This is a genomic window from Rubripirellula amarantea, from assembly GCF_007859865.1.
GTDB classification, from domain to species: Bacteria; Planctomycetota; Planctomycetia; order Pirellulales; family Pirellulaceae; genus Rubripirellula; species Rubripirellula amarantea.
In genome coordinates, this window is sequence record NZ_SJPI01000001.1 from 692058 (window position 1) to 807400 (window position 115343).

Here is a 115343-nt window from a genome sequence, read left to right on the forward strand (position 1 = left end):
TGCTGCAAATCACGGCCTACAAGAGCGGATTTGCGCAACAGCATCGCTACATCTTGCCACTCTACCCGTTCATTTTCTTTTTGACCGGGTCAATCTTTCGGTGGATTGGCCAAGCATCCTTGTACGGAAAATTGGTGTGGGGCGGGGTCGGCCTGACGGTTTTATCATGTATAGCAGTCGCCCCGCATTGGCTAGGTTTTTTTAACTTGCCGTCGGGAGGTTCGCGCTATGGATACAAACATCTTTTTAACGACGCCACCGATTGGGGCCAAGATTGTTATTTGGTCCGACAATGGCTTGAAGACCACCCCGAAATTCGGCCAGTGAATATTATCTCAGTCAATGGCTTTCTCTATCAAACGCCTGAATCCATGCGATTGCCCGAGAATGTAACAATCAGCCAGCAACAAGAGCGATGGACAGTGGTGAGTAAGCATGACTTGGTTATCACACGCGGCGCAGCGTATCGTGATCACGAGCCGTCGTTTGAAATCGGTAGTAGTCATTTCGTATATGAGAATAAATAGTCATCCCTTGGTGCGCTAAGAACGAAGAGGAATGAACGATGGCCCATAACGCATCACGGGTTCAACTCGGGTTGACCATCATAGAACTGTTGATTTGCATCGCGATCGTCGGCCTGCTCGTATCGCTGATAAGCGGTGCGGTACAAAGTTCACGCGAGGCTGCTCGACAAACTCAATGCCTCAACAATGTTCGTCAATTGAGCCTGGGTCTTCAGCAACATCACAACAAACTGCGAGCTTTCCCAACCAACGGCGGGGCTGCACCCGAAAGCATGGTTCGGGCGGCAGATGGTTCGATGGTGACCATCGGTACCTACGACAACTCTACCACCGAACAATTTTGGTGGGGTGTGGGATTCCCGGGCGGGACACCAGAAAATCAAACCGGAAGCTGGGCATACGCCATCTTGCCTTCGATTGAGCAAGCCGACTCTTACCAAAACATTTCTGTTGAATCAGCAGGGCCATTGTACCGTTGCCCCAGCCGAAGCCGAAGCAATCCAGCCGTGGTGACCGCGGACGAGTATGGGGTTTACACCACTGGCGGGCGAGCGTGGGCACAGACTGATTATGCCGGAAACCTATTTGTAATCCGAGACATGCCCGACGCGCTCGAGATTCGGCCATCCTGGATGGGCTAAGTCAAACCATCGCGCTGGGCGAAAAGGCATTTGATCCCGCCATCCACGCGGCTACCACGTGGTACTTCGACGAACCAATCTTTTCCGGTGGTAGTCACGGAACTGTTCGCGGGGGAATGGTCATTGAAACTGACGCCCCTGGAATTTCGTTCCACAACAATTGGGGATCGCCGCATTCGGCCGGAGCGGTCTTCAGCCGACTCGATGGCTCAGTCGAAATGGTTACGACACAGATCGACGTTGAACTGTTTCGCAGCCTCTTGTTCCCCCATGACTCGGAAGTTCCTTAAGTCGATTCTATCGCAACCGCAACCATCGCGAGTACTGACTCTTGAGTCGGCGAAGTGGTTCGAACAGGTCGAGGTTCGAACAGATCGAGGTTCGAACAGGTCGAGGTGCGATTGAGTCGCCAAAAACTACGCGGTGCGTTTTAAGTGCCGATAGGCTTTGTCGGTCGCCATTCGTCCGCGACGAGTCCGCAAGATCAACTCGCTTCGCAGCAAGAACGGCTCGACTTCGTCTTCGAGCGTGTCGCTACTGACGTTCATCGTGTGTGCGATTGCTTCCAAGCCAGCGGGACCACCGGCGAATACTCGCATCAGTGTGTCCAGGTAACCCCGATCTTGCTTGTCGAGTCCAAGCGGATCAATTCCGATCATATCGAGAGCATCGCGGCAAATCTGGGCACTGACGTTTCCATCGGCTTTGCTTTGCGCGTAATCGCGAACCCACAACAAGCGATTGTTCGCTAGCCTAGGAGTGCTACGACTACGTTCAGCAATCACTTCGGCCGAATCCGGATCCACTGGCAGATCTAACTTCACCGAGTTGCGACAAACGATCTCGCACAACTCCGGTCGGGTGTACCACCCCAAGTGTTCGCGAATTTGGAACCGATCCCGAAGCGGAGCGCTCAACATCCCCGCTCGTGTTGTCGCGCCGATGAGCGTGAACGGACGAAGTTCATAGTTCAGCGTGCGAGCGCTGACACCATCCCCAAGGACAATATCGATTCGAAAGTCCTCCATGGCGGTGTAAAGGTATTCTTCGACCGCTTTGGGAACTCGGTGAATTTCGTCAATAAACAGAACACTGTTTTCAGACAGATTCGTTAGGTAAGGCAGCAAATCCTTCGGCGCCTTTAGCCCCGCGCCGTTGGCCATTTGCACGGTCGTTCCCATTTCAGATGGGATGACGGTGGCAAACGTGGTCTTGCCCAGCCCAGGTGGTCCGTCGAAAAGAATATGCCCCAGCGGTTCCACACGTTTTTGCGCAGCACTGATCGCGATCTGCAGACGCTCAATCACGTCCCGTTGGCCAACCATTTCGGCCATCCGCTTGGGCCGCAACGACGTATCTTGGCCGGAGCCTTCCGCTGGGATCGATGCTGCGATTGGACTTTCGGGCGGCAAGCCGCCATCGCCACCATCAGAAGCGCCGGATTTTTCTGGATCAGATTGTTGGTAAACTGCTTCGCGTGCCATCTGCGGGCCACTCCGTTGTGCATGAATGTACGCCCGTACTTTAGCGTCTTCGAGGCCGGGGCCGAACCCCGAAACATGACTTCCCAACAATCAATTGGATCGCGAGATCCCATGAAGAATGCCCACTGGCACGGTTTCACGCAAATGGCCGGACTTGAGCCGCTTGTGATCGAGTCCGCTCAGGGATGTTGGCTGCAAACTGTTGATGGACGGCGACTCTTCGATGGCGTTTCGAGCCTGTGGTGCAACGTCCACGGCCATCGGAACCCCCACATCGATGCGGCGGTCGAGCAACAACTTAAGAAAGTCAGCCACATCACAACCCTGGGCATGTCGTGCGAAACCACCGAGCGACTCGCGACGAAACTCGCCGAGATCACGCCGGGCGATCTGGGTCACGTTTTCTTTAGCAGCGACGGGTCATCCGCGGTCGAAGCAGCGTTAAAGATGGCGTTTCAGTATTGGCAACAGTGCGAGACCGCCGAGGTGGGTAGCACCTCGCTGAATAGCACCTCGCTGAGTAGCACCTCGCTGAGTACCGGCAAGACAAAATACCTTGCCCTCTCGGGTGCCTACCATGGCGACACCACCGGAGCAGTATCGCTTGGTGGGATCAAGTACTTCCACAAGCTGTTCGCGCCCATTTTATTTACCCCCATTCGCGGGCCGATTCCTTGCACCTATCGGTATCCCGATGGAGTCACGCCTGAAACAGCATGCGAACACTACGCTCGTGAAATCGAGAACCTTCTCGAGCAACATCATCATGAGTTGGCCGCAGTGGTGATAGAACCACTGGTTCAGGGCGCTGCCGGAATTATCACTCACCCCGAAGGCTTGCTCCTTCGCCTACGCCAACTTTGCGATCAGTACAACGTGCTTCTGATTTGCGACGAGGTGGCGGTCGGCTTTGGCCGAACGGGAAAACTATTCGCTTGCGAACAAGAAAACGTCACACCCGACATTCTTTGTTTAGGCAAAGGTCTCACCGGTGGCTACCTTCCGATGGCAGCGACCATCGCAAGACCGCACATCTACGAAGCATTCCTTGCCGAAATTAAAGAATCGAAACAGTTCTTCCATGGCCACACCTTCGCCGGAAACCCGCTCGCTGCTGCGGCTGCGTTGGCTTCTATCGAATTGCTCGAAACAACCACCATCCTTGAAGACGTCACCACGAAATCGGCGTTTCTAATTGAACAACTCAAACCGTTACTTGATCATCCTCATGTCGGTAACATTCGCGGACGCGGGTTGATGATCGGTATCGAATTGGTCACTGATAAAAGCACCCGTGCTGCATTCGACCCCGGCTTGTTGATGGGCAAGCGTGTCTGCGACGAAGCGATGAAGGGGGGCGTTTGGTTGCGTCCACTTTCCGACGTCGTGGTGGTCATGCCACCACTGGTATCAACCGACGACGAGCTAGATTTTCTCGCCAACGTCGTGATCAATTCTATTGAAAAGGTCTGCGAGCCATCGTCCGTGGTTCGTGTCTAGTCCCAGACCTCTTGGGGCAGTTCGTCCGACAACGACTGCATGCACTCTTCGAGTTTGCCCATCAATTCTTGCTTGGGCAACGAACCGTCGATGGATTTGCCGACGAACATGTCGCAAAAGAAAGGCACCAGCAACGCCTCACCTTTGGGCAACGCCTTGCCGAGACCATGCAAAAACACAGGCGTGATCGGAATATCCGGGTGACGTTTGGCCAAGTGCGCTACGCCACTTTGAAACGCAGCCATTTGCTCGGGTTCACCTCGCGATCCTTCCGGAAACAGCAACACGATGCACCCTGACTCAATCGCATCTGAAATAGGATCGAGCGGATGTTTACCCTTTTCACGTTTGATGTTCTTGCGATCAATAGGAATGATTCCCACGATACGAGTTGCAAACCATCGACGCAGCGGACGTGTCAGGAAGTAGTCCGCCGCCGCAACCGGGCGAGTGCATTTGAGTCGGTCCATTCCCAGCACATTCATCAGCGCAAAAACATCCAAGTGGCTGTTGTGATTGGCGACAATGATCGCCGGACCACACTCGGGAAGTAACTCCTGTCTTCGAACGTTGGTACCCAACAACACCATCATCAGCGGACGAACCACCAGCAGAAAAAACGGATAGCGGAGCCAGTGATTCATCAGCCGTAGCAGTAATAGACAAAGTGAAAGAACAATGGTGCGGTGAAGATCAGCGAATCCACACGGTCAAGCACGCCACCATGACCGGGCAGTGTCGCGCCGAAGTCCTTGATGTTCAGATCACGCTTCAACGCGGACAAACACAAGTCACCAGCAAAACCCGCCACACCGATGATCGCACCCGCCATCATCGAAGTCCGAAAGTCAAGCAGCGTCAACCTCGGTCCCACCAACGCCGAAAAGATGACCGTGGACAAAACGCCGCCGACCAAACCGGCATAGGTCTTTCCCGGGGAAATACTAGGGGCGACTTTGCGCCGACCGATCGACTTGCCCCACAGGTATTGAAAGATGTCGTTCAATTCAGTGACCAAAATCAAGAACAACAATAGCCCCGGTCCTGCACCAAATCCGTTCGCCGTTTGTTCATAAGCTCCCGCAGGTTCGATCCGCGGCGAATCGCCTGGCGAAAGCACAAGCAAGAACGCAGCATGCGAGATACTAAACACCGTCAACATCAAAGCCCAATGAAGCGAACCTGCCGCTCGCAAGAAACCCTTCGTCTGCCCCATCATCCACATCCGAGTGGGAATCCAAACAAACATCAACACGGGAATGAACACGATGAACATGCCGTACCAAGCCCTCGCGGCGAGGTAGTACTGAAACACAACGGCCAAGTACGCATAGAACAGGACTCGCCGGTCGGCGCGCCGCGTTGGCGTCATCGAAAGAAATTCCTTCAACGCCAAAAAGCTCACGAATCCGAAGAAGCAGATCGTCGCCGTTGTCGACCAGTAAAGGCACAAACAAAACAGTCCGACGATCACCCACCATGTTCGAATTCGCGAACGCAGTTCGGCAAAATCGAGGTTCGGCTTCATTCGAACCAATGCCATCGATACTAGGCTCGCAACGAACAGGGCCGCGAAAAGCGACAACATCGTCGAGCGGACTTCCGGAGCAAGATTCATGGACGACAGCTTAATCGTTGAACGATTACCTTGTGAGAGCCGGTAAGAAACGCAAACCTTACCAGAACGCCAATGAGGCTGGCTCTATCCTTCCCCAATTGCAAATCCGACGTCACGGCAGGGCGATCCGTTCACTTGACGTTCCAGGAACCGACTGATGCCAAGTATCTACGACCTCAAACCAAAGTTCCAAGGGCTGCTACGCCCGTCGGTGACACGAATGGCAACTGCTGGCGTGACGGCGAACCAAGTGACGGTATTGGCGACCATGGTCTCAATCCTAGCGGGATCAATGATTGCAGCATTCCCCGATTCGAAATGGCCGCTCGCAATCTTGCCAGTCACCCTGCTTTTTCGAATGAGCCTTAACGCGGTCGACGGAATGCTGGCTCGCGAGTTTGGCCAGAAGAGTCGACTAGGAGCCGTGCTGAATGAACTTGGCGACGTCATCAGCGACATTGCTTTGTACTTACCATTGGCGATGGTGCCGGACATCAATTCAGCCGGTGTGATCGGATTTGTACTTGCATCTGTAGTGGTCGAGTTCACTGGCGTGATCGCTCTGCAAGTTGGCAGCGAGCGTCGATACGATGGGCCGATGGGCAAGAGTGACCGCGCGTTTTGGATCGGATTACTGGCGACGCTTCTTGCCTTGGGTTGGATGCGACCCAACTGGACACTGGCCTACTTCGCAGTGCTGATCTTCCTGACAATTCTTACCATTGGGAATCGTGCTTCGAGAGCTCTCGGTGCATCGACGAAGAACTGATCGATCAACCGACAACTAAGCTGCTTTGAACTCGCGAGTTGCATTGTCCAATCCCATCACTCGCAACGTATTGGTGCCGCTGTGCTCAGCGCGAACCTTATCGGCGTAAGCAATGGCACGCCCGCTCATCGCAGCACGGTTCTTCGTAAACTGCTGCATCAGATCCGGAATCTCGGCGCGATTCTGGTAGATAAAGCCTATCGAACGATGTCCGCCGGCGCGACGAACCTGTTCGGCTAACCAACAACGATCGGGTACGATCACCGGAACACCTCGAGAGAGCATTTCCAGAAGCACACCGCTACATCTAGCGACGTAGCGCTCGGGCTCATAGAGAAACAGTCCCAAGTCGGCTGTATCAAGCCAGCGGTGATAATCGTCGGTAGTCAAGTTCGCTGTCATGATTTCGAGCGGACCATTTTGGTCTCCCGCAAGTGATTGCGAGTAAGCCTGATGCAGAGGCAAAGGAATCAATCCCTGCCACTTTGCCGCTGGCATTTGCATCGACAATTGATAGCGCTGACTACGCAAGTGTGGCTCATGAATTTCCGATAGAAAATCATGGATCGCTTCGCGGCCTTTCTCGGCTCGCGGTAATCCTGCCAACACAGCCTTGATGGGCTGCTTCGACGAATCGCTTTGGTGGATCGTGCGTTGACGGGTGGGGTAGGGGATCGCAGTTACAGGAAGCCGGAGTTCAACTTTGCGCCATTGTTCGGCCAACGATGGTGTCGTGGCGTGCAAAGCAACTTGGTGAGGCTTCAACGATTCTAGAGCAGTCCGCATTTGGCGATGAATGCTCTGTAAGGTCGGAGAATTCGAATGGCTTACCGATAGCTGATCCACCAACGCGAAGTGGAAGATCACATCGATTCGCATCGACGCCAGCTTCAATCGGGAAAGCGCGTTCGCGAGCGCCAACATGACGAAGTCGTCACCGGTGTTGACCAAGATCACGTCCGACGATGTCGGCTCGATTCGTTTCATTAGCCGGCAAAAATCATCTGACCATTGAGCCAACATGCGTTGCGGTCGCTTAGAAGGGATCTCCATGCGATCGCGAATGGCTTGCTTGGCTCGATCGAGAATGCTTCCGCCAACAATTCGACCTTGGATATCGCGAGGCAGACGAGAGTCGCCATCGACACCGAGCGACCAACGAACCATTCGTCGCGTTCGGAAGGTAGGCAACAACCGGTGTTGCAAGCAGGCCGCCGAAGACGTTTGGAAAGTTTCATGAGCGGCTAAGACCGGCTGGTAGCCCCAGCGTTGCGCCCCGGACATCAACAAGTTCGCCAATTCGTAATAGTGACCACCGATCGAACGCACATTGTCGTCAATCACGATCAACCGCGGCTTCGTCGATGCACTACCGGACAGTCGCGAATGCTCCGCGATGTTCGGAAAGTTTGACGATGGCTGAGGCATGGACGACATAGGAGCGGAATGGCTTCTCTTTAAGAAGTGGTGGTTGAGTGAAACAGGTCCAAGCGGCGTTGCTTTGACGGTTGTGCCAGGGCTCTATTCCTATCCTTCGGAACTTTTGACACTTTTGATTCAGTTAAACCTAGATTTGCTACCAGCATGGCGGGTTTAGCGAAAGTGAAATTCCGTTTCATGCTCGAACATGGCCTCTTGCGCCATCATTTTTGCAGTTGTGGGCATCCCCCGTGGTTTCGTAACGTCCACGGCAATGGATCGAAAGTCCTTGCGGCGCCCCCGTCGTGGACAGACGCGATTTCACGCAGAGCCTCGTTTTGGCGGAACCGAAGTGTTGCGCAGAACCGTCGTTTCACGTGGGGTTTCAAGGACTTCAGACCGATCACCCAATACCACAATGAGGCAACGATGCACTCCTTTGGCCAACGATGGACGACGTTTCTGGCGGTTTTTGCAGTATCAATGATCAGCTTCGGCTGTCGTGGAACCAAACCGTTCGGACGTTTCGTGCAAGTGACTCAGGAATCGCCTGCCGACCTACCCGAGGTGGAAGCCCCTCGGCAGCGATTGGCCAGATCAGGTTCAACGTCCGCGGAATCCACGTTAAAAAAGCGACCAACGATGGAATCTGGAAATCTGGAAATTTCCATGACTGCCGAAGATGCTCCTAGCCAAAAATCCGATCAACAACGCCGAATGCTGGCGTCCGATAAGGCTCCTCAGCACCCTCGCATCGATGCTCGTGCGACCAGTTCCGATCAGAAAACGGCTGCGGCGCAAAAATCAAATGCTTCGAATCATCTGGCTCTTGATCACATTAGCGGTCAAAAGTCCGATCGTTCCCAATCCGCGAAAGCCGCCGTCCAACAAGCTGGCGTCCAACAAGTCGCCGCTCGATCGCCCAGCGACGCTTTGGCGTCCGATCAACCGCAAACGGATGAGCAACGGGCGATCATGGAAGCGTTTAGCGACTATCCGCCGGAAGTTCAGAAGGAAGCTCTTCGTCGATTGCTAGCAGCGACCGCGAAGAAAGCGGAAAAATCGAATCAGCCATCCGAAATGACCGCCGCGATCCAGCGAAGCATGGGCAACTTGCCTGACCTACCAGCGCTATCGGGCAAACCAGCCGACAACCCCGCGCTTCGGCTGACTGACGACTCTGATTCGGATCACTCCGGCCACACCGCCGAGGACCGATCGAATCGCTCGAGACGATCATCGGCGGTGGTCACCGTTAGTGACAAGTCGTCCAAGACGAATGCAGAAATGAAAACCGCTGCCCAACCTAATGCGGCCCAACCTAATGCGGCCCAGTCCAACGCCGTTGCGCAATCCGAATCCACCAAGCAGACCATTTCGGCTGCGGAATTCGAAGCCTTGAAATCTGGCGGACTCGAATCGACCGTCGTGCAATCCATCAATGATTCCAAGACGAACGAATCTAGTGCCGTGCAGCCCGCCTCGGCTGCTCGCGAAAGCGGAGCCAACGACCCAATGATCGCCCGCGCAACGCCGACCGATGTCGATGACAAGCTGAACCCCAACGCGAAAAGCGCAACCAGCCCGACCGTTAGCCTAGATCCATCTACCCTGAACGATGCAGAGCTCTATCGAGCCCTGCTCAAGAAACTCACCATTGCACCCGAGGGCGAGTCGAAATCAGAACGCGCTAGCCGCCTGATCAAGCTTCGACACATGATGGTACTTTCGGGAGACGTTGATTCGGCCGTCGCTGGTATTGATGGCATGACCGATTCGGAACAAGAATTCTTGCGACACCAGTTGCTCGGTTTGTGGACGATGGTTGACCCCGCAGGTCATCCCGTTGCCAGCCGCCGAATCACTACCGCACTGCCTCAACTGCGTGAAGCCACCAAGTTTGCCGCTGCAGCGACCGACACATTGGAACTGCGTTCGCTTTCGTTCTGCACCGAAATCGAGTCTTACGGTCAAATCAAACCGTTTTCTGGAAACCGATTCTCGCCAGGCCAACAGGTCATTCTGTATTGCGAAATCGAAAACTTCACCGCTAAACAAATCACCGACGGATTCGAAACACACCTGCAGGGTAGTTTTGATATCTACGACGGCAACAACCAGAAGGTGGTCAGCCAGCTATTGCCCGAAGATCGCCAGACTTCCTCGAACTACTTGCGTGATTACTACATCGCGTACCAAATGCACTTACCCAAGCAACTGGCACCGGGAACGTATCGAATGCAGCTGACCATGGAAGACGTCGCAGGCAAGAAGTACGGGCAAGCCAGCATCCCGCTTGAAATTGCAGCGCAGTAGGCGTTCTGGACTACTGCTCGACTACCACCCAACTTTCGCGGTCGATGAAAATTCCGCGGTCAATGAAAACGTTGATCAAAAAACGTCACCTTGAAAACCGCTCAGTTGGAAACCGCTCAGTTGGAAACCACGATCAATCGAAGTCGATCGTGTCCATGACTTGGTACGTGGGGCCGTGCTTATCCAAGAAGCTGGCCATCAACTGCATGTGATCAACCATCATGGTGCCCAGATTGGTGCGACGTTCGTCACCCAAGGCTGCCTGCAAAGCTTGGCTGGCTTTTTTTCGACTTCCCTTGGGTCGCCCCAGAGTCAAGTGTGGGCGATAATCGCGAGGCTCTTGTTTGAAACCAAGTTCCGCAAGGTCGACTTCCAGTCGTTTGACGATTTCGCACAGACTACCGGATTCGTCTTGAACCCCGGCACAGATAACGCGAGGTCGGTCGAGCGATGGCATACCACCGGCACCCGAAAAAACGAGATCAAAGGGCTCTACGTCGGCCACGGCATTGCGAATGACGTCGCAGATCTTGGGCACTTCGAAATTGTCGACATCGCCTAAGAACTTCAACGTAAGGTGCAGCGTGTCGGTGGGAACCCACTTGATACCATCGCCGTCGCTAGCGAGATACTGGATCAATTTCCGCGCCGCGTGCTCGACTTCGGGCGAAAGGGGAACGGAGATGAAGGAGCGAATCGTTTGCATGATGTCAGATCGTACACCGAAAGATGCTTTTGTTTGAGCCTCCTCCATTCGTTCCCCATCCAATTTTTCGCGGTGGGCATCTACAAACCCTGGCTCCCGAAATCCGACGGCCGGCCGCTCGGCATGTCAGACTCATCGGCGACCGACCACCTATGTTGGTTGAGGTTTCCCAAGGCGATCGAATTGCGTTGCATATCGACGAACCTGAATTCGCGAATGTCCAAACGCCGACCGTTTTGCTGGTTCATGGTTTGACGGGCTGTCATGCCGCCCCCTACATGATCCGATTTGCTCACTATTTCCTAAGCCTGGGCTATCGGGTTTGTCGGATGGACATGCGAGGCTTTGGGGCCGCTTGGGCGCATTCGCAAAACCTATCGCATGCCGGTCGCAGCGACGACTGTTTGGTAGCAATGAGCACATTGGCCGCCAACACAACTGGCGATTTGTTCGCGGTGGGTGTCTCGTTGGGTGGGAATCAACTCTTGCGAGGCATCGGGCGAATAGGCGCTGGCCTCGATCCCCAGCCAAGCTGGATGAGTCGTCTGTCCGGCGTTGCAGCGGTTTGTCCGCCGATCGACTTAAAGCGGTGCGCCGACAACATGGATCGCCGACGTATGCGGCTGTATAACCACTATTTCATCCGAGCGTTGCTGCGACGACCACCGAAACTGGTGGCTCAACGAGCAGATTTCCAAGCCATCATGCGAGACCGTCGCCCCAAAACACTACGGCAACTCGACGAGCAGTTCACGGCACCCCTGAGCGGTTTTGATGACGCACTTCACTATTACCGCGAAAGCTCGGCCATTGAGCAAATCGGAGCGATACGAACTCCGACGCTAATCATTGCTTCAAAAGATGACCCGATCGTGCCCTACGAGTGTTTCTCGCAGGACACGTGCGCGTTGGGGAACATCGCTCGGACCGATAAACTGAACATCTTGTCACCCCGGGCGGGTGGCCATGTGGGGTTCATCGGCCGCGATAACCGTTCGTGGCTCGAGTCGACCATTGAAATGTTTTTTCGAACCTATTTGTCCTTCCAAACTGGCTCGGGTTCAATTTCGTCGGCCACCGGTGACCCCTGATCGGATCGACCGCTGCCTTCGAGCCGACTGATCAACTCGACGGTCATGTCATGGTCGCAAGCAATCTGGCAGCTTAGACGAACGCCGGAATCAGTCACTTCACGAACTCTTAACGTCTCGGCTTCAGCCTCAGTGATCTGTTTTGGCTCGCCATCGACGAAATGAACGCGGCATGTGGTGCAACGAGATTTGCCGCCACAGGCGTGAAGCTGGTCAGTACCGGCTTCCTCGACGAGAGCTTTGACGAGTCGTTTTCCTGCGGGCACATCGAATTGTCCGACACCTTCAACGGTTAGCTTGGGCATGCGATTTCTCTTAAAAGCGTTGTGAAATGAGGTTTGACTCTGGTGCGACAATGTAGCCGAGCGGCAAAATCGGCAAAGTGCCATCGAGCAAGTAGCTTGCGGGTGTTAGGATGTCGGGTTGGCGCTGCGCCCTAGACTTTTGGCACCTTCATCGGTGGCCTCCACCCCCGTGGTTCGCTCACCGTGGTTCGAACCATCGTGTCCGAAAGTCTTGATGCCGCGACCTGGGCTCGCATGGCGAGTCAGGCACCTCAACTAAGTTGGTGAGGGCTTGGCCAAGATTCGGCTCGCAACGCCATCATTGATCGACCGTTTGCAACGTGGAAAACTCAGTATGGATTTGATGTCCGATGACGCCATTAGCGCCTTTGGAATTTTGGTCGGAGAAGCCATTGAACGGCTAGTCGATCGACATAACGAATCGTTGGATAAACAGGCGGCCATGATGTCGGTTGATGGTCCAACGTTCTCGCAGGTCGATCACCGAATGCAATTTGATTTCCGAGTCAAAGGAAATCGGCAAAAGACAGTCGAATGCCAGATCGAAATTCACGAACAGGCAAACGAGGATGGCGAGGAAAAGAGCTTCGATTCGCTTCTCGATACCGCCTTCGAGGCGAGTCCTTCCTGCACGTGCGATATCTTCCTGGAACAACACACCTGCCAACACACCCTGGCGTCGTCCTGGTTATTGCAAGAACAACTTGCCCGCCGAGGTGCTGCTGAAGTATTCGAATTTCTTGGCGAACTGAAAGTCGACACTGTTAATTCAGGTCGTGAACTCGTGGGCGAGATCCTTGGCTTAGCGGAAGAGTCCAACCGCACCGTCGAAGCCTCTGAAGAAACACAATTGCAGTGGCGGATCGGTCTTCCCAATTCACGTTACTACAGCCCCATTTCGATCAACGCCTACGAGCAGAAACCCAGAAAGAACCGCAAGGGTTGGACGAAGGGACGTGAGGTTCGAAGTTACGATTTGTTGCGACGTGACTTCTCGGGCAATCTGCGAGACGGACGCATCGCGGCCCTCGTTGCCAAGCCCAGCTATTCATTTGAAGAAGACCACTACGCCGAATTCCAGGCGCTCGAAGCGCTCGTTGGCCACGAGAACGTGACTTGGGATGACGTCGACGCCACGCCCATCGAAGTCTTCGCAGCGGAATTAACGCTCACGCTTGTTCCCGTCGAGGTGGAAGGCGAAGAAGAATCGAGCCCGGAAAACGACGTCGTACTCGCCAATGAGGAAACCGCGAAATCCAACCTTCGCTTTCGTCCGCAATTGGAAGTCGCCGGGATTCGCGTGAACGTCGAAGATTGCGAAGTCATTCTTGGCCATTCCAGTCCCGTCGATCCGCTTGTCATTTTGGTAGACACCAAAGGCAATCGAATGGTGATCTGCCACCTTCGCGACCCCAAAGCCACTCGCATGATCCAGTACTTGGTGCGTAGTGACTTAAAGGACACGTTGCTTGATGCCGAAGCGGCTGCCAAATTTTCCGTTGGCAGTTCGACCGTCGACACACTCATTCGCGTCAATCTTCCGCCTCAACTTGCCGGTCCTATCGAGCCGGTTGAAGCGGAACTTGTCATGGAACTGCGACCGCGCCCCGGTGCAGGTCTGAGTTTGGCGATCGGCATGCATGATCCTCGCTTCCGCCAACTCGCCGTTCCCGGCGAAGCGCCGGACACGGTGCCTTGCCTGACGGATCTTGGTCCGGTTCGTCTGCAACGAGACCTAAAATCGGAACTCGATCGCACCTCGGCTGTTGTCCAGAAATTTGCATTGGATGCGCTTGCATCGGACGGTCACTTCCGTTGGGTCGCCACATCCGACGAGATCGCATTGGATCTACTCGCGGCGTTGTATCAGGCCGGTGAAGAAGCACCGCGACTAATTTGGCCCGAAGGTGAATCGTTGAAGGTTCGTGGTGAAATCACTCCTTCGGCTCTGCGAGTGCAAATTGAAGATCGCCGGGATTGGTTTGGCCTCGGTGGTACCGTTTCCCTTGACGGACGCGAAATCCCTCTTGAACAATTACTTGCTGCGGTGCGAGACAATCGCTCGCTCGTGCAGGTGGGTGATCGTGAGTTCTCGAAGATCTCCGATGCGTTCCGCAAACGTCTGCAACAACTCGGCGACACCGTCGTCAACGATCGTGGCGAAATGAAAATCGCTGATGCAGCGGTTCCTTCGGTGGTCGAACTATTCGGTGAAGACGTCTCGATCGAAGCCACCGCACGTTGGCATGCTTCGATTGCCAAGCTCGAATCGCTTGCGGATTGGAATCCGGACAAACCAGCAGGACTCGACGCGACACTTCGCGATTACCAGCTCGAAGGTTACCAATGGCTCGCTCGTTTGGCCGCCTGGGGCGTTGGCGGAGTATTGGCCGATGACATGGGCCTTGGAAAGACAGTCCAAACGCTTGCTGCGTTGATTGAACGAGGTCCCGATGGGCCCGCTTTGGTGGTCGCACCCACAAGCGTTGGTGACAACTGGGTCCGGGAAGCCATGCGTTTCGCGCCCTCGCTGAACGCTCACTTGTATCGCGATGCCGACCGTAAAAAGTTAGTGAAGTCGGCTGGTGATCACGACATCATCATCGTCAGCTATCAGTTGCTTCAGCGAGATGCCGAGATCTTCGCCACCCGAACATGGAACACACTGGTCCTCGACGAGGCACAGTTCGTTAAGAATTCACAAACCAAAACCGCGCGCGCGGTCCGTGCCATCAACGCTAACTGGCGACTTGGATTGTCAGGCACACCTTTGGAAAACCATCTTGGCGAATTGTGGAGCCTATTTCGAACATTGAGTCCTGGCTTACTTGGATCATGGGACCGATTCCGCAATCGGTTCGCCGATCCAATTGAACGACATAAGGATGACGAACGTCGCCAATCGCTTTCCCGCTTGGTGCGCCCATTCATACTTCGTCGAACCAAAGACAAAGTGCTCAAGGAATTGCCACCAAGAACTGAAATCACATTGCAAGCCGAACTCAGCAAGGGTGAACGTAAGCTCTACGAAGACGCCCGCGTTGCCGCGCTTGCTGAACTCAGCGGTGCAGCGAACAACGAATCGGGTGCGGCGGGTCAACAACGCATTCGTACGCTCGCGTGGTTGACGCGACTTCGCCAACTTTCGTGTCACCCACGATTGGTGGAAAGTTCGTGGAAGAAAAGTTCGGCTAAAATGGATCTGTTTGTTTCATTGGTCCAAGAACTACGCGAGGGCAACCACCGTGCCCTCGTGTTCAGTCAGTTCGTCAAACACCTCAAGCTCATTCGCGAAGCGCTCGACGAGGCTGGCGTGACCTATCAATACCTTGACGGGGCAACACCGGCGAAGGAACGCAGCCGTCGAGTGGACGCGTTCCAGGATGGCGAGGGTGACCTGTTCTTGATCTCGTTGAAAGCCGGTGGCACCGGTTTGAACCTAACCGCCGCCGACTATGTGCTGCACTTGGATCCCTGGTGGAATCCGGCGGTGGAAGACCAGGCGACTGACCGTGCTCACCGCATCGGCCAAGAACGCCCGGTCACGGTTTACCGCCTCGTATCGGCGGGCACGATCGAGGAACAGATTCTCGAACTTCATGCCGACAAACGAAAGCTTGTTGCGGGAATCCTCGACGGCACCGACTACGCCGGCAAAATGGACACGGCTGAACTGATCGACCTGATTCGCGAGGGAGCCGGAGAGTAGATCAGACACCAGCAGACGGCTGCTAGGAACCAAACCTGCCAAAACCTGACTCATAATCCTGAGCTCGTTAATCCTGAGCCCCTGTAATCCTGAGCTCCCCTTAATCCTGAGTCGCCTAATCTCAAGCCATTGACCAGACGTGTCATCGACACGTCAGATACTATTCATGTCGGGATTGAGAAACATTCCTTGTGTCATCATCACGACACCGGTACTATAAGTGCGTTCACTGGCCCAGCGGGGTTCTTCGTTCCACGATTGGAACTACGAACAGACGGGATCAAGGTCGCATCAGCATCGCCGGGTACATTTATCGCACGGTTTTGGGAAACAGAAAGGCAAGGGTTTTTAATATGGCCAAGAAGAAAGCAGCTACTACCGCATCAAAGGGCAAGGTCGATCCAGCGCTTAAAGAAATGCTCACTCGGGAACCTGGTCTGAAAACGACGCTGGAACAAATCGAGAAAGCATTTGGCGATGGTGCCATCATGCCCTTGGGTGCCAATCACAATTTCGTCATCGAAGGAATTCCCACGGGCAGCCTTTCGCTTGACATGGCCCTCGGCGGACAAGGCCTTCCACGAGGCCGCATGATTGAGATCTTTGGCCCAGAGTCGAGCGGTAAAACCACTCTTGCTCTTCACGTCGGTGCAGAGGCTCAGAAGCGAGGCGGAATCGCCGCTATCATCGATGCTGAACACGCATTTGACCCAAGTTGGGCTAAGAAACTGGGCGTCGAACTCGATACGCTTTTGGTGAGCCAACCAAGTAGTGGTGAAGAAGCGATGCAAATCTGCGAGATGCTCGTCAAGAGTAACGCAGTCGATGTCATCATCATTGACTCGGTGGCCGCTTTGGTTCCTAAGAAGGAATTGGAAGGTGAAATCGGCGATAGCCACGTTGGCTTGCAAGCTCGCTTGATGAGCCAATCCATGCGAAAGCTGACCGGAGCGATCTCCAAGAGCAAATGCGTGGTGATCTTCATTAACCAGATTCGCGAAAAGGTCGGTGTGATGTTCGGCAGCCCCGAAACCACGCCTGGTGGACGAGCCCTCAAGTTCTACTGTTCCTGCCGGATTGATGTCCGCCGTATCGGTGCTTTGAAAGATGGCGAAGAACAAGTCGGTCAACGCGTCAAAGCCAAGATCGTCAAGAACAAGGTCGCTCCTCCGTTCCGGATCGCCGAGTTTGACATGATGCACAACAACGGCATCAGCTACGAAGGTGACCTGTTGGATTTGGGGGTAACTCACAAGATCGTCACTCGTAGCGGTTCGTGGTTCAAGCACGGGGAGACCTACCTTGGCCAAGGCAAAGAGAAGGCTCGCAACTTCCTGATTGAAAACACCGACCTCACCGAGCAAATCAAGGATGAGATCATGGCTGCTGGTGGTTACGCTGAAATCGTGGAAAGCGATGATGCAGAAGCGGCTGAGGGAAAGAGTGACGAAATGAGCGAGGCTGAACTCAGCAACAGCTAAGCGACCAATCCCGCGTATCATCCGCCCTGGTCTTTAGTCCACACTGCCTTTTAGTTCACGCTGGGCTTTAGTTCACACTGGACGAATCGCGACATCCACTCGAGCTATTCGTAAAGGCTCTCTGGTTACCCAGAGAGCTTTTTTATTTGCCAACATGGCTGTGGCAGCACGAGGCCCCAGACGCGACTTCCTCCTCACTAGGCTGCCTATCTTTCCACAAAGCGGCCTCAAGGCGGGCCACGCTAACAACGCGACCTTTCGGGGGGCCGCCCGCAGAGGTAGATTAAGCCCTGCTGCAAGGCCGTTGCGGCGAAAATAACAACCCTTATCGGGTTTTGCACCCAGTTTTTACCGCAACTTCTGGTAATATACGGTGCTACGTCACCGGTGCACGTTTGTGTGTTGGTCAGGCGTATATTTTTTTTGTTCTTTTAGGAGTCTTTGCTATGAGTCGTAAGCACTCACGAACCTCCGGTTTCACCTTGGTGGAACTGTTGGTTGTCATCGCCATCATCGGCGTGTTGGTTGGCCTTTTGTTGCCAGCCGTTCAAGCTGCCCGTGAAGCGGCCCGCCGCATGAGCTGCAGCAACAATTTCAAGCAGATTGGTATTGGTCTTCACAATTACCACGCTGCGTTCAAGCAAATGCCCACTCAAATGTCGGGTCCTGCTCGCATTGGTTCGTGGGAACACGAAACTCGTCATGACTCGGTCATGATGTCCAACAGTTTCCTTGTTGGTCTATTGCCGTTCGTTGAGCAGCAAGGTCTGTGGGAGCGAATTTCGAATCCCGACAACCAAGCCGTCAATGGTCAACCGCCATTGCCGACGCCATTTCCGGCCTACGGTCCTCACCACGATACCGATCCTGATGGTGGCGGTAAGACCAATGCCGGTGGACGTGCTTACGTGCCATGGCTGACTGAGATTCCAATGTTCCGTTGTCCTAGTGACCCCGGTTCAGGTCTGCCAGCTCAAGGTCGTACCAACTACGGTGCCTCCATGGGTGACGCGATTCACAAGATGAATTCCGGAACCATCGGATGTAACTGGGCGAACTCGACTTGCAACTGGTTGTACAGCTACGGCGACGACCAAGATGCCAACTCGGATGCTCGCGCAGCCGCCCGAGGTTTCTTCGTCGCTCGAACTGAAATGAAGTTCCGTGACATCATCGACGGTCTGTCCAACACGATCGCTTGCGGTGAAATCGTCACTGACATCGGTGACCGTGACGTTCGTACCAACGCGAACTTGCAAGCCGACCTGTCGACGGACCGTAACAACTGGGGAGCCAACATTCCTGACTTGAACATCTGGAAGACCATGGTTGACCTTGAGCGTCCGCGTTTCTGGAGCGACGGTGTGGCTCCTAACCCGACGTCCCCTGTGATCGCATGTCCTGGAGACTGGCGAGATCGTTATGGTCGTGGTTACATGTGGGCCAACGGTGGAGCGTACAACTCGGGCGTTCAAACCATTCGTCCGCCAAACTCGGCTTGTAGCTTGGCCGGAGCGGGTCCGAATGCTTGGTACGCCGGTCACCTCGAAGGCGTTTGCCCTCCCGGTAGTCGTCACCAAGGTGGTGCTCACGTGATGATGGGCGACGGAGCGGTTGTGTTCATGACCGACTCAGTTGACTGTGGTGGTTTGGATTCAGGCGTGGTGCCAGTTCGTAACCAAAACGAAACGCTGGACCCAACTTACCCACGTGCGGGTAGCAAGAGTCCTTACGGTTTATGGGGTGCTTTGGGTACTCGTGCTAGTCGCGAAACCATCGAAGAGCAACTCAACCAGTAGTCTTCCTCGAAGCCTAGTTGTTAGTTAATTCAGAGCCTTGTCCGCATATGCGGGCAAGGCTTTTTTCGTTGCGGTAAATCACTATTGCGTTCGTTGAAAAATAGCTTTTCTTGAAACACAATTCGCAAACGCGATCGAATGTCATTGCTTCAAATCATATCTGTGTGAGGAATCTCACCTAACATCAAGACTAAACAATCGGATGCGCACCACGGTCTCTACCTGCGTAGCTAACACGTCCCCCATCGCGAGCGGGGAACGTTTACAACGTCTTGGATACGAATTCGATCGACCTACTAATTGCGAATTATCCATGTTGAAAAATCGAACCGGTTTTTAGGAAAACTCTTCACTTTCTTTAGTATTAACCGGTGCATGATTCCCGATTCTGATGAGACTACGGAAGCGTTCGTGACGTCGATTTTACGTCATGTTTTTGTCGCTTCATTTACTCGTCCTCGTAAGGAACAAATCTGAATGACTCGTAATCGTTCACGCGTATCCGGTTTCACGTTGGTGGAACTATTAGTTGTTATCGCCATCATCGGCGTATTGGTTGGTCTGCTCTTACCTGCTGTTCAAGCTGCTCGCGAAGCTGCCCGCCGCATGAGCTGCAGCAACAATTTCAAACAAATCGGAATCGGTCTCCACAACTACCACGCTGCCTTCAAACAAATCCCGCAGCAACAATCTGGTCCTGCCAACAATGGCGGATGGGAGTTCGATATCACTCGCACAAAAGTGCAAATGCAGAACAGTTTCCTTGTGGGACTTTTGCCTTTCGTAGAACAACAAGGTCTTTGGGAACAAATCTCCAACCCAATGTCGAAGGACTCAACTGGTTTGGACCTACCTCCTGCGGAGGCTTACGCTGCCTACGGTCCGGTTCACGATGCTGACGACAACCAGAACGGCACTGGCCCCGGCGGTCGGAAGTACATTCCTTGGTTGACCGAGATCCCCATGTTCCGTTGTCCTAGCGACCCCGGTTCGGGACTGCCTGCTCAAGGCCGCACCAACTACGGTGCTTGCATGGGTGACGCGATTCACCGTGGAACTACCGGTCCTCTGAACGCACCATATTGGAACTATGTCGATAACGGCGGACGTTCATCTGAAGCTCGCGCAGCATGCCGTGGGTTCTTCGTCGCTCGCAGCGCAATGAAGTTCCGCGATATCATCGACGGTCTATCCAACACCATCGCGTGTGGCGAAATCGTAACTGACATCGGCGACCGCGACGTTCGTACCAATGCAATGCTTGATGATTCGATGGACCAAGCTGTTCCAACGCTCAACCTTTGGAAGCAGTCTGTCGATCTTGAGCGTCCTCGATTCTGGAGCGACGGTGTTGCTCCGAACCCAACCGCTCCAACGATCGCATGCCAGGGTAACTGGACCGACCGATTCGGTCGTGGTTACATGTGGGCATCTGGTTTCGCTCTTTACAGCGGTTGCCAAACGATCCGTCCACCAAACTCAGGTTTGACCATTGATGGTGCTGCGGGTGGAAACGCTTGGTTCGCAGGTTACCGCGAAGGCGTTTGCCCGATGGGCAGCCGTCACCAAGGTGGTGCTCACGTCCTGATGGGCGACGGAGCCGTGGTCTTTATGACCGACTCGGTCGATGCGGGCCAACTTGATTCCGACGTTGTTCCCGTTCGCATGGGCAATGTTGCACCTGCACCAGTCCCAGGTTCCAAGAGCCCTTATGGCCTTTGGGGTGCCCTGGGTACGCGTGCTAGTCGCGAAACCATCGAAGAACAATTGAATCAGTAGGCTTCGTAAGACCTAGCCTTTCAGTTTTTCAAAAGCCTTGTCCGCATTCGTGCGGGCAAGGCTTTTTTTGTTTGGGTGCACGGCATTCGCAGTGTTTGACATGCAGACCAAGAACCGCAAACGTCCTTATCGAATAGCAGCCGCTGATACTGACTCATGTTGCTGCAAACGAGTTAAGTCCATCAAATCGTCGTCGATCGAACTCACAGTGCACGCCCGAACGACCGAGTGCGTCGTTACCGAACTCTTGCGATCCAATGTTGTCGCTGGCAGCCATCTCGAACCTTGGATCTTATCTTCCGATCGACCTAGGGAAATACGCAGAAATATGCTGAGGCACTCAACGCCCACTTCATCTTTCTACGAAGATACTGCGACGTCACGTCCGCCTTTGACCGCACCTCAACTGAAACCCCTCCAGGGAGTTAAGGGCCCAGGCAAAGCCCACTCAAACCACCCAGCTGCAAAGATTCAGTCGAATATCGCGCCCTTATTCGAAGTGCCGCATTGCAATTCTTTATTTTTTTGGCAGAATTCATGTGCGTTCTTTACGTGTTCCTCGCGTATATAGGTGACGCTTTATTTCCTGTCCTCCTCTGGAGCATTCCTGAATGATTCAAAATCGTTCGCGCAACTACGGTTTCACCTTGGTGGAATTGTTGGTTGTAATCGCCATCATTGGCGTTTTGGTTGGCCTTCTTCTGCCAGCCGTCCAAGCTGCTCGTGAAGCCGCTCGTCGTATGAGCTGCAGCAACAATTTCAAACAAATTGGCATCGGTCTTCACAACTATCACGCTGCTTTCAAGCAAATCCCTCAGCAACAATCTGGGCCAGCGAACAACGGCGGATGGGAATTCACCATCACTCGCACGAAAGTGCAAATGCAGAACAGTTTCCTTGTGGGACTTCTGCCTTTCGTAGAACAACAAGGTCTTTGGGAACAAATCTCCAACCCAATGTCGAAGGACTCAACTGGTTTGGACCTACCTCCTGCGGAGGCTTACGCTGCCTACGGCCCGGTTCACGATGCTGACGACAACCAGAACGGCACTGGCCCCGGCGGTCGGAAGTACATTCCTTGGTTGACCGAGATCCCGATGTTCCGTTGTCCTAGCGACCCCGGTTCGGGACTGCCTGCTCAAGGCCGTACCAACTACGGTGCTTGCATGGGTGACGCGATTCACCGTGGAACCACCGGTCCTCTGAACTCGCCTTATTGGAACTATGTCGATAACGGCGGCCGTTCATCTGAAGCTCGCGCAGCATGCCGTGGGTTCTTCGTCGCTCGCAGCGAAATGAAGTTCCGCGATATCATCGACGGTCTATCCAACACCATCGCGTGTGGCGAAATCGTAACTGACATCGGCGACCGCGACGTTCGTACCAATGCAATGCTTGATGATTCGATGGACCAAGCTGTTCCAACGCTCAACCTTTGGAAGCAGTCTGTCGATCTTGAGCGTCCTCGATTCTGGAGCGACGGTGTTGCTCCGAACCCAACCGCTCCAACGATCGCATGCCAGGGTAACTGGACCGACCGATTCGGTCGTGGTTACATGTGGGCATCTGGTTTCGCTCTTTACAGCGGTTGCCAAACGATCCGTCCACCAAACTCAGGTTTGACCATCGACGGTGCTGCTGGCTCGAGCGCTTGGTTTGCAGGTTACCGCGAAGGCGTTTGCCCAATGGGTAGCCGTCACCAAGGTGGTGCTCACGTCCTGATGGGCGACGGAGCCGTAGTCTTCATGACCGACTCGGTCGATGCGGGCAAGCTGGATTCCGACGTCGTTCCTGTTCGAAATGGCAACGTTGCACCAGCACCAGTCGCAGGTTCCAAGAGCCCTTACGGCCTTTGGGGTGCCCTGGGTACGCGTGCCAGCCGCGAAACCATCGAAGAACAATTGAATCAGTAGGTTTAACTATTGGCTTCGATAACGTAAAATGAGTGGGCCTTGTTCGTGCTTTAACGGACAAGGCCCTGTTTTTTTTCTCCCCCCCAGGCTTTAGGCCTTTGAAGGAACAAACCATGAAGAAGTTTCTCGCGTTCTCTGTGTTACTGTCGGCCGCATTCGTAACCCAAGGCTGCGGTGGACACTCCGGTGGCGTTATTGGCGATAGTAACGGCAAGACCATGGACGATTATACCACTCCCGCAGGAATCGACCCTGCTGCAGAAGCTGCTGCTGCTGCCGCTGCTGCACAAGAAGGTGGTGAGTAATCTCCACTGGCCGCTATCTGCCTTGAACAAGGACGCTTAGCGGCGGTTGAGGGATACTACTTACACCTCACGACTACTGCTCGATCACATAGAGATCAATCGAAAACGCCAAAAACGTCATTGTCGCAATGCGACGATGGCGAGTTTGGCGATTTTCATTGGCCGATTGTCATTCGGTAAGATTGCCAGCGGTGGCGTTGGCAAGTGTGCGGTCGATCATGCCAGCGTTTTCGCCACTTGCAACACGCCGGCCAGAAATTCCACTTTCGCTCTCCAGCAGGGTCTATCATTGAACGGGCGAAAGGGAATGTGCGTAACATGAATTGAAGATGACCCATCTTTCACTAGCGGACGTGCAACAAAGCTTGAGGCACTAGAGCATGAGGCACCAAAGCATCAATCAAGAACCAGTGGCGAGGTATCGTATGACCCGATGGGCTCTGAACTCTTCGGTTTTGTTCACGCAAGTAATGAGCATTGGGGTCGCGTTTGCCCTGACAACTACCACTGGTTGGAGCCAAGAGGGTTCAGAAAACAAGTCGCAGGACTTTCGCTTCAGCATTGTCGCTCCCGCCACTGACGAACCAGAGAGCGAAACATCAACGAAAATGCTTTCGTCTCATCAGGGTTACGTTGGCACTCAAAAGTGTGTGGCTTGCCATCAAGAACAATACGCCAGCTACCTGCAAACTAGTCACAGCAAGACCGTCGCCATAACCGACGCAAAGCAGGAACCGCCCGCTGCCAGCTTTCACCATGAAGCGTCGGACCGTGATTACGAAGTGATTCATCGGGGTGACGTGTTATTGCACGCGGAAAGCTTGGTCAATGATGCGGGGGTCACCGTGGCTCGTACCGAGTTGCCGATCACTTACTCCTTTGGGTCTGGTTTACACGCAAAGACTTATGTCTGCGAGGACAAAGACTTCCTGGTGGAATCGCCAATCACGTGGTACCGCGGTGAACATCTTGGCTGGGGAATGTCGCCGGGTTACGACCGGTTGGGGCACCTCTCTTTTCAACGCTTAGTAAAACAAGCATGCGTCTATTGCCATGTTGGACAAATCGATCGGCTTGAGGGCAATCCATCTCGGTTTGAAATTGTCGAACAAACGGTTAGTTGTGAACGCTGTCACGGGCCAGGCGAATCACATATCGCAAGATACGAAAGCAGTAGTCCGGCTTCGAAAACCGACAACATCGTCAACCCTAAAGAATTGACGCGGGAGTTGAGCGAAGCAATTTGCCATCAGTGTCACCTCGCAGGTGTCACCACGGTGGAATCGAGCGTCCATTCCCCTTGGGAATTTCGGCCAGGCGAGAAGATCACCAAGTACCGTACGGATTACCAATACGAACTCGACGGTGACACCATGAACATCGTTGGGCATGTGGAACAAATGCATGCCAGCAAGTGTTACCAAGAAACGAGCACGTTGACGTGCATCACGTGTCACGACCCTCACCATCCGCCGACGCCGGAAAACAGCGTCGACATTTACCGACAAGCGTGTCTAGATTGCCACGCCCTTGATGCGTGTGGCATTGATCACGACGAACGGATCGCCAAGAACAACGATGATTGTTCCAAATGCCACATGCCAGCCGCCAAGACAAATGTCACTCACGTTGCGTTTCATCATCACCGCATCGGCATCCATACCGAGAGCGTCGATCATGTTCCAAGAACGAGTGACGTCCTGATCCCCGTTGTCGACGACCCTGATCTTCCGGAGCAAGAACGAAAGCGTCGTCTCGCCATCGCAATGTATCAACAACTTGACGCGACACATGGCACACCGGACGCTCCCAAGCCACGCGACATCGCAATGTATGAACTTTTCCAACTCTACCAAGCTGGGGTAGAAGACGCGACGATTACAACTGCGCTTGCCGAAGATGCCTTTGAGTCAGGCTACTCGGAAATCTCAAAATCGTTGGCCGAAAAATCATTGCAGTACCAGCCACGTCCGGCGGAGGAACGCTTAGACGCTCTCCGAATACTCGGTCGCATTGCACTCGCTCGGCAGGACAACGTAGCGGCGCTTAAATATTATCGCGAATTGGTCTCTCAAACTCGCAATGCGAACGACCACTACTATTTGGGCCTAAGCGAACAGAACAATAAGAACAGCGATCGAGCCATCGCATCGCTTGAACGATCCATCGAGCTTGAACCGCTGATGACCTCGGCCCATCAAGCGCTGCAAGCCATTTACACCTCGCTCGGCAACCTGCAGTTGGCAACGTTTCATGCTGACAAGGCGAAACAACTCGATGAGTACGCAGCAGAAGTGTTGGCGAGCGATTGATCGATTCACATGAAAGCATGATGACGTGACAAGCAACGAAGGACGTGTTGGACCGGTTCGCCTGCAACGAGATCTGATTAAGCTATTGATCGTTCTATCGGTTGTCGCTGGATGTGGTTCTCGCTCGGAACCGCCTTTGCCTCAGTCAAAGTCGCCAGATCTCTCTTCATCGAATCAAGCCGGTATCGAAAATACCTCATCGTCAACAGCGCTGGCTGATGACAACCAACGGCCTAGGCAACAAAACCAAGGGTCGTTGAACGCTCCCGCAGGAAGCAGCCAAGCGAAGTCAACAGAAATCGCGCGTGCTGAGGAGGCGTTGATTTCAGGCAATTTAAAAGAGGCTCGCCGACACGCGACTTCCGCCCTCCTCAAACAGCCCAGCGATGCAAACGCCTTGTTCTTAATGGCGCAGATCCAGGCTCAATCCGATGATATTGATCAGGCACTCGCCACCCTTCGCGAAATCCCTATCGATGAACCCAATTTCGGCCTTCAGGCCGCTGGCCAATCGGCGGATTGGTTGGCCTCGCTGGGTCGCCACTTTGATGCAAAAGCACTTTACGAACGACTCATGGACCGAGCCGGTTCTAACGAGATGTTTGTTCGGCATCGTTACGCTGATTTTCTAAATCACGCAGGGTGGCGCATCGAGGCGAAACGAATTCTCGTTCCCGTCGTCGAAAGCCGAGAAGCCACCGAGCAGGAATTGCGCGGCTTGCTAAACAATTCGACTGAGTTCATGTCAACGCTGCCGCCAATGGTTTGGGAACCATCGTCGCCACGCCGAGGGCCAATAAGTCTCGCCATCGGATACATGGTGCAAGGAAGCCCGCGTGACACCATCAAGACGCTCTTGGCAGCAATCAAGTCCGACAAGAGCAATCGATACGCGAACGACCCAACCACCCTTTCATTGCTCGCTTCTGCCTACGCCGAAATACAAAAATGGAATGAAGCCGCGACACTGCTTACCCGTGTTGCCCCTTCGGATCGATGGCATCCGTCCTACTGGCTTGCATATGGCGATTGGTTTCAAGATCAAAACCAGTCCGAAGATGCATTGCGATGTTACGAGAAAGCGATCCAGATGGATCCCACTTGCGAGATCGCACATGAACGCTTGATCGCATCACTTGTCGCCCAGGGTCAAACCGAAGCTGCGAACAAGATAGATGACCGTCGCTTTCGAGTACGAGAAGCGTTCAAGACCAGTCGCGGAATTGGCGAGAACTCCCCCAGTGATATCGACGCATCGAAGGATTTGATCAAAGACTTGGTCGATTTAAATGAGTCTACCCAAGCAATCGCCTGGTTGTCTCACTTGATTCAGCGACACCCGGAAGAACTGCCATTTGCGTCGGAGATACGAACGAAGATCAAGGATGCAAAAGTAGCATCTGAAACGGTGAGCCCACTATCGGGATGGCTAGCCGGCTATCAGATCCCACAGAAAGAAATCGAAGACCCGTCGTTGACCCTAAAGAGTTTGCTCGAGCAGTCGAAAACCGAAGTCACTTTGCGATCACCCCAGGGCAAACGCCTTGAAGTCGTGTTCGCGGACGTTGCAAAAGAACGAGGGCTCGTGCATCAGTATCTTAACGACGATGGCGATAAGCGAATTCGACTTCTGAAAATGCATCAGCAATTCGGTGGCGGAATCGCCGCACTGGATTACGACCTTGATGGCGCGATCGATCTGCACTGCGGACAAGGTGCCGGCAGCCCGCCAGAGCTGAACGGCAAGTTTGCCGATCAACTTTTCCGGCAACTCCGGTCGGGAACTGACATTCGTTACGTGAACGTAGCAGAGATCGCAGGTGTGAATGAACTCGGGTTCACACTGGGGATCACGGCTGGCGATATTAACCAAGACGGTTTCCCCGATCTCGCGATTGGAAACCTCGGACAAAACCGTTTGTATATCAACCAGGGTGATGGCACCTTTCGTGACGCGTCATTTGAAGTCTTCACAAGGGACAATGACTTTACGATGGGTCTAGCGATTGCCGACATCACCGGTGACCAGCTCAACGACATTGTTGAAATCAATTACGTCGATGATGAAGAGATCTATGAAGAAATTACCGCAAATGACCAAGGAATACCGCTGCGCACTGCTGGGCCGCTCATGTTCCGAGCCGCTCTCGACCGAACCTGGATCTCGGATGAGGTTGGGCATTTTGTTGAGAAGCCTTTGATACGCCCGAACTCAGGGTCCGATACTGGCCAGAACTCCGCCGAACTTGGTGACTCAGCCAATCCCAGCCTGGGCCTGATCGTAACGGACTTCAACTCGCAGCCAGGATTGGAGATTTTCGTCGCCAACGATTTGCGTCCGAATCACTATTGGGTCAAAACGGAAAGCGTGAACGCAGCCGGTGAATCTGAATTTCACGAACAAGCGGTGGTGTCGGGGTTAGCGTTCAGTTCAAGAGGTGGCATCAACGCCTGCATGGGTGTCGCATTCGCCGACTTCGATGCCAATGGCCTTGGCGATTTGATCGTCACAAACTGGATCGATGAATGGGTGAACTTCTTTCGCCAAACCACTCCCGGCGTTTTTCGCGATTCCGCTCCGCACTATGGACTCGATGAACCTAGTGAAGGTGCTCTTGGCTTTGGAACTCAACCGATAGACTTTGATAACGATTCGTTCGTAGATCTCGTCATCACCAACGGGCATATCGATGACATGGCTCACTTAAATCAGCCTCAATTCATGCCAACACAATTGTTAGTTAGCAATGGTAGTAAGTTTGAGTTAGCCGACCCCAAAGGCCCCTTTTGGGACAAGAACCACCTGGGTCGTTGCTTGATTCGATTGGACCACAACAGCGACGGAAAGATGGACTTTGCCGTAAGCGACCTCAACGATCCCGTGGCGCTGTTAGAAAACCAAACCCTATCGCCAAACGGTTGGATCCAATTTGAAATCGTTGGCACTTCCGTTTCACGAATCGCAATTGGAACGCATGTCAGCGTTACCGCAGGCGATTCTCGCTGGACCCAAACAACCGCTACCGGCGATGGCTTTGAAGGTCGCAATGAGACGATCGTGCATTTTGGACTTGGCGACTCCCAATCAAACGTCAACGTGGAATTGACTTGGCCCGATGGCAGCAAGCAAAGCTGGAACGATCTTGTTCCTAACCAACGTTACCTACTGATTGAAAATGAGCTGGAAGCCTGGCCCCAAGACGATATCAATTCCTCTCGCGACAACTAGGTTCAATGCATACACGAACTTTGATAGAAGTGAATGCCTCGCGTTAGTATGAACTCACTTTAGCCCAGTTCAGCTTCACCCAGTTCAGCTTCGCCCAGACCAGCTCTGTTCAGGCAGCTCAGTCCGCTTTACCTTTGGCTTCCATTTTACCCCAGGTGTCGCGAAGCGAAACAATTCGATTGAAAACACGTTTCTCGCCCGTGCTGTCTTGATCGACGACAAAGTAGCCCAATCGTTCAAACTGGACTCGTTCACCGACATCAGCTTTTGCTAATTCAGGTTCAACGAATGCGGTCACGGTAGTCAATGAATTGGGGTTCAAGTGTTCGACAAAGGTATGTCCTTCTTCGACTTTACTGGGATCTTCAGCAGTAAATAAGCGATCATAAAGCCTCACTTCAACTTGCTTAGCATGCTCTTGGCTTACCCAGTGGATAGTCCCCTTAACCTTCCGTCCCGAGTTGTCTTCGCCACTCTTGGTTTCGGGGTCATAGGTACATAGGATTTCGGTGATTTCACCCGCGTCATCTTTAACAACGTCCACGCAGTCAATGATGTAGCCCGCACGCAATCGCACCGACCCACCTTTCTTTAGTCGGAAGAACTTCCGAGGTGCTTCTTCACGAAAATCGTCTCGCTCAATCAACAGCTCGCCAGAGAATGGAATTTGACGACTACCACTTTCTGGATCTTCTGGATTATTGATCGCCTCGGAGTACTCGACTTTTCCTTTTGGCCAATTCGTGATCGTCAATTTCACGGGATCAAGAACCGCCATTCGTCGCGGTGCCACTCGGTTAAGGTGTTCTCGAACCGAGTTTTCAAGGCGAACGATATCGATGGTGCTGTTGAATTTTGCGACACCAACCTCAGTGCAGAAATTGCGGATCGATTCCGGCGTGTAGCCTCGTCGTCGGTAGCCTGAAAGTGTGGGCATCCGAGGATCATCCCACCCGCTAACGAATCCTTCCTTGACCAGACGCAACATGTGTCGCTTGCCGATCAGCAACGTGCTTAGCTTTAGCTTCGCAAACTCAATTTGCCGAGGATGATGAATGCCGAGCTTTTCACAGTACCAATCGTAAAGCGGCCGGTGATTTTCGAACTCTAGCGTGCAGATCGAAAACGTAATGCCCTCCAGTGAGTCGCTTTGTCCGTGAGTCCAATCGTAGGTGGGGTAGATGCACCACTTATCGCCAGTGCGATGATGGGTCGCCCGCAAGATTCGATACATCACCGGATCGCGAAGATTGATATTGGGCGACGCCATGTCGATCTTTGCTCGCAGACTCTTAGCGCCGTCGGCAAACTTCCCATCGCGCATCGCGCGAAACAGCTCAAGGTTCTCTTGGGGCGTGCGGTCACGATGCGGACTGTTGCGGCCCGGTTCGGTAAGAGTCCCTCGGTACTCGCGAGTCTCCTCCGCGTTCAAATCACAAACGTACGCATCGCCCTGCTCGATAAGCTTTTCAGCCCATTGATACAACTGATCAAAGTAGTCACTTGCAAAATGCAGGGAATCCCATTTGAAACCCAACCATTCAACGTCTTCTTTGATGGAGTCAACGTACTCGACTTCTTCCTTGGTAGGATTGGTATCATCGAAGCGAAGGTTGCACGTTCCATCGTACTCCTTAGCCAAACCGAAGTTCAAGCAAATGCTTTTGGCATGTCCAATGTGCAGGTACCCGTTCGGTTCGGGGGGAAATCGCGTGAATACCCCTTCGAACCGACCCGAAGCCAAATCGCTGTCGATCGCTTGTTGAATGAAGTGCTTAGATGAGGGGGCGTCGGAGCCACCGGAAGCTGACTTTTCGCTCATGAACATCGTTCGCCTTGTCGCCAAAACGAACTTCCTAGCGGGGTTGTGAACTTGAAAGCGTCCACTCTATCGAGAAACACGTCGGACTAGAAGTCGGCCCGACCGCAGAGACGACACTGCTCCCGCCAAAACCCCGTGGAAATTCCCTGAGGGAAGTTACGTTGCCTCTGGTTCCGGGACGACTGTCTGCAAGCTACGGATGTAGTTAATCAAGTGCCACACATCATCCTCTTCGAACTGGCCTTCAACGAAGGTCGCAGCAGGCATCGGTGATCCCTCGATCCCCTGCGTGATCCGCAGGTACAAATCTTCCGACGATGCCCCACCTCGGAACACACCTTCCGCAAAATTTCGGGGCAGTGCATTGCGAGGTTCGAATGCCCCTCGAGCGAGCAACGGTATCAGCGATTCACGGTCTTCAGGCTTGAGTCCAATCCGAGTCGTCCAGTCCTTGGTCCAATCGTCGTAATCATTCGTTTGCCCGTCGCCCATCCCTGTTTCGCCGTGACACTTGCTGCAGGATGCTACCTTGCCACGGAAAAGCTCTTGTCCTCGCTTGACCGATGCCAGGAACGCTTCAGCTTGCTCGCCAGATTTCAGCTTCAAGACATCGGCGTAGTCTTCCGCAACCGGGACATCGGCGGGTGGTTCAGGAACTTCGATCACTTCATCTTGAGCTTCGAGCCACGACTCGCCAATTTCCACGGCGTAGTCTTCCGCGTATTCCCAAGCTTCTTCGTACGCCTCGAAAGCGTCCAATCGCTGAGCATCCAATTCCGTAAGTGCGTCCTCGTCCTTCTCGCTTAGTGCTTCAAGCTCGCTTCTAAGAGACGGATTGGATTTCAGTCGATTACCAAGATCTGAATTAATGATGCGATCGCCCTCTTCACCCAAGAGCCCATCAAAGATCGCGATATCGATGGCCTGACGTTCCAACTCGCCTCGCCACGACAAGTAAATCACGTAATCAACGAGAGCGTCGATATCGGAATCCGTTAGTTCAGGGATCTTCACCATCGCGGTCCCACCAATACCATGTTTAATCAGCTTGGCAAAGTCGTCTTTAGCGGGCTTGCTCCCGCGAGGTGTTGACTTGAACTTGAAAACGCCCATTCGGTAGTCGCGAGGGTAAGGGACTTGGACCGCAGCGGTGGGACCTCGGCCGTTTCCAGTGATTCCGTGGCATACAACGCAGTGCTTACGATACAGACCACGACCTTCGGCATCTGCCGGCCCGGATGCTTTGACCAAGTTATCCATGGCAACGATCGAAGCGAGTTCTTCATCTTCGGTGATCACTTCGGGCAACTTCGGATCATCAGGCGTTCCAAACATCTGCCCTGCAAGCCAGTGCGTGTCTCGCGCGGCTTCGGCCATCGGAATTTCTTCCTGAATCTGGTACTTCATCGCGTGGACAAGATTCGGCTCAAAGGCAGCCATCGGTTCGGTCTGCACGTTGCAGCCGATCGTCGTGGCGACCAATAAGAGAGCGAGCATACAGATGCGTGAATTTTTCATGATGGCTAAAGAGATAGGACGGGTGATCGAGTGGAACGACATCTTCATTCTAAGCTGTCTCGGCTATGAAGAAACCGCGTGTGCGAGAGCCGTGCGAATTCGCACGACCACTTTCTCTTTACCGAGAATGGCGAGCGTTTCAAACATCCCAAATCCAGCCGGGGTCCCCGTGACGGCGACCCGCAAAGCATGAATGATGTCTTTGAGCTCAATTTTTTGAGCTACACAAAAATCATCGACCGCTTGCTGCGCTTCCTGGACACTGAAATCACCCGAGTGAGTTTGCAGTGAATCAGCGAGGGCCTTCAACAGATCTCGCGCGTTTTCAGGCTTGTTGATTCGCTTTTGAAAAGCTTTTTCGTCAAAGGTGATTTCGTCAGAGAAGAAGTATTCGAAGTCCAAGATGTCGCCCGCCATCTTCATTCGATCGCCAGCTCCCTCAACGATCGCAGCGATTTTCTCGCGAGCCCCATCGGTGGTCAAAAAGCCAGCTTTTTCGGCAAAGGGCAAGACTCGTTCCAGACGGGTTTCCGCGGGCAACGCAGCAAAGGTGTCGCCTTGGAACGCCAGCAACTTTCGCGGATCAAATGATGCTGGCGATTTATTGACTCGCTCAAGCGAGAAGTGCTTGATCATCTCTTCGACAGTGAACTTCTCCGTTTCCCCGTCGAGCGACCAACCCAGCAGAACGAGGTAATTCAGGATCGCTTCCGCATCAAATCCGATCTCACGGTAAAAGTCGATGATCACGGGATTAAACGTATCTGCGGCGGCTTCGATTCCGCAACGCTCGGCGATCCGCCGCCCGTGCCGCAACAGATCAGCAAAATCCTTGTTCTTTTCATACTGAGCCAACTTACGTTTGCTTAGCTTCGCCGTTCCGCCGGGCTCCGCCACATAAGGCAAGTGAGCAAACTGCGGACGTTGGTAACCAAGCGCATCGAGAATAAATACTTGCCGCGCCGTATTGGGTAAATGTTCCTCGGCACGAACAACGTGAGTGATTTCTAAATCATGATCGTCGATCACGCTGGCGAGGTGATAAATGCATGACCCGTCGGCACGCTGAATCACGTGATCCTGTTCGGTCGCCCAATCCACTCGAACTTCACCGCGGATAATATCGTTAATCACGCATTGACCTTCGCGTGGCATTTTCAGTCGTATCGTCGCGACGCGTCCTTCGGACTCATACTTAGCAGCAGCCTCGTCATCCTCCGCCATGAACCGTCGATCATAGAAGAATCGCTCACCTTGCTTTTCGGCGGCCTCTCGAAGTTCTTTCAAGTCATCGGCAGTTGCGTAGTCGCGATACGCGTGTCCCGATGCCAACAGCTTTGCCGCGGCTGCCTTATGACCCTCTGCCCGTTGCGATTGAAAGTAAGGTTCGTGGGGACCGCCAACTTCGGGACCTTCGTCCCAGTCCATACCCAGCCATCGAAATCCATCGAGAATCGGTTGCAACGCTTCTTGCACGTTCCGCTGAGCATCGGTGTCATCGATTCGCAGTAGAAACTGACCGCCCGATTGACGCGCAAGCAGCCAGTTAAACAAAGCAGTGCGGACACCACCGATATGCAGATATCCAGTGGGCGAAGGAGCAAAACGGGTGCGGATCATCAATGCAGATCTCGGATGACAGGTGTCGGTGAAGGGTAGGAGAGCACAAGTTTTACTCCTCAAACCCGTCTCCTGAAACCTACCGCCTGGATCTCGTTACCCAAGATTGACAGCCTATTTCACTTCCATCTGGTCTCGAAGCGTTTTCATGCCGCGGTGGAGCAGTCCAGCGATGGCTCCCGTGGTTTTGTCCAATTGCTGAGCCACGTCGCTAAGCTTCATGCCTTCGAGGTAATGCAATCGAATGGCGTCGCGCTGGGCGTCGGGCAACCGCTCGACCGCGTCGGCAAGTTGCACAACGTGCTCGCCGACCATGGCATGCTGACTCGGCGTAGCCTCGTCACCGGCGAGCAGGCCTTCGAGTCGCATCGACGACTGCGTTAGCTTTTGCTCCATTGACTGTTCGCGCCGCACATCACGTTTGCCGCGGTGCATGTCGCGATCGAGATGACAAAGATGATGCGAAAGGATTTGGCGAAGCCAGCCTCGAAACTCGGCTTCGGTCGTTCCTCGAAAACCGTCGATTCCTTGCACGGCCTGCAACATCACCTGCTGAACCATGTCACTGGCCCCGACCTTGGCTTGATACGCTCGTCGCATTTGTGTCCTTGCCAACATCCGTATGTACGGTTCGTACCTGGCAATGACAGCGGGATCGCTGACGTCGATTGACTCGGAAGAGGGCAGTTCAGATTTAGGCTCGCTCATGCGATTGAGTTTAGCTTGCCGTTGACGTCAAAGCCACTTGCCGTCGATGCGTTCTGAACCGTTCGGATGATGAGAACTCGGATCATCGATCGCATACGCCTCTACCTCGAACGGATTTTCTCGATAACCATCTCGACGACGCACGTAGAGCCATAACGAACAAAGCAGGTATGCCGGGACGAACAGGGGCCCCCAACGCTCGTACTGGCGAACGTGAACTCGTTCGTGTCGTCGAGTCGCGTTCAACATCATCTCGTCCTGCCCGAACACGACATGCCCCCACGTCATTGCGGCGGCGGGCAACAACAACCGCTTGAGAAAATAGGAGATTGCGGGGCCATGGATTTCGATCACACTGTCAACGCGGCGGAACCGGCCGGCAAGCAGCAAGCCGATTGCAATGCCTGAAATCGTGTACGGCGAAGCCCACATGTACCCCGCCAAGCGTAAGATTTTTCGCTTCAAGGTTTTTGCTACGGTTGCGGGAACAAACGGGGAACAAGAATGCTCTGATCTTACCCCAAAAACCGACAACAGCCCGGTGCATGATCGTCGAAACGTTCATGCGGTCGGGCTGTCGATGTTTTTGTCAGTTTTGTCTTGCCCGTTGCGTGCGATCACTTTCCAGTCGCGAGCGTAACGGTTCTGGATAGAGTGCGGCGAGTCACGATCGGCGACATAACATCGACCAGACAAGCCTAGCCGTGTCATGTGCCGCTCACGCATAACGCGGGTGAGCTGATCTATAGGCTCTTAGGCGAATTCTGCTTCGAATTCGTTCTGCTCGGTTTCAGCGTCCATTTGATCGCTCTCACCAACGAGTCCAAGTTGGTCAGCTTGGTCTTCGGAAAGTTGGTAGTAGCCGAGGTTGCGAATGACTTCCAAGACTTCGCTGCACGTTGGGAACATGCGACCGGAGCTTTGCTTGTAGTCGTCCATCGCTCGCATGAATTCGATTTCAGCATCGTTGTAATCGCGTTCGCAAGTAGTCGGGTCGATGTGACGACGACGCTGGGTCTTGCGACGAGGATTCTTCATCACGCCAGTGTCCAGTGCATCTGGGTTACCGCTTCGACGATCGTTCTTTTGCGAGCCTTCGCGACGATCTAGAGTGACGATGTCTTCGGTGATTACGTCGTTCGACTTAGCGTTTTTAGTTGCCATAACAGCAATGTTCCTTGGCGGGAGAGCGCGAATGCGACCTTGGAAATCCCCCCGGATTCCAGATCGCAAACTCTAGTGTGGAAGGGTTGCACAAAAACCTAGCACGCTGGTTACGGTGACTTGAGCGAATCCGGGAAGTTTCCCGACCAGAATGACCTTGAGGTCTAGGTAAGAAGTCCGCTCGTACCGATTATGCCAATCAGGCCTACCTGTTTCACCAATCCACGGCACCCTTTAGCTGATCGCTGCTCGCAATTCGCGAACAAAATCCACCGCCGCCTTCGTGGCACCCGCTGAATCGGTTGCCGCCGCAATCCGACGCACAATCGCAGAGCCCACAATCAATCCATCCGAAACGGGAGCAAGCTGAGCTGCGGTCTCGGGACTGCTGATTCCAAATCCGATACAAATCGGAAGATTGGTTTGCTCTCGCAACCACCCCACATTGTCGACCAAGTCGGGTGGCAGCTTCGTTCGTTCGCCCGTGATTCCCGTCACCGAAACGTAGTACAAGAAACCGGACGACAATTCTGCGATGCGAACTTGCCGTTCCCGCGTCGTGGTGGGGGTCACCAATTGGATCAAACTGAAATCCGCCTCGCGACAGATCTTGGACATCGGCTCAGCCTCTTCCACCAACAAGTCGGGAACAATAGCTCCCGCGTAGCCAGCCGCTTTGGCAAGTTCCACGTACTTGGCGATACCAACACGATAAATGATCGCGTAGCTAACCATCGTGACGAGCGGAATTTCCACTTGCCCCTTCAATCGCGTCCCCATATCGAACACTTCGCCAAGTTTGAACTTGCGATCAAGTGCTCGTTGGTAGGACGCTTGGATGACCGGGCCATCGGCGATCGGGTCGCTGTAGGGCACCCCTACCTCACACATATCCGCGCCCGCAGCACCAATTTCGCGAATGATCGCTTCGGTGGTCGCGATATCGGGATCACCGGCGGTCAAGAACGGCATCAGTGCTTTGCGATTTTCAGCACGAAGTTTAACGAAGAGCTGATCGACGGCGGACAAGGCAAAATCCGAGATGGGAGGGCTAAATTCGAAGAGAGGATTCTAATTGCTGGTCGGCTTCAAAAGTAGGGTGCCAGTCCATTGCCCCAAGAAGCTCGAACCAACGGCAATTGCTTACCCACCAGTTTCAGAATCCCCAAAATCCATCGCCGAGGCGGTCATCGCCAACTGCATCCATTGTCCCATCGGAAACATGTCTATCGACGGCAATGTCAGATCCGTTGAATAGCGGGAAGCTGCCTGAAGTGTCGAATCGAGGCTCCGCAACTGCCCCACTTTGCGCTCATGCACACTGCCGCTGGAATTTGAACTCGGTTCCATCGGTAAACAAACTGAATCCTGACGATCCGCATTCGCCTTCACTCGTTGAACGAATCCATCTGCTCGGACCAACGTAGCAGCTTGTCGGGCATCACGAGGAACCACTAACGTCGGTGCGATGCTTCCGCGACGCGACCACCACAACGAGTCGCACCAAGTCGCCAAACGAGCTAACGAGTCTTGGTGCGAAAGCGTTATGGGTGTTCGATCGTTTTGCCGCGCCCATCGTTGAACCGACCTCATTCGGCAAGCCAAGTTGTCCTCACCCAATTTCGATGCCAATTGCTTAGCCATGTCCAAACCACCTTCAAGAAGCTTGATGCAATTGAGCCCTAACATGGCCATCGGTAGCAACCCGGCAGGCGTGAATGTCGCATACAAGCCCTCGATTCCCGCTGGGATGTCGAAGTGATGGTCCGCCATCGTTGTTACGCTCGCAGGCAATGTCACCAATTCGGACTTGATGATTGCAACAAACGGTTGGATCGTTTCCGACGTAGATTTTTCTAAGTGTGCCAAGCGTTCGGTGAACCACTTCAGCATGGCAATGACTTCTTGTGATTCCGCTCCCTCGATCACCGCCACCACCGCGAACCGCTGGGGTCCCCATGCAGCGGTGGGTTTGGTGATTCGATCCGTGATGGCTGCTAACGAGTCGTTGTCCGACGTGGTCGTCGCAAAATACATTCGTGGCTTACTGCCGCGTCCTGCTCGATCCAACTCATTGTGAAAAGGATCGCAGCGTGCTTCGATGACCGCTCGCATTCCTTCTAAGGTTTCATGCCTGCCGATCACGACTGCGGCGTCGATTTGATCGTGCCAGGCATTGGCGAGAGTAAAGATTCGTCCAATCGAAGACGCCTCGCGTACGCTACCGTATTGATCGGCGTGATACTGAGGCAGCTTGAAAAATGGTTCCTGCTGGACCGTCGCCATCGCTGCGGCGCAGTCCTCTTCCGGCAAAACCGCTTCTCGCAATCGCTGGGACAGTTCAAATTGCAACAATGTTCCCGCCTTCGAGACACGCCTCTGACAAGCTAAATTAGGGATACAACTGGCGAGCAAACTGGCCCACCGGTTCATAATCTCGCTGTTTATCTATACCACCGCCCTTCCTGTCGAGACTCTACCCGTGCAAGTTCGCCGAAAACCTGTTGTTTTAATCATCCGAGATGGCTGGGGTGAAAACCCCAACCGCGACGCCGACGCCACCAACGCGATCGTCCAAGCCAACACTCCCGTCTCCGACAAACTGATGAGCGACTACCCCAATACGCTTGTCAAAACATCGGGCGAAGATGTCGGGCTGCCGGCGGGCGTGATGGGCAACAGCGAAGTTGGTCACCAAAACATCGGTGCTGGCCGTATCGTGGATCAAGAGGTGATGCGAATCACTCGAGCGATCCGTAGCGGTGCTTTTTTCACAAACCCCACCATCACCGCCGCCGTTGAACACGTCAAATCGACCGGTGGCACACTTCATTTGCTGGGACTCATGTCCGATGGACGAGTCCACAGCGACATTGAACATGCTTACGCTTTCATTCAGGTCGCCAAGGATGCTGGCCTTGGTCGCGATGGTTTGGCCATTCACGCCATCACGGATGGTCGCGATACCTCCCCAACCAGCGGCGTGAAATTCGTTCGCAGCGTTGAAGAAAAGTGCAAAGAGATTGGTGCCGGTCATGTGGCCAGCGTGATCGGTCGGTACTTCGCGATGGACCGAGATTTCCGTTGGGACCGAGTTCAGCAAGCTTACGACCTGTTGACCAAAGGCAGCGACCGAACCGCCAACTCGGCTGCCGAGGCCGTTCAGAACTACTACGACAATCCAACCACCGCGTCGGTGACGGGTGATGAGTTCGTTGCAGCCACAACGATTGAGCGATCGCTGGTCAAAGACGGTGACGCGGTCATCTTCATGAACTATCGCGGCGACCGTCCTCGTGAGTTAACCAAAGCGTTCGTCTACGACGACGCTGCGTGGGCTTCTATCGAGGGTGGCGGTTTTGATCGCGGTAAGAAGATCGACAACTTGTACTTTGCCACCATGGCAGGCTACGAAACCGGATTGCCCGTTCATGTGATCTTTGAAAAGCCAGCTAAGATGCCTCACATCTTAGGCGAATACGTCAGCTCACTTGGCCTTCATCAATTCCGCTGCGCCGAAACCGAAAAGTACCCTCACGTTACATTTTTCTTTAACGACTATCGTGACGAGCCATTCAACGAAGAAGATCGAGGGATGGCTCAATCACCTCGCGACGTTTCTACCTACGATCAGAAACCGGAAATGTCGGCCGAGGAAGTTGCCGACAAAGTGCTTAATGAAATTGACAAAGGTGAAGCGGACTTGATCGTGGTCAATTTTGCGAACGGTGACATGGTGGGTCACACCGGAGTCCTCGCCGCAGCGGTTTCAGCGGTGGAAACCGTGGATGCATGTGTCGGTAAAGTTGTCGATGCGACCCTGGCTAAGGGTGGCTCGCTAATCGTTACCGCTGACCATGGAAATTGCGAGCAGATGATTGATCCCGAAACCGGCGGACCTCATACGGCGCATACAACCTTCGATGTACCGTTGATTGTTGTGGAACCCGGCCTAGAAGGAAAAACGCTGCGTAGCGGTGGTCGACTGGCTGACATCGCCCCAACGGTCTTGGCACTGATGGGACTTCCCAAACCAGAAGAAATGACTGGCGAATCGCTCGTAGAAGTCTAAACGTCAAAGGCGTCCTTTTCGCCGAGGCGGGAAGGATACGGATTAGGTACGGCTTGCTTCGCCATAAACACGATCAGCCTCCTGCCAAGCAGGAGGCTGAAATGAAAGAAGCGGGAATTCGTTCCCGATTGTGCTAAATCGCGAAATGAATCACGAACATTCCGCGGCAAGCCAATCCTTGTCGGGATTTGTTCGCGATCCTACTTCTTTCGTTTCTGCTTTGCGCGTTCAACAACGTCTTTGATCTTTGCCTCGCGCTGTTTCAAACGCTCGACACGATCGCGGTACTTTGCTTCGCGAGCTTTGAGCTTCCCGGCGCGATGGTTGATCTTATCGCTCGCTTCGCGAATACGTTTCTCACGTCGTTTGATCGCCTCTTCACGCTGCTGCAAATTCTCCGAACCCACGGCGGAAAGCGACGACAGATTCGCACTCGATAGTCCCGATAAAGACGAACCGCTCAACGATGGGAAATCGTCTTCGATCGCGTCGACTTCCAAATCACCCAAGTCTTCGAATTCATCAATGGATTCATCGCTGGAACCGTCGGCGATGGCGTCGTCGACTGATCCATCGTCCGCCAACGCGATGTCACTCTGATCGCCAGCGGACTTCGCGAATTTTTGCCACCAACTTGGCTCGATAAAGATCAGATTGGCTGCGATCATCATGCAACCAAACGTGATCATCCCCAAAAACAGAGCGATCCCGCCATGCAGTGCCAAGGCTAGTGCTAAGGCGATGGGACGCGTGATTCGAGGCCACACGATTGCCGCATACGAAAGTTCCCAAAACATCGTCGTGTGCGCCATCAGCGATGACAAACGTGGGTAGTTTGCCAACCACGTCATGTTGACGGATTGATACTCAAGATTTCCAACGGAATACCAGATCGCCGTTCCGTCCCACCACGAAGTCCCACGTGCTTTCGCGATTCCGCCAAAGAAATAGATCACGCACAAATGAATCTGCAGCAAACGAGTTGCGATGTTCGACGCGATCGTAGGTTCGCACTCGGGAAACATCCACGCAAACCACTTTGGGTTCTTTGCTTTGCTTTTCGCTTTGTCTCGAATCCAAGCATCAACGCTCCACAGACTTCCACTCGGTGCGATCGTTAAATACATGACGCTATACGTAACGATCTGGTCGAGACCGAACAGAGTTCCCGTCAGTCGATGCAGGTACATCAGTTGCAAAAACAAGGCCATAGGAGCAGTTACCCGAGTCAGGAAACCGATGGCAAAGCTAGCCGTGATGGCGATCGTCAGACCATGATGGATCCACAACAGCAACGGATTACTGATGTACCAAAGGTAGGATCTCCCCCAGTCGGAAAATCCGAAGGTCCCGTCATGCAACTGGCGCGACGTTTCGTTGTTGATCCAAGCGGTGTCGCCTAGAAACGAAGACAAATCAGTTGCCAGAACGATGTGCGAATACACCAACATCAATCCAGCGATAATGCGTAGTATCGCTAGCGTGTGAGGCATGCGAGGTGTGAACCAAAATCGATCCCACCCCGATCCGATCGATAGCAACCAATCGTGCAAACTCGTTTTCGCCTTCGCCAAGATCATCGAACGGGTTCTCCCGTGGGCGAGGGAATAGCTTCGGCCGGTTTGACGGGTGCGGTCAATGCTTCGACGCTGCCACCGGTGTCGCGGACACCGATCGGTCGATCCAACAATACGCGGTATAGCTGAGGGTCATCCAGTTCGATGGGCTCGTCGATGTACGATCCTAAATCAGGGATCAAGTGCTCGATCCTGCGGATCGCGGATTCTTGGCCCGGGTGCTCGTGATTCAAATGGTTGACAATGGATTGGTGAACCTTCACGTATCGTGTTCGAGCAAGCGTCCAATATTCTGCTGCTTCAGGATCCGCTGCCACCAAGTCGCGCGGCGGTCCCGGCGGTTGATAGATTTCGTGAAGATATTCCGACAACATAAAGTGCCGGTGGTACATCAACCTTGGTTGGTGCTGGTCAAGATCGGGATACATCTTTTCGACACGTGATCCATCCTTCGCTGTGATTGCAGCTTGAATGAGGTGACTTGGTCCTGGATCGGGCGCAAAGAACGCGTAACCGCGATCGATGTATAGGAGCTGCCCATAGCCGCGAAACGGTGCAAACAGCGTTGTAATCACGGGCGACGCCCCGAGGTCACCTTGAGCTTGGAAACTAAGCGGGTGCAAAATCACCGCCGCAAGATGAACACTGACCAGCACGCTAAGGATCAATCGCCACTTGCGGCTGGGGCGTTGAAGAGACGGAGTGGACATGGACAAGCAGAACCAGAGCAATAGAAGTAAGCAAATGCACCACTATCAGGCAATTCGATTAGAACGTCTAACCTAGCTACCCAGAACGCCGTAGCAAGAGAACCTAGCCCAAACGTTACCCAGAAGGCCGAAAAGCGTCGCTGATCAATAAAATCAGCCGCATTCCGATCGCTCGGAACACGGCTGACTGAAATCGTTTAACGCTTGAAACTAGCCTTAGCGGCTTGCCAAGCTGCTTCCATTGAAATCAAAGCTCAGCTCGGTAACCGAACCGGCCTTCACATCAACGGTGCGTTCTTTCGTTACCGGTTGACCGTCAACCTTGGCTGTTACGCGAACGGTGTAGTTGGACCATTGCTCACCAGCCTTCAATTGCTTGGTGCGGAACGTTCGAAGTGCGCCTTGTCCATTGGTTGGGTTTCCAGCCAACGAAACTTCAGCATCGGCAGGAACGTGAATCTTCACGACTGTGATCACTTCTTCATCAACAGGAGCCTTCTGCACTTCGACGCGCGAATCAACATCGGCTTCGAAGACAACTTCTTCGATATCGCCAGGACGAAGCTTCACGGACTTGGTCAGTGTCTTCTGGTCGCCGTCTTGATCGTACGTCACGTCCACTACATAGGTGTAAACGAAACCTTCCTTGAGACCACGCGACATGAACTTGCGTAGTTCACCATCACTTTGGGTTTCGTATCCGTTAACCGTTACCAACGCTTCGCTGGGAACCTTCACCGTGATCATGGCCGCATCAGCGTCAACGCTAACCGCTTCGTCTTCCACTGACGGCTTAGCTGATTCGTATCGTTCCGCTGATTCGTATCGTTCCTCGGACGCATTCGCGTCAGATTCAACAGCAGGTGATTCCACCGCGGCGCCGACTTCGTAACCACTATCAATGATGACTTCGCCAGTGGAATAGCCGCCGTCGTTGTAAGAATCACCAAGGATAACTTCGCCTGTTGAGTAGCCGCCATCGATGTAGCTGTCGCTAAGAGGAGCGTAGCTTTCATAAGACGATTCAATGACGGGAGATTCGTAGCCGACCGAAGAATCCATCCCAATAGTTTCGATCATCGGAACCGAGTAGCTGCCATAGCTGACACCACCACTTGATCCACCTGATGAACCACCGGTGTGTCCCGAAGCGCCGCCACTCGACCCGCCGCTTGATCCACCGGACGAACCGCCACTGTAGCTAGCGTACGTAACACCGCCGGACGATCCGCCACTGCTGCCGCCGAGACGACGCGCCGCTTTATGAGCACGGATGTTGTCAACCAAACGTCTTAGCGGACCTTTGCGAACTCCACCACTGCTACCGCCACTGGAACCGCCATGGCTACCCGCAGAAACCGAGGCTGCGACATAGCCGCCCGATGAACCACCGCTCGATCCGGAATGACGAGCCCTTAGTCGACTGAAGAAACCGCCACCTGAAGAACCGCCTCCGGACGACGCGTAGCCGCCGCCAGACGAGTCGCCCCACGAACCGCCGGCATCAGCGATCGTCGGAAAACAAAGGAGTGCAGCCGCAGAAAACCCGAGTGCCGCATTTCGTAAAGACATCATGATTGGTTAACTCTCTCCTGAAATTGATACTGAGTCATCAACTACACGGGAGGATCACAACGAGGTCATCACTAGAACATGACCTGGCTCCCCTTGCCGCGCACAACAGCTCACTTCGGTAAAATGTATCAGTCCGAAGTTACCAAGCAAGCAGCTCAGGCAATTTTTGCGGCCAGGGAAGACTAGGCAGAGCAGGCAACCATGGGGAAATGCATGGGAATGTCCATTGGTTCACCCTTCGATTTCCTGCCACAAAGCCGTCAATCGTGCTTCTGAAGCACGATTTCGTCGAAGTCGACCACGCCTGTGGCACCAAACAAGCCGATTCGCACGATCGCTTCGCGTGTTTGCGGAGGCACGCGGATCAACCGACTTGCCTCTCGCCACGGCCGGGTACCTCGAAACGGTCCCAAAGAAAAGGTACCAAGATCGCGTCTGAGTTCGTCATAAAAACTGATAGCAATCATCGGCAACGCGTCTCGCGTGGGTCCAATGCGAACATTTTCGGTTCGGTAGCGGCCACTGAGTCGAATCTGCGAAACTTCCCTCGCATCGATCGCAATGCCTTGCAACAGGTGAGAACTCAAACCGGGCGTCTCATTGGTGAATCGAGCAAACGCTTTACCGTGAAATGCTTCGTCGGATCCGTTGGATTTTTCAACGCGTTTGACCTGTCGGCCGTAGTACCACCCGGGAATGAAGTCATCATCCGTCGTTGAACGAGGCGCCTCACCAGCCAGAGTGCCATTTGATGCCAAATTAGACGCCGAAAAATCACGACCTGACTGGACATTACTGCCTGCGTCAGTGGGATTGTTCGATTCGCCAGCACCACCATCGCTTTGCTGCTCAGCAAATTCGAAGTCTCCGTTGATGATCGTAGGATTCGCTGGGTCAGGCTTTTGAATTCGTTTGTCTTCCGCTTCGCCGGTCATCGGAACAAACAAAGTCGGCTGCAACGGTTGCTCGACGAGCTTGCCATCGGTTTTGACCATCCGAAACAGCGTTTGCTGATATCGCTGTCCCACCGGAATGATCATCTGTCCGCCTTCGGCGAGTTGGTCGACAAGCGGTTGGGGAACTGACTCGGGACTGCAGGTGACAATGATTTTGTCGAAGGGTGCTGCATTGGGCCACCCTAAGAACCCGTCGCCCACGCGGACGGACACGTTCTTGTAATCCAGATAGCGCAGCGTCTTCTCCGCTCGCTCCCCCAATTCTTCCACAATTTCGATCGTGTAGACATGCTCCACTAACGGACTCAGCACTGCAGCCTGGTAACCGCTACCGGTACCGATCTCAAGCACCTTGTCCGTTGGTTGTGGATCAAGAGCCTCGGTCATGGAAGCGACGATAAACGGACTGCTAATCGTTTGAGCATTGCCGATCGGCAAAGCCATGTCCAAATAGGCACGATCTCGCTCTGACTTGGGAACGAAGAAATGCCGTGGCGTCGAACGGATCGCTTCCAACACTCGAGGGTTCGTGACACCAGCCGAGGCAATTCGGTCACGCACCAATTGCTCTCGCACCGCCGCGTACGGATCTTTAGCGTTTGCATCACCGTCCGGCGAAATCAATAAAAAAGTCACCACGCACACCTTAGCGAAAAACAGAATGTGATCATTCATGTTCTAGTTTTCAATCGAGTTAAATTGCGACGCACCATCACCGCGAACGTACATTACCGCAACGTGAATCATCGGTTTCAAATGTCATCCAACAAAGTTAATTGCTGCATGGGCATTGGTGGTCGGGGAATTGTCAAAACGTACTCAGGAAGCTCTTGCTGCAAGATACTCAAAAAACGACGTGCCAATGCGGGTGCGTTGGCATCATCCGGCGCGTGAGTAAACACATACGGTATCATTCCATCGCGAATCCACTTTGCGACGATCGGTGCCCATTGGCGGAAAAACGAGTCGGTCAATTCAACTCGATTTCGTCCCACAATTCGCAGCATCGGAGACTTCCCCGTCACGGTTTGACGAACGGGCGTCTTAGGCTTTCGCTCCTGTGATTTCGCTTCGATGTCGTCATCAGGGGGCGACTGATACAACGGCCTTGAATCAAAAAGCACCTTGTCGATTGCTAAACTCGACAAAAGATCGTTCACACGTCCCTCGTTATCACCTTGGTCAAACCAATCAAGATGCCGCAGTTCGACAGCCCACTTCCAATGCTTCGGAAGCCCTTCGAGATACCGTTGCAGCGCACCAAATTTACGAGGGCCAAACGCCGGTCCTAATTGCAAGAACGTCGGGCCAAGCCGATTTGCATCAGCCAGCGGTTGTAAAACTCGCAAGAAGGTCTCGGTCAAACCTTCAGCGTTTTCGAGTTCGCAGTCGTGCGAAATTTCACGCGGAAATTTGAAACAGAACTGAAACCCGTCCGCCGATTGGCGAGCCCATCGCTGCGTGGATTCAATCGAAGGCAGTGCGTAGAACGTGCTGTTGCCTTCGACTGTGTTGAATGTTTGCGTGTACCAGGACAACCATTTGTCCCGAGGCGTCCGGGGTGGAAATACTTCACCGACCCATCCAGCGCAATTCCAAACTGGGCAACCCAGATAGAAGGGAAGAGCAGGGCAGGGCGGCGCCGCAGTCATTTCCCTGCTCTCAACAAAACAGCCATGCCAAAGACATCTAGGAACAACCCCGCGTTCTCGCGCATCGCGATTTGCTCCAAAGACACGTCATCCACACCATGCACTTGAATATGCAATTGCCGCGACTCGCGGTGACACTGAATTTCACGAATTCGGCCGGTGCGAGTGTCGTCAAGCGCGATCGCCAATCTCAAAATCGCTGCCAGCTTCGAAACGACAACACGTTCGGGTTGTCCCAACGTGTTGTACACCTCATGCGATGGCTGAGGCGTCGCACGCCGATGATAGCGGGCTACCAATCCCACTTGCAGCAATTCATCTTGCGACAAACCAAAAATTTCACTGTTGCGAATCAAGTAAAGAGTGTGCTTATGGTTGCTGCGAAGATTGACCATCAAACCAATTTCGTGCAACAACGCAGCGACGAATAATAACACCTCATGCCGATTATCGAGTCCATGTTCGTCGGCGAGTTGTTCAAACAATTTCCGAGATAGCTCGGCAACGTTCCGAGCATGCGATTCATCGAAACCATACTTGCGACCGAGTGCGATGGCCGATCGGACAATTTGATTTCGAAACTCGGCTGTCCAACTACCGTCCGACGCCATGTCATTGAGCACACCATCGCGAAGATTGGTGTCACACACGAACACATGATCTAACTCAAAATGCTTGGCCAGCATGGTGTAGGCTAACAGCGCGGGGCCGACCGTTTCAGCTTCGATGAAACTGCCGCCATAGCGACGCACGATTGCGTCTTCGTCGAGCGTCATCAGCGACTCAGTGAACTTAACCAGTCGTCCGGTGGAGACTTTTGCGAGCGAATTGCCATCCCAGTCGTCAAGCAAATGGTGGACTGCAAATCGCATATCGCCACCCAATGCGATTAAGTGAATCGGCGCGTCTTGCTTGATTGATTCAATCAGTTGCTTCAACGATCGTCGAATATGGCTTTCCAGCAGGCCACGACGTCGTTGCGCACTGGCGCGAACGTTCTCGAGCGTCTGGAGCAACCTTAGTGAACCGAGCCTGACCGATTGGCTGTGCAGCACATTCCCGCCTCGCACAATCAGCATTTCCGTGTTTCCACCACCAACCTCAACGACGACGTTTTTCCCGTCGGCCAGCTCTTCGCTTTGCGACAAGTGGGGCATCACCCCCATGTACGTGATCCGATTCACCTCAGCTTCGTCGATCGAAACGACGTGAAAGCCAGTCGCAATGAAGATACGATCGGTAAACGCCAACCGGTTAACTGCTTCACGGACGGCCGTCGTGGCGACGACACGAACGTCTTCGGGACTCGAAATGCCGTATTCTCGAAGCACTTGCTTGTAACGCCGCAGCACCGAGACGGTTTTCTCGACGCTTTTTCGTGACAATCGCCGGCTCTGGAACGCTTCCCGACCGAGCTCTACGGATTGCATCAAGGTTTCGAGCGTTTTGACTTCGCCATCAGCGTGAATTTCGGCGATTGCCATCCGAATACTGGTCGCGCCAATGTCGATGACAGCCACTGCTCGAGGCGAGGTGGGCGAAGAAGGAATGGGTTGAACGGCGGCTTGAGACATGAAAACCGAGCGAATAGAGAGGAGGTTACTCATCTATTGTAATGCCTAGCCACAATGCCACAGAAGCCGGGCCAAGACGCAGAACCGGGTCCAGAGACAGCAAAAAACGTGATTGGCGACGCAAATTGCTAGTGAACGCATCCGCGTTTTGTGTCGAAAAACTTCCACACGCTCGCCAGAATGCTTCCGGTCAACATGCAGCCAAAGGTGTAGGCCGCCGTCGGGATCGTTGCCGACGTCTGAGAACCAAACATTGAAACCGCCAAACCAGTCCCCAAACCCGCGTTTTGCATGCCTACTTCCAGTGTTAACGCTCGCCGAAATGATTCCGGCAATCGACTCATCGCACCCACTCCGTAGCCCGCTGCGTACCCAATCAAGTTGACGATCAACAACACGAAGAAGACGACAACTCCGATGCCACCCAGTTTGTCGCGGTTACCAGCGACCACCGCTGCGATGATCCATAGCAACGCCACCGAAGCAATCCGAGGACACCAAACGTCTGCTGCAGCCCGCCATCGAGGCATCCCGTGGCTCGTCGCATAGCCTAGAACCGTTGGCATCACCACCAAACCAGCCAATAACAGCGACGACGACCACAGCGAAATTTCAGATCGCAGGTCCGCGACGCACCACAGCACAAACGGCACGGACACTGGCGAAAGCAACGTCGCAACCGCAGTAAGGCTAACCGAATAGGCAACGCTTCCCCCGGCGGTGTGAGTCAACACGTTCGACGCCATCGCGCCGGGGACACAGCCAACAAGAATCACTCCTGCGGCGATCTCGGGATCCATCGTGACGATCTTGGTCATCGCAAACACCGCGGCTGGCATCACAATCATCTGGGTTAGCGTTCCCAAGACAACCCACCAAGGTTTTTCACGTAGTGGTGCTAACTCGTCGCGTCTCGCCAGCAACCCTAGCGAGTACATCGTGATCACGATCAGCGTCCAGATCAGCCACGGCGACGAATCAAATACTTCAAACCCAATGAGCTCTGGCGTTAGCCAATAACCAATGCCTGACGACACCAACAACCAAAACAGCAGGGAACGAAACATCGTGTTCAAGACGAGCTACCACCGGCCGACCAAGACTCATTGATCACGTTGTGTTTGATTAGCATTTGCACCGCCGAGCCACCACCGACGCAACACTCCGCCCTCCATCCTCGCCGTTTCGCCGCCAGCACATTTTCTTCTTTATCATCAAGAAACAAAATGCGATCGACCGGCGTGTGGCAAGCGAGTTCAGCGGCTCGGTAGATTTGATCGTCGGGTTTCATCGAGTTGACTTCGTGGCTCAAGACGACTGCGTCAAATCGGCTGCTCATCAACGCGTGTTCTTGACGGGCAATCCAATCCCAATGCGAATGGCACGTGTTGGAAAGAATTCCAACCTTTGTTCCTTTTTGACGAACCGCATCGATGGCCATGACCATTTCCTCGATCGGAACAAACATATTGCTCAGGCTATCAAGAACAACTTGTTCGCTTACCGCCTTGCGCGTGCTCGCCAAGGACCGGGTCAGTTCGTCAACGAAACCACGCGGAGTAACGCCCCCGTGCTCGAAACGATTCTGCAGGCCGCTGCCATAAACAGCATCGCGGATCAAGGCAGGCGCAACGCCAAACACTTTCGCTGTGTTCGCGCAGGCCACGTCCTCGTCAAACTTCCAAAGCACGTTGCCAAGATCAAAGTAAACAAACTCAATCATTTAAAATGCCGCACTCGAATGTTTCGGTACCAAGCTTCCGTTGCCGGACCGCTATGAATCTGCAAGGCAATCAAGCCGTGGTTAGGAATCTCAGCATCTTCTTCGGTGTAGTCAACGGTTTGCTCGCCGTTAAGAAAGATCTCGATCTGGTTGCCTTTGCATACGATGCGTAGGTGATTCCATTGGCCATCTTTGGTCAACCGCTTAACAAGTTCGGGGTCGCCTTCAGCCAACATTTTTCGACGGCGAGATTCGTCGTAGAGGGCTCCCCAAACGCTTCGGTCAAAAGCTCGGCCTGCATCGGCTTGATAACCTGAAACCTCGGAACCGCCCGGTAGACGTTTGGATCGAAACTGAACGCCCGCGTTCTGTCCCGGGCCGATGATCTTCACCTCTAAACGCAATTCAAAGTCGTCGTAGTGGTCGGCAGTACACAGGAAAAAGTTGTGCGGGATATCTTCGTCGCTGCGTCCGGCAACAATGCAATCGTCTTCAACACGAAACCAATATCCGTTGCCCTCCCAGCCCTTCAATGTCTGGCCATCAAACAATTCCAACGAGTTGTCTACGAACTCCGCATCGCTGCTTGCTTTCGGATCATCTGCCCGCGTCAGATCAACGGTGGCTAACAAAGTCGCGGCTACGACCAACAATCGAAACATGTTCATTACCTAAACACAGCAGGAAACGGAGACATACAAAAGGAACTACCATATTAGCTCGTTCTGCGAAGTGGATGTCGGGCAACCGAAACAAATGTCGCTTTCAAAAGAGTCATCCATTGATTCCCCAGTCTTGTCCCGAATCCCACTCGTCCCTCGAATACACATTGCCCGATGAATCGCGACGCAAACCCACACGACAATAATTCGGACAGCCGATGGGAAAACGAACTCGAGACAGACCGTCTTTGCGACCAGTTTGAACAGCTTTGGAAACAGTCGCCTCAATCACCTCCGTCCCTACCAGAGTTTCTGAACCGAGCCGGCGAATCGATCCGGCAAAAGCTATCTCAAGAATTGCGTCGCATCGATCGCGAGTACCGCCGTATTCATCAATGCGAAATTAACGAGGATGTCGATACGGTTGAGCTGGAATCACCTGGGTTTCATTCCGAGGCCTTAGCGGCTACTCAAGCTGACCTGCGCACCCTCGATTCAACCGATCACAGCTCAGGTGATCGTACGCTCGATCGTTCGATCCCCCAACGCGGATCAAAGATTCGCTACTTTGGCGACTACGAGATCATTGACGAAATCGCTCGCGGAGGCATGGGCGTCGTCTATCGCGCTCGCCAAATTAGTCTCAATCGCGAGATCGCGTTGAAGATGATCCTAAGCGGAAACATCGCCGGCGAAGACCAAATTCGTCGATTTCAAATCGAAGCCGAATCGGCTGCGGGTCTGGACCACCCCGGCATCGTCCCCATTTATGACATTGGTAACTTCGATGGCCAGCACTACTTTTCGATGAAGTTGATCGAGGGCAGCTCGCTTAGCGAAGTCGGCGCGAAGATTGCCCAAGACCAGTCGCGCATCATCGACATCGTTGCTAAGACTGCATTGGCCGTCCATCACGCTCATCAACGCGGCATCCTTCACCGTGATCTCAAACCAGCAAACGTCTTGATCGATTCCGACGGTGACCCGGTCGTAACGGACTTTGGATTAGCACGCAGCACTGAACACGATCACGGCATCACTCAGACCGGTGCGGTCATGGGAACCCCGGGGTTCATGTCGCCTGAACAAGCGACCGGTGGCAGCGTCACGACGGCGACAGACGTTTATTCCTTGGGTGCTATTCTCTACCAACTGCTTTGTGGTCGCCCGCCTCACCAAAAAGACTCGATGCTTGAAACGCTTCGCAGCGTTGTGGATGAAGCACCGCCATCACCGCGAAGATTCAATGCCGATGTCCATCCAGATCTTGAACTGATTTGTTTGCAATGTCTATCGAAAGATCCATCACAGCGGTACGAGAGCGCCGCCGACCTTGCTACCGACTTGCGAGCCTTTGAGACCGGTCAACCTCTGATGGTTCGGCCGCCCTCAGTGACTGAACTGATGCGATCGTGGCTGAGTAAAAACTTTGGCAACGTGATTTGGATTCCCGTGATTGCGACGGTGGTCGGCGTCCTGTTCGGCGGCCTCATCTGGGCAGGAACCATTGGGAGTGATTATGCGTCGAGATTGGAAACCTACGACAGATTCGCACCTGAAGATCGCCCTTGGCTTGCCAAGGACTATTCGTTTCTTCGCCCCATTTCGATTCCTTTGATGCTGTTGCTGACAACAACGATAGGTTGGGCGACTGCCCGTTTGGTCAAGACCAAGAACAGCTTTGCGGATATCAGTGCGGGGTTGGGCGTCGGCTTGCTTGCCGGACTGTTGGCGTTCGTGTCAGGCTTTGGTCCCGCTTTCATTCGAGGCATGACATCGGGACCTCGCGAAGACAGTGCCGTGGTCAGGCAGTTGATCTATCCCGAAGGAAACACCGAACGCAATGTCCGACAATTCGTCAACGAAAAGTACCCAAGCCTGCGCGGTGTGCCCACGGCAGAGCTTCCTGAACTGTTGTTTCGGAAGGCGGAAGGAGACAACGAAGCGGCGATCATGAATGGCACGATTTTGGGCACGCTGGTCAGTCTGATGATCTTTGCCTTGCTAGGTGTGACGCAGACCTGGTTGGCAGGGCGACTGATTCGAAACGAAGGCCCTTGGCGCAGCCGCATTGGCTACGTTTGCTTCACGCTGGTGATGGTGTGCGTCCTATTCTTGCTAGGTTCAAACTTTGCGACGTGGATTTCGATCGGGTCGGGCTACATTATCGATTGGTCCATTCCCCTGGGTTTCTTAGCAGCGGCGACATTCGCTTTGGCAACCGTCTATCGGCGTTGGCCCACCCTGATCCAAGTCTCATCGGCAACGGTCGCCGTCGGCTTATTCGGTTGGTTCTTGTTCACGACGTGGATGAAGCTGCCACCGCCTGCGCTGGCTGGACGTCGAACTGCCATCGCCGTGGCAGAGGCTCGCATCGCAGCAGGTCAAAACCTGCGAGAAAACTGGATTGCGATGACGCGAGCTCGAATGTTCTACGGCATGATGCTGTTTCAAATCGGCGATGTGGATACTGGCATCGAACAGCTCATACTCGCTGGCGAAGCCATCGAGGAAGCAGGTAAGCATCCTGCCGACGAGTACTCGATCGTACCAGATGTGGGCATCGCCGAGATCAAGCACAACATCCACAGCAATCTGATCACTGTTGGGAAACAGGCCGGGCGTTATGATTTGGCGACCGACGCGATGCAACGAATGACGAAAGACTGGACCTTCAAAGACTTCGAAAACGACTTAGCCACTCGCAATGGTTTTGCGAAGCTACTGGGGCAAGCTGACCAAGTGGATGCCCTTGTCGAGTTCATCCACCGCTTTGACCAGGATGCTCCCCGACCCGGCACGCGAGAGGCTCGCGATCGAGTGAAATTCTTTCTTCGGTATGCAGCCAAGGCACGACTGGAAATGGCGAGCGAACAAACCGACTGGCTGGCAAACGCGTCACAGAAGTATGTTGACAGCGTGACGGAATGGACCGAAACGCAAAGACAAACCTTCGCTCGCTGGGTGACCGAATCGCAAACGTTCCAGATCCACGGCCCCATCGCGACAACGCCCGATATGTCCGCGAAGGAGCAATTAGATTTCCCAACTGAAATTGAACAGAATTTGCTTCGCGGAGAGCCAGAGGGGTCAACTCAAGACCGCATCGTGACCCGAGATTTTTCGGGACGCTACGTGGACTTGCTCGATCTACTTGGCGAACACGAGAACGCGATTGCCTACGCCACTACGACGATCACTGTCAAAACTGCGATGCTTATTCGGTTTACTATCGCCAGCGATGACGGAGCCAAGGTTTGGATCGACAATCAAGTCGTTCTCGAAAACGCATCGAACAGGTACTTGAACGCAAATCGACGATCGTTCGATGTGGACTTGACCGCTGGCAAGCACACGATGGTCATCAAGATCAGTCAAGCCAAGGGAGACTGGGGATTCTTGATCGGCTCGACCGACGAGGATGATTTCCCCGTTCTGTTGTGGACTGCTTCACTGGGGAATGGCGAATGAATCGTGCGAGTAAAGAAGACTCCATCACAGTATGGTTCGATCAACTCCGCGAAGGCGACCCCAACGCCGCAGCTAAACTGTGGGATCGCCTGTTCGAATCGCTCGCTAACGTAGCCCGCGAGCAATTATCCAATCGGCGCGTCCGTGACGAAGAAGACGTTGCTGCCGGAGTGATGACGACGCTGTGCAAAGCGGCTGATCGCGGAACACTGCCCAGCATTGACAGTCGCGATGACCTGTGGCGGATGCTGCTGTCGTGGACCAAGAACGATTGCATCGACCATGGCCGCAACAACGTCCGAGCAAAACGCGGAGGCGGAAAGGTGCGAGGCGACTCAGTCTTCGATGACTCGAGCGGGGCCGGTTTTGACCTGATCGCCGATGTTTCACCTTCGCCGGCAACGCTTACCGAGCTGAACGAACAACTCCAAACGCTGTTGGAAAAACTCGGCGACAAGATGCTATGTGAAATCGCGGTCGCGAAAATGGAAGGCTACAGCAACGAAGAACTGGCGGAGCACTACGAACTATCATCTCGAACCATCGAGCGTAAACTGGCGATGATCCGCAAGCGTTGGTCAGGAATGCTGTAAATTCAACGCTTTCAAAGAGAAACCGTTGGCTTGCTTGTAAGAAATCGCTCAGCCAATCATATTCTGGTCTGATACTTTCCGTTTCTCAAACTGCCAACGACGATGACACAGCCGCTTAACAAGTACAGCTCCAAAATCACTCAACCCAAGTCTCAGGGCGCTTCCCAGGCGATGCTTTACGCAACCGGGATGACCACCGAGGACATGAAAAAGCCTCAAGTCGGCATTGGTAGCGTTTGGTACGAAGGCAACTCCTGCAACATGCACCTTCTGGATTTGGCCAATGAAGTCAAGGAAGGGGTCACCAAAGCGGGGATGGTGGGAATGCGATTCAATACTGTCGGAGTTTCCGATGGTATCTCGATGGGCACCGAAGGGATGTCGTACAGCCTGCAATCGCGTGACCTGATCGCCGATTCGATCGAAACGATCATGGGGGCCCAATGGTACGACGGACTGATCGCGCTGCCCGGTTGCGATAAAAACATGCCTGGCTGTTTGATCGCCATGGGTCGTCTGAATCGACCCGCGATCATGGTCTACGGCGGAACGATCAAGCCGGGAATTTGCGGCACCAAAAAACTTGACATCGTTTCCGCATTCCAAGCTTATGGTGAGTTCGTTGCCGGAAAGATCACCGAAGAAGAACGAGCCGAGATCATTCGCAAAAGCTGCCCGGGTGCCGGTGCATGTGGAGGCATGTACACGGCCAACACCATGGCCACCGCGATTGAAGCCCTCGGCATGTCGCTGCCTTATTCCGCCAGCATCCCCGCTGAAGACGCGGCCAAGAAAGAAGAGTGTCACAAGGCGGGTGAAGCGATGCTGGAACTGCTCAAGAAAGACATCAAGCCACGCGACATCATGACTCGCACCGCATTTGAAAACGCGATGGTGACCGTGATGGCACTCGGCGGAAGCACGAACGCAGTGTTGCACCTGATCGCGATGGCTCGATCGGTTGACGTGAACTTGACGATTGACGATTTCCAAAGCGTCAGTGATCGCATTCCTTTCCTGGCCGACCTGAAACCATCAGGCCAATTCGTTCAAGAAGACTTGCACAGCATCGGCGGAACGCCTGCGGTGATGAAGTACCTGCTCGAAAAGGGTTTGATGGATGGCTCGTGCATGACCGTGACCGGTAAGACGCTCGCCGAAAACGTCGCTGACCTTCCAGGCCTCAAAGAAGGCCAAACGATCGTGATGCCGGTCGAAAAACCGATCAAAGAAAGCGGTCACATTCGAATCTTGAAAGGCTCGCTTGCCCCCGAGGGCGCGGTTGCCAAGATCACAGGCAAAGAAGGCTTGAAGTTCAGTGGACCTGCGCGATGTTTCGACAGCGAAGAAGACATGTTGCACGCGTTGGAAGAAAACAAGATTCAAAAGGGCGATGTCGTCGTGATCCGTTACGAAGGCCCCAAGGGCGGACCGGGCATGCCGGAAATGCTCACGCCCACCAGCGCGATCATGGGTGCAGGACTGGGCAGTGATGTTGCGATGATTACCGACGGTCGCTTCAGTGGCGGCAGCCACGGGTTCATCGTTGGACACGTCACCCCCGAAGCTCAAGTGGGCGGCCCCATCGGTTTGATTCAAGATGGTGACGTCATCACCATCGATGCCGAAACTAACTCGCTCAACGTTGACGCGGACTTGGAATCACGCAAAGCCGCTTGGACGGCGCCACCGCTGAAGGTCACTCGCGGCACGCTGTACAAATATATCAAGTGCGTAAAAACCGCTAGCGAAGGCTGTGTTACCGACGAGTAACGCGTGTGCGCGTCACCAGAACGTATGCTGCAGACGGACAGCAACGCCAATTTTTCATCGTTGGATGCAAGACGACGTTTCAATTGGCTTTAGAAGCCAGCGGATCCTCAATCGCTTCAATGGATTCGCTTAAGAAATAGCAAACATTGCCAGTTCTGTAAAAATCTTGTTGACGTGTGCGCCCCCCCCCGTGATAAAATCAGGTTGAATTGGCAGTCGTGCTAAGCACGATTGCCTTCAACCTGCGTTGGGGTTTTGTCGACGTAAATCAAGCACATGAACCTGAGCGACACCACATCGCTCGGCTACACGTATCTGCATGGCGACTTTCCGGATCGCATTTACGATTCGTTCGCTGATCCATCAAACGAGCGTTCGTTTGGCACCAACGTGTCTTTACTCATCCAAAGCGTAGATATGGGTCTTGCCGGCGGCACAAGAATTCACGTTGAAATTCAAATCAAGTCGACGGTCGTTTTAACGACAGAAGTGATTGGCGGTGAAACTAGATGGCGCGATACTCGGTGCCGATAGCTTGTGCGCTTTATTGCCTGCGGGATCACGACATCACTCGCCCTATCCCGAGCGTCTTAAAGTTGGCATTTTTTGATACGACAAACGATATGTCTGCATGCAGGAAGACCGACTTCCAAGCGAGCTAAAACATGGCGTTTTCTCAGGCAGCGTTCGTAATCGTTTAGGTAAACAAGAGTGAAGGAGACGAACGATGATCTATCAAGGTGAACAACTCACCGCCATGCTTCAACCATCTTGGCGAAGAACCTTATTGGTCTTGATGGCATGGGCTTTGATGATGCCTGCTGCGAGCGCTGGCGAGAAAGAAGACGCGGCTACCATCGTGGCGGCGTGGGCCAAACGAGCCGCAAAGGTGAAGCATCTGTCATATACATGTCAGGGAACATGTACGACGAAAGCGAATTCGATTCAGAATGAAGATGTGATGACAGGGGAAGTGGTTGGCCAACCTTTTCCGCCACAAGACATGACCAATCCTTGGTTGCTGGGACTGGCCAGCAACTTCGACGAAGGAAATTGGAATCGCTACCAAAAAAACGCTGCAACAAATGTGGATCTTACAGGTTTCATCACAAACACGTCCGCGCAGTTTGTTCGTGGTAACGACTATAATGCAGTATTTGAGGAAGATGGTGATGTCAAGGCACAGAAGGCTCTGGGTCATCGCTTCATTGAGTATCACCTAAACGGTGATACGGCTCGAATTAGAGCCTTCGAGGTCACTGGTGTTGAATGCGTCATGTTGGCAGCGGTGGGTAGAATCAGGAGTTTGCATGGAGTCCCCTATCCAATCGACTCACCCAATTGGATCGTCGATCGAGATGTTCGCGGAAAGATTGATCACGACTCGGACACCGCCATCCTTTGGTTTGAGGATGATACAGATCCGACTGCATCGAATACGGGGTTCCGATACACATGCTCGATCGACGCTGACATGCGACCGTCGCGCTTTGAGATTTTTCTCGACGGAATAGGACAGACCAAGTCCAACGACATCCAGCTCAAGTGGGAGAAATCAAGCGACAACGAGTGGACTCCCAGTTCAGGTACTTTCACAAAATTCGACCCGTGGACAGGCAAGGTTTCTGCCACCTGCGATTTCGCAGTAGAAGATTATTTGGTTAGCGAAGAACCAAGAAAACTTGAAAGTATGCCACCCATCGAAAATGGTACTTGGTGCTACGACCTAGCTTCCCAACGCACCTTTCAGTTTGCTCGTCCCAGTAACTGATTCTTAAGAACTATGTTTCTGGTTGACTTTGTTATCCAGACTGAACTCGTTCGTTCTATTCCTTGCTGCAATAAGGCAAACTCAGAAACGGTTTGGTGCGACAGTCAATGGATCACGTCCCGATGCCGGTTGCATCCACACAAGAGATTCTTTTCATGATTGGATCACCCTACATTCGACTCCCCGCCGTGCTCAACCTAGCGAGCGGGAGAATTGAAGGCTTCAGCAATGGCTCGGAAATCCTAGAGGGGAGATCCCATGTGGATGAATAGCAACGCGTTCACAAACTTGGTTCATCCAATGATGGGGTGGCTCGTTGTCGTCGTCGCGAGCGTTACCCCTTTGCTTGACGGGTCTATTAGTTTCGCGGAAGACTACGCCGAAACGACTCCGATTCGATTTCAATTCCCAGGTGAATCGGGCACTACGTTGGTGGGTCATCCGACGCGTCCGCTTTGTTTGGTAGGACATTCCAGTGGCTTGCTTGAGGAATGCGACTTTCAGAAGCAGAGCCGGCTCGCTTGGCCGAAACTCGATGGATCACTTCTGGCGATCACGATTAGCCGCGATGGCGAACGCGTGGTGTGTCTGGTCAGGAATGAAACAGGAACTCGCGTGAAGTTGCTGGCTGGCTCCTTCAGTGAGAAATCCTTGGAAGTTTTCGCCGAGTTTAAAACACCACGAATTGCGAGCAGCGCGTCCATTTTCTTTGACCACGAAGATTGTCGACTTGCGGTACTGATCCGATTCGAGAAGAACGCGGAACGAAAAATCTGGAGAGTGTTTGACTTTCAACTCAATAGGACCGTGCTTGGTTGTGAACTAGACGACGTACACGGGGCCTCAAGCTTCTCTGTGGATCGAGACAGCCATTTTCTCGTCTTTCTTGGCCTGACTCGGATCGCAGCCATCACAGCTACGGGGACGCGACGCTCCCGACTCACTCAATTTGATTTCGCTCCGACCGATCTTGTCAGCAGCGAATTTTCAAGAAGCGCAACTCGGAAGGCTAACAGAAACGACGAGGTTGTGTACGACTGTAAAGTGTCCGCAACGTATTCCTTCCCCGGCCGACCAGGTGACGTGATCGACCTGTCTACCTCAAGCAAGATCGGCCTGACCACAGCGGACGGGACGTGGCGAAATGCTGTTCATAAACTTTATGTGATTGATTTTTCTCAGGCGAAGCCGAGGCTAGTGGGAACACATTTCGCCGGCATACTCAATCGCAGCTCGAGCGCGAGGTACGGGGAACGAGAATTAGGGCACAGCAATCGAGGCGGCGTTATTCTTGAAAAGTGGACTCAGCTTGACTATCAGGTCAATGGCAGCACTCTCTACTTTGTCACTGCTAATCAAACAGATGAATTAGCCACGTTTCGATACGCTTATAAAGTGGCAGGTCAGAAACGGTGCTTCACCTACGACCCTATGAGTGATTCCATTGCTTGGACACTGTCGAACTCAGGACTCCTGAGACTCGGGACCGCTAAAGACCTACAACAGGCGCAGGAGATCGCCTACCCATTTGATGTTGGCAGATCCGTATCGCTTGCCTACTGCGGAGCCCCCGAACGCTTTGTCACCGTGCTGACTCGGACGGTTCCAAATGACGAGAAGGAAGTTCGAGACAGTAAACCACGTAGCGACATCGTAGGCTTTCGCTTGTTGCAAAAGGTGACTCCCCCCGACTCAAGTTACTCAAGCGGTTTCAACGGCGAATGAAGACCTGGGTAGGGAGAGGCCAGAGAGCGGCACGCGACATTCGGTGAATTCCTAAGGTTAGTCGGACATCGCTAACGACCAAGTTTGGTCGTTAAAGTTCGTAAAGCGACGTCGTCAAGCATCAGCTCCTGATGTTCATCGTCTTCTAGATCAACGAAGGCTTCCAACGTACGATCGACGGCCTCAGCCTCAATCGCAGTCAAACTTGCTGACCTGATCTTGGCTACGCCTGACAGGTCCATCGGTTCTTCTTGGCTTGAGGATGTAATCGAGGATCGATCACTCGTCCGATTCGTCCTGGGAAGTTCGCTAGTTTGCGCGATCACGGTAACGGTGACCGTCGCGGTGTCAGATTGCAGGTCAAATGCATAAGCGGCTCCAGAATTGTTATCGGGACGATTGTCCAACCATGAACCGACGGCTGCCATGTTGCCATCAATCGCGACGGCGACTCCGTATTGATCCGCTGTCGTGACTTCATCGTTGACCAGCAATCGCGACTGACTCCATCCCGTGCCAGAGTCTTCAAACAGGTAAGCGTTGCCCGATTGCAGTCCGCCAAAGTCTGACTGGACTGCGCCCACGGCAAGGCGGTTGCCGTCCAGCGATACTGAACCGCCCAATCGATCGCCAGCGGTACCGTCATCCGAAAAGAGTTTCGCGACTTGCCCGAATTGATTGACTCCGCCTTGGTTTTGAGACATCACGTAGACCGAACCGAGTTGGTTCATTCCGGCTTCGTCGTCAAGCGGCGCGCCGATGGCAAGATTGGAACCATCCAGTGAAACGCTGTAGCCGAATTGATCGTTTGCCGATGCATCAGCCGCGTTAATCTGGATCAATTCGCCCCAGTTATCTACACCAAACCGATTGCGTTTGAATAGATAGACACTGCCGCTATCGTTGCCCGCTCCGTCATGCCGAAACGCGCCCACGGCGATCGTGCTATTGTCGATGGAGACCGACTGGCCAAACCTGTCGCCGGTTGTCGTGGTGCTGCCGATCAGCTTCTTGACTTGGCCCCAGGCTGATACGCCACCTTCATCACGATTGAAAACGTACGCCGCTCCCGATGCAGAGCCGGCTGGGTCGGCGGTACTCGCACCGACCACGATTGTGTCACCTGAAATGTCGACCGAGCGGCCAAACAAGTCTCGCAAGACCGTATCGCTGCCGGCGAGTTTCGCGACGCGACCCCATTGATTTGAACCTCCCTGGTTGCGTCCGAAGACGTATGCCGCGCCGGCTCGGAATCCGTTTTCTCGATCGTATTGCGCTCCGACCACCGCAGTGTCACCATCGATGGCTACACTCCAACCGAAACTCGTCTGCAAACCAGCGGCTCCCAAATCGCCAGTCAGGTGCGCAACCTCAGTCCATGAAGTCAAACCGGTGCGTTGATAAATGAGTGCGGAACCTGCGTTGGTGACTCCGTCAGGATCGTCCAGGTAGGCACCGACGATGGCGTAGTCACCCGAGATGTCAATGGAATAGCCAAAGCGATCTCCCGTACTCGACGAATCCCCCATCATTTCTGCATCGAATGCAGCGACTTCGTACTCGAACGAATCGGTGCCAACGAAACCTAGGTCAGGCGTGTAAGTGAGCGTCCCGTTGCCCGTGATGGTGACCGTGCCGTGCTGGCCATTGGTAGCGGATAGTACGGCGAACTCGTCGGCGTACTGCGCGGGAATGACCGGCAGTACCAAGGGCATGTCCGCGTTTGTGCTGGCGGATTCATCGTTGAACACAGGAGCAGGCCAATCGTTGGTCAGAATCAATTGGTATTCGCCAAGCGTGGTCGACGAAACATCGCCGCGTCCATCGACAGCGTTGTATGCGACGTTTGAAGCTGCAGAGACGCCAATGTAGTACGTCCCGTTTTGCGGAGCGACGAAATGTAAGAACGGTTCGTCACTGGAAAATTCCGGCGACGGACCAGCGTCGTTGTCACTGACGGCGAGTTGATTGCCTGCGGAATCAAAGATGCGAAGCGCGGCATCGAGTCCGCCAATGGGACGATCGAGGTCAAAGTCGAACGCTTGACCGGCAATCGCGTCGATTCGATATAGGTCCACATCACCACTACCGCCCAGGGAATCAATCGCGGCACTAGTCGGTCCACTGGCGAGCGTTGTCGCTTCGGCGATCTGGTCATTCGGGTCCGACTGGGTCACCAAATACAGTTCGTAACCGTACAGATTCGAGCCGCCTTGGATAAACATATTGTTGCCGGCGATGATGATGCCGTTAGTTGACCTAACCTGCGGCGATCCATTGGTCGACGTCGACAAACGCTCGGTTCCTTGCGCCGTGCCATCGCTGCGCCACAAACTGCTCCCGAACTCATTGTCATAGGCCGTGAAGTACAACTCGCCACCAAAGTTGGTGAAATTACCAGGTTGCGATGACGCTCCGCCCGGCATGATGTCGGCAAGCATCATTGATCCGGCGACGGTGCCGTCGCTGGTCCAAAGTTCGTTGCCGTGAACACCGTCGTTGTTGTAAAAGAACAGCGTTCCGTCGACGTTGGTCAACGAAGTTGCGAAACCGCTGGCGGTGCCTGGATTGAGATCCAAGACCGTTGTGCCAGCGGAGGTGCCATCGCTTTTCCAAAGCTCGTGTCCGTAGCTGGCGTGATAGGCTCGGAAGTAAACCGTTCCTGAAACGTTGACCAAGTTGGATGCAAACGAACCTGAGGAACCTGGATGAACGTCAGAAACCAAAACCGTGCCCGCAGCGGTGCCATCGGTTTTCCAAAGTTCAATTCCGTTGGTCCCATCATCGGCGGCGAAGTACAACGTGCCGTCCACATTGGTTAGATTCGTAGGGTTCGATGCGGGTGCCCCAGGATTGACATCGGCAACTAACATGGTGCCAGCGGTGGTTCCGTCTGTTCTCCAAAGTTCGTAACCGTTGGTGCCGTCGTTGGCTCGGAAGTAAACGACGCCACCGACTTGCGTGAGTTGAGTCGGGTAGGATGTGCCTGACCCCGGACGAATGTCGGCCAGCACTCCCGTGCCCGCCGCCGTTCCATCGCTACTCATCAGTTCGATTCCGGTACCCGCACCTTGTCCCCGAAACAGCAGCGTGCCACCGAAATTGAACATGTCGTATTGGTAAGCACCGTTACTGAACCCGCCGCCGGTGAAAACGACTTGAGCTGTGCCAGCGGTCGTGCCATCACTTTTCCACAACCGACCGGAATCATGGAAGTACAGATTGCCGTTGGCCTCCGTCATCACTTTCGGGGCACCGTTGCTGCTACCCGCGCTAAGGTCGATGACCAAGTTGGTTCCCGCTGGCGTGCCATCGCTTTTCCAAAGTTCGTGACCGTGAGTGGCATCGTTGGCGCGAAAATATAGCGTGTCGCCAACGGCGGCGAAGTGAGCAGGGTATGACGTCAGCGTGTCAACTCTGATGTCTTTGACCATGGTTGTGCCGGCGACGGTTCCATCACTCTTCCACAGTTCATGCCCATGAGTGCTGTCCTTTGCTCTCATCAACACCGTGCCACCAAAGTCGGCAAAGAAAGCGGGGGAAGACCCACCCACGCCGGAATAGATATCGGCCACTTCCAAGGTTCCCAACGCGGTGCCGTCGCTGGTCCACAGCTCGTAACCCGAGGTGCCATCGTTGGTAGAGAAGTACAATGTGCCGCCAACGTTGGTCAGTTGAGCGGATAGAGTCGGGCCAGTGTTGTAGGTTCCGTTGCTAACGTCGGCAACCATTGTTGTGCCCGCCGCTGTGCCGTCGGTCTTCCAAAGTTCGCGGCCACCGGAATCGTAGCTGATCGCAAAGATCTGATTGCCAACCACAACCGCCTCACCCATCGATCGCCCGAGACCTCCTGGCATGGAATCGACCACTAATTGCGTGCCTGCCGTCGTTCCATCGCTCTTCCAAAACTCCCATCCGTGAGTTCCATCAAAGGCGCTGAAAATCAGTGTGCCGTTTAGATTTCTAAGATGCCGACCGTAGGAACCGCCAACTCCAGGCCGAACATCGGCAACCAGAGTCGTGCCAGCGGATGTGCCGTCGCTCTTCCAAAGTTCACCGCCGACCGTTCCGTCATTGGCCGTAAAGAAAATCTCGCCACCAAACTCGGTCAAGTTTGTCGGAATCGAGCCCACCGCACCAGTTTGAATATCTAACGGCATTGTCGTACCCGTCACCGTGCCGTCGCTGACCCACAACTCGCGACCTGCGCTGCCATCATCAGCGCTGAAGAAAACGTTGCCTCTCGCACTCTGCATCCATTGCGGATCGGAACCCGCTGCACCATCGCGAATATCCGAAACCAGCACAGTGCCGGCGGACGTTCCGTCGCTTTTCCAAAGCTCAGTACCATGAGTGCCATCGTTGGCCGTGAAGTACAGCACTCCGCCCACATTGATGAACTCTTTCGGTGACGCATCGAGGTGGCCTGGTCGAATGTCTTTGACCAATGTCGTTCCTGCTTCGGTGCCGTCGCTCTTCCAAAGCTCGTACCCGTGTACTCCTTCGCGTGCAGCAAAGAATAACGTTCCAGCCACATTAAGCATGTTGCTGCCAAAGGCCGCCCCGCTCGCCGAGCCTGCAGAAACGTCTTTGACCAACACGGTGCCAGCGGCAGTTCCATCAGTCTTCCACAACTCTCGTCCCTGCTGGATCGTTTCGGCGGTGAAGAACGCCACCGCCCCAACTTGCGTGAACCCTTGGGGAGCGGATGACGCGCCGTAGTCGGCTGCGTTGATGTCACCCAAAAACGAAAAATCAACCGCCAACAACCGTCGATCTTCGAGTACTTCAAAACGCAATCGTGCCGCTGACTTCACTCGCTGCGTCTTTTTGGCTCGTTTAGAGAATCGGCGATTGCAGGACATGACGTAGCATCTCTGTGAGTGGGTCCAACTAAGGTTCGCTGGCCATTCTAACCAGCACGACTGGTCGCCACAGAGAACCAGAGTTCAACAGCATCCTTTCCGAAGGAAAGCGTAGCGATCAGCGCCCAGTCCATGTACACGCGTCCAGAGATCGCGTTCGCTCTGGCAGCATCGCATCGAGTTCGCTCAGCCGAAATCACATACTGATAACGGCGTGGATTTCGGAACCGGGCTTGATCTCGATATACGTGGTCGCGACGAAAGAGAAAAAGGCCACCTATCAACTTCATCGCAGCAGGGGCAATCGCGAGGATCGCTAAAGGTATCTGCTTCAAACAACCCTCCACAAGATGCGCACGCCAGCAATCATTACCAGCACCGCGGTGAGCGATTGAATTCTTGTCGCGGCAACTTGGCTTAAGCAGAATCGGACACCAAGTTGCCCGCCGCCCAGGACTGCGACGAGTAGCCATAAACGATTCACGTCACCGATCTGAAACTGGTCGCTGACCAGTAACCCGGCAAGCCCCGCGAGAGAGTTCACCAAGATAAAGACGCTCGCGGTCGCGGCGATTCGCTTGGCAGTATCCCAGCGAAGAAGATGCAACATCGGCGACAAGAAAATTCCTCCACCAATTCCGACTAGCCCCGACAAGAAACCGATCCCTCCACCGATCGCTGCTTCGTCCCACCAACTCGCTACCCGTCGGTTGTGGTCGGTTCGCTTAGGCTGAATCAGCATGGCCAACGATGCTGTGACCAACGTCGCACCTAGCAACCCGAAAAAGGTCGCTTGCGAGAACCGCATTTGAGCAGCCAAAAACGACGCCGGAACACTGATAGCCACCAGTGGGATGACTCGTTTGGCAATCACGTGCCCCTGCTTCCAAAACAGCCAAACGCTTCCCGTGACCACGACCAAATTGCAAACGAGCGCCAGCGTTCGCATTTCGGAAAAGTTTGTCAGTGCATAACTAAGGATCGCCAGATAACTCGACCCGCCTCCAAAACCAGCCGCTGAATAGATCGCCCCTACAGCGAAAAAAAGGACAACCAGCGTGACAAGATTGAGATCCACAATGACGGATTAGGTAACCTGAGAGATGACGAAGTCAGCAAGAGCGTGTATCTGACCACACCAACAACGGTAAAAAAAGCTTACGAAACGGCACTTGCTAGCTGGCATACACTAACGCCTCACACGTGGCGGCGCCTCAAAAGTACCCGGCGCCTCACACGTGCCCGGCTTCTCAAAAGTATCCGGCGATGCATCCACGTTTCAATATTTAGAATTGCAACTGATACTTTTCCGTCATCGTTCGTCGCACTTGAGCGGTCAATTGATCGATTTGATTAAGCGTATCTTTGAAGTTGGCATATGCATTGCCGCGCGCATAAGCGTTCGTGACGGCGTGGTAGTCCGCGGTTGAATTGGCGTTGTAGTACGAGCCATTCCCGTAATAGCCATTGTTCAATCCCTGAGCCGCTTTCGTTTTTCCGGCCGCAATATTCCCTTGGGTAACCGTCAAGGCGTTTCCACGAAGTGCCTCGGCGACATTCGTTCCGTATTGGATCATTTCGGGATCCACGTTCAACGTTCCCAACTCGTCGATCTTTCTCGCGCGTTGGTCGTTCCATTTCGCGAGTGCACCAGTAGTTTGCGACTTGTGGTCTCGCGTTCGCTCGATGATTGCATTGACCTCATCGAAGTAGTGCTTGGAGTAAAATCCCATCTTTTCAGCTTCCGTCTTGCCTTGACTGCCACCGTCGCTAGACAAAGCGATTGTCCGTGAAGCTTGATCTTCTAAGCTGAATATTCCTAGCAATCCGCTAAGCGTTGACTCGGTGATAGGTCCCTGCAATGACAAGGTATTGCCATCGACCTTGGCTTTCCAAGTCAGCACTTCCGGCGCCGCCGATCCACCTCGCTCAAGCATTTCAGCAAACAACTCGGCTGCGATGTTTTCTAACGATGCGGGTGATTTGGTGAACTCGACCGAAACGATGCACTCGTTGAGACTTCGGCGACCGACGATGATGCTGATCCCATTTGCCGAGGCGAGTGTGCTGGCGACCGATTCAGGAGACTTTGATTTGATCGACTTAAACGTCTCAAGACGCTTAGCCATGGGAACCGGTGAAAAGACGTTCTTCACTTCAATCGCCAACATCATCGACAGAAACGATTCTTTTTGAGCAGCCCACTTATCTAAGAAAGATGAGTAGTTCACCGGCATATCCGATGACAACCATCCCGATACCAAAGACCGGTCTGCGGGACGTAGCACGCCAAGGCGATTTTCCTTGGCAGGATACAAGTACATTTCTTGGGGCGACCAAACGACATCTTGGCCTGCAATTTGGTCAACGTACCCACCAACGGACGTTGCCAGTTCGTTGGCATCGATGCCGTTTTCCAAAGTGGCGTAACCAGCCTCCCAACGTGGCCGAAGGTCGGTCAGATTCAGGTCAGAGATGAACCAGAACTCCCCGACATTATCGGATACACGATCGGCGAATTCAGCATCGCTCATTAGTTTATTGAGCGCTCCAACGTTCACATAACCAATCGCGTTGGCCGGAGCCGGCGATCGTTTCAGCAACAATGGAAGCTTTTCGTCTTGGGCGTAACCCATCGAAGACGTGAACAAGGAAACGACAAGAAGAAGGCAAACTTGAATCTTGGAAGTCATGTTGTTGGGCTCGGCGATAAGGTAAAGAATTGCATACTAGGATACACGGATTCGCTACGGATTAAGTGGGGGCAAGGGATCGAACGAGAATTTCATTTGCCGTGTTCGCCGACGAAGTAATGCCCAGTGGCCGATCCACCACGATAGAGCACCGCCCATCAGCGTGAGAACCACGACGCCTACGCCGAACCAACGCCTGTTTTGTGATGAAATCTTCTGGGTATCGTGTGCTGCGGCACTTCCGGAATCACCGATCGCGGCACTGACTTGAAACGTTTGTCCAGGCAACGTTTCGTTGATCATTTTGTTTTGGCTTGAGCTCCACCAAACGATATCAATCGGCGGCACTTCAATGCTTCCCGGGCGAGTAAACACATACGTCGTGCGATCAACTCGAATCGCCTCTAACTCGCCACGATTGTTCGAATCGGACGTTTCGGCTGCCTTTGGATACATCTTTGTGCCGGCCGTCGTAGGTAACTTAATCGCCGGCATCATCATGGCAGGTGCATCCTTGATGGTTCGCCTTATCGTACGAACGATTCCGTCACCCACAACAAACGTAGCATCATCTGCATTGGGTTCCCAACTTTGAGTCACATCAAAACTTTTCGCGACGACCCAACCGTTGGTACTCGCTACGCCCTCGGGAAGTTTGGCTTCTAGCGAAACGGGCTGGGTCGAAACCGTTTTTGTCACCACATCTTCTTTCGCACCAAACTTTTTTACTTCGATGTCAACGTTTATCGGTGGAACCATCAATGGTTGTGCGCGTTGGGGGTACACCCACCATTCGTTACGTTGCCCCGTGTAACTTTCACCCTTGATAGTTTCGGTTAAACGAGTCGCTTGCCCGTCCGGTACATACACGACCGCTCCCGAGACTTTGACAGACGGAAGATGGGGGACATTGGCCCAACCTTCACTGTCTAAGACATCCAGCATCAAACGAATGCGTTGCCCCACGACGAGCGACTCGCCCGCCGCAGGATCAGTATTGATTCGCACAATGGGATCCGCGGCACGAACGCTCGAGTTCCAAGCACTGATCAAGATCAATGCAAGAAGAACTGTTAGAAGCCTACTTCTCATCGGTCGGCTCCGTTTGCCGCATCGCCTGCTGAAACGCAAACTTACTCTTCAGAAAATCTCTCGGTGTGGTCTGCACTTGACGCAACCAAATCGCTTGAAGTTCCGAATCCGAGAGTGATTCGCCATCGACGGTTTCGTCATCATCGTCGGACGATCCTCCGGGCGAATTGGATTGATCAAACACGATTTCGTCAGCCCCTAGTTTTCCCCCGGTCATTTCACCGCCCTCTTTGTCTAGCCGCGATGCGCGTCCCAGTGCGATTGCCCGATTGTTGACCGCAGGTTCCCAATCGGGACGTAATTCAAGGGCATGGTCGTAGCGTTTAATTGCTGGGCCATACTCCCCTAACATGACAAGCATGTTGGCTTGATTGAATGCTGCCTGTGGACCGGGAATGGTCGAGAATAACGAGGCAGCACGCTTAAAATCACCCGTTTTGGACAATGCGACGGCCCTTCGAAACGGATCCTCAAACGCTTGGGCTGCTGCGTCGTAGTCGCCGCGATCGAACAAGTGCTGCCCTCGCTGATCAGCAGTCAACCAAAATGAGCCGCGTTGTTGAAAGCCCGCGACCACCGCCAGCGCGAGAAGCATTCCAGTCAGCACCATTGCCATGCGTTTTACGAAGTGGCGAGTGTTGTTCATGAAAGTCCCCCTGATGCGACGCTCCAACCCCGACGACTCCAGAATGCCGCTCCGATTCCAATTGGCCAAAGCAACCAATATCCTTCGTCTCGCCATTGTGCAGACGGGTCTGTCATCGACGTTACTAGCGAACTCTTGGCGTGCCCGGCCACTACCTTGATGTCGGCGTCATCGGGCGTAAGTCGCTCCAACGAAACATCTAAAATCTTTGCCGCCTCCTCAATACCTAGCCCAGCCAGGTTTGATTCGGGGGCAATCGGAACCCACCATTGCAAACCCACTCGATAGCTCTTTTTCCAAAGCTGCAGCGAAGCCTGTTGAGGGTCCTCGGCGGAATCAGCAATCACAAGGATCGACGCAGCGACCGAATCACGCTTGATATGCTCGGCAGTTAGAGTAAGCGCGTCTGCTAACGAATCTCCTTCGCCGGGCATCACACCGGGATCGAGTGACTGCAACATCTCAACAATCACACCGCTGTCGTTGGTCGGCGGCACCACCAGATGTGCGGATTCGGAATAAACCACCAAGCCCGTCGCCGAGCCCTTTCGCAACTCCATCAAGTCATGCAATTTGTTCCGCACTCGCTCGAGTCGTGAGGGCAACACGTCGTCACTTTGCATCGACGGCGTGAGTTTCAGGATCACCCACAAGTTGGACGCGTCGTCAGCAAAGGGAGATGGTTCTTTTCGCCAACTCGGTCCTGCTAGGGCAATCGTCCCCAGCAACCACAGTCCAAGTAGAACCTCCGCCGGACGTAGACGAGTTTGCTTGCCTCCGTCGACCACCAAATGTTTGAGTAAGTGAGGAGCGACTTGATCCGAAAGCGATTGCTGCAAACTATTGTTTCGCACACAAAACCAGTACACCGCCGCTATCGGAACCAGCAACCAGAATCCCATCGGTCGCAACCAATGAAAATCAGCCAACCATGAAAGTAGGCCACTCATCCGGCGACACCTCGCTGGGTTTGCAAGACGTCGGAACTCGCTTCATCGCGATCTGCACGCGAGACAATCTTCAATCGTTGAACTGCGGTGAGGACACCCCAAACAGCATGGTGGAGAATTGAGATTACCATCGTGACCGCAAGGAACCATGCGAACAACTCACTGCGAGGTCGGTGCGAGACCGTTTTTACCTCACGCGTATCCATCGAGTCCAGTTTTTCGTAAACCATTGCAAGGCGATCGCGATCTTCGGCGCGAAAGTAGTTACCACTAGTTTCTTTGGCGACTTGCTTCAAAGCTTCCTCGTCCAACAATTCTTCGCCTGCAGCTTCTGGGTCGCCAACTCCAATCGTGTGAATTACGATGCCTTTGTCCGCGGCGATCTTCGCTGCCTCGGCAGGAGGAACACGACTTCCCGTGTCGTTGCCGTCGGTCATTGCGATGAGGACTTTGCTGTCCATGTCGCTACGTTCAAAGAGCGTGATTCCCAAACCAATAGCATCGCCCAACGCGGTCTTCGGCCCAGCCATTCGAGGGTACAGTTCGTTTAACAATTCTTGGCAAACGTCTAGATCTTGTGTGAAAGGAATCTGCACGAACGCTCCAGAACCAAACACGACCATGCCGACACGGTCGCCTTTTCGTTGCGCAAGGAAGTCGCCTAAGACTTGTTTGGTCGCTGTTAAACGATCGGCGCGATTGTCGTTTTGATCCGTGAAGTCTTCCGTTTCCATGGATCCTGAAAGGTCGACCGCTAGCAACAAATCCCGCGTTGCGACTTCACGTACGATTGGATCCCCAAGCCATTGTGGTCGAGCAAGCGATATTGAAAGAGTGAGCCAACAGATCGCAAAAGCGAGCGTTTGCGACCAACGGCGACGTCGCACCACCGCGCCTTTTCCCGGCGAGGCACCGAGGGCGTCGACGGCAACGTCAAACATTGGCACTCGAATTGCGCTACGCGGTTGTTCGAAACTCGGCAGCAACCAACGCAGTAATAACGGCAACACAACCAGACCGAGTAGCCACGGATAGGCAAAAGTTAGCATGCGTCATCGCCTCGATCGTGCTCGCGAATCCATGCCGATGCCGCCTGCAAGGTTGCCAGATAGTCTTCCCGACCAAAAGTATCCGCAACCTTTTGATAGTTCGCCGCCGCCATTATCTTCGCGTTGGAATCACTCAAGCGAAATTCTTGGACCGATGAACGAAGAAACGCCACCCAATCGGTTCCCCACAACGAGGCGACTCTTTCTCGGGAATACGACACCATGGCAACTCGCTTGAGCACTTCGTCGATTCTTCGCAGTCCAACTTCAAGTGACGGTTCGTCTCGAAGTTTTTTGATGAGCTTTACACCTTCGCGGCGATAAGAATTATGGCGATACTCAATTACCCAAACGATAAATCCATAGGCCAACCAAATCGCTCCCAAAGCAATCACGAACCACCATCCCATAGCCAATGGGAACCAACCGACCGGATCCGGCGCGATGATATCTTCAAGGGCGCTAAGGCTATAAGGATCCGATTCCATGGCTATCGTCGCCCCATCAATTTCTGAATTTGGCGACTCGTGTCCTCGGCGGTGCTAACTGGCAGAACCGGGATTTGCAGTTCCTGCTGTAGCTTTAACACATCCGCGATCCGCCCCGCAGTTGCCTCTTGCAGTCTTTGTAGTCCACTACCTTTGCTTGGCACTTCCACCTGTAACTCGCCGTCGCTAATCACGAATTGGTTGCTGGTCGGTAGTCGCGATGCGCTCGGGTCATGGACGAGAACCGCAATGACATCGTTGTGAGACCGAATCTTGCGAATCCGCTGGCGAACGGAATCATTCAGCCCAAAAAAATCGCTAATGATGACCACCAGATGATTGTGCGTGGCAAGTCGTTCGGCCGCGTTAATCGCTTTGCCCAACATGTCGGGATTGTGAGTGGCCGGCGAATCCGCGTGCAATCGTCCGCCATATTCGACAAGCGTTCGCAGCATCCGCATCACACCATTGCGACTACGGCTAATCCGCTCCGTATCGTAACGCTGGTCATCAAACACAATCATTCCCACCCGATCGCCGACGTCGATGACTCTCCATGCCGCCAGCGCTACGGCCTCTGCCGCCGTTACCGACTTCATGTTGTGCTGCGTACCGAAGAACATCCCAATGCGTTGATCCACCACCAATAGAGTTGGACGATCTCGTTCTTCAGTAAAGACTCGCGTGTGAGGACTACGCAGTCTGGCTGTGACTTTCCAGTCGATGGTGCGAATGTCATCGCCAGCATGATAGGCGCGGATTTCTTCAAAGTTCAATCCTCGCCCACGAACCCGCGATGCATGGCGCCCCGCCAACAGGCTTTGGACGGGTTGTTGAGGCAGGAATGAGAAGTCTTTCGCCTTGGCCCGAAGCCGCATCAACTGGTGCAGATTGGTGCGTACGCGAGGATCATCCAGATCGTCGCGGTTTGACAAATCGGTTGCCCTTGCCGCATCTCGATTGGATTGAAGCGTGTTTTTCATGCGACCGCAACTTGCGTCAGGAGTTCATCGATAACTTGATCGGGGGTCACACCATCCGCACTCGCCTCGTACGTCAGCATCAACCGATGACGCAAACAATCATGCGCTACGGCTTGGACGTCTTCGGGACTCACATGGTCGCGCCCGTGATACCAAGCGTGTGCTCGTGACACCTTGTCGAGAGCAAGGGTGCCGCGAGGACTGACGCCAACTTGAATCCAACGTCCCAGTTTTTCGCCAAACGCTTGAGGCCGCCGTGTTCCGGCGACAATCGCAACGATGTACTTTTCAATCGGCTCAGCAATTTGAACTTGGTCAATTTCGATTCTCGCATCGAAAACGGTCCGCTGCGGAATTATTGCAGGCCGTTCACCAGCGTCCGCGTTTCCAGCGGACTCACCGCGCACCAACCGCATGATCGCAAGTTCGGATGCATCATCCGGATGTGTCATGGTGATATGCATCAAGAAACGGTCCATTTGAGCTTCGGGCAACGGGTAAGTTCCTTCCTGCTCAACCGGATTTTGGGTCGCTAGAACCATGAACAATTCCGGCAACGTATGTGTCTTTCCCGATACGGTGACCTGGTGTTCCTCCATCGCTTCCAACAACGCCGCCTGGACCTTCGCGGGCGCACGGTTGATCTCATCAGCCAAGACCAAGTTGGCAAAGATCGGCCCGTTTTGAAATACAAATCGTTCCGCCGCCTCTTCGCCCAAATAAATCTCCGCACCGGTAATGTCCGATGGCAGCACGTCAGGCGTGAACTGAATGCGACTAAATTCCGACTCTAGATTCTCGGAAAGCGTCTTGATCGCCCGAGTCTTTGCCAGCCCTGGCAAGCCTTCAAGCAAAGCATTGCCATCACACAAAAGCGTCAACAATAACTGCTGGACCACGTGCTCCTGTCCGATGATGGACGCTGACATACGATGCTGCAGTTCGACGATCTGTTCGCGAGGAGTCATTGTTTAATCGACGTATCGAGTTGGTGGATTTCGGTTGGGTTAAACATAGTGAGACGATTTGCGACCGAACATTTCAACCAGCCGCGACAAATCGTTGGCGAATGCCATCAGTCCACCGAACATGTGCCCCGGTTGGTGCAAAACACAGTCTTCATCGACTGACGCGACGAACGAAGCTAACCGTGTAGCCGGGATATCGAGTCACCGCCATCTGCGACGCCGCGAGACTATCCCTCGCATTGATCACTGCAGTCGTCGGACGCCCGTAGACACCTTGTCCCGGTTGCAAACCGACTTCCCATAGCGAAGTAATCCCGTTCGCAATCGCCATCATGTTCAACTTCAACAACTCGATCTGCTGACGCTGGCGATTGCCTCGTTGGTACTCCATGGCCTCGGCTTGCATCATCAAGCTCTCTCGATTCTGCATCGCTACATCTTTCTCGGATTCGAGCCAAGCCTGCCACCCGGGCTGCAAAACCTTCAAGTCTTCTGAACTGAACATGAAAAAGGGAACACCGATTTCATCGCCTGACTCAAGTTGCATCAACACACCTTCCAAAGGATAAACCTTTGGCTCTGCCCCCAGACCTTTCGCCCATTTGGTCAGGTCATGCTCGGATGCAAACTCTTGCCCCTCCAGCTTTGACATTACTTTAAGCACGACCTTTTGGTGAAGCTCGTCGAGATCACCGAACGCTTTATCGCCGACATGCACTTTTCCTCGTTGGCGAGAAACCGCGATGTCCCTTCGACCGAACGCCAAAACCCGCCCGCGAACTTTCAAACCGTCAACGGACGTCCAGGTCTGCATCTCGTCAATAGACTTCGCAAGATCGTCGCCAAACTCCTTTGAGCTTAAGAACTCACGATCGCTTTCCGATAGCTCATCGACTTCCACTGCCACCAAATCACCGTTCTCTTTCTTCAAGATGACGGTTGTGTCATTGAACGCGATGGCGTCAGCGTCCAACGTGTAGTGACCATTTGCACTCGTCCATGTTCTGGCATGCGCAGGCAACGAAGTGACTGAAAAGAGCAACAGGATTAAAAGTAAGATTGTAGTACGCATGATCGCAAGGCTTTCAATGCAAGAGGGTCTGGCTACGTGCGGCGGTTGCTACCCACGAGTTGAGCCAGGAAAAACCGCACGGATTTTGCTGCTTAACGACAGTGGTAATGCCAACGACCGTCCGGAACCATGAACCTGCTCTGAAACAAGATACAAGAAGGGAACGGAGACCGATTTTACATCAAATCCCCGTTCCCTGATTTTGACCATCAATAAGATCAATCGCTACTTCGAACCGCCTTCGGACAACGTTCGCATGACTTCGTCCAGGTTGAAGCTAGCCGCCTTTTGACGTGCGGGATACTCCTGGAATGTCTTCAGGAAAGTTCCCACGTAGTCTTGTGCAGGGCCGAGCAAGTACACACGATCGATCAGCCAGTCGTAGTACGTGTTCGACGTGACGTCGGCACGCTCGTAGGGGTCGCCTCGCAAGTTAAAGATCTTTGGCACACGAAGGGTCGTGAACGGTTCAGCCCAGATCTGCAAGGTCCCATTCACACGTTGCTCTAAGAAAACCATCTTCCAATTATCAAAGCGGAGAGCGGTTAGCTGCTGGTCATCGTTGCAGTAAATGAAGGATTCTCGAGGTCCCTTTTCTTCCTCACCCGTCAAGTACGGAAGCAAGTTGTAGCCGTCCAAGTGAACTTTGTAGTCGCGTCCGATGGCCTTATGACCGGTCAGCAGTTTTTCTTTGACGTCGCTTTCACCTGCCATCGCCAAGATTGTGGGCAACCAGTCCAGGTGCGAAACGATCTCGTTCGAGATGCTTCCCGGCTTAATTTTACCTGGGTAACGCACCATTGCCGGCACGCGGTAAGCGCCTTCCCAGTTGCTGTTCTTTTCATTGCGAAACGGAGTCATAGCCGCATCAGGCCACGTATTCATGTGGGGGCCATTATCGGTGCTGTACATCACGAACGTATCGTCCCCAATTCCCAATTCGTCAATCTTGTCCAGAACCGTTCCCACGTTCTTGTCGTGGTCGATCATGGCATCGGCATACTCACTCATCCATCGTCCCGATTGGCCAAGACTTTCGGGTTTGACGTGGGTTCGAAAGTGCATGTGGGTGAAGTTCACCCAAACAAAGAAAGGCTTCTCGGCTTTCGTTTGCCGTTCCATGAAATCAGTAGCCCGATCAGCGACATCGTCGTCAATCGTTTCCATACGCTTGCGAGTCAGTGGGCCAGTATCTTCGATTTTGCCATCGGCAAACGAATGCAAGACACCGCGAGGACCATACTTCTTGCGAAATTCTGGATCCTTCGGATAGTCCCGATGCTCGGGTTCCTCTTCAGCGTTGAGGTGATAGAGGTTTCCGTAGAACTCATCGAAGCCGTGATTCGTCGGCAGCATCTCATCACGGTCACCCAAGTGGTTCTTGCCGAATTGTCCGGTTGCGTAACCGTGATTCTTTAGCAAGCCAGCGATGGTAGGATCTTCGACCTGCATACCAGCGGTTGCCCCAGGCATGCCGACTTTGGTCAAACCAGTACGAAGTCCATGCTGTCCCATGATGAATGAAGCACGACCGGCAGTACAACTCTGCTCGGCATAGTAGTCCGTGAACATCATTCCTTCGCGAGCGACACGATCGATGTTGGGTGTTTGATACCCCATCAAACCATGCGTGTAGGCACTGATATTCGAGCGACCGATGTCGTCACCCCAAATGATGACAATATTAGGCGGCTTGGCATGCGACCGATCCGCGGTTGTGACAACCGCGAAGACGGCAATGATCGCCAATAAAGTTTTGGCGATCCTGTATTTGGATCCAGCATTCATGTTGCGTGTCCTTTGATGTTTGGTCAGGTGAAAAGAAAAGAAGTGATCGAGCAAATCCCCAACCCCTGGTTTGCTCGAACAGGTTTACATCAGATACCGCAACCAAAATCGGGCACGGATCACACGAAGGCTCCTTGTTGCGTCGCTTCAAAGGCGGCGATTGATTGTTCGAATGCTTCAAACTGATATTCCATCAGACTTACCCCGTCTATTCGCTACCCGATCCTCGAAACACACGCACCCAATCGCTCTTCATATCGACCACTGTCCATCCACGTTTCGATGCAGCTTCAAGCGCCGTGGTCAACTTGCCCGAACTCGAAGGTTTTTTATCGTAAGCGTATTCTCGTTCAACGTCGGTGTGATGGACAATCAATCCGAAACTCGGAAGCGGATTGTCGATCGTGGTGTACTCCAACATCGCTTGATCGCCATCGCTGTTGCCAAAGCATGCGATGGGACGCCGCCCGATAAACTGGTGAATACCGACGGGCTTGCCTTCCTTATCGTCTACAAAAAGATGATCCAGTGTTTTGATCAACTGCGGCTTGCCATCACGCATTTCGTACTTCGCCTGCCCAGTGGAGCCCACCACATTTTCAGCCGGAATGCCATAGACTCGTTCGGACCAAACTCGCATGAAGTCAGCACCACCGCCTGACACGATGAAGCATTTGAACCCGTTGGCTCGCAAGTAGTCCAACAACTCTTGCATCGGTTGATAAGTCAGGTCGGAATACGCCTTCTTGAAGCGAGGATGTTCGGCGGATTCCAACCAATCCGAAACGCTAGTGGCGAACTCATCCGTCGACATGCCGGCATGCGTGATCGCCATCACCTTCAACAGCCCATCATGATGCTTGCCCTCGATCAATTTCCCGATGTCACCTTGCAACACCGCTTGAACCATCGGATCAGCGGCGAGCGTGGGCTCTTTGGGAACCCGTCGCTTGACTTCGTCGAATGCGAACGCGGCTTGGAATGGAATCGGCGCTTCCGGCCATAACGTCCCGTCGTTATCGAAGACGGCGATACGGTCAGTGGGCTCAACATAGTCCGGCGATTGCTTCTGAGTCACACGGTCCACAAACGCCACAATTGACTGCTTCGCTGGACCACTGTTCCACGAAGGCAATGAATCTTCCGCCTTTGCGATTGCGGAACCGATGATCGACAAACACATGACCGTCAAGGAAACCTTGAAGGCTGTGTAAGAAGGCTGTTGATGCTGTTTGCCGTTCATTCCTGCGGTTCCTCCATGCGTACCATGGTCCAAGTTTCTTGTCTGTCAGCGCCAAAATGCACCAGCGCCGTTGATTCGTTTTCGGTGAGATTGTGGATTACTGTTTCCATGACAACCTCTTCGTTCTTGCCATCGGAAAACTTCCATGCCGCTCTTTGTGTTTCGCGGTCGACGGTTCCTTCAATCGGACGACTCGTATCAGTCGTCTCGTTATAGAACGTGCCAGCGATAATCCCTTCTTTGCTGACGGCCAGTTGAATAAGGAGACCGGTATCGGTCACTTCTTCGGCCGAGATCGCAAAGACGCCCAAGGGCATCCATTGAACGGATTCCGGATCTACGGTCTCGGGAACATCTTGGGCGATCGTGGTTGCCTGCTCATAGTACTCATCGGCGCTGGCAACCTTTTCGTCATCGACGTAAACATAGTTATCCCGGTAAACGACCGTGGATCCGTAGTCGTAAACGATGGGCGTCGGCGTTGCCCAGTTCCATGCAAAAAATGTCCCCACCGTCGCCCACGAACCGACTCGCCAACACCAGTGAGGAGGATAGCGGTTCCATCCATGCTGCCATCGCCAATCGCTGGGATGGCGACTATAGCCGGGATCCCAAAAGTTGTTATTTCCAAACGGGCGATTGACGTTGTTCGACCACTTGTTTCGGATCGAAGCGACATTGTTGCCTCCCACGCGATTGCCAATGTTGACTCGATTTCCGGCATTGATGTTGATATCGCGATCACCAATATCGGAGACCCTATCGCGGATGTTATCGCCACCGACGTTGGGTCGGTCCGGACGATTGTTGTTGACGTTGCCGGGCCGCCTTTGCGGAAGTTGTCCTGGTAGCGTCGAAGGACGGTTGTCACGACCTGGCAACCCTAAGAAATCGTCCAACTGTCCGATACTGGGACGTTTGTCCCCGAACGTAGGCCTGTCGGAACCACCGATACTGGGACGATTGCCGCTGCCAATGGCTGGACGATTGGCCGAGCCGATGCCAGGACGATCAACGCCAGGACGATCAATGTCGGGGCGATCGAGACCAGGGCGATTAACACCAGGACGATCAACACTGGGACGACTAGTGTCAGGGCGAGAAAGATTCGGACGCGTTGCCTGCGGCCGATTCGAATTTGACAGGCCAGAATTGGGGCGACTTATATTAGGCCGACTCACGTTAGGTCGATTCGTGCTGGGAAGATTAACGTTGGGACGATTAACGCTTGGCCGACTCATACTCGACCGATTAATCGAAGGTGCCGCTCGGCTCATGGAAGGTGCATGAGCTGAAAAATTCGAACGAGCGCCACCGCCAAAGTTGCCTCCACTCATTCGTGCCGCGCCGCCTGCTCGAGCACCACCACGACCACCGCCGCGACCCGCCATAGCGTCCAACATTGGCAGTGAAAGCGACAGCATTAACGTCGCCCAAACTAAGATGAAACGTTTCATAGTGGATACTGATTTGGCAAAGAAAGAAACGAAGATAAAAACGCTACGGGGTAGCCAGTCGGATTGGCTAGTCTTTTCGATCCACCGTTACTGGCCCGATACTTGGCAAAAGCTCTCCGTCCACTTGCCGAGCGATCGACTGAAAGGTGAGTGATCCGTCATCGCCGAGCCGATAGACATGCGTGGACGATCCCACTCGCCCATCGGGAAGCACGCTCTTAGAGTTCACTGTCCAGCGATTGCCTTCGTTCGTCCAACGTCCGGCAGCGTAACCTCCGTCGGAATCGAATGTCCACGAACGAATGGATTCATGAATGGGATCCCAACCCACAACTTGAGTGCCTTCAAAAGGATCGTCGTCCTGACCTTCGACGGCGAAGGAACGAATGATGAAGTTTTGGTTCTTCGACCATCGGCAGGTCGTCGTGATTGATGATTCATCGTCACTTGCGGCCCATGTACCAATCATCCACTCCAAACCCTTCAAATGCTCATAGCTTGATGGCCGTGGTTCAACGTACTGGCTTTCCTCGATCGAATCGAGTTTCCACCCGCTTGCGGTCTTGATATGAATGGCGACGTAGCTGGTCAATTCCGAATCGCCATCCGGAACACTCAAAGTTGCAACACCTGTCTCGCGGGCGACACTTGGCGAAATTAACTCAATGGACTTCACATCAACCGAAAGCATCGCCCCTTTGGCGTCCGCGAAGTATGACGTTAATTGCTCGACAATCTCTTCACGTCCATTGGTCACACTGCCGTCGACATTGGTCATCCGCCCCTGATCCATCCAACGTGCTGCAATGCCGTCAACGTTGGCGTCGTTGAAATCCTTGACATAGCCTTCAATCTCGCTGGCGACGGATTGAGCATCGCTTGAGACCGGCTCTTGTGCGACCGTCACACCGCAAAGAAAGAGTGCAACCGGCAAACAAAGCACAGCACCATAGTTGGCAAAATCAATTCTCATGGATGTACTCAGCATTCTCGTAGCTCAACGGCATGAACCGACCAATGTGTCTACCTACTCGTTTAACAAATCGCCCGACGATTGCTCAATTTTCTCTGACTTCGATTTCAAAATTGTATGGGTCTTCTGCAGAAGATTCTAAACGCACCGGAGAACAATAACTTGATCGAATAATAGAGTCGAGCCACTCGTTACAGAATTGACGATCACCGAAGCTTGCTTCCTCGGCCACAAAAATTTGATTCGGTTATCGACATGAAGACTTCTACGGTACCACGATACGAGAGAGGAAATCCCTGCAAGCATGTACATTAAAACCCATGATTTACCGACACCTTGTTCGACCATGGAGTGCAATTAGGAATCTCACCGAGCATCTAAATATGCAAAAACGCGAACATCAATTCGCGTTCACCATTCAGGATCATCTCCGATTCGCTGCCCCAAGGCCTGACCTGAAGAGCTTGCGACTTTCGCTCGAACAATTGCGCAGAATTTTAGCAGTGCGGCGCATCGGGAGACCTAAAAAGACATATATATTCGGTTAATAATCCTCGCAGAATAGGCCTCCGGTGCCCTGGTGCCATCAGCGATGGGACTTGCACGCGATCTGCAATCACGGCCTCTATGCCGAACAAGGATGTTGCCAGGACACCCCATACCCTACGCGTTATGGTCCGTTCACAAACGGACTAACAACAGCGGCACGACTGTACACTGCAGCGTGTTACTGAGTGTCGCGCTAGCTGCATAACGCGTGACGCCACCATGCTAGACTTGCTCGTTCGTCAAACCTAAGCTGTCCGCGACACTTAGATTATTGACTGGCCCCGACGCCTTCACCGGTGATGACGCCTTCACGGGTGATCTCGCGAACGATCTAACTGCACTTCATGTTCATGGGATGTAGCTTTGGCCATAAGCTTTGAAATCCATCTGCTCGTTTCCTCTTTCGGATGGCCCACCTTGTGGCATAGTTCGACATGACCCAGCACTGTTACCGATTGTTTCCACTGCTTGCTTGTGGCCTGATTGCTGTTTGCGGTTGCAAGGATGCGTCAAAAGCTCCGGCTACCACCGATCGTGCAATTCAAAAAGTTGCTTTCGTTCCTGCGAAAAAAGAATTGGTAATGGACCACGTGGAATTGGTGGGCCGGTTGGCTGCCAACGAAAGCGTCAAAATCCAATCTCGTGTCTCAGGCTTCCTGCTAGAGACACACTTCGAGGACGGACAACAGGTAACCAAAGGCGACCTCTTATTCACCATCGAACCGGATGAGTACCAAGCGATCTACAACCAATCTCTCGCGGCGATTGATGTTGCGAAGACCAAGCTAGATCTCACTGAGAAGACCTTTGCTCGTTCTAAAACACTGATCGAAAACGACGCCATTTCCAAAGAAGAATTCGACCAGAACCAATCTGCCGTTGCCGAGGCGATGGCAAATTTGATGGCTAGCGAGGCTGATGCGGCCCGCGTCAAATTGGACCTGGACTACACCAAAGTTGTTTCACCGATATCGGGACGCGTGGATCGCGCGTTGCTGGACGACGGCAATTACGTCAATGGTGGACTAGTGGGCGGAACGCTTCTTACCACCGTTGTCAGTGATCGTCCCATCAAAGCCGTTGCCAGTGTGGACGAGAACGTCCGATTGAAGTTCATGCGTCGGCAGCGTGAAGTCGGTGGCGAGGATTTCAAAGAAGCCGACAAACTAGAGGAATTGAAAATCCCTTGTTACTTGCAACTGCAGGACGAACAGGATTTTCCCCATGAAGGCATTCTCGAGTACGCAGAAATCCAAGTGGACCAGCAGACCGGCACCTCGCTATTGCGTGGCGTGTTCGACAACAACGATGGCTTGCTAAAACCAGGCATGTTCGTGCGAATTAAAGTCCCGGTATCGGACGAGTACGAGGCGGTCCTAGTCCCCAACACATCGATCGGCACTGACCAAGCGACCAATTTTGTGTACGTCATCAATGACGCAAACGAAATCGAACATCGCACCGTGATCCTAGGAGACCGCAAGGATAAGTTCCGCGTCGTCACATCGGGTGTCCAACCGGGCGAATCGGTGGTCGTCGCTGGCATGCAGTTGATCCAACCCGGCATGAAGGTGGCCCCGGTGCTGAAACAAGAGTGATAGCTGCCCCGCGACATTCCCTTGAACACTATCTTTGAACAGCTGAAACTCGATGTCCCAATTCTTCATCAAACGTCCGATCTTTGCCTGTGTAATCTCGGTATTGATCGTCTTGGCGGGAAGCATTTTTGTGTGGACGCTGCCGATCGCTCAGTACCCCGAGATCACGCCTCCTTCCGTCTTGGTAACGACGAAGTACCCCGGTGCCAGCAGTGAAGTCGTTGCGGCGACCGTTGCGGCACCGATTGAACAACAGGTCACCGGCGTCGAGAACATGTTGTACATGTCCAGCCAATCCACCAACGATGGTGGCTACTCGCTGACCGTCACGTTCGCAGTCGGAACCAACTTGGATATGGCCCAAGTCTTGGTCCAGAATCGCGTCAACCTTGCCACACCAATCTTGCCAGCCGAAGTCAAAAGCAACGGAGTCTCGGTCGTCAAAAGTTCTTCCAACGCGTTGCTTGCGGTTAGCTTCTTCTCTCCCGATCAATCGCGAGACCAGTTGTATCTAAGCAACTACGCAACGATTCGGATTAAGGATGAATTGGCACGTATCAACGGTGTGGGAAACATCACCATGATCGGTCAGCGTGATTACAGCATGCGAGTATGGCTAGATCCCAATCGCATGGCGGCGTTGGAACTAACGGCGAGTGATGTGATCAGCGCGCTTAAAGAACAGAACGTTCAAGTTGCCGCCGGCGCATTGGGGCGACAGCCCGTGCCGAAAGGTCAAGACTTTCAGTACACTTTGAAAACCCTAGGTCGACTTACCTCGCCAGAGCAGTTTTCTCAGATTGTTGTGAAGACAGGTGAAACGGGACAACTCGTTCGTTTGAGCGACGTCGTGACCGAGAAACGAACCGACGAGAGTGGCAAGCAATTTGGCGGCATCGACTTTGGTGCTGGCTTCGAAGACACAATGTGCAAACTCGATGGCGTGCCAGCATCGGGGCTGATGATTTATCAATTACCGGGATCCAATGCGTTGGATACCGCGAATGCAATTCGCGAGAAGATGGATGAACTAAGCCAAAGGTTCCCCGCGGGCATTGCCTATTCGATCAGTTACGATACGACACCTTTCATTTCGGAATCAATCACCGAAGTCTTTAAGTCGCTGCGAGATGCGATCATCTTGGTTGCAATCGTCGTGCTGATGTTCTTGCAATCTTGGCGGGCCGCTATCATTCCTTTGATAGCTGTTCCGGTAGCGATTATCGGGACATTTGCGGTGATGGCGGGAATTGGATTTAGCCTAAACAACCTGTCGTTGTTCGGGTTGGTTCTCGCAATCGGCATTGTCGTGGACGATGCAATCGTGGTGGTCGAAGCAATCGAGCACAAACTGGAACATGGGATGTCACCGGTCGAAGCGTCCGAGCAGGCGATGCGAGAGGTGACAACACCAATCATTGCCATTTCGTTGGTATTGATGTGTGTTTTCATTCCATGCTTGTTTATCTCGGGGATCACCGGCCAGTTCTTCAAACAGTTTGCTGCCACGATCGCGGTGTCGACATTTTTCAGCGCCGTTAATTCACTGACGCTTAGCCCCGCATTGAGTGCTCTGCTGCTGCGTCCGAAAGATCAACAACGAGACCCATTGTCACGGTTGATCAATTTTGTGTTCGGGTGGTTCTTCCGCTTATTCAATCGTTTTTTCGGAACGGTTTCGAGCGCCTATGCGAAGGCAGCGGGTTGGCTTGTGCGGTTGTCCTTCGTGGTGTTGGTTGTGTACGTGGGGCTTCTTTGGGCTACCTACGAAACGATGACATCGGTTCCCGTCGGTTTCGTCCCGTCCCAGGACAAGGGGTACTTGTTAGTCGATATTCAGTTACCTGATTCGGCATCGCTGGAACGCAGCGAAGCGGTGGTTCGCCAGTTGAGCGAGTTGTTGATTGGCGATCGAAGTGGCGACAGCGAGCAATTGAATCAACTCGTTCAGTCCGATATGCAAAGCGACGGAAGTCATCACCAAGAACACCATTCGAGCACGCAGGAATCCGAATCCTCGGATGGCATTGCTGGCATCAATCACACGCTGGAAATTGTTGGCCAATCGATTGTGCAGAACGCGGTCGGATCTAACTTCGCATCCGTTTTCGTTTTGCTAGATCCCTTCCATGACCGAGAGACCGATGCGTTGTACTCCGAACGTATCGCAACTCGCATTCGAAGTATTGCCGCCAAAGAGATTCTCGATGCACGAGTTTCAGTATTTGGGCCGCCACCGGTCGATGGACTTGGCAGCGGAGGCGGCTTTAAGATTATTGTTCGCGACATCGGGCAATTGGGATTGACCGAGCTTGAAAATGCAAGCTCGCTGCTATCAGCAAAGGGTTCAAGCGAACCGTCAATCTTGGGAATGCAGAGTGGTTTCCGCGCGAACACACCGCAAATGTTTATCGACGTTGATCGCGAAAAGTGCAAATCCATGAACGTTGCTCTTAGCGATGTCTTCACGACGCTGCAAACTTACCTTGGCGGCTACTATGTCAACGACTTCAATGCCTTCGGTCGAACTTGGCAAGTCAACCTGCAGGCCGATCCACTGTTTCGTTTGACGCCTGATCAGGTCACATCGCTGTATGTCCGTAGCCAAACCGGCCAGATGATTCCGATGGGTGCTTTGGCAAGAGTTGAAGACACAACAGGTCCAGCAGCCGTAATGCGGTACAACGGATTCACCGCCGCCTCGATCAACGGTCTCGCCATGCCAGGCGTGAGCTCTGGCGAAACCATCAGCACCGTTGAGCGAGTTGTCGCTGAACACTTGCCGTTTGGATTCGACACCGAGTGGACGGAATTAACGTTTCTACAAATCCAAGCGGGCAACACGGCACTGATCGTATTCGGATTGGCAGTGGTGCTAGTGTTCCTTGTTCTGGCCGCTCAATACGAAAGCCTTAAATTGCCGTTGGCAGTCGTCCTGGTAGTTCCAATGTGCTTGCTTTGCGCCGTGGTTGGGATTGCCATCGCGGGAATGGACATCAATATCTTTGTCCAGATTGGGTTCGTGGTTCTGGTTGGTTTGGCGAGCAAGAATGCGATCTTGATTGTCGAGTTTGCCAAGGAACAACAAGAAGGCGGGATGAGCAAATTTGATGCTACCATCGAAGCATGCCGCTTGCGTCTGAGGCCCATCATCATGACATCGCTCGCGTTTATTCTCGGCGTGGTGCCGCTCGCTCTTGCCAGCGGAGCCGGTGCTGAAATGCGTTCTACCCTCGGTATCGCCGTCTTTTCCGGCATGCTGGGCGTCACGTTCTTTGGGATCTTCCTGACACCGGTGTTTTATCACCTGCTTGCCAGCCCAACACCTAAGATGACTACGACGACGGCTTCAAACAGCCAAGGCGATCACTGATGGCTAGTACGAGTCGCACGATGGACTAGGGTTTCGGCGCCGCTTTGAGTCGAAAGATTTCCTTGAGCGATGCAACCTGTACTGGCGATGCATGTTCGGGTTCGGTTACCGCCACCCATCCGTCGATGTAGCTAGATGGCGAATAGTTGTGACCGTGTCCGATCGGGACAGTAGTTGCCATCGGTAGGTCAAAACCAATTTGCAGGAAAGTGATGATGGGATACCAACGCAGATGCGGGGACACATCCGGCCCCGGAGGGCTTGTCAACCATTCGGGGCGGCTCCAGGCCAAGCTGGGAGAAAACCAAACCATGGGATCGCTCGAATATTGAATGTAGACGTTTCGCATCTTCCCCCACTGCTTCTCGGGCTGCAGTGAATTTTCTTGAGCCGTGAATCGAAGCAGTCGCCCATCGCGAAACGTTGGCAACCACGCAGGGCTTCCTTCATTGCGATTGCGAACGCTCGCGTTCCACTCCTTGCTCGGAAACGGGGGTCCACTCCACAGAGCTCCATCGATGGGATCTTCAAAAATGGTGAACAGGTCCGCCGACTCCTCAGAACCCAACGACCCTAAACTCAGTCCCTGCAGATAAAGTCGCGGCCTCGAATCCTTAGGCAGAGTTTTCCAGTATCCATACACCTCATCGAAAAGAGCTTTCGCCGAGTCGATTGACCGTTGGGGGTCCACCAAAATCGTGATCCAGCTAGGAAGGTAAGAATACTGGGTGCTAACGATCGCCGTATCGCCACCATGCAAATACTCAACGGTGTCGACCGCGGATGGATCGAGCCACCCGGTTCCCGTTGGCGTTGCGACGATCAACACGGACTTATCAAAACCGCCTACTCGCTTGAGTTCTTCGAGGGCCAGTTTCGCTCGGTCTCGCATCGTCGGACGCGACCGCACGCCAACATACACTCGGATCGGGCGCTGAGCCTCAACGCCCGTAAACTCGGTAATCTCGGTTTGAGTCGGGCCCAGTGCTAGAAAGATCTTCCCTTGGCGTCCGATCGAATCCCAATCGACAAGTGAGTCCTCGCCGCCAGTCAGCGAATTGTCGTCAGGTCGCTGGACGTCATCATCGCTCAGTTCGTCCAGATTCGCAAAGAACGAATCCGCTGCGGAAAGCAGGCTCTTCGCAACAACATCATTGGTCAAAAACATCACCAATAACCCGACGCTAATGAAAGCTACCAACTTCGCCACCTTCTCGGGAAATACGCGATTCAGCTTTCTCGCAACAAACGCGCTAGCGGCGACAAACAAACGAGCGAATGCAACCAAGATGGCGCCAAACACAATCGCGATGGCGGCAGTGCGATAGGGATAAGTGGTCTCCAAATCCTCGATCCCCATTAACTGACGAATCGAGTTCTGCCAAAAGGTCATTCGCCATATGAAGCCGATGAACAAAACCACCACGACCGCTGTGGTGATTCGCTTGGCGATCACTTGGGTTCGCCCGGTAGGTTTGCGAAGCTCAAAGAACTGATACATCCAAACCAACACAACGCCAATCGAGTATCCAATCGCCAACGCAAACCCTGACAAAATCCCTTGAACCAAATAGGTACGCGGTAATAAAGACGGTGTCACAGAGGCGGCGAAGAACAAAGTCGCGAGCATCAAACCGACGAAAGAAAACGAGCGTTTGTATTGGATAAGTCGTTCTTTCATGGAATCGTACAAAAAGATCTTTTGCGGTTAAAAATCAGAGTCCATGTGAATTTAGTGCTCGTCCCTGCTCCCGCAACCGGGGCAGAGCAGGGCGGGGGCAACTCAGAAGGCCTTCCTCACCTGAAAATTCGTCGACTATTGATCGGCGTGAATCTACCTGCAACGAACGCTATGATTGCTGGCCACGAAGAGGCTTGCGATCTCAGGTGCACTTAGAAGCTAAACTGCAACTGTGTTCGAAACAGCCATCCTGCATCACCGCTATTGATGTCTAACACCGACGAATTGATCGCGGCTCCGTTGAGGTGGGTTGCGTCCGTCGTCAACTTGGCATTTTGCCCGTGGAAGTACCAAACGGCACCGGCGGCGATTTCGTCGGAACTTCGATCTGATTGCCCAAGGGTGCCAGAATTGCCCACCACTCGAGACCAACGTGTTAGCACCTCAAACTTTTCGGGGACCAGGAAAACGCCGGCTTGCAACCAAAAACCGTGATCGAAAAGGTTCGCAATCGTGGCATCTTGAAAACCGCTGAGGTTGCGAAAGTAGTATTCGCTGGTCAACGATACGCCGCGATACTTCAACGATGCATCGACCGAGTATTGAGCGACATCAAACGAATCAACATCAACCGGCAGCACGGCTGAAATCGGCTGCCCGGTGTCGACCGTTCTTAGCGACGAGAACTCTGCGAACCCGGACCTGTCGATGGTTGTTACCGCGAAGCCAGCACCCACGCGAGTTACCAACGTTTGGTGATTAGTAAAGTCTGCGAGTTCTCCCGGCCCCCAATCTCCGGTCGGATAGCAGTACACTCGTCCCGAGAACGCATTATTGTTGTCCAACGCTCGGCTACTTCCTGTGTCAGATCCACCCGTGACAAGTCCGTTGAACAGTGCCAGTTCCCAAAAAAGCGGCTTGGGAAGAAGCTCGAGTTTGCCATACAACCCCACCGCAATGCTGCGATTGACGTCGAAGTAGATGCTGCTCATCGAGCGATCCGAAAACTCCAATTCTTTCCCGCTTAATTGACGAGCAAGCGATGACGGAATTTTGTACAGACCAGCCTTGATCCCAAGTGCGTCTTTAGTGCCGCCCCAAAGCCCGTGTGACAAATCGTAGGCGAAGTAGTAGTCGAGAAGCCGGAGACCGTCCGCTGCGTTACTTCGTCCATCCAACTGAACAAAGTACAAGAGGTCGGTGCTAATTGCGTTGCCGGACAGGACGACGCGAGCACGTTTGAGCTGCAACTGGTTGAGGTCACGGTTTCCGTTACTCGAATCGAAAACAGTATGACGAAGTTGTCCCCACCCGTTGATCTTTAGCCGGTAGGGGAAGTCCTCCGTTCCAAGTCTAAGATCTTCTTCGCTGGCGATGATGAATCCGCGGTCGTAACCGACTCCGATCCCCACCGGCATTTCTTGGAAGTCATCGAGCGGGCTCTCCGGTGCAACCGACGCGCCAACACTTGCAAATGGGTCAGCTTGCCCTGCATTTGGTGACGACAGATCTGACTCCAAAAGAACAGAGTCGATGACCGTAGCATCGGGATCTTCAATCACGACACTAGACAAACCCGGCAAAGGAAACTGTTCCGATGCCTCACTGCGAGAAAGATCGCATATCGAGACTGCGAAAGCTAAACAGAACAGAAATTGTAACTTTGCCATTTCTCTTGTGGTGCCGTTGATGCATCGTGAAACTGGAAAAGATGGCTCCGCGAAGTCAACACGACCCTATCATTTACCTTGATCGGCAATGCCCAAATGAAAGCTCGATCCGATCGCGCATTATCTTCAGATTTGCTCACCATGAATCTCGAGTCGCTTCCCGGTTGCATCGCTCATAAACATCAGCGACATCGCTGCCTCTCGCTCCTTTGAGAACTGCGATGGTAAGCGGGCGTAGGCTTATCATTTGTTCATTGAAGAACCTGCGTCACGTATGTGAAACTCGAGTCCAATACCGAGGCGGTGCTTTTGGTGATTCGTCAGAGTTCATCCAAAAGGAGAATCCGTCAGTCGGAAGATGAAAAGTTCGCTTGATCCAAGACTTGCCTCGGGAGGGGTAGGTTCAACACACGAACATCAAATTGACACCATCTTCCACACCCGAAGCTGACCTGCACGGCTTCTGCGACATCGAGTCGAAGGATCGACATGATAAGTCTAAACGCTGCCAAATCCGTTCCAGGGTTGATGTTTGTGCTGCTAGCTGTGGTTACCGCAGCGTCGGCACACGGCCAAATGCCGAACTGTGACAGTGGTTTTTGCTGCGACGAATCACCTGCATTGGACTGCGACGTTTGTTGCCAAGAGTTGTCGTGCCGCGAACGTTGGGCAGACAGCGGAATTACGTTCAGCAACAACCTAACGCAGTTCTATTTTGGAACGGTCGATGGTGGCCTGGAGCAAACCGACCGCTACGGTGGTCATGGCGATTACGTGGCCAATTTCGATTTGGGCAAACTTGGTGTTCAGGAAGGCTTGTTCATCAAACTTAGAGCCGAGCATCGTTTTGGTCGCTCGATCGTTGAACCCACGGGCGCTCTGTTACCAGCGACGCTCGCAGCCGACTTGCCGGTTTCAGATAGCCGCGATCTGTACCTGACCAATTTCGTCATTACTCAAGCATTGTCGGAAAACTTCATCGTCTTCGCTGGCAAAATGGACACACTCGACGGCGATGCGAATGCGTTTGCGCATGGCCGCGGCATCACACAATTTTCCAACGTTGCCTTCGTCGCAAATCCAATCGCGTTGCGAACCATTCCCTACGCTTCACTCGGCGCCGGGTTTGCATACCTTTTGGAAGGTGAACCGTTGTTTTCGTTTCTCGTAATCAATCCAACGGACACCACCACCAGCAGCGGCTTTGACGAACTATTCGCCGATGGAGTCGCCATGTCAGCGGAAATCCGAGTACCGACTTCATTGATGGGACGTCTTGGTCATCAACTAGTTGGAGCGACTTACAGCACACGCGATTACGTTAGTCTTGATCAGGATCCTCGCATCGTATTGCCACAGGTACCCGTAAGCCGGTCGAGTGACTCTTGGTCGCTTTATTGGAACATGGATCAGTACTTAGTAACGGATCGATGCACGCCGGGTCGTGGATGGGGCTATTTCGCTCGAGCAGGAATCGCTGACGACGACACCAATCCCATCAGCAGTTTCTTAAGCGCCGGCATCGGCGGCAGCAGCATGATCCGTGGCCGAGAATCTGATTCGTTCGGCTTGGGGTATTTCTTCTACGATTCCAGTGAGGAAATTGCACCGTTCCTGGCAACCGTCCTTGGACCAATTGGCGATAGCCAAGGCGTCGAAGCGTTTTACAACATCCAGGCGACCAAGACGCTAACGGTTACACCGGATTTCCAATGGCTCTCGCAAGCTCGTCAAAACATCGATGACGCCTACCTCTTGGGTGTCCGAGCCAACCTAGCGTTCTAGCGTGAGACATTCGTAAAACGCTAACCAGCAAGCATCCCACCACAAGAACACACACTGCGAAGAAACACACTGCGAAAGGACGACTTCTCGATGTCTTAGGATTCGAGCGTTTCCCAACGCTCGAACGACGTTGCCAAATCATCTTCAAGCTGGTTCAGACGTTTGGCGTCTGCGGTGATTTGGGCAGGCGGTTTCTTGAAGTAAGTGGGGTCGGCCATGTCGTCGTGCATGGCGGCAATATCGGCTTCGAGTTTTTCGATTTTCGCAGGCAACTTTTTCAGTTCCTGCTGCTCGTTAAACGACAACTTCTTGGCGACTGGCTTGCTTGCCGTTTTTGCGGGAACGTTTGGCTTGGGCTTCTCTTTGGCGACGGCTTTTTGCTCGGATTCGCGACGGTCAACGGTTGATTTCCAATTGTCGTAGCCGCCGACGTATTCGCGAACGTTGTCGTCTTCGAACACAATCGTGCTGGTCACCACGTTGTTCAGGAACGTTCGGTCGTGCGACACCATCAACAACGTACCTGGAAAATCAATAAGTTGTTCTTCGAGCAATTCGAGCGTCTCGGCATCCAAGTCGTTGGTCGGTTCGTCGAGTACGATCACGTTGGCCGGCTTGGTCATTAACTTGGCAAGCAGAGCTCGGTTGCGTTCACCACCCGACAAATACTTCACCTGCGTGCGAGCCCGCTCGGGCGTGAACAGGAAGTCCTGCAAGTAACCCATGATGTGTTTGACACCATCACCGATCTGTATGCGATCACTGCCTTCGCCTACGTTCTCGTGAACAGTTTGTTCAGGATCGAGGGTGTCACGAAGTTGGTCGAAGTAGGCAACCTGAAGATTCGTCCCTAGTCGCACGGTGCCCGTATCGGGTTCAAGTTGACCGAGCAACAACTTCAAGAGTGTTGTTTTGCCGGCACCATTGCGACCCATGATGCCGATCTTGTCACCGCGCATCAACGTGGTCGAAAAATCACTCAAGATCGGCTTGCCGTCGTAGCTAAACGAGATGTCTTTGACTTCGGCTACCAGGGCTCCACTGCGAGCCGCTTCCTGAAGGTTAAGTTTCGCCTTGCCTTCGCCCGTCCTACGTTCGCCGCGTTCGCTTCGCATTCTTTCGAGTGCACGGACGCGACCTTCGTTGCGAGTCCGTCGAGCTTTGATGCCCTGACGAATCCAGACCTCTTCCTCAGCCAACTTTTTGTCGAACAAAGCGTTTTGCTTTTCTTCCGCTGCAATCGCGGCTTCTTTTCGCTGAAGAAAGGTGTCGTAGTCGCAGGTCCAATCGAACAGCCTTCCGCGATCAATCTCCCAAATCCGCGTTGCCAGCGTTTGCAAGAACGAGCGGTCGTGAGTGATAAAGATAAGCGTGTTGCGCCATCGACTGAGGAAACTTTCCAACCAAAGGATAGATGGGATGTCCAAGTGGTTGGTTGGTTCGTCGAGCAGCAGGACATCGGGATTTGGAGCGATCGCTTGCGCCAACAACACTCGTCGCTTCATTCCACTGGAAAGCGTTTGAACATCGGTGTCCGGATCTAATTCCATTCGCGACAATGTCGAGTCCACGGAATGCTCGATCTCCCACGCGTTTTCAAGATGCGGATCGACCGTCTGTCCGGCGAGTACGACTTCGCGAACCGTGCCATGCAAGTCGCTCGGCACGTCCTGGGTCAATCGTGCAATGGATGCACCCGAGGCCAGTTGAATGGAACCATGATCGGGAACGACCTGTCCGTCGAGCATCCGCAGCAGCGTCGTCTTGCCCGCCCCGTTGCGTCCGAGCAAACCTATTTTGTCTCCCGCTTCGATTCGTGCGGAAACTTGGTTAAGCAGTGCAGGACCACGGAAACCGATGGATACTTCGTCGAGAGTGATGAGCGGCATAGAAATTAGGTAGTGGATTCTTTAGCGGTTTCTCGGAAGAGTTCGGCAATCACGTCTTCCAACGGCAAGTCCTCGACCGAAACATCTTCGATCGGGTGTTCTTCAAGCACACTGGAAAGCATTCGCGGAACTTCGGCACGCGCGATTCTTAGTTTCGCCTTCGGCCAGGTTTCTTCCAAGACCTCGCCATGATGGGATAGGCTTGGTTGATGTCCCTCGGCGAACTGCAGCGTGACAATTTTGTGACTGGAAAATTTGTCGATGATGCCAACCAGTGATCCGTCGTACTCGATTCGACCACCAGCGATGATGACGACGCGTTTGCAAAGTGCCGCGATGTCTTTCATGTAGTGACTGGTCAGCAGGATGGTAATCTTACGTTTCTGTTGGTAATACTTCAGGAACTCTTGAATGTTGTGTTGAGCAATCACATCCAGCCCGATCGTAGGCTCGTCGAGGAACAACACTTCGGGCGAATGCAGCATTGCCGCGATCAATTCCATTTTCATCCGTTCACCGAGCGACAACTCGCGAACCGGTTGGTCGAGGAGCCGCGAAACATCGAGCAGGTCAGTCAGCTCATCGAGCGTCGAATCAAACTGCTCAGTTGGCACGCCGTAGATCTGTTGATGTAGCCGGTACGACTCTTTGGCGGGCAAGTCCCACCACAATTGATTTTTCTGGCCCATGACGAGAGCGAACCGGCGGCGATATTCATTTTTTCGCTGCCAAGGGACGTACCCCATCACGGTTGCGTCGCCCGAAGTCGGGTTGATTACCCCCGAAAGAAGTTTCAGGGTGGTCGTTTTGCCGGCTCCGTTGGGTCCCAGGAAAGCGACGAATTCACCCTGTTCGACATCAAGGTCGATGCCTTTGACTGCTTCGACTTCCTTGTATTCGCGTTTGAAGAGCCCGCGAATGGACTCACCAAGCCCTTCGCGTTTCTTGTAAACGCGATACGACTTTGTCAGATTGCGGACTTCGATAATCGACATGGGACAAGCGGTAAACGAAACGGTGGAGTGGCAAAAGCCCCTAGCTGCAATGAAGTGGGCTCCGGTAAAGTAGGCTCAAACCCCACTTTGAGGAACCGGCCAGTATGACACACGCAATCAGAATAGGCCTCGGCTATGACTCGCATCGCCTAGGTAACGGTGGACCGCTGCGAGTCGGTGGCATCGACGTGCCCGGCGAGGTTCACGCGATCGGCCATAGTGACGCCGATGTCCTGCTGCACGCGATCACTGACGCAATTTTAGGCTCGGTCTGCGAAGCTGACATTGGCAGACTTTTCCCGGATGACGATCCGGCCAACAAGGGTCGCGATAGCTTTGATTTTCTAGCCGAAGCGATTCGCCGTTTGCACGGCAAAGGCTATTCCATCGTCAACCTTGATTGTGTGGTCCTGCTCGAACGTCCCAAAATGGCTCCTCATATCGATAACATGCGGTCCCAGATCGCCGAAGTTCTGCAAATCTCGGTCGATGACATCAGCATCAAAGCCAAGACCGGGGAAGGTGTCGGCGAAGTTGGTGGTGGTGCGGCGATCGCGGCTCGAGTGGTCGTGTTGGTGGGCAAGTAGGTATCTGCCCCGTGATAAGGCGCGGAATGTTGACGTTGCCGCAGACCGTGCCCTCCGGCGAATTGGCTTGGAAAAAGCCCAAGCGTTCGGGCGATTAGTAAATCGCGGGCACGCACGACTAGGTTCACCCGCGGTGGGCCGGCATGGAACTCGCCGAAACGCCCTTCTATCCAACCGCCCATTCTCCCTATACTCATCGGTTCGCCCAAATGGACTGAAATCCCCTTTTTCGATGGATCCCGATCGGTATTTCGATGAGCACCGCACCCGCTGCCGCTGAAGTCACACCCGTGATGACCAAGAAACCTGAAATTCGCGTTTACAACACGCTTAGCAAAACCAAAGAACCGTTTGCTCCCCTGCACCCGCCCAAGGTCGGTATCTATTTGTGCGGGCCAACGGTTTATGCCGAATCGCACATTGGGCACATGGTGGGCCCGGTCATCTTTGATACGGTCAAACGCTACCTTCGCTATAGCGGCTATGACGTGACTTGGGTCGTTAACATCACCGATGTTGACGATAAGTTGATCAACAAGTCAAAAGAGCGTGGCATTCCGATGTCGCAAATCGCCACCGAGATGACCGCCGACTACTTGGCGAACCTCAAAGAATTGGGCGTCAACCAGATCGACTATCTGCCGCGTGCCACCGATCACATGCCGCAGATCATCGCATTCATCCAAACACTGGTCGAAAAAGGGCACGCGTACGCTGTTGATGGCGACGTCTTCTTCGACGTTTCGAAGGACCCTGGCTACGGACAACTTTCCAACCGAAGCCCCGAGGATCAACAAGGCGAAGGCGGCGGCGCGGCTTCGAAGAAACGTTCCCCTGGCGATTTTGCGCTCTGGAAGAATGCTAAAGACAGCGACATTTCCTGGGACAGCCCTTGGGGCAAAGGCCGACCGGGTTGGCACATTGAATGTTCGGCGATGAGCCACGAGATTCTCGGTGACACCTTTGACATTCACGGTGGAGGACTCGACTTAATGTTCCCTCACCACGAGAACGAGCGTGCTCAATCCTCGTGCTGCCACAATGCTCCGATGGTGAAGTATTGGATGCACAACGGCCTTATGCGTGCCGGAGAAAAAGGCAAAGTCGGTGGCAAGAGCGACCGTCAAGAATCCGCCGAAGAGGCAGCATCAGGCAAGATCAGCCGAAGTAAGGGCGCAGGCGGTTTAGCTGACTTGATCCGCAAGCACTCTGGCGAACGGATTCGATTCTTCCTGTTGCGTACGCACTATCGCAGCACGATCGTTTATGGCGAAGACGGCTTGGCAGAAGCCGGCACGTCGTTGGAAGCGTTCTACCGTTTCTTTGATCGCTTCGATGAAATCGTTGCCAACACCGGTGTGACTTTTTACACGCTTGACGCGGCGACCAAACGCGAAGACGGGGCCTTTGATCCCGCCGGCAATGAACTCCTTGAGTCCATTCACGCGATACGCGAGAAGTTCCTCGCTGCGATGGACGATGACTTCAACACCGGTTCGGCGATCAGTCATTTGTTTGAATCGATCAAGATCTTCAATCGCTTTGCAGATGCTCAATCGCTTTCCCCGGGCGCTCCGGCCGAGAATGAACATGTGCAATCGCTCATCGCGGCAGTCAAAGTGATTCGTGAGCTCGCAGGTACGCTAGGGTTGTTCCAAAAACCAGTCGCGTCGAGCGGAGGAAACGAAGAGGACGCCGAACTTCTTGATCAAGTGGTCCACTTGCTTATCAATTTGCGCAAAGAAGCTCGTGAGAACAAAGACTATGCCATGGGCGATGCTATTCGCGACCGCCTATCGAGTCTTGGCATTTCGTTGCTTGATAAAAAAGAAGGCACGAGTTGGGAACGATCCTAGCACGTTTTCTTTTCCCTTCTCACGGATTCCCGTCATGACTCGCGTCCTTGGAATTGACCCCGGTCTGAATACGACGGGATACGGGGTCATCGAGGCAGTCGGTTCGAAATTTACGTTGATCGAGGCGGGTATTATCCGCAGCGGTGCTAAACGAACGATCCAGGCTAGGGTCAACGAGATTTATTCGGGCGTCAAAGAAGTCATCGAAGATCATCACCCCGACCTCTTATCGCTTGAACAATTGTTCTCGCATTACGAACGGCCGCGAACGGCAATCTTGATGGGACATGCTCGAGGTGTGATCTGTCTAGCTGCCGCTCAGTACGCTCTCGACGTTGTGCACCATGAACCGACGCGAATCAAGAAAGTCATGACTGGCAATGGACGGGCTGACAAACGACAAATGCAACTCGCTGTCAAAATGCAACTTGGTCTCGCCACCGTCCCTGAACCGTCGGATGTGGCCGATGCACTGGCCATTGCCATTTGCGGGCACACGCTAGGGCGTGGCAGTGAGCTCGAAAAACTTGCTCGCAAATCGTAAGTGCACTTCTTCCAATTCTTATAAGTCATGCCGGAAATGCTTCGACGTTTTTCGGCAGTCTCTCGAATACTAAAACTCTATGATCATCACCATCTCAGGCAAACTCTCGCGAGTGGGCGAAACTTCCGTCGCGATTGAATCAGCTCCTTTCGAATACGAAGTTCTTGTCGCTGATTACACGCGTCGACAATTGCAAAGCAAGGTGGGTGAGAACATACGACTGCACACCCTGCAGTACATCGAAGGTGGCCCGCAGGGCGGCCGCATGGTTCCTCGCCTGATCGGATTTCAAACAGAACCAGAACGACAGTTCTTTGACTTGTTTTGCAGCGTCGACGGAGTGGGGGTGAAGAAGGCGCTTCGCGCGATGGTTCGCCCCGTCAAAGAGCTTGCCACCGCGATCGAACAGCAAGACACAAAGACACTTTCGGCACTTCCGGGTATCGGCCCCGCCACCAGTGAACGAGTGATCGCAAAACTTCGCCGCAAGATGCCACGATTTGCATTGATGGTCGATAAGGACTCCGTATCCGAGGTGCTCGAAGGCGGCGCATTGGTGGTGGGCGAAACATTCGATGCGTTGATCGCGCTTGGGCACAGCGAAGCCGATGCGCGTCGACTGATCGACGACACCATTGCAAGTGGAAAGAAGTTCAAGGATACCGAGAGCTTGCTGACGGCGATCTATCAGCGGGGAACTTAACACGAGCCATCGCGGCGAACTTGACGCGAGCCTTCGCGAACGTCAGTTCAACCTGAAGCCGCACTTCAAACGCAACCAGGGCGACTAGTTATGCTAGTGGTTTCCACTCCACACGTATCACTACCGTCGGAGCCACGGCCATGCGTTTCGCGTTTCTTTTCATTGCCCTAATTTTCCTTAGGGTAACTCTAATATCTAGCGTGCTGCCATTGCACGTTAGCGGACAAGAACCACGATTGCCGAGCGAGGCAACCGGCGCCGACGAGTCGATTTTCGCGGCGCCGCCGGATGTGACTTACATCGTTGACCCTGTTCGTGGCAGCGATACTCGCGGAAGCGGTGTTGCCTCACGTCCATTGAAGACCCTTCAACGCGCTCTGGAGCTTGCCGAACGATCTTACACTCGCAGTTCCAAAATTCGCATCAGCCTCTTGCCGGGTAAATACCGCGAAGAGAACTTCTTCGATGCTAAGCGTCCTGGCCCAAGCGGCTACCTGCACATCGTTGCATCTGAACCGCGTCGTGCCATCATCACCGGCATGGACGATTGGACGGGCACAGACCGAGCATGGAAGAAAGAAAGTGACGGTTCGTTTTCAAAACCTTGGACTCTAAGGTGGGGATTCGAAAAGCGGGGACGCGTGCATGGACCCGAGGCGGAGTTTGACGAGTCTTTGATTACGCGTCGTGAATGGATTGTCATGAACGAAAATCAAGTGCTGCGACAAGTGCTCGAAAGAGAAAAGCTTGAACCAGGAACATTCTTTGTCGATGACCAATCGTCGCTAGTATATGTTCGACCACCCGTAGGCTTGAACCCTAATCGTGACCTGATTGAGGTCGCCACGCGTCCCAGCAAAGTCCCCTATGAAGGTTGGATGTGGACGTTCTGGAATATGGAGAACTTTAAGATCGAAGGGCTCACGTTCACGGGTTCTGCTGCCTTTCCCAACGGAGCCAACTTGCATTTAGGCCGGGGTTGTAAGAACGTCGTCATTGAAGATTGTGCATTCGAACGTAACGGCAGTGGCGGGCTTAACTTCGATGGCGATGACACTGGCAACCCGCCGCAGTTCAAAGGCGTCACGAAGGTCACGGTGCGAAACTGCGTCGCGTCTGACAACGGAACGTCAGGCTTTCACGGCAGTTGCAACAATGGGATTGTTGTTTCGAGTAAGTTCGAACGGAACAACATCCGCGGTCACTGGGCCGGCAGTAACGGGTGGGCAATCGCCGGTGCCAAGTTTGTGCGATCCCATCGACTTCGTTTTCAGAACAATGATGTAACGGACAACTTGACCGGTGGAATGTGGCTGGACATACGCTGCAGCGATGTTCAAATCGATGGTTGCCGGGTCAAAAAGAATGTTGGCACCGACCAGCATGGCAACTCCGATCAATGTGGAATTTACGTTGAAACCTGCCGAGGTCCGATATTGATCGAGAACACTGAAATCAGCGGAAGCTACATTGGTGTTCAGATCGGCAACAGTCATGACGTCACGATTCGTGACTGCAAGATTGCCAACAATGAGTTCACACAACTGGGACTTGAAAGTAGAGATCGAGGAGACGACAACCCTAAGCACAACGAGCGATTGTTGGTGACCGACAACTTCATGGCATCCCAAGATAACGCCATGCTCGTTCGGCAAATTTGGTCCGACGACCAAGGTGACCTCGAACTTTCGCTCGCAGGTTTGCGGTCCACTCAATTTGTGAAGAACCGCTATTTCGCGAGCAAACCCAGCACATCTTTCATGGCGATGGATTTGTCCAGCGACAGCCTCAGTTGGCAAACGATGACATTCAACCAATGGAAACAAAGAACGGGATTCGACACCGACGGTTCAACGCTCAACCAACAAACTGAATTGGGCGGATCAGCGGGAAGCCCACTCAGTGCCGACCAATTCGACGAAGGCGATGGCATTACGGTTTTTGACGGAGGCTTCGGCGATCTTGGTGAAAGCGATGGAGTAGCAGATTGGGTGTGCTACAGAAACTTTGATTTTGGTCAACAAACCAACCAAGCGACGATAACGTTTGGCGTTCCCGAGTCCCACGCAGGCGGAAAGGTCGAAATTCGAGTTGATTCCGTCGATGGTCCGCTACTAGGAACTGTCACCGTCGCCTCAACGGGCGGGTGGTCGCAGCACGGCGCACAAACGTTTGAACTAGAATCAATCACCGGCCAGCATGACGTGTACCTGGTGGGTCGCGAGACCAGCGTTGTTGGCAACATTTACGAAATCCACTTTCAATCCAAGACACCATGATACGTTTCTTGTGCTTCGCACTCTCACTCGCGCTAACGATTTGTTCGACAGCACAAGGGCAAGCTACTGATGTACTAAGCGATCAAGTTCAAGAAGTGGTGAAGGCGTACCAAGGGCAGGGCGTCCAACCAGACGATTCGCAACCGACGTCACCGGACAACGTTTTATCCACGTTCACATTGGACAAAGGTATTGAAGTTGATTTGGTCGCTCACGAACCCGGCGTGGAACAACCTCTATTCTTGACTTGGGATTCGCGGGGACGCATGTGGGTCGTTGAGTACCGGCAATACCAGTATCCCGCTGGATTAAAGGTCGTGAAGTATGACCAATACCTGCGTGCAGTATTTGACAAAACGCCGGCCCCACCACCGAAAGGAACCCAAGGCCTCGACCGTATCACCGTACTGGAAGACACCAACCACGATGGCACGTTTGACCGATCCAAAGTGGTCATCGAGGGACTCAACATTGCCACGTCGGTCCAAGTCGGACGCGGCGGGATTTGGGTCCTCAACCCACCCTACTTACTATTTTATCCAGATGCTGATGGAGACGATGTTCCCGACAGTGATCCGGAAGTCCACCTTTCCGGATTTGGACTGCAAGACACCCACTCGGTCGCCAACAGTTTGACTTGGGGAATCGATGGTTGGCTTTATGGAGCCAATGGCAGCACAACCGGTGGAACGGTCCGAAGTGAGGGCACGCCCGAAGGAGTATCCTTTGAAGGCCAATGCATTTGGCGATATCACCCCGAAAGCAAACGATTCGAAATCTTTGCTGAAGGCGGCGGCAATACTTTCAGCGTGGAAATTGATTCCGTCGGAAGGATTTTTTCGGGAACAAATTGGGGGAACACGCGAGGACTTCATTACCCGCAAGGTGCCTATTTCATCAAGAACTGGGGCAAGCATGGACCTCTTACTAATCCCCATGCCTATGGGTACTTCGAACATATGAAGTGCGAAGGCGATTCACGTCGCTTTGCTCAGGCATTCACGATTTATGAAGGAGGCCTCTTTGATGATGAATTCCAAGGTAGCATCATCGCGCCAAACTCACTGCACAACGTCGTATGGCGTTCGAAACTTGTTCCCGTTGGATCGACGTATCGAACCGTCGATCAAGCCAACCTAATGGAAAGTTCCGATCGTTGGTTCCGTCCGGTTTACGCTGGCGTTGGCCCTGATGGTGCAATCTACATGGCGGATTGGTACGACACACGACTGAGCCACCTATCACCCATCGACAATTGGCACAAAGACAGCGGTCGGCTTTATCGGGTTCGACCTCAAGGTACGTCACCGCGATACGTCCACGGTGATTTACACACTCAATCGAGTGACCAATTGCTGCAACGCTTCGATGATCCCAATAGATGGGTGCGTCAGCGTGCGGTGCTAGAACTGAGTTGGCGAGGCGATGATTCGATCACTCCCAAATTGATCGAAATGGTAGACGATGAGTCTTCGATCGAGGCACTCTGGGTTCTCCACGCACTTAATAAATTGACGCCTCAGCATATTGCTTTGTGGGTCGATCATGATTCACCACACATTCGTCGTTGGATCGTACGTTTGTGCGGTGACGATCCAACCAAGCCACTGCCGTCCGCTGTATCGAATGCGTTGGCGCAAGCCGCACGCCACGAGCGAGATTCACAAGTACGAGTGCAGTATGCCAGCACGGCCAAGCGAGTTGATCCCAAGACGGGCATGGCAATCGTAGCCAATATGTTACATGGCCATGATGACTCGAACGACTTGCACTTGCCAATGATGCTTTGGTGGGCGGTCGAACACCAGGCCGATGATTGGGATGCGATTGAAAGCTGGCTATCCGATGATTCCATGTGGTCGCATCCTTTGGTGCGCCAGACTATTTTGTCGCGTTTAATGCAACGATATGCTTCGACTGGATCGTCGGACCACTTTGCCAACGCCGCACGCCTGCTCGCGATGGCACCCGACGATAAAGACACTCTCAAACCCTTGCTTGAAGGCATTAACCGTGCGTTCCAAGGCAGAGCCGTGCCAGACTTGCCGCAAGTGTTGGCGGATGCGATGAAAACGTACCGTGATTCGTTGGGTCAATCAGGCCTTGTCCTGGCGATCCGACAGGGTGACGTTTCATCGCATTCGAAAGCGATCGCTGCACTTGCGGACCGCAACGCCGACGCGGGACTGCGAATGGAGCTAGCCAGTGCGTTAAGCGAACGCCGAGTCGATGGTTGTGTGGCAACGCTGCTAGATTTGGCGACGGCCAAGACGACTACCAATCGTGCACTTCAACGAGTTGCAATCGCTTCGCTGGCAAACTTCGATGAGGAATCGGTTGCCGATCGCTTGCTGCAGAGTTTTCAGTCCAGTATTTCTAACGAAGATGATTTACGTGCGACCGCTTGCCGGACTTTGGCATCACGGTTGGGATGGGCAACGAAACTGCTCGAACAGGTCAACCAATGGCACGTCGCGGCATCGGACGTCCCGCCTGATGCCGTCCAGCGAATGCGAACGTTTGATTCGAGCGATTTATCCAAGTCACTTGATCAAGCATTTGGTAAAGAAGCTGAAATGTCAGGACCGGAAAAGAAAGCGATGCTTGAGCGAATGCGCAAGTCACTATCTGCAACGCGATCGAGCGCGAGTGCTTCGGCGGGGAAAGTTCATTTTGATGCCAAGTGTGCCAATTGCCATCAATTGTTCGGCGAAGGGAAATTGGTGGGACCGGCTCTCGATGGCTACCAACGATCCAACCCGATGTTCTGGTTACCCGCGATCATTGAACCAAGCTTAGAAATTCGCGAAGGTTATCAGTCCTACCGCGCGCTCACGTTCGATGGCCAAGTCATCACCGGAATGATCGCTCAGCAGTCACCCGAGACGGTCACCCTCAAATTGGCTGATGGACTCAGCCGTATTCTTGATCGTGACGACTTGGAAATCTTTGAACCGATTCCGACTTCCCTGATGCCCGAGGGTTTGCTGGATACGTTTAGCGAGCAAGAGTTGGCAGACTTGTTCGCCTACCTTTCCAGAGACGCCAAATAGCTCACTGATTAGCGGTACCCACGGCTACAAGACGCGGGAACGAAAACCAAATCCAATCAAGAATCGACGGCGTCAGAGCGGAAAACGGCCATTCTTTTGGGGAACCCTCCATTCACTAGCGGGGGAACCCTCCATTCACCAGCGGGGGCACACTACGGCACGATGGAGCGGCTTGATCTTGATTAACGGAGCACTTACCTTCTTAAGCACGGCAAGTTCAGGGCAACCCAGACTGCCCAGTTAGAACTAAGCCGTTTACTTTGGAGTGACCACCGTGAACCGATTCATGGTTGTAAAGGGATGGGGATCCCTCGTTATTTTGCTAGGCATGTGCGTTGTTAGTGCGGCCGAAATGCCGCGATTAATTCCAGCCGCCAGCCAAACCGCCGTCACGGCGAAGCCAAGACAACCCAACGTCGTTTGGCACGATTCGATCGAATCCGGCTGGGCGGAAGCTCGTCGTCGGAACGTTCCGATGGTGATCTTCATCACCAGTGAGCGATGTAAGTACTGCGACGCTATGAAGCAGGATACGTGGTGCGACGGTACGATTGGCGAACGTCTTAAAGATCACTTCGTCGCAATTCGCTTGTCCCCTCAAGACAATCCAGAAACGCTAAAGCGTATCGAAGTCACTTCCTACCCGACAACTCTGATCGGTATCCCGGAGGGCAAGATCATTGATCATCGAGTCGGTTATCAGCCGGTCGCCGCGATGCACGGATTGCTAAGCGAAGTTCGCATGAAGCTGTTACGCCGTTAGTAAGCCTTCGCGAAGATCGCTTGCTTTTCGGCAGGCTTGCCAGTGGCAAAGCATGTTCCCGGCGTGTCGTTATTGTCTCGAGGCACGCAACGAATGGTTACCTTGAGTTCCTTTAGCAAGGGCTCGATGGATTCTTCATCGGCAAAGTGGCAGTACGCAAAACCGCCGTGAATCGAGTCTTCGTCGGTCGAAGTGAAGAACTTCCGAAAGTCAGCTTCGTTAGTGATCGTCGTTGTGTTGTCTTCACGCAGCTTTAGTGCGCGGTTGAAAAGCGCCTGCTGCATATCGGCCAAGATAGTGCCAATGGACGAGACCAATTCAGCGCGATCAATGCCTTTGCTTTTCGATTCGTCACGGCGGCCCATGAAGACGGCATTCTTTTCGATGTCTTTGGGCCCGACTTCCAAACGAATCGGCACGCCGCGCTTCACGTGGTGCCACTTCTTTTCTCCACCACGCATATCGCGGTCGTCGATCTCGACGCGAACAGGTGCATCGGCGTAAGACTGCGATTGCAATTCAGACTTCAACGATTCGACATATTCCAATACGGCAGCGCGTTGTTCGTCATCGCGATAGATCGGCAAGATCACCACTTGGGCAGGTGCCAAACGAGGCGGCAGTACGAATCCGTCATCATCGCTGTGCGTCATGATCAACGCTCCAATCAAGCGAGTGGAAACGCCCCAAGAAGTCGTCCAAGCGAATTCCCGTTCTCCGCTTTCAGCTTGGAACATGATCTCTTGAGCTTTCGAGAAATTTTGTCCCAGGAAGTGACTCGTACCAGCTTGCAGTGCTTTACGATCTTGCATCATTGCTTCGATTGATAGCGTTTCAACCGCGCCTGGGAAACGCTCACCGGGTGTTTTGGCCCCCACGATCACGGGCATCGCCATCCAGTTTTCAGCAAAGTCGGCGTAAACGGCGACCATCCGTTCGGTTTCTTCGATGGCCTCTTCGGCGGTTGCGTGAACCGTGTGGCCTTCTTGCCAAAGGAATTCTGCGGTTCGAAGAAACAACCGAGTGCGCATTTCCCAGCGTACAACGTTTGCCCATTGGTTGATCAGCAGTGGCAAGTCGCGGTGACTCTGCACCCACTTTGCGAATGTCGCACCGATGATGGTTTCGCTAGTCGGACGAACGATCAGCGGTTCTTCCAGTTTGCCGGCAGGGCGCAGACCGCCATCGGGATCTGGTTCAAGACGATGGTGAGTGACGACGGCGCACTCTTTGGCAAATCCTTCGACGTGTTCCGCTTCCTTTTCGAGGAAGCTCATCGGAATAAAAATGGGGAAGTAAGCGTTTTGGTGCCCTGTGGCTTTGAACATGTCATCAAGAGCCCGTTGCATGTTCTCCCACAACCGATAACCCCAAGGCTTGATGACCATGCACCCGCGAACAGGCGAATTTTCGGCAAGATCAGCCGCCTTAATGACTTCTTGGTACCACTGGGGATAGTCTTCGCTTCGGGACGGTGAGATTGCGTTTTGAGGAGCTTTGGCCATGGGAATTGCGTCGGTGCAGGGCAGGGCGATCGGGGAAATGTCAACCGACACAGTTTCGCCACCGAAGCACCATCTGAGAAGCCCTGGCAATGTTGAAGGCTACGCTATCAGGAACCCAGGATCTTCTCGACTCTGGCTTTGACGCGGCGTTCGCGAGTCTCATCCTGCCGTCGTATCCTCTCACGCAGGTCCTCGACTTTCCGCCGCAGCAAAATTGCGTCTAAGCGGCGAACTTCATCTTCCTTCTTGACCTGCTCAGCAACCAACAGGGGCAGCGTCTGCGTCGACAAATCCCGAGTCTTGTCATTCGGGCTCGACCGGAGCAACTCGATGAGATTGTCAACTTGAGACTGTTGCTGTGCGATTTCTTGCTTCAACGAGGCAATCATTTGCTCAATGGATACCGAAGATTCCTCGTCAATCGATTCACTCGTATCCACCAATCCTTCTTCATCCACAGTAGCCAATCCCATCCCGCCTCCCATATCCATATCATCCATGCCCATATCCATGCCCATGCTTCCTTGTGACTCTGGACCGCCGCCCATCATGCTTGCCATTCCGCCCATCATCTCTCCCATTCCACCCATCATCATGGAGTCTGCTATGTCACTGGTCGGTGAGAAAAAAAGATCTAACCGAGGTTGCCCCATTTCACCCGTTTCGACGGATGTCGCTATCGCTCGAGTGATCTCATACAACCGCTTCGCATTCCCCGCTAATTGATGGGTATTGATGAACGGTTCCCGTAACCAAACACGAGTTTTGTCCGTATCGGTATCCACGATGAACTCCGTGGCGTTTGTCCCGAATCGCAAGGCCGTCAGCTTGGTTTGAAGCTTAAATTCTTTGACCGCGTCTTCGTCATACGACGCCGGATAACTCGCGACGACCGTACGTTGAGGCGACTTGGGTAACGGAGTTTCAACATCAACACGCACGGAATTGAGTTCAGGAAGTCCAGGTCGAAACATGCCATCGTTGTTGATTGATCGAAACGATTCGACGACCTCTGGTGCATCCAAAAAAGGAGCCTCCTGAAAGTCGTAGTCATCCCCAAGCATGACAACCACTTCAATAGCCGATTGTCCTCCGACCAATCCACCACCCAATCCACCACCCAATCCACCACCCATTCCACCAGCTTGCGCCATCACGTGGCCAGCGTCGGCAGTCCAAAAACAGAGCGTCCAAATGACGAAAACGGCAATCGTGCTTGGAATAGGTCGGAACATGAAAACACTCACAGGGAAAGAAAACATCATTGGCCAGATTCAATTTCACTCATCAGCTCATCTGCATGATCATGAAGACGACGCAGTTCTTGATCGAGAGGGTCAGGCACTACCTCTTGGGCTCGGTAGGGAATGGAGCTAGACCGTCGGGATGGAGCTTCAACCGCCTTCAACCAATACGCGAACATCCCACCACCGATAAGCATGGACGCAGTGAGTGCGGCCAGCACTGTGATTATCAACAGCCTTTTCATATCGGTAGCTTTTGTCTGAAGTCTTTTCGGTAGCGTGTGAACGGTGGGATGCTGAACGTACGCCAAACAACGCTCCAGTAGCTCGGCAACCTCATGCGCGCGATCGGGTCGCGAAGCTGGTTGCTTGGCGAGTAACTCACCGGTCAATTGTTCAAGCCATGAAGGAACTTCGGGATTCTGAATTCGCATGGGGCGAGGAACATCATCGGAAATTTTCCGTAGCACTCCATAGCTGGTTTCCGCACGAAATGGCGGATATCCCGTTGCGCACGCGTAAATCACACTGCCAAGAGAGAACAGGTCACTTCGAGCGTCGATTGGCTCTCCGCGCGCCTGTTCGGGTGACATGTACTCGGGTGTTCCAGCGATCACGCCGCTGCGAGTTACCGAGACATCATCCGCAGCGCGCGCAAGTCCAAAGTCAGTCAACATCGCCCGGTCGACACTGCGTTCGAGCAAAATGTTCGCTGGTTTGACATCACGATGAACAAGTCCCTGAGCGTGAGCGGCTGCTAAGCCATGGGCAACTTGCACAGCAATTCGCAACAACTCAGCGATTGGCAGTGGCCCTTCCATGTCCAACCGTTGCTGTAGCGAAAGACAAGCGACAAAGGGCATTACCAAGAACGGCAACGAAGCGGATTCACTGACCGATAGTATCGGCATCACATTGGGGTGAACAATCGCGGCAGTCGCCTGAGCCTCTCTAAGAAAACGTTTCCTTGCGACAGCGACCATCGCTAGGTGGGGTGACATCACCTTTACGGCCACTGGGCGATTGAGTTCCTGTTGGAATCCTTTCAGCACGATGCCCATTCCGCCATGGCCAATCACCGATAGAATTTCGAACTCACCAAGTCGACCTATCGAATCCGGTTGGTTTGATGGTTCAAGAAAAGCGACAGCGAAGTCAGCCAATGAATAAGTTTCCGTCGAGTCGGCGCGTGATCCGGGCTTGGCAGACTTGGTCGATGCGGATTCGCGTTTAAGCACGCTTACGATGTTCTCGCTTTCAACCAAAGCGTTCATTCGGTTTTGGCAATCCACACACTCATCCAGGTGCTTCACCAGAGCTTCTTCGATCGCAGGTTCCGCTGTTTGTCCAACGCATCGCTGCAATACTTCATCGCTGGGATGTGCTTGCTTATTCATGCATCACCTCGGCGATTGTTTCCCGAATCCGACGTAGAATTCGAGATCTCGACATATAGATGCTGCCTTGCGAGACGCCGATATCCGTCGCAACCTTGGCGACTTCGCGACCATCGATCATCGTCGCCCAGAACGCTTGCCAACTTGTCGTTGCAAACTCATCCTTGACTCTATCCGCCGCCCAGACGATCAGCTCATGCTGATATTGGTGCTCGAGAGTCGGATCCACGTTGCCAATTTGTTGATTGAGCAATAGCAGCGCGTCGGTGCCACCTTGCCCCATCGTTTGACGCCTCTGAATCGACATGAATTTGATAACCACGTTGCGAGCAACACGGCTGACCCATCGTCGAAAAGAAGCTTCCCCGCCATCATCTCGCCAGCCGCTCACTGAACCGGCGATAGCGACAAGCACTTGTTGGGTGACATCGCTGACGTGGCTTGCGGGGATTCCTTGGCGCTTCACCAAGTGAATTAAGAAGGGCTCGTAAATCTCTAAAAACGCCCACCACGCTGATTGATCGGATGATTCCGACAATCGAACGATCAAGCTGGGACGCGTTTCAGGATTGAGCATTGAATGGATTCCATCAACCAATAGAAGTCTCTATTGGTTGTAGTCCACTGCTCGACCACTTTCTAACGCCTAGGAAAAGAAATAATCAAGAATGCATCTATCGACGCAGATTGAGCAACTCATCGAGCAATTGCTGACTTGTCGTGATCACTCGCGAATTGCCTCGGTATTGGGTGCTCGCGAGAACCAATTCAACCAAGTCTTGGCCGATATCAGTATTTGACAGTTCTAACGCACCACCGATCACACTGCCGATACCACTTTCGCCGGGAGCCCCTTGAACAGGCAAACCAGTGTTCACCCCTTTGGCGAACAAGTTCAAACCACGAGCCTCAAGACCAACGGGGTTCGCAAAACGAGCAAGTTGCAATTGACCTAAGTCTCGTGTCACACCGTTGCTAAACACACCGCGAATGGTTCCGTCTTCGCCAACCACATAGCTGTTCAAGACACCCGGTTCGCTACCGTCTTGCCTTGTCGCAGCCAAGGTTGCGTCCTGAGTCGCCAAGCCGGAAACCAAGTCGAAGTCCATGTCGAATTGCAATGGCGAAATACTAGGGACGCCGTTGCGTTCGATCGCGATTCGTGAATTGGTTGCACCGATGAAACTTCCGTTCCCGTCGAAGCGTAGCAAACCAGTGCCCACGGCAACGTTGGTACCACTAAGAGGAGAGTTCTCGGGGCTGTCGGCGTACCAACGGTAAACGGTTTGCTCGTCCGTTCGCTCTTCCAAGGTTGCTGTGACTCGGACATTAATTGGAACGCCCAACGAATCGTAAACAATGAAGTCACTCGCTGCACTTTGTCCCACGGCTTCCTGAGCGGTACCGAACCCAAGGTTGGGATTGGTTGTTGACCCGTCCAGAGTTTTGATTTGGAAAGCTGCGAGATCGATTTCCAGCGCGTTGAGTTCACCCGTGTTGCTGACGAAACGGATTCCCCCATCGTTGATGTAACCGCCGGGGACGAGTTCGCCGGATTCGCCCGGGATATTGTTTTCGGATGCCTTGATGGGGTTTTGCGAATCGAGCTGTAGACTTTGGATGCCTGATGAGACTTCAACAAAGTCAATGAAGTCTTGGATCGTGGTCGTATCGGTAATTTCGAATTCCTTTGACCCCAGAGCTCGTCCACCTTTTCGACCACTGTAGGTAAGGGTTCCGAGTTCAAACGCATTCGAATACGTCAAACCATCTCGTTTGAGAACATTGGTCAACAGTGTGCTGCTATTGATGGTTGGACCATTCAAGTCGATCAACTGATTTTCTGGATCGCTCAAGTCGGCGATTTCAGCATCGGACTTGCTATCGGTGTAGACATCGCCGGGTGCGACCGTGTCCACAAGATAGAAGTTGTTCTGGTCACCGGCCAAATTCCGATAGATACGAACTTCGTCGTATGCTGGGAATGTTTCGCCGGTCCCCGGAGTCGGTGGATCGGGAAAGTTGGACAACGTGACCCGACCGTTCACCACATTCTGTGGTCCAATCAGAACGCTTGGCCGGCTCTCTTGTTCACCGTTCTTATGGTACGTCACCATGTAGGTGTAGTTACCCGTCAGCGTTGTGTTATCAAGCGCATTGGCTGAAAGAGGCGTTGATCCGTTGTCGGTAAATGTGCCGCCGGCTGCAGCGCTATCGAGAAGGAAGAAGTCCGAGCCATTAGGTCCGGTTCGATAGATATTCACGGACGCAAATTCGCCGGTTCCTTCGGATGGCAAGTTCCCCAGCTCAATCGCTCCGCCGGTCCCAACAGTTGCCGATATGGGTCCACTAGGCGTTGATTCGTTGCCGCTTGAGTCCACCAATGCCACTCGGTACTGGTAAGTTCCCGCAGCCAATGTGCCCACACCGCCGGTGTTCGTTGTCACCACGCTGTTGTCGGACGTGGGCGAAACACCAAGCAGGGTTTCGGACGCGTCGGGACGAGGCACAGACGAATCACCCAGCACAATGGACTGAATCACTTCGGATACGTCAGCCACATCACCTTCGGGCGTCAGCGAGCCTTCAAACGTGACGTTCTCGGTTGCCTTGGCAACGCTTTCGGTACCCAACGGAACGGACAAAGGAACGAGGTTCGATTCCTGGAGTCGGAATTGATCGTCGATTCCATACCCCAGCAAGCGTTGACCGGTAGAGTTCACCAGTTCCGCGTCGCTATTGAGCTTGAAGATTCCGTTTCGCGTGTAAAGGCGTTCGCCATCGGCACCTTCGACGATAAAGAAACCATCGCCTTGAATCGCCAAGTCCGAAGGACTGCTGCTGATTTCAATTGTGCCCTGGTTATGGTTCGCCGCAATTTCAGCTACCTGAACCCCCAAACCGATTTGGCGGGGGTTGTTACCGCCGTTGTTGGCATTGGGTGCAGCACCGAGAGAGAGCGTTTGCAGAAACTGAGTCGCAAACACCACATCGGACGACTTGAACCCGACGGTTTGCGAGTTGGCGAGGTTATTGCCGATCACATCAATCTGTGTTTCGGCGGCGGCCAAACCGGTTAGTGCGGTTGTCAGCGCTGATGTCAGTCCCATGAACTCAACTCTCTAAAAGTTGTTGCGGAAGAACAAGAAAACCATCCTGCTAACAACTTCATCGGTTGGTCACGCGGTTCGTGACGATCGTTAAAGTCTACCCAGGTTGAATTTCTCGAATATTCTTTATGTCCATCGTCTTGGCACCAACATGAACTTTGATCGTTCTTGTGCCCTCTTCACTATTTGTTTCCACCGTGATGCGATCAACAATGCCATCAATAGACGAGGCATCGTCAGCCAACCCGTTGACGGTTTGTCCGATCAGACTGCTAGCGGTCACCAACTCTTGGCTCGCGGACAAGTTTGTGAGCACTTCGGACAACTGATCGGTGGCACCAATCTCGCGAATCTGGCCCATCTGAGCCACCATTTCGCTGTTGTCCATCGGGTTGAGCGGATCCTGGTTTTGCAGCTCGTTGATCATTAGCTTCAAGAAGCCATCGGTATCCAACTCGTTGTAAGCGTCGCGTGCCTCGCCGATCTGAGATGCAGATTCTTTGGCTGAGAAGTTTGCGGAAGCCGATTGTCCAATTGCTGACATGGCGAGGTTCTCAAAGGATGGGAGTGAAGTCTTCTTCGTTGGTGATTTCAATCGAAGATCGCGATGGAGACCACCGTGTTTCTAATCAATACTCATTCAAGAGCCATGATCGCGAGAGCGATCTGAAAATCAAATGTGAATATCCATGCCGCCGCTGGCCGCGGTAGCAAGGGGTAGCTGTGAAACCGGGATCAGCGGTTCGCGTGAGGACGAATCGTTTCGATTGCGTCTGCCCGATCCTGAACCGGAATGGTCGCGACGATTGGCTCGCTGATCCGCTTGATCGCTTTGCGTTTGGTCATCGAAGTTGGATGTTTGCCCGCTAAACGATTCAGTTTCGATTTCCAATTTTTCAACCTGCATTCCGTAGCCTTCCAACCGCGAACGCAAGTCCGGCAAGTGTTCCTGGAGTGCTGCAGCAGCAGCCTCGGTTTCAGCAACGACGCGTGCATTGACTCGTTTTTGGTCAATTCGCATTTCCACTCGCACGGTTCCCAGTTCAGCGGGAGCTAGCTTCAAACGAACGACGCCACCGTCGGGTCCGAGATGCTGAAACGCTTTGCTAACACGTTGAATCAACTTTATTCGATTCATCATGTCTGCCTTGGAAGTATCTGCGTCTTTTGCTTTGGTCGACTTCTGCCCCGCGGCCGCGGGTGCGGCGTTGGATGATTCCAATCCCGTGGCCTGTTCCAAACCGCCAATACTGCGTGAAACAGCTCCGGATCCCGCGGCACGTGCGGCGCTGGCTTGCGAACCTGATCCCGCAACCGTTGCCGTCCGAGAAGCGGCCGCTGCGACATTGACACCAGGACTTACCACTGGCGATTGCGTTTGTCCTTCGACTGCCGACAAAGCGTCGGATGCGGCGGGGGCTTGAGCCGACGAAGTGGACCCCTTGGCCGATCCTTCGACGGCAGCATTCACTCGATTGGATGACGAACCAGCCGATGGCTCGGCGAGTCCATTATCATCCTTGCGAGTGTAGCGTCGCCGGTTCTGAGATTCGCCCTGTGGTTGGTCCTGACCATCGGTTGGTTGGCCTGCTGCGCCTTCACCGACTCCGGTTGACTCGAGTGAAGGGCCAGTCGCTTCAGACGTTGAGGACTTTGTCTGTTGAATCCCTGAATCGGCCTGAGCGTTATCGGCCACAGGAGCCTCAATGACTTTGCCACCTATCTTCGACTTCTCGGTCGAAGGCGTGTCCACTTGCTCAACCGTTGCCGCTGCCTGTTGAACAGGAGCGATCATTGCTGACTCGACCTCTTCTTCCTCGATCAGTGATGCTTCGTCAGCCACGGCAACATCGTCGTCGTTTTGAGCATCCTGCTTCGCAGCGATTTCGTCTTCAAACGACTTATTTTGATCGTGTGAAACCGCCTCGGTGCCTAGGGTCACCGCCTCGGTGGAATGGCTATCGTCTTCGTTCGACAGCACCGCCGATTCTTCGGTGTCATCTTCGTCAGAGTCTCGTTTGTCTCCGGAAACTTCCTGGGTTACCACCACCGGATCATCGCTAGCGACTGAGTCTGCTTCGGTGGTCGGCTTGGCGGAAGTGGCTGCCATGGCTGCGAAAACCTGCGCGAACGCATCGCCAAGCATCTCAGCAGATTCAGGATTGAACCCGCCTTCATCAAAGCCAGTGGTAGAGCGTCCTGAGCTAGCGCGCAGTTTCCTGATCGCGTTTGCGTACTTCGTAACTTGCGTGGTTTCGCCAACTGAATCGCTCATACCAGTTTCCCCCCGAAAATGATGAGCTAACGATCTATCCGTTTGAGGCTAGGACCGCTGATTCGTCGCGCTGAACTCTCCAGTATCAACCAGCCGCAGCTTGATCAATCAGAGAGGTCGTCGGCTGACCTTCAGAGATTCGCCTCAAAATTTCGGCGAGCTTGATTTTTTCATCCTTATCCGCAAACTCTGCCATTATGTCTTTTCGTTTTTCTGTGGGCATAGCTTGAATGATTGTTACAACGTCATCAACTCTTTCATCGTCATACATGATCAGGAGCTGCTCTTTTGCCTGAACTGCGTCAAGTGACTGAAGCGTACGTTGCACATCGCGCAGACCTTGTTTTTGAATTCCTTCGCGTTTTTCCTCAAGTTCACGACGAAATGCGGCGACACGATTGTCGAAGCGATCGCGTTCGTTTTTCAGCTCTGCCAGCATCGTGCTCAACTCATCTCGGAACGATTGTTGGCTCTGCAATCGCATCTCTAGATCGAACCCTTCAAGCTTTCGGGCTTCAAGAATCTCATCAAAGTCAGGTTGTTCACGGTCTTCGCTTGCCCGCATGATTTGCTGTAAACGCTGGCCGGTGATATCAATGCCGTTGGTCAGCGCAATCACTTGCGTCATGTTGTCTGAATTTAGTCGCCCGCTTCCCACCAGATAGCCACCGACAATCATTTGGGTGATTACGGTCGCGACACATAAGGCTGCAAATGCAGTAGAGAGTTTTGAGATCATCGGATACCTCCGGGCGAATCACTTATTCCACGTCGTTGCAATCTGTCTTGTAATTGTCGTTGCCTTACATAGGCGGCTGACGTTCGATCGTCGAGCTCGATCTGCTCCTGCCGTCGTTGTTCGGCTTTGAAGTGATCGAGCTCTTTTTCACGAAACCGTTCCAACTTCTTTACTTCGGCTTCGGCAGCGGCTAAACCCTGTTGCCGTCGTTGCAGTTCCTGGCCAAGAGTTACCAAGGTCCTTTTGAGCCCTTGGATGTCTGCGGCAAGTTGCATTTCGTAGCGATTGGTCGCCAGCATACGTTCCACCACGACGCTTCCGACGCGAGCGGCGTTTTGTTGTTGTCTAGCAAGAACCAGGTCCGCGTTGATACTTTCAATTTCCAATTCGACTTTGCGGATCGCTTCGGTAGCCTGACCGACCGCGACGCCAGCCTGGTCTCGCGCGGTTCGCTTTAGATCCAACAAGAACTCGAATCGGTAGTGAAACTTCATACCCGGTTACCTTAAGTTCCTATCGCCTTGGCGGCCCCAGAAGCGGACGCATTTTGCTGGCCTAACATCTGGCTTTTGACTTGATGCTGCGCGAGCAGGTCTTCCATCGACATATTCATTAGCGAGATCAGACTCGCCATGGACTCTTCGAAGGGAGCCGTTTCGTTGGCGGCTTGGGTGAGCAGCTTCTTTAGCGGATCGCGAAACGCAATCGCCGCATCGATGCGCGGGTCCGAGCCCACTCGATAGGCACCAATCGATATCAAGTCTTCGCTTTTGGCATACTGAGCCAAGTGCCCGCGAGCAGCAGAAACGGCGGTTATCAGTTCGGGCGATGCGATGTGCGCCTGCAATCGACTCAAGCTCTCGAGCACATCGATGGGCGGCCAGTGTGCTTGGGTGGTCAGCTTACGGCTAAGCATGATGTGACCATCGAGCAAACCACGCAGGGTGTCCGCCACGGGTTCATTGTTGTCATCGCCTTCCACCAGGACCGTATAGAAGGCGGTGATGGATCCACTATTGGTTCGTCCCGCACGCTCGACCAAACGAGGCAACAAGTTAAACACGCTAGGTGGATAGCCTCGCGTGGTCGGTGGTTCGCCAGCTGCCAAGCCGAGCTCGCGTTGTGCCATTGCAAAACGAGTCACAGAGTCGAGCATGAGAAGAACGTTTTCGCCCTGATCACGAAAACACTCTGCAACCGCGGTCGCTGTCCAGGCGGCACTGACACGTTGAGCCGCAGGCCGATCGCTAGTGGCGACCACAACAACACTTCGAGCGAGCCCTTCTTTGCCGAGTGAGCGTTCGATGAACTCTTGCACCTCACGCCCCCGCTCTCCGATCATTCCGATCACGATGCGGTCGACATCTGTGCGTCGAGCTAACATCCCTAGAAGCGTACTTTTGCCGACACCACTACCGGCAAAAATCCCCAACCGTTGCCCCAATCCGCACGTCAACATCGTGTCGATTGCGCGAACTCCTGTGTGCAAAGCCTTATCAATAGGTGGACGATCGAGAGATTCAGGTGGACTTCGATCGGCGTCGACGGGAACCAAATCCGAAGGTAGCGGACGCCCATCAAGGGGCTGACCAAAGGCGTCGATCACGCGACCGCATAGCGAGGGGCCGACACGAAGTTTAGTGGAATGGTCTATCAAGCGAACTTTATCGCCGGCTGATACAGCGATTAAACGTTCCATGGGTGCCAAGACCGGGCGGACGCCATGGAATCCGATCACGCGAGCTTTTATTTTCTCACCACGGCTGGATTCTACTTCGCAGATCGCTCCCAACGGCGCAGTCATCCCTTCAATCTCTAGCGTTTCACCCGCTACCGAAGCGACTCGTCCACTGATTCGATGGGTCACCATCGAAGCAATGAAGTCACGCATCATTTGAGAATTGGGAAGGGG

85 protein-coding genes (1 of these 85 only partly in view) are annotated in these 115343 nt (G+C 53.4%); 32 read left to right on the forward strand and 53 right to left on the reverse strand.

The window, feature by feature from the left end; translation table 11 throughout:
- The 3 genes in view from Pla22_RS02565 to Pla22_RS25830 are tightly spaced (at most 38 nt apart) and all read left to right on the forward strand, a layout consistent with a single transcriptional unit that may run on beyond the window.
- On the forward strand, positions 1-527 hold the 3' end of the coding sequence (locus tag Pla22_RS02565; RefSeq protein ID WP_165440491.1) for an ArnT family glycosyltransferase. Its footprint begins 1159 nt before the window's first position; the window shows 527 of its 1686 coding nt (coding positions 1160-1686); its start codon lies beyond the left edge, outside the window; it ends in the stop codon at positions 525-527.
- Between the two features lie 38 nt (positions 528-565).
- Positions 566-1168, forward strand: a complete 603-nt coding sequence (locus Pla22_RS02570) for a DUF1559 family PulG-like putative transporter (protein ID WP_242631753.1) — start codon at positions 566-568, stop codon at positions 1166-1168.
- A gap of 14 nt (positions 1169-1182) precedes the next feature.
- Positions 1183-1458, forward strand: a complete 276-nt coding sequence (locus Pla22_RS25830; RefSeq protein WP_261343140.1) for a DUF1559 domain-containing protein — start codon at positions 1183-1185, stop codon at positions 1456-1458.
- Positions 1459-1584: 126 nt separating this feature from the next.
- On the opposite strand, the gene ruvB is transcribed toward Pla22_RS25830, so the two are convergent.
- Positions 1585-2652 (reverse strand): Holliday junction branch migration DNA helicase RuvB, encoded by a 1068-nt coding sequence (gene ruvB / locus Pla22_RS02575; RefSeq protein WP_146513207.1) that lies wholly within the window; start codon positions 2650-2652, stop codon positions 1585-1587.
- Positions 2653-2727: 75 nt separating this feature from the next.
- Here ruvB and bioA point away from each other — a divergent pair, with 75 nt between their 5' ends.
- Positions 2728-4152 (forward strand): adenosylmethionine--8-amino-7-oxononanoate transaminase, encoded by a 1425-nt coding sequence (bioA, locus tag Pla22_RS02580; RefSeq protein WP_242631754.1) that lies wholly within the window; start codon positions 2728-2730, stop codon positions 4150-4152.
- Here the strand turns inward: bioA and Pla22_RS02585 are convergent.
- Entirely contained in the window at positions 4149-4796 is a 648-nt protein-coding gene (locus Pla22_RS02585) for a lysophospholipid acyltransferase family protein (RefSeq protein WP_146513209.1), read from the reverse strand. The genes bioA and Pla22_RS02585 overlap by 4 nt on opposite strands.
- Positions 4796-5770 carry a phosphatidate cytidylyltransferase gene (locus tag Pla22_RS02590; RefSeq protein ID WP_146513210.1) on the reverse strand — a complete coding sequence of 325 codons (975 nt, stop codon included), beginning with the start codon at positions 5768-5770 and terminating at the stop codon, positions 4796-4798. The genes Pla22_RS02585 and Pla22_RS02590 overlap by 1 nt, the downstream gene beginning before the upstream one ends.
- 157 nt (positions 5771-5927) lie before the next feature.
- Between Pla22_RS02590 and Pla22_RS02595 the strand changes: the two genes are divergently transcribed.
- Positions 5928-6539, forward strand: coding sequence for a CDP-alcohol phosphatidyltransferase family protein (locus tag Pla22_RS02595; protein ID WP_146513211.1), 612 nt, complete (start codon positions 5928-5930; stop codon positions 6537-6539).
- A 15-nt stretch (positions 6540-6554) separates the two neighbouring features.
- On the opposite strand, the gene Pla22_RS02600 is transcribed toward Pla22_RS02595, so the two are convergent.
- Positions 6555-7976: a glycosyltransferase gene (locus Pla22_RS02600; protein ID WP_146513212.1), complete on the reverse strand. Its 1422-nt coding sequence runs from the start codon at positions 7974-7976 to the stop codon at positions 6555-6557.
- 624 nt (positions 7977-8600) lie between these two features.
- Between Pla22_RS02600 and Pla22_RS02605 the strand changes: the two genes are divergently transcribed.
- Positions 8601-10274, forward strand: coding sequence for a hypothetical protein (locus tag Pla22_RS02605; protein WP_146513213.1), 1674 nt, complete (start codon positions 8601-8603; stop codon positions 10272-10274).
- 133 nt (positions 10275-10407) lie between these two features.
- On the opposite strand, the gene thpR is transcribed toward Pla22_RS02605, so the two are convergent.
- Positions 10408-10980, reverse strand: coding sequence for an RNA 2',3'-cyclic phosphodiesterase (thpR, locus tag Pla22_RS02610; RefSeq protein WP_146513214.1), 573 nt, complete (start codon positions 10978-10980; stop codon positions 10408-10410).
- Between the two features lie 152 nt (positions 10981-11132).
- On the opposite strand from thpR, the gene Pla22_RS02615 reads away from it, so the two are divergent.
- Positions 11133-12071 (forward strand): YheT family hydrolase, encoded by a 939-nt coding sequence (locus Pla22_RS02615; protein ID WP_165440492.1) that lies wholly within the window; start codon positions 11133-11135, stop codon positions 12069-12071.
- On the opposite strand, the gene Pla22_RS02620 is transcribed toward Pla22_RS02615, so the two are convergent.
- The gene (locus Pla22_RS02620) at positions 12014-12376 is read right to left on the reverse strand and encodes a 2Fe-2S iron-sulfur cluster-binding protein (protein WP_146513216.1); all 363 of its coding nucleotides are present in this window, start codon (positions 12374-12376) and stop codon (positions 12014-12016) included. The two genes, Pla22_RS02615 and Pla22_RS02620, sit on opposite strands and share 58 nt — an antisense overlap.
- Positions 12377-12647: 271 nt before the next feature.
- On the opposite strand from Pla22_RS02620, the gene Pla22_RS02625 reads away from it, so the two are divergent.
- The 8 genes from Pla22_RS02625 to Pla22_RS02660 all read left to right on the forward strand — a co-directional run bounded on the left by Pla22_RS02625 (position 12648) and on the right by Pla22_RS02660 (position 28903).
- A complete protein-coding gene (locus tag Pla22_RS02625; RefSeq protein WP_242631755.1) occupies positions 12648-16085 on the forward strand; it encodes a DEAD/DEAH box helicase in 3438 nt (1145 codons plus the stop codon).
- A 353-nt stretch (positions 16086-16438) separates the two neighbouring features.
- Positions 16439-17566 carry a recombinase RecA gene (gene recA / locus Pla22_RS02630; RefSeq protein ID WP_146513217.1) on the forward strand — a complete coding sequence of 376 codons (1128 nt, stop codon included), beginning with the start codon at positions 16439-16441 and terminating at the stop codon, positions 17564-17566.
- Positions 17567-18012: 446 nt separating this feature from the next.
- Positions 18013-19365 (forward strand): DUF1559 domain-containing protein, encoded by a 1353-nt coding sequence (locus Pla22_RS02635; protein ID WP_146513218.1) that lies wholly within the window; start codon positions 18013-18015, stop codon positions 19363-19365.
- Between the two features lie 477 nt (positions 19366-19842).
- A complete protein-coding gene (locus Pla22_RS02640) occupies positions 19843-21144 on the forward strand; it encodes a DUF1559 domain-containing protein (protein ID WP_146513219.1) in 1302 nt (433 codons plus the stop codon).
- A 611-nt stretch (positions 21145-21755) separates the two neighbouring features.
- Positions 21756-23057 carry a DUF1559 domain-containing protein gene (locus tag Pla22_RS02645; protein ID WP_146513220.1) on the forward strand — a complete coding sequence of 434 codons (1302 nt, stop codon included), beginning with the start codon at positions 21756-21758 and terminating at the stop codon, positions 23055-23057.
- A gap of 113 nt (positions 23058-23170) precedes the next feature.
- Positions 23171-23362: a hypothetical protein gene (locus Pla22_RS02650; protein ID WP_146513221.1), complete on the forward strand. Its 192-nt coding sequence runs from the start codon at positions 23171-23173 to the stop codon at positions 23360-23362.
- Between the two features lie 425 nt (positions 23363-23787).
- Positions 23788-25674, forward strand: coding sequence for a multiheme c-type cytochrome (locus Pla22_RS02655; protein WP_165440493.1), 1887 nt, complete (start codon positions 23788-23790; stop codon positions 25672-25674).
- 25 nt (positions 25675-25699) lie between these two features.
- Positions 25700-28903 (forward strand): FG-GAP-like repeat-containing protein, encoded by a 3204-nt coding sequence (locus Pla22_RS02660; RefSeq protein WP_146513223.1) that lies wholly within the window; start codon positions 25700-25702, stop codon positions 28901-28903.
- Between the two features lie 118 nt (positions 28904-29021).
- On the opposite strand, the gene Pla22_RS02665 is transcribed toward Pla22_RS02660, so the two are convergent.
- From Pla22_RS02665 to Pla22_RS02700, 8 genes are all read right to left on the reverse strand, one after another.
- Positions 29022-30725 (reverse strand): glutamine--tRNA ligase/YqeY domain fusion protein, encoded by a 1704-nt coding sequence (locus tag Pla22_RS02665; RefSeq protein ID WP_242631756.1) that lies wholly within the window; start codon positions 30723-30725, stop codon positions 29022-29024.
- A 156-nt stretch (positions 30726-30881) separates the two neighbouring features.
- A complete protein-coding gene (locus Pla22_RS02670; RefSeq protein WP_146513225.1) occupies positions 30882-32243 on the reverse strand; it encodes a cytochrome c in 1362 nt (453 codons plus the stop codon).
- A gap of 63 nt (positions 32244-32306) precedes the next feature.
- Positions 32307-33863 carry a glutamate--tRNA ligase gene (gene gltX / locus Pla22_RS02675; RefSeq protein ID WP_146513226.1) on the reverse strand — a complete coding sequence of 519 codons (1557 nt, stop codon included), beginning with the start codon at positions 33861-33863 and terminating at the stop codon, positions 32307-32309.
- Between the two features lie 114 nt (positions 33864-33977).
- Positions 33978-34571, reverse strand: a complete 594-nt coding sequence (locus Pla22_RS02680) for a sigma-70 family RNA polymerase sigma factor (protein ID WP_146513227.1) — start codon at positions 34569-34571, stop codon at positions 33978-33980.
- A gap of 27 nt (positions 34572-34598) precedes the next feature.
- Complete coding sequence (locus Pla22_RS02685; RefSeq protein WP_315854128.1) at positions 34599-35036, reverse strand: hypothetical protein; 438 nt, start codon at positions 35034-35036, stop codon at positions 34599-34601.
- 288 nt (positions 35037-35324) lie between these two features.
- Positions 35325-35735: a hypothetical protein gene (locus Pla22_RS02690; RefSeq protein WP_146513228.1), complete on the reverse strand. Its 411-nt coding sequence runs from the start codon at positions 35733-35735 to the stop codon at positions 35325-35327.
- Positions 35736-35969: 234 nt separating this feature from the next.
- The gene (gene trpA, locus Pla22_RS02695) at positions 35970-36764 is read right to left on the reverse strand and encodes a tryptophan synthase subunit alpha (protein ID WP_146513229.1); all 795 of its coding nucleotides are present in this window, start codon (positions 36762-36764) and stop codon (positions 35970-35972) included.
- Between the two features lie 114 nt (positions 36765-36878).
- Positions 36879-38087 (reverse strand): hypothetical protein, encoded by a 1209-nt coding sequence (locus Pla22_RS02700; protein WP_146513230.1) that lies wholly within the window; start codon positions 38085-38087, stop codon positions 36879-36881.
- A gap of 130 nt (positions 38088-38217) precedes the next feature.
- Here Pla22_RS02700 and gpmI point away from each other — a divergent pair, with 130 nt between their 5' ends.
- The gene (gpmI, locus tag Pla22_RS02705) at positions 38218-39807 is read left to right on the forward strand and encodes a 2,3-bisphosphoglycerate-independent phosphoglycerate mutase (RefSeq protein ID WP_146513231.1); all 1590 of its coding nucleotides are present in this window, start codon (positions 38218-38220) and stop codon (positions 39805-39807) included.
- A gap of 200 nt (positions 39808-40007) precedes the next feature.
- Here the strand turns inward: gpmI and Pla22_RS02710 are convergent, their stop codons facing one another.
- From Pla22_RS02710 to Pla22_RS02750, 9 genes are all read right to left on the reverse strand, one after another.
- Positions 40008-41387, reverse strand: a complete 1380-nt coding sequence (locus Pla22_RS02710) for an HTTM domain-containing protein (protein WP_146513232.1) — start codon at positions 41385-41387, stop codon at positions 40008-40010.
- Positions 41384-42094: a hypothetical protein gene (locus Pla22_RS02715; RefSeq protein ID WP_146513233.1), complete on the reverse strand. Its 711-nt coding sequence runs from the start codon at positions 42092-42094 to the stop codon at positions 41384-41386. The genes Pla22_RS02710 and Pla22_RS02715 overlap by 4 nt, the downstream gene beginning before the upstream one ends.
- A gap of 216 nt (positions 42095-42310) precedes the next feature.
- Positions 42311-43669 (reverse strand): TIGR03000 domain-containing protein, encoded by a 1359-nt coding sequence (locus Pla22_RS02720; RefSeq protein ID WP_242631757.1) that lies wholly within the window; start codon positions 43667-43669, stop codon positions 42311-42313.
- 260 nt (positions 43670-43929) lie between these two features.
- Positions 43930-45300, reverse strand: coding sequence for a protein-L-isoaspartate(D-aspartate) O-methyltransferase (locus tag Pla22_RS02725; protein ID WP_146513234.1), 1371 nt, complete (start codon positions 45298-45300; stop codon positions 43930-43932).
- A gap of 77 nt (positions 45301-45377) precedes the next feature.
- Positions 45378-46277, reverse strand: coding sequence for a DUF72 domain-containing protein (locus Pla22_RS02730; protein WP_146513235.1), 900 nt, complete (start codon positions 46275-46277; stop codon positions 45378-45380).
- Entirely contained in the window at positions 46274-47884 is a 1611-nt protein-coding gene (locus Pla22_RS02735; RefSeq protein WP_207310286.1) for a Ppx/GppA phosphatase family protein, read from the reverse strand. Before Pla22_RS02735 ends, Pla22_RS02730 begins: the two co-directional genes overlap by 4 nt.
- Positions 47885-47979: 95 nt before the next feature.
- Positions 47980-48918, reverse strand: coding sequence for a bile acid:sodium symporter family protein (locus tag Pla22_RS02740; RefSeq protein ID WP_146513237.1), 939 nt, complete (start codon positions 48916-48918; stop codon positions 47980-47982).
- 5 nt (positions 48919-48923) lie between these two features.
- The gene (locus tag Pla22_RS02745) at positions 48924-49574 is read right to left on the reverse strand and encodes an HAD family hydrolase (RefSeq protein WP_146513238.1); all 651 of its coding nucleotides are present in this window, start codon (positions 49572-49574) and stop codon (positions 48924-48926) included.
- Positions 49571-50236: a 3-keto-disaccharide hydrolase gene (locus tag Pla22_RS02750; protein WP_242631759.1), complete on the reverse strand. Its 666-nt coding sequence runs from the start codon at positions 50234-50236 to the stop codon at positions 49571-49573. The genes Pla22_RS02745 and Pla22_RS02750 overlap by 4 nt, the downstream gene beginning before the upstream one ends.
- Before the next feature lie 174 nt (positions 50237-50410).
- Here Pla22_RS02750 and Pla22_RS02755 point away from each other — a divergent pair, with 174 nt between their 5' ends.
- The 6 genes from Pla22_RS02755 (at position 50411) to Pla22_RS02780 (ending at position 59569) form a co-directional block, all read left to right on the forward strand.
- A complete protein-coding gene (locus tag Pla22_RS02755) occupies positions 50411-53707 on the forward strand; it encodes a protein kinase domain-containing protein (RefSeq protein ID WP_146513240.1) in 3297 nt (1098 codons plus the stop codon).
- Positions 53704-54300, forward strand: coding sequence for an ECF-type sigma factor (locus tag Pla22_RS02760; protein ID WP_146513241.1), 597 nt, complete (start codon positions 53704-53706; stop codon positions 54298-54300). Before Pla22_RS02755 ends, Pla22_RS02760 begins: the two co-directional genes overlap by 4 nt.
- Before the next feature lie 102 nt (positions 54301-54402).
- Positions 54403-56073 carry a dihydroxy-acid dehydratase gene (gene ilvD, locus Pla22_RS02765; protein ID WP_146513242.1) on the forward strand — a complete coding sequence of 557 codons (1671 nt, stop codon included), beginning with the start codon at positions 54403-54405 and terminating at the stop codon, positions 56071-56073.
- Between the two features lie 276 nt (positions 56074-56349).
- A complete protein-coding gene (locus Pla22_RS02770) occupies positions 56350-56607 on the forward strand; it encodes a P-loop NTPase family protein (protein ID WP_146513243.1) in 258 nt (85 codons plus the stop codon).
- A gap of 193 nt (positions 56608-56800) precedes the next feature.
- A complete protein-coding gene (locus tag Pla22_RS02775) occupies positions 56801-57844 on the forward strand; it encodes a hypothetical protein (protein WP_146513244.1) in 1044 nt (347 codons plus the stop codon).
- 258 nt (positions 57845-58102) lie between these two features.
- Positions 58103-59569, forward strand: a complete 1467-nt coding sequence (locus tag Pla22_RS02780) for a hypothetical protein (protein ID WP_146513245.1) — start codon at positions 58103-58105, stop codon at positions 59567-59569.
- Between the two features lie 71 nt (positions 59570-59640).
- Here Pla22_RS02780 and Pla22_RS02785 read toward each other — a convergent pair whose 3' ends face one another.
- The 16 genes from Pla22_RS02785 to Pla22_RS02860 form a co-directional block, all read right to left on the reverse strand.
- Positions 59641-64434, reverse strand: coding sequence for an ELWxxDGT repeat protein (locus tag Pla22_RS02785; RefSeq protein WP_146513246.1), 4794 nt, complete (start codon positions 64432-64434; stop codon positions 59641-59643).
- Between the two features lie 47 nt (positions 64435-64481).
- Positions 64482-64769: a hypothetical protein gene (locus tag Pla22_RS02790; RefSeq protein ID WP_146513247.1), complete on the reverse strand. Its 288-nt coding sequence runs from the start codon at positions 64767-64769 to the stop codon at positions 64482-64484.
- Positions 64766-65512, reverse strand: coding sequence for a sulfite exporter TauE/SafE family protein (locus tag Pla22_RS02795; protein WP_146513248.1), 747 nt, complete (start codon positions 65510-65512; stop codon positions 64766-64768). The genes Pla22_RS02790 and Pla22_RS02795 overlap by 4 nt, the downstream gene beginning before the upstream one ends.
- Before the next feature lie 208 nt (positions 65513-65720).
- On the reverse strand, positions 65721-67127 hold the full coding sequence (locus Pla22_RS02800; RefSeq protein ID WP_146513249.1) for a hypothetical protein: 1407 nt from the start codon (positions 67125-67127) through the stop codon (positions 65721-65723).
- A 54-nt stretch (positions 67128-67181) separates the two neighbouring features.
- A complete protein-coding gene (locus tag Pla22_RS02805) occupies positions 67182-68219 on the reverse strand; it encodes a BatD family protein (RefSeq protein WP_146513250.1) in 1038 nt (345 codons plus the stop codon).
- Positions 68209-68865 carry a tetratricopeptide repeat protein gene (locus Pla22_RS02810; protein WP_242631760.1) on the reverse strand — a complete coding sequence of 219 codons (657 nt, stop codon included), beginning with the start codon at positions 68863-68865 and terminating at the stop codon, positions 68209-68211. Before Pla22_RS02810 ends, Pla22_RS02805 begins: the two co-directional genes overlap by 11 nt.
- On the reverse strand, positions 68862-69815 hold the full coding sequence (locus tag Pla22_RS02815; RefSeq protein WP_146513251.1) for a VWA domain-containing protein: 954 nt from the start codon (positions 69813-69815) through the stop codon (positions 68862-68864). The genes Pla22_RS02810 and Pla22_RS02815 overlap by 4 nt, the downstream gene beginning before the upstream one ends.
- Positions 69812-70864 (reverse strand): VWA domain-containing protein, encoded by a 1053-nt coding sequence (locus Pla22_RS02820; RefSeq protein WP_146513252.1) that lies wholly within the window; start codon positions 70862-70864, stop codon positions 69812-69814. The genes Pla22_RS02815 and Pla22_RS02820 overlap by 4 nt, the downstream gene beginning before the upstream one ends.
- On the reverse strand, positions 70858-71352 hold the full coding sequence (locus Pla22_RS02825) for a DUF4381 domain-containing protein (protein WP_146513253.1): 495 nt from the start codon (positions 71350-71352) through the stop codon (positions 70858-70860). The genes Pla22_RS02820 and Pla22_RS02825 overlap by 7 nt, the downstream gene beginning before the upstream one ends.
- 2 nt (positions 71353-71354) lie before the next feature.
- Positions 71355-72335 (reverse strand): DUF58 domain-containing protein, encoded by a 981-nt coding sequence (locus Pla22_RS02830; RefSeq protein WP_146513254.1) that lies wholly within the window; start codon positions 72333-72335, stop codon positions 71355-71357.
- A complete protein-coding gene (locus tag Pla22_RS02835) occupies positions 72332-73303 on the reverse strand; it encodes an AAA family ATPase (protein ID WP_146513255.1) in 972 nt (323 codons plus the stop codon). Before Pla22_RS02835 ends, Pla22_RS02830 begins: the two co-directional genes overlap by 4 nt.
- 151 nt (positions 73304-73454) lie before the next feature.
- Positions 73455-74375, reverse strand: coding sequence for an SHD1 domain-containing protein (locus Pla22_RS02840; protein ID WP_146513256.1), 921 nt, complete (start codon positions 74373-74375; stop codon positions 73455-73457).
- Positions 74376-74600: 225 nt separating this feature from the next.
- Positions 74601-76163, reverse strand: a complete 1563-nt coding sequence (locus Pla22_RS02845; protein WP_146513257.1) for an arylsulfatase — start codon at positions 76161-76163, stop codon at positions 74601-74603.
- A 208-nt stretch (positions 76164-76371) separates the two neighbouring features.
- Positions 76372-77406: an HAD family hydrolase gene (locus Pla22_RS02850; RefSeq protein WP_146513258.1), complete on the reverse strand. Its 1035-nt coding sequence runs from the start codon at positions 77404-77406 to the stop codon at positions 76372-76374.
- On the reverse strand, positions 77403-78863 hold the full coding sequence (locus Pla22_RS02855; protein ID WP_146513259.1) for a hypothetical protein: 1461 nt from the start codon (positions 78861-78863) through the stop codon (positions 77403-77405). Before Pla22_RS02855 ends, Pla22_RS02850 begins: the two co-directional genes overlap by 4 nt.
- 67 nt (positions 78864-78930) lie before the next feature.
- Positions 78931-79836: an SgcJ/EcaC family oxidoreductase gene (locus tag Pla22_RS02860; RefSeq protein ID WP_165440494.1), complete on the reverse strand. Its 906-nt coding sequence runs from the start codon at positions 79834-79836 to the stop codon at positions 78931-78933.
- 983 nt (positions 79837-80819) lie between these two features.
- Between Pla22_RS02860 and Pla22_RS02865 the strand changes: the two genes are divergently transcribed.
- Together Pla22_RS02865 and Pla22_RS02870 are read left to right on the forward strand one after the other, a co-directional pair.
- Entirely contained in the window at positions 80820-81983 is a 1164-nt protein-coding gene (locus Pla22_RS02865) for an efflux RND transporter periplasmic adaptor subunit (protein ID WP_146513261.1), read from the forward strand.
- A gap of 52 nt (positions 81984-82035) precedes the next feature.
- Positions 82036-85356, forward strand: coding sequence for an efflux RND transporter permease subunit (locus tag Pla22_RS02870; RefSeq protein WP_146513262.1), 3321 nt, complete (start codon positions 82036-82038; stop codon positions 85354-85356).
- Positions 85357-85381: 25 nt separating this feature from the next.
- On the opposite strand, the gene Pla22_RS02875 is transcribed toward Pla22_RS02870, so the two are convergent.
- Positions 85382-87037: an alpha/beta hydrolase gene (locus Pla22_RS02875; protein ID WP_146513263.1), complete on the reverse strand. Its 1656-nt coding sequence runs from the start codon at positions 87035-87037 to the stop codon at positions 85382-85384.
- Positions 87038-87249: 212 nt separating this feature from the next.
- Entirely contained in the window at positions 87250-88707 is a 1458-nt protein-coding gene (locus tag Pla22_RS02880; RefSeq protein ID WP_146513264.1) for a hypothetical protein, read from the reverse strand.
- 489 nt (positions 88708-89196) lie between these two features.
- Between Pla22_RS02880 and Pla22_RS02885 the strand changes: the two genes are divergently transcribed.
- A complete protein-coding gene (locus Pla22_RS02885) occupies positions 89197-90492 on the forward strand; it encodes a carbohydrate porin (RefSeq protein WP_146513265.1) in 1296 nt (431 codons plus the stop codon).
- A gap of 95 nt (positions 90493-90587) precedes the next feature.
- On the opposite strand, the gene Pla22_RS02890 is transcribed toward Pla22_RS02885, so the two are convergent.
- Both Pla22_RS02890 and Pla22_RS02895 read right to left on the reverse strand, forming a co-directional pair.
- The gene (locus Pla22_RS02890) at positions 90588-92381 is read right to left on the reverse strand and encodes an ATP-binding cassette domain-containing protein (RefSeq protein ID WP_146513266.1); all 1794 of its coding nucleotides are present in this window, start codon (positions 92379-92381) and stop codon (positions 90588-90590) included.
- 5 nt (positions 92382-92386) lie between these two features.
- Positions 92387-93376, reverse strand: a complete 990-nt coding sequence (locus tag Pla22_RS02895; RefSeq protein ID WP_146513267.1) for an ABC transporter ATP-binding protein — start codon at positions 93374-93376, stop codon at positions 92387-92389.
- 104 nt (positions 93377-93480) lie between these two features.
- On the opposite strand from Pla22_RS02895, the gene ispF reads away from it, so the two are divergent.
- From ispF to Pla22_RS02930, 7 genes are all read left to right on the forward strand, one after another.
- Complete coding sequence (gene ispF / locus Pla22_RS02900; protein ID WP_146513268.1) at positions 93481-93963, forward strand: 2-C-methyl-D-erythritol 2,4-cyclodiphosphate synthase; 483 nt, start codon at positions 93481-93483, stop codon at positions 93961-93963.
- A 254-nt stretch (positions 93964-94217) separates the two neighbouring features.
- Positions 94218-95819, forward strand: coding sequence for a cysteine--tRNA ligase (gene cysS / locus Pla22_RS02905; RefSeq protein WP_146513269.1), 1602 nt, complete (start codon positions 94218-94220; stop codon positions 95817-95819).
- A gap of 34 nt (positions 95820-95853) precedes the next feature.
- Positions 95854-96363 carry a crossover junction endodeoxyribonuclease RuvC gene (ruvC, locus tag Pla22_RS02910; protein WP_146513270.1) on the forward strand — a complete coding sequence of 170 codons (510 nt, stop codon included), beginning with the start codon at positions 95854-95856 and terminating at the stop codon, positions 96361-96363.
- Positions 96364-96442: 79 nt separating this feature from the next.
- Positions 96443-97066 carry a Holliday junction branch migration protein RuvA gene (gene ruvA, locus Pla22_RS02915; protein ID WP_146513271.1) on the forward strand — a complete coding sequence of 208 codons (624 nt, stop codon included), beginning with the start codon at positions 96443-96445 and terminating at the stop codon, positions 97064-97066.
- Positions 97067-97266: 200 nt separating this feature from the next.
- On the forward strand, positions 97267-99345 hold the full coding sequence (locus tag Pla22_RS25900; RefSeq protein WP_315854131.1) for a right-handed parallel beta-helix repeat-containing protein: 2079 nt from the start codon (positions 97267-97269) through the stop codon (positions 99343-99345).
- Positions 99342-102398 (forward strand): PVC-type heme-binding CxxCH protein, encoded by a 3057-nt coding sequence (locus Pla22_RS02925; RefSeq protein WP_146513273.1) that lies wholly within the window; start codon positions 99342-99344, stop codon positions 102396-102398. Before Pla22_RS25900 ends, Pla22_RS02925 begins: the two co-directional genes overlap by 4 nt.
- A 274-nt stretch (positions 102399-102672) precedes the next feature.
- A complete protein-coding gene (locus tag Pla22_RS02930; RefSeq protein WP_242631761.1) occupies positions 102673-103161 on the forward strand; it encodes a thioredoxin family protein in 489 nt (162 codons plus the stop codon).
- Here Pla22_RS02930 and proS read toward each other — a convergent pair.
- The 10 genes from proS to Pla22_RS02980 form a co-directional block, all read right to left on the reverse strand.
- The gene (proS, locus tag Pla22_RS02935; RefSeq protein ID WP_146513274.1) at positions 103158-104666 is read right to left on the reverse strand and encodes a proline--tRNA ligase; all 1509 of its coding nucleotides are present in this window, start codon (positions 104664-104666) and stop codon (positions 103158-103160) included. The two genes, Pla22_RS02930 and proS, sit on opposite strands and share 4 nt — an antisense overlap.
- 107 nt (positions 104667-104773) lie before the next feature.
- Positions 104774-105901: a hypothetical protein gene (locus Pla22_RS02940; protein ID WP_146513275.1), complete on the reverse strand. Its 1128-nt coding sequence runs from the start codon at positions 105899-105901 to the stop codon at positions 104774-104776.
- Between the two features lie 26 nt (positions 105902-105927).
- Positions 105928-107307, reverse strand: a complete 1380-nt coding sequence (locus Pla22_RS02945; RefSeq protein WP_146513276.1) for a serine/threonine-protein kinase — start codon at positions 107305-107307, stop codon at positions 105928-105930.
- Positions 107300-107884 carry a sigma-70 family RNA polymerase sigma factor gene (locus tag Pla22_RS02950; RefSeq protein ID WP_146513277.1) on the reverse strand — a complete coding sequence of 195 codons (585 nt, stop codon included), beginning with the start codon at positions 107882-107884 and terminating at the stop codon, positions 107300-107302. The genes Pla22_RS02945 and Pla22_RS02950 overlap by 8 nt, the downstream gene beginning before the upstream one ends.
- Positions 107885-107981: 97 nt before the next feature.
- A complete protein-coding gene (locus Pla22_RS02955) occupies positions 107982-110417 on the reverse strand; it encodes a flagellar hook-basal body complex protein (RefSeq protein ID WP_146513278.1) in 2436 nt (811 codons plus the stop codon).
- A gap of 97 nt (positions 110418-110514) precedes the next feature.
- On the reverse strand, positions 110515-110961 hold the full coding sequence (locus Pla22_RS02960; protein ID WP_146513279.1) for a flagellar hook assembly protein FlgD: 447 nt from the start codon (positions 110959-110961) through the stop codon (positions 110515-110517).
- A gap of 129 nt (positions 110962-111090) precedes the next feature.
- The gene (locus tag Pla22_RS02965; protein WP_146513280.1) at positions 111091-112692 is read right to left on the reverse strand and encodes a flagellar hook-length control protein FliK; all 1602 of its coding nucleotides are present in this window, start codon (positions 112690-112692) and stop codon (positions 111091-111093) included.
- Between the two features lie 85 nt (positions 112693-112777).
- Positions 112778-113431, reverse strand: coding sequence for a hypothetical protein (locus Pla22_RS02970; protein ID WP_146513281.1), 654 nt, complete (start codon positions 113429-113431; stop codon positions 112778-112780).
- The gene (gene fliJ, locus Pla22_RS02975) at positions 113428-113925 is read right to left on the reverse strand and encodes a flagellar export protein FliJ (RefSeq protein WP_146513282.1); all 498 of its coding nucleotides are present in this window, start codon (positions 113923-113925) and stop codon (positions 113428-113430) included. Before fliJ ends, Pla22_RS02970 begins: the two co-directional genes overlap by 4 nt.
- A gap of 11 nt (positions 113926-113936) precedes the next feature.
- Positions 113937-115325 carry a FliI/YscN family ATPase gene (locus Pla22_RS02980; protein WP_146513283.1) on the reverse strand — a complete coding sequence of 463 codons (1389 nt, stop codon included), beginning with the start codon at positions 115323-115325 and terminating at the stop codon, positions 113937-113939.
- Between the last annotated feature and the right edge of the window lie 18 nt (positions 115326-115343).

What these genes read in the sequence shown, in the direction of transcription:
- Pla22_RS02570 (WP_242631753.1), top strand. Translation starts at nt 566, where the DNA reads ATGGCCCATAACGCATCACGGGTTCAACTCGGGTTGACCATCATAGAA.
- ruvB (WP_146513207.1), bottom strand. Translation starts at nt 2,652, where the DNA reads ATGGCACGCGAAGCAGTTTACCAACAATCTGATCCAGAAAAATCCGGC.
- bioA (WP_242631754.1), top strand. Translation starts at nt 2,728, where the DNA reads ATGACTTCCCAACAATCAATTGGATCGCGAGATCCCATGAAGAATGCC.
- Pla22_RS02585 (WP_146513209.1), bottom strand. Translation starts at nt 4,796, where the DNA reads ATGAATCACTGGCTCCGCTATCCGTTTTTTCTGCTGGTGGTTCGTCCG.
- Pla22_RS02590 (WP_146513210.1), bottom strand. Translation starts at nt 5,770, where the DNA reads ATGAATCTTGCTCCGGAAGTCCGCTCGACGATGTTGTCGCTTTTCGCG.
- Pla22_RS02595 (WP_146513211.1), top strand. Translation starts at nt 5,928, where the DNA reads ATGCCAAGTATCTACGACCTCAAACCAAAGTTCCAAGGGCTGCTACGC.
- Pla22_RS02600 (WP_146513212.1), bottom strand. Translation starts at nt 7,976, where the DNA reads ATGTCGTCCATGCCTCAGCCATCGTCAAACTTTCCGAACATCGCGGAG.
- Pla22_RS02605 (WP_146513213.1), top strand. Translation starts at nt 8,601, where the DNA reads ATGGAATCTGGAAATCTGGAAATTTCCATGACTGCCGAAGATGCTCCT.
- thpR (WP_146513214.1), bottom strand. Translation starts at nt 10,980, where the DNA reads ATGCAAACGATTCGCTCCTTCATCTCCGTTCCCCTTTCGCCCGAAGTC.
- Pla22_RS02615 (WP_165440492.1), top strand. Translation starts at nt 11,133, where the DNA reads ATGTTGGTTGAGGTTTCCCAAGGCGATCGAATTGCGTTGCATATCGAC.
- Pla22_RS02620 (WP_146513216.1), bottom strand. Translation starts at nt 12,376, where the DNA reads ATGCCCAAGCTAACCGTTGAAGGTGTCGGACAATTCGATGTGCCCGCA.
- recA (WP_146513217.1), top strand. Translation starts at nt 16,439, where the DNA reads ATGGCCAAGAAGAAAGCAGCTACTACCGCATCAAAGGGCAAGGTCGAT.
- Pla22_RS02635 (WP_146513218.1), top strand. Translation starts at nt 18,013, where the DNA reads ATGAGTCGTAAGCACTCACGAACCTCCGGTTTCACCTTGGTGGAACTG.
- Pla22_RS02640 (WP_146513219.1), top strand. Translation starts at nt 19,843, where the DNA reads ATGACTCGTAATCGTTCACGCGTATCCGGTTTCACGTTGGTGGAACTA.
- Pla22_RS02645 (WP_146513220.1), top strand. Translation starts at nt 21,756, where the DNA reads ATGATTCAAAATCGTTCGCGCAACTACGGTTTCACCTTGGTGGAATTG.
- Pla22_RS02650 (WP_146513221.1), top strand. Translation starts at nt 23,171, where the DNA reads ATGAAGAAGTTTCTCGCGTTCTCTGTGTTACTGTCGGCCGCATTCGTA.
- Pla22_RS02655 (WP_165440493.1), top strand. Translation starts at nt 23,788, where the DNA reads ATGACCCGATGGGCTCTGAACTCTTCGGTTTTGTTCACGCAAGTAATG.
- Pla22_RS02665 (WP_242631756.1), bottom strand. Translation starts at nt 30,725, where the DNA reads ATGAGCGAAAAGTCAGCTTCCGGTGGCTCCGACGCCCCCTCATCTAAG.
- Pla22_RS02670 (WP_146513225.1), bottom strand. Translation starts at nt 32,243, where the DNA reads ATGAAAAATTCACGCATCTGTATGCTCGCTCTCTTATTGGTCGCCACG.
- gltX (WP_146513226.1), bottom strand. Translation starts at nt 33,863, where the DNA reads ATGATCCGCACCCGTTTTGCTCCTTCGCCCACTGGATATCTGCATATC.
- Pla22_RS02680 (WP_146513227.1), bottom strand. Translation starts at nt 34,571, where the DNA reads ATGAGCGAGCCTAAATCTGAACTGCCCTCTTCCGAGTCAATCGACGTC.
- Pla22_RS02690 (WP_146513228.1), bottom strand. Translation starts at nt 35,735, where the DNA reads ATGGCAACTAAAAACGCTAAGTCGAACGACGTAATCACCGAAGACATC.
- Pla22_RS02710 (WP_146513232.1), bottom strand. Translation starts at nt 41,387, where the DNA reads ATGATCTTGGCGAAGGCGAAAACGAGTTTGCACGATTGGTTGCTATCG.
- Pla22_RS02715 (WP_146513233.1), bottom strand. Translation starts at nt 42,094, where the DNA reads ATGTCCACTCCGTCTCTTCAACGCCCCAGCCGCAAGTGGCGATTGATC.
- Pla22_RS02720 (WP_242631757.1), bottom strand. Translation starts at nt 43,669, where the DNA reads ATGATGTCTTTACGAAATGCGGCACTCGGGTTTTCTGCGGCTGCACTC.
- Pla22_RS02725 (WP_146513234.1), bottom strand. Translation starts at nt 45,300, where the DNA reads ATGAATGATCACATTCTGTTTTTCGCTAAGGTGTGCGTGGTGACTTTT.
- Pla22_RS02730 (WP_146513235.1), bottom strand. Translation starts at nt 46,277, where the DNA reads ATGACTGCGGCGCCGCCCTGCCCTGCTCTTCCCTTCTATCTGGGTTGC.
- Pla22_RS02735 (WP_207310286.1), bottom strand. Translation starts at nt 47,884, where the DNA reads ATGAGTAACCTCCTCTCTATTCGCTCGGTTTTCATGTCTCAAGCCGCC.
- Pla22_RS02740 (WP_146513237.1), bottom strand. Translation starts at nt 48,918, where the DNA reads ATGTTTCGTTCCCTGCTGTTTTGGTTGTTGGTGTCGTCAGGCATTGGT.
- Pla22_RS02745 (WP_146513238.1), bottom strand. Translation starts at nt 49,574, where the DNA reads ATGATTGAGTTTGTTTACTTTGATCTTGGCAACGTGCTTTGGAAGTTT.
- Pla22_RS02750 (WP_242631759.1), bottom strand. Translation starts at nt 50,236, where the DNA reads ATGTTTCGATTGTTGGTCGTAGCCGCGACTTTGTTAGCCACCGTTGAT.
- Pla22_RS02755 (WP_146513240.1), top strand. Translation starts at nt 50,411, where the DNA reads ATGAATCGCGACGCAAACCCACACGACAATAATTCGGACAGCCGATGG.
- Pla22_RS02760 (WP_146513241.1), top strand. Translation starts at nt 53,704, where the DNA reads ATGAATCGTGCGAGTAAAGAAGACTCCATCACAGTATGGTTCGATCAA.
- ilvD (WP_146513242.1), top strand. Translation starts at nt 54,403, where the DNA reads ATGACACAGCCGCTTAACAAGTACAGCTCCAAAATCACTCAACCCAAG.
- Pla22_RS02770 (WP_146513243.1), top strand. Translation starts at nt 56,350, where the DNA reads ATGAACCTGAGCGACACCACATCGCTCGGCTACACGTATCTGCATGGC.
- Pla22_RS02775 (WP_146513244.1), top strand. Translation starts at nt 56,801, where the DNA reads ATGATCTATCAAGGTGAACAACTCACCGCCATGCTTCAACCATCTTGG.
- Pla22_RS02780 (WP_146513245.1), top strand. Translation starts at nt 58,103, where the DNA reads ATGTGGATGAATAGCAACGCGTTCACAAACTTGGTTCATCCAATGATG.
- Pla22_RS02785 (WP_146513246.1), bottom strand. Translation starts at nt 64,434, where the DNA reads ATGTCCTGCAATCGCCGATTCTCTAAACGAGCCAAAAAGACGCAGCGA.
- Pla22_RS02800 (WP_146513249.1), bottom strand. Translation starts at nt 67,127, where the DNA reads ATGACTTCCAAGATTCAAGTTTGCCTTCTTCTTGTCGTTTCCTTGTTC.
- Pla22_RS02805 (WP_146513250.1), bottom strand. Translation starts at nt 68,219, where the DNA reads ATGAGAAGTAGGCTTCTAACAGTTCTTCTTGCATTGATCTTGATCAGT.
- Pla22_RS02810 (WP_242631760.1), bottom strand. Translation starts at nt 68,865, where the DNA reads ATGAACAACACTCGCCACTTCGTAAAACGCATGGCAATGGTGCTGACT.
- Pla22_RS02815 (WP_146513251.1), bottom strand. Translation starts at nt 69,815, where the DNA reads ATGAGTGGCCTACTTTCATGGTTGGCTGATTTTCATTGGTTGCGACCG.
- Pla22_RS02820 (WP_146513252.1), bottom strand. Translation starts at nt 70,864, where the DNA reads ATGCTAACTTTTGCCTATCCGTGGCTACTCGGTCTGGTTGTGTTGCCG.
- Pla22_RS02825 (WP_146513253.1), bottom strand. Translation starts at nt 71,352, where the DNA reads ATGGAATCGGATCCTTATAGCCTTAGCGCCCTTGAAGATATCATCGCG.
- Pla22_RS02830 (WP_146513254.1), bottom strand. Translation starts at nt 72,335, where the DNA reads ATGAAAAACACGCTTCAATCCAATCGAGATGCGGCAAGGGCAACCGAT.
- Pla22_RS02835 (WP_146513255.1), bottom strand. Translation starts at nt 73,303, where the DNA reads ATGACTCCTCGCGAACAGATCGTCGAACTGCAGCATCGTATGTCAGCG.
- Pla22_RS02840 (WP_146513256.1), bottom strand. Translation starts at nt 74,375, where the DNA reads ATGCGTACTACAATCTTACTTTTAATCCTGTTGCTCTTTTCAGTCACT.
- Pla22_RS02845 (WP_146513257.1), bottom strand. Translation starts at nt 76,163, where the DNA reads ATGAATGCTGGATCCAAATACAGGATCGCCAAAACTTTATTGGCGATC.
- Pla22_RS02850 (WP_146513258.1), bottom strand. Translation starts at nt 77,406, where the DNA reads ATGAACGGCAAACAGCATCAACAGCCTTCTTACACAGCCTTCAAGGTT.
- Pla22_RS02855 (WP_146513259.1), bottom strand. Translation starts at nt 78,863, where the DNA reads ATGAAACGTTTCATCTTAGTTTGGGCGACGTTAATGCTGTCGCTTTCA.
- Pla22_RS02860 (WP_165440494.1), bottom strand. Translation starts at nt 79,836, where the DNA reads ATGAGAATTGATTTTGCCAACTATGGTGCTGTGCTTTGTTTGCCGGTT.
- Pla22_RS02865 (WP_146513261.1), top strand. Translation starts at nt 80,820, where the DNA reads ATGACCCAGCACTGTTACCGATTGTTTCCACTGCTTGCTTGTGGCCTG.
- Pla22_RS02870 (WP_146513262.1), top strand. Translation starts at nt 82,036, where the DNA reads ATGTCCCAATTCTTCATCAAACGTCCGATCTTTGCCTGTGTAATCTCG.
- Pla22_RS02875 (WP_146513263.1), bottom strand. Translation starts at nt 87,037, where the DNA reads ATGAAAGAACGACTTATCCAATACAAACGCTCGTTTTCTTTCGTCGGT.
- Pla22_RS02880 (WP_146513264.1), bottom strand. Translation starts at nt 88,707, where the DNA reads ATGGCAAAGTTACAATTTCTGTTCTGTTTAGCTTTCGCAGTCTCGATA.
- Pla22_RS02885 (WP_146513265.1), top strand. Translation starts at nt 89,197, where the DNA reads ATGATAAGTCTAAACGCTGCCAAATCCGTTCCAGGGTTGATGTTTGTG.
- Pla22_RS02890 (WP_146513266.1), bottom strand. Translation starts at nt 92,381, where the DNA reads ATGCCGCTCATCACTCTCGACGAAGTATCCATCGGTTTCCGTGGTCCT.
- Pla22_RS02895 (WP_146513267.1), bottom strand. Translation starts at nt 93,376, where the DNA reads ATGTCGATTATCGAAGTCCGCAATCTGACAAAGTCGTATCGCGTTTAC.
- ispF (WP_146513268.1), top strand. Translation starts at nt 93,481, where the DNA reads ATGACACACGCAATCAGAATAGGCCTCGGCTATGACTCGCATCGCCTA.
- cysS (WP_146513269.1), top strand. Translation starts at nt 94,218, where the DNA reads ATGAGCACCGCACCCGCTGCCGCTGAAGTCACACCCGTGATGACCAAG.
- ruvC (WP_146513270.1), top strand. Translation starts at nt 95,854, where the DNA reads ATGACTCGCGTCCTTGGAATTGACCCCGGTCTGAATACGACGGGATAC.
- ruvA (WP_146513271.1), top strand. Translation starts at nt 96,443, where the DNA reads ATGATCATCACCATCTCAGGCAAACTCTCGCGAGTGGGCGAAACTTCC.
- Pla22_RS02925 (WP_146513273.1), top strand. Translation starts at nt 99,342, where the DNA reads ATGATACGTTTCTTGTGCTTCGCACTCTCACTCGCGCTAACGATTTGT.
- proS (WP_146513274.1), bottom strand. Translation starts at nt 104,666, where the DNA reads ATGGCCAAAGCTCCTCAAAACGCAATCTCACCGTCCCGAAGCGAAGAC.
- Pla22_RS02940 (WP_146513275.1), bottom strand. Translation starts at nt 105,901, where the DNA reads ATGTTCCGACCTATTCCAAGCACGATTGCCGTTTTCGTCATTTGGACG.
- Pla22_RS02945 (WP_146513276.1), bottom strand. Translation starts at nt 107,307, where the DNA reads ATGAATAAGCAAGCACATCCCAGCGATGAAGTATTGCAGCGATGCGTT.
- Pla22_RS02950 (WP_146513277.1), bottom strand. Translation starts at nt 107,884, where the DNA reads ATGCTCAATCCTGAAACGCGTCCCAGCTTGATCGTTCGATTGTCGGAA.
- Pla22_RS02955 (WP_146513278.1), bottom strand. Translation starts at nt 110,417, where the DNA reads ATGGGACTGACATCAGCGCTGACAACCGCACTAACCGGTTTGGCCGCC.
- Pla22_RS02960 (WP_146513279.1), bottom strand. Translation starts at nt 110,961, where the DNA reads ATGTCAGCAATTGGACAATCGGCTTCCGCAAACTTCTCAGCCAAAGAA.
- Pla22_RS02965 (WP_146513280.1), bottom strand. Translation starts at nt 112,692, where the DNA reads ATGAGCGATTCAGTTGGCGAAACCACGCAAGTTACGAAGTACGCAAAC.
- Pla22_RS02970 (WP_146513281.1), bottom strand. Translation starts at nt 113,431, where the DNA reads ATGATCTCAAAACTCTCTACTGCATTTGCAGCCTTATGTGTCGCGACC.
- fliJ (WP_146513282.1), bottom strand. Translation starts at nt 113,925, where the DNA reads ATGAAGTTTCACTACCGATTCGAGTTCTTGTTGGATCTAAAGCGAACC.
- Pla22_RS02980 (WP_146513283.1), bottom strand. Translation starts at nt 115,325, where the DNA reads ATGATGCGTGACTTCATTGCTTCGATGGTGACCCATCGAATCAGTGGA.